Origin of the sequence: Chelativorans sp. J32 (assembly GCF_000518985.1) — a bacterium.
Taxonomy (GTDB): Bacteria; Pseudomonadota; Alphaproteobacteria; order Rhizobiales; family Rhizobiaceae; genus Chelativorans.
Window position 1 is genome coordinate 1 of sequence record NZ_JAEQ01000021.1, and the last position, 88,007, is coordinate 88,007.

At 61.0% G+C, this 88,007-nt stretch carries 70 protein-coding genes, 10 pseudogenes and 1 other annotated feature; of the genes and pseudogenes, 37 read left to right on the top strand and 43 right to left on the bottom strand.

All coding sequences use genetic code 11. The features are described from left to right. Positions 1-468 precede the first annotated feature (468 nt). From CHEJ32_RS26895 to CHEJ32_RS27810, 3 genes and pseudogenes are all read right to left on the bottom strand, one after another. Positions 469-1,231 (bottom strand): annotated as a pseudogene (locus CHEJ32_RS26895) (IS3 family transposase); the annotation flags it as partial. Next, positions 828-944, bottom strand: a sequence feature (AL1L pseudoknot). Its footprint overlaps the pseudogene before it by 117 nt. Positions 1,232-2,018: 787 nt before the next feature. After that, positions 2,019-2,720, bottom strand: a complete 702-nt coding sequence (locus CHEJ32_RS0120445) for a class I SAM-dependent methyltransferase (RefSeq protein WP_028035450.1) — start codon at positions 2,718-2,720, stop codon at positions 2,019-2,021. 157 nt (positions 2,721-2,877) lie between these two features. Further along, a pseudogene (locus CHEJ32_RS27810) lies at positions 2,878-3,104 on the bottom strand (IS110 family transposase); the annotation flags it as partial. On the opposite strand from CHEJ32_RS27810, the gene CHEJ32_RS0120455 reads away from it, so the two are divergent. From CHEJ32_RS0120455 to CHEJ32_RS25545, 4 genes and pseudogenes are all read left to right on the top strand, one after another. Continuing rightward, positions 3,012-3,239, top strand: coding sequence for a hypothetical protein (locus CHEJ32_RS0120455; protein ID WP_028035452.1), 228 nt, complete (start codon positions 3,012-3,014; stop codon positions 3,237-3,239). The pseudogene CHEJ32_RS27810 and the gene CHEJ32_RS0120455 sit on opposite strands and share 93 nt — an antisense overlap. Before the next feature lie 150 nt (positions 3,240-3,389). Beyond that, a pseudogene (locus CHEJ32_RS26900) lies at positions 3,390-3,662 on the top strand (transposase); the annotation flags it as partial. Between the two features lie 502 nt (positions 3,663-4,164). Beyond that, a pseudogene (locus CHEJ32_RS27815) lies at positions 4,165-4,368 on the top strand (damage-inducible protein); the annotation flags it as partial. Then, positions 4,337-4,945, top strand: a pseudogene (locus tag CHEJ32_RS25545) (DNA polymerase Y family protein); the annotation flags it as partial. The pseudogenes CHEJ32_RS27815 and CHEJ32_RS25545, both read left to right, overlap by 32 nt. A gap of 281 nt (positions 4,946-5,226) precedes the next feature. On the opposite strand, the gene CHEJ32_RS25550 reads toward CHEJ32_RS25545, so the two are convergent. The 11 genes and pseudogenes from CHEJ32_RS25550 to CHEJ32_RS0120540 all read right to left on the bottom strand — a co-directional run bounded on the left by CHEJ32_RS25550 (position 5,227) and on the right by CHEJ32_RS0120540 (position 19,250). After that, positions 5,227-5,673, bottom strand: coding sequence for an IclR family transcriptional regulator C-terminal domain-containing protein (locus CHEJ32_RS25550; protein WP_084032890.1), 447 nt, complete (start codon positions 5,671-5,673; stop codon positions 5,227-5,229). Between the two features lie 23 nt (positions 5,674-5,696). Further along, positions 5,697-7,431, bottom strand: a pseudogene (locus tag CHEJ32_RS25555) (DUF4158 domain-containing protein); the annotation flags it as partial. Between the two features lie 169 nt (positions 7,432-7,600). Next, positions 7,601-10,423: a LuxR C-terminal-related transcriptional regulator gene (locus tag CHEJ32_RS25560; RefSeq protein ID WP_245261218.1), complete on the bottom strand. Its 2,823-nt coding sequence runs from the start codon at positions 10,421-10,423 to the stop codon at positions 7,601-7,603. Positions 10,424-10,651: 228 nt separating this feature from the next. After that, complete coding sequence (locus CHEJ32_RS0120505) at positions 10,652-11,737, bottom strand: DUF917 domain-containing protein (protein ID WP_028035455.1); 1,086 nt, start codon at positions 11,735-11,737, stop codon at positions 10,652-10,654. Positions 11,738-11,741: 4 nt separating this feature from the next. Continuing rightward, positions 11,742-12,829 (bottom strand): annotated as a pseudogene (locus CHEJ32_RS25565) (DUF917 domain-containing protein). 7 nt (positions 12,830-12,836) lie between these two features. Continuing rightward, positions 12,837-14,378 carry a hydantoinase/oxoprolinase family protein gene (locus tag CHEJ32_RS0120515; RefSeq protein ID WP_028035456.1) on the bottom strand — a complete coding sequence of 514 codons (1,542 nt, stop codon included), beginning with the start codon at positions 14,376-14,378 and terminating at the stop codon, positions 12,837-12,839. 82 nt (positions 14,379-14,460) lie between these two features. Beyond that, positions 14,461-15,525 (bottom strand): ABC transporter ATP-binding protein, encoded by a 1,065-nt coding sequence (locus tag CHEJ32_RS0120520; protein WP_028035457.1) that lies wholly within the window; start codon positions 15,523-15,525, stop codon positions 14,461-14,463. A gap of 56 nt (positions 15,526-15,581) precedes the next feature. After that, the gene (locus CHEJ32_RS0120525; RefSeq protein WP_028035458.1) at positions 15,582-16,682 is read right to left on the bottom strand and encodes a PotD/PotF family extracellular solute-binding protein; all 1,101 of its coding nucleotides are present in this window, start codon (positions 16,680-16,682) and stop codon (positions 15,582-15,584) included. Between the two features lie 46 nt (positions 16,683-16,728). Next, positions 16,729-17,532, bottom strand: a complete 804-nt coding sequence (locus CHEJ32_RS0120530; RefSeq protein ID WP_028035459.1) for an ABC transporter permease — start codon at positions 17,530-17,532, stop codon at positions 16,729-16,731. Beyond that, complete coding sequence (locus CHEJ32_RS0120535) at positions 17,532-18,446, bottom strand: ABC transporter permease (RefSeq protein WP_028035460.1); 915 nt, start codon at positions 18,444-18,446, stop codon at positions 17,532-17,534. The genes CHEJ32_RS0120530 and CHEJ32_RS0120535 overlap by 1 nt, the downstream gene beginning before the upstream one ends. A gap of 33 nt (positions 18,447-18,479) precedes the next feature. After that, entirely contained in the window at positions 18,480-19,250 is a 771-nt protein-coding gene (locus tag CHEJ32_RS0120540; protein WP_028035461.1) for an aspartate/glutamate racemase family protein, read from the bottom strand. Positions 19,251-19,592: 342 nt separating this feature from the next. On the opposite strand from CHEJ32_RS0120540, the gene CHEJ32_RS0120545 reads away from it, so the two are divergent. Next, positions 19,593-20,597, top strand: a complete 1,005-nt coding sequence (locus CHEJ32_RS0120545) for a nitroreductase family protein (protein WP_028035462.1) — start codon at positions 19,593-19,595, stop codon at positions 20,595-20,597. Positions 20,598-20,696: 99 nt separating this feature from the next. On the opposite strand, the gene CHEJ32_RS25570 is transcribed toward CHEJ32_RS0120545, so the two are convergent. From CHEJ32_RS25570 to CHEJ32_RS27235, 4 genes are all read right to left on the bottom strand, one after another. After that, a complete protein-coding gene (locus CHEJ32_RS25570; RefSeq protein ID WP_051469816.1) occupies positions 20,697-22,187 on the bottom strand; it encodes a sensor histidine kinase in 1,491 nt (496 codons plus the stop codon). After that, entirely contained in the window at positions 22,150-23,010 is an 861-nt protein-coding gene (locus CHEJ32_RS25575; protein ID WP_051469817.1) for a protein-glutamate O-methyltransferase CheR, read from the bottom strand. The genes CHEJ32_RS25570 and CHEJ32_RS25575 overlap by 38 nt, the downstream gene beginning before the upstream one ends. An 11-nt stretch (positions 23,011-23,021) precedes the next feature. Further along, positions 23,022-26,150: a response regulator gene (locus CHEJ32_RS0120560; protein WP_028035463.1), complete on the bottom strand. Its 3,129-nt coding sequence runs from the start codon at positions 26,148-26,150 to the stop codon at positions 23,022-23,024. A 149-nt stretch (positions 26,151-26,299) separates the two neighbouring features. Next, the gene (locus CHEJ32_RS27235; protein WP_156936756.1) at positions 26,300-26,461 is read right to left on the bottom strand and encodes a hypothetical protein; all 162 of its coding nucleotides are present in this window, start codon (positions 26,459-26,461) and stop codon (positions 26,300-26,302) included. Positions 26,462-26,788: 327 nt separating this feature from the next. Between CHEJ32_RS27235 and CHEJ32_RS0120565 the strand changes: the two genes are divergently transcribed. Next, a complete protein-coding gene (locus tag CHEJ32_RS0120565) occupies positions 26,789-27,262 on the top strand; it encodes a hypothetical protein (protein WP_028035464.1) in 474 nt (157 codons plus the stop codon). A 100-nt stretch (positions 27,263-27,362) separates the two neighbouring features. On the opposite strand, the gene CHEJ32_RS0120570 is transcribed toward CHEJ32_RS0120565, so the two are convergent. Then, the gene (locus tag CHEJ32_RS0120570; protein WP_028035465.1) at positions 27,363-28,451 is read right to left on the bottom strand and encodes a GlxA family transcriptional regulator; all 1,089 of its coding nucleotides are present in this window, start codon (positions 28,449-28,451) and stop codon (positions 27,363-27,365) included. Between the two features lie 184 nt (positions 28,452-28,635). On the opposite strand from CHEJ32_RS0120570, the gene CHEJ32_RS0120575 reads away from it, so the two are divergent. Both CHEJ32_RS0120575 and CHEJ32_RS0120580 read left to right on the top strand, forming a co-directional pair. After that, positions 28,636-29,712, top strand: a complete 1,077-nt coding sequence (locus CHEJ32_RS0120575) for a class I SAM-dependent methyltransferase (protein WP_028035466.1) — start codon at positions 28,636-28,638, stop codon at positions 29,710-29,712. 177 nt (positions 29,713-29,889) lie between these two features. After that, positions 29,890-30,693 (top strand): potassium channel family protein, encoded by an 804-nt coding sequence (locus CHEJ32_RS0120580; protein ID WP_028035467.1) that lies wholly within the window; start codon positions 29,890-29,892, stop codon positions 30,691-30,693. 885 nt (positions 30,694-31,578) lie between these two features. On the opposite strand, the gene CHEJ32_RS0120590 is transcribed toward CHEJ32_RS0120580, so the two are convergent. Then, complete coding sequence (locus CHEJ32_RS0120590; RefSeq protein ID WP_028035468.1) at positions 31,579-31,974, bottom strand: hypothetical protein; 396 nt, start codon at positions 31,972-31,974, stop codon at positions 31,579-31,581. A gap of 127 nt (positions 31,975-32,101) precedes the next feature. Between CHEJ32_RS0120590 and CHEJ32_RS0120595 the strand changes: the two genes are divergently transcribed. Then, a complete protein-coding gene (locus CHEJ32_RS0120595) occupies positions 32,102-32,935 on the top strand; it encodes a helix-turn-helix domain-containing protein (RefSeq protein ID WP_028035469.1) in 834 nt (277 codons plus the stop codon). A 188-nt stretch (positions 32,936-33,123) separates the two neighbouring features. Beyond that, entirely contained in the window at positions 33,124-33,576 is a 453-nt protein-coding gene (locus CHEJ32_RS0120600; protein WP_028035470.1) for a nuclear transport factor 2 family protein, read from the top strand. 239 nt (positions 33,577-33,815) lie between these two features. On the opposite strand, the gene CHEJ32_RS0120605 is transcribed toward CHEJ32_RS0120600, so the two are convergent. Continuing rightward, positions 33,816-35,147: a GAF domain-containing protein gene (locus CHEJ32_RS0120605; protein ID WP_028035471.1), complete on the bottom strand. Its 1,332-nt coding sequence runs from the start codon at positions 35,145-35,147 to the stop codon at positions 33,816-33,818. Beyond that, complete coding sequence (locus tag CHEJ32_RS26420; RefSeq protein WP_051469818.1) at positions 35,144-35,695, bottom strand: hypothetical protein; 552 nt, start codon at positions 35,693-35,695, stop codon at positions 35,144-35,146. Before CHEJ32_RS26420 ends, CHEJ32_RS0120605 begins: the two co-directional genes overlap by 4 nt. 211 nt (positions 35,696-35,906) lie before the next feature. Between CHEJ32_RS26420 and CHEJ32_RS0120615 the strand changes: the two genes are divergently transcribed. Both CHEJ32_RS0120615 and CHEJ32_RS25585 read left to right on the top strand, forming a co-directional pair. Beyond that, the gene (locus tag CHEJ32_RS0120615) at positions 35,907-36,587 is read left to right on the top strand and encodes a hypothetical protein (protein WP_028035472.1); all 681 of its coding nucleotides are present in this window, start codon (positions 35,907-35,909) and stop codon (positions 36,585-36,587) included. A 41-nt stretch (positions 36,588-36,628) separates the two neighbouring features. Beyond that, positions 36,629-38,011 (top strand): FAD-binding oxidoreductase, encoded by a 1,383-nt coding sequence (locus CHEJ32_RS25585; protein ID WP_051469819.1) that lies wholly within the window; start codon positions 36,629-36,631, stop codon positions 38,009-38,011. Between the two features lie 324 nt (positions 38,012-38,335). On the opposite strand, the gene CHEJ32_RS26425 is transcribed toward CHEJ32_RS25585, so the two are convergent. Further along, complete coding sequence (locus tag CHEJ32_RS26425) at positions 38,336-38,815, bottom strand: GNAT family N-acetyltransferase (protein ID WP_051469820.1); 480 nt, start codon at positions 38,813-38,815, stop codon at positions 38,336-38,338. A 272-nt stretch (positions 38,816-39,087) separates the two neighbouring features. Between CHEJ32_RS26425 and CHEJ32_RS0120635 the strand changes: the two genes are divergently transcribed. Next, positions 39,088-39,390: a hypothetical protein gene (locus CHEJ32_RS0120635; protein WP_028035474.1), complete on the top strand. Its 303-nt coding sequence runs from the start codon at positions 39,088-39,090 to the stop codon at positions 39,388-39,390. A gap of 117 nt (positions 39,391-39,507) precedes the next feature. Here CHEJ32_RS0120635 and argE read toward each other — a convergent pair whose 3' ends face one another. From argE to CHEJ32_RS25595, 3 genes are all read right to left on the bottom strand, one after another. Further along, positions 39,508-40,692 (bottom strand): acetylornithine deacetylase, encoded by a 1,185-nt coding sequence (gene argE, locus CHEJ32_RS0120640; RefSeq protein ID WP_245261224.1) that lies wholly within the window; start codon positions 40,690-40,692, stop codon positions 39,508-39,510. Positions 40,693-40,925: 233 nt separating this feature from the next. Next, positions 40,926-41,861, bottom strand: a complete 936-nt coding sequence (locus CHEJ32_RS0120645) for a LysR family transcriptional regulator (RefSeq protein WP_028035476.1) — start codon at positions 41,859-41,861, stop codon at positions 40,926-40,928. 111 nt (positions 41,862-41,972) lie between these two features. Beyond that, on the bottom strand, positions 41,973-43,103 hold the full coding sequence (locus tag CHEJ32_RS25595) for a branched-chain amino acid ABC transporter substrate-binding protein (RefSeq protein ID WP_034658878.1): 1,131 nt from the start codon (positions 43,101-43,103) through the stop codon (positions 41,973-41,975). Between the two features lie 176 nt (positions 43,104-43,279). Between CHEJ32_RS25595 and CHEJ32_RS0120655 the strand changes: the two genes are divergently transcribed. The 4 genes from CHEJ32_RS0120655 to CHEJ32_RS0120670 are packed head-to-tail and all read left to right on the top strand — an operon-like array spanning position 43,280 to position 46,854. Then, positions 43,280-44,197: a branched-chain amino acid ABC transporter permease gene (locus CHEJ32_RS0120655; RefSeq protein WP_028035477.1), complete on the top strand. Its 918-nt coding sequence runs from the start codon at positions 43,280-43,282 to the stop codon at positions 44,195-44,197. 2 nt (positions 44,198-44,199) lie between these two features. Further along, positions 44,200-45,378 (top strand): branched-chain amino acid ABC transporter permease, encoded by a 1,179-nt coding sequence (locus CHEJ32_RS0120660; RefSeq protein ID WP_028035478.1) that lies wholly within the window; start codon positions 44,200-44,202, stop codon positions 45,376-45,378. Then, a complete protein-coding gene (locus CHEJ32_RS0120665; RefSeq protein WP_245261229.1) occupies positions 45,375-46,160 on the top strand; it encodes an ABC transporter ATP-binding protein in 786 nt (261 codons plus the stop codon). Before CHEJ32_RS0120660 ends, CHEJ32_RS0120665 begins: the two co-directional genes overlap by 4 nt. Then, a complete protein-coding gene (locus CHEJ32_RS0120670; protein WP_028035480.1) occupies positions 46,153-46,854 on the top strand; it encodes an ABC transporter ATP-binding protein in 702 nt (233 codons plus the stop codon). The genes CHEJ32_RS0120665 and CHEJ32_RS0120670 overlap by 8 nt, the downstream gene beginning before the upstream one ends. A 24-nt stretch (positions 46,855-46,878) precedes the next feature. Here CHEJ32_RS0120670 and CHEJ32_RS0120675 read toward each other — a convergent pair whose 3' ends face one another. The 4 genes from CHEJ32_RS0120675 to CHEJ32_RS0120690 form a co-directional block, all read right to left on the bottom strand. Next, positions 46,879-47,553, bottom strand: a complete 675-nt coding sequence (locus CHEJ32_RS0120675; RefSeq protein WP_028035481.1) for a DUF1028 domain-containing protein — start codon at positions 47,551-47,553, stop codon at positions 46,879-46,881. Positions 47,554-47,557: 4 nt separating this feature from the next. After that, positions 47,558-47,974 carry a RidA family protein gene (locus tag CHEJ32_RS0120680; RefSeq protein ID WP_028035482.1) on the bottom strand — a complete coding sequence of 139 codons (417 nt, stop codon included), beginning with the start codon at positions 47,972-47,974 and terminating at the stop codon, positions 47,558-47,560. Between the two features lie 117 nt (positions 47,975-48,091). Beyond that, positions 48,092-49,363, bottom strand: a complete 1,272-nt coding sequence (locus tag CHEJ32_RS0120685) for an NAD(P)/FAD-dependent oxidoreductase (RefSeq protein WP_028035483.1) — start codon at positions 49,361-49,363, stop codon at positions 48,092-48,094. Positions 49,364-49,549: 186 nt separating this feature from the next. Beyond that, the gene (locus tag CHEJ32_RS0120690) at positions 49,550-50,446 is read right to left on the bottom strand and encodes a LysR family transcriptional regulator (protein WP_028035484.1); all 897 of its coding nucleotides are present in this window, start codon (positions 50,444-50,446) and stop codon (positions 49,550-49,552) included. Between the two features lie 104 nt (positions 50,447-50,550). Between CHEJ32_RS0120690 and CHEJ32_RS0120695 the strand changes: the two genes are divergently transcribed. Next, a complete protein-coding gene (locus CHEJ32_RS0120695) occupies positions 50,551-51,309 on the top strand; it encodes an SDR family NAD(P)-dependent oxidoreductase (protein WP_028035485.1) in 759 nt (252 codons plus the stop codon). A gap of 273 nt (positions 51,310-51,582) precedes the next feature. Here CHEJ32_RS0120695 and CHEJ32_RS0120700 read toward each other — a convergent pair whose 3' ends face one another. Genes CHEJ32_RS0120700 through dsbD form a run of 3 tightly spaced genes read right to left on the bottom strand, consistent with a single transcriptional unit; the run spans position 51,583 to position 54,832 of the window. Beyond that, entirely contained in the window at positions 51,583-52,194 is a 612-nt protein-coding gene (locus CHEJ32_RS0120700; protein WP_028035486.1) for a DsbA family protein, read from the bottom strand. 15 nt (positions 52,195-52,209) lie between these two features. After that, positions 52,210-53,016 carry a TlpA disulfide reductase family protein gene (locus CHEJ32_RS0120705; RefSeq protein WP_028035487.1) on the bottom strand — a complete coding sequence of 269 codons (807 nt, stop codon included), beginning with the start codon at positions 53,014-53,016 and terminating at the stop codon, positions 52,210-52,212. Between the two features lies 1 nt (position 53,017). Further along, the gene (gene dsbD, locus CHEJ32_RS0120710; RefSeq protein ID WP_028035488.1) at positions 53,018-54,832 is read right to left on the bottom strand and encodes a protein-disulfide reductase DsbD; all 1,815 of its coding nucleotides are present in this window, start codon (positions 54,830-54,832) and stop codon (positions 53,018-53,020) included. A gap of 124 nt (positions 54,833-54,956) precedes the next feature. Between dsbD and CHEJ32_RS0120715 the strand changes: the two genes are divergently transcribed. From CHEJ32_RS0120715 to CHEJ32_RS0120730, 4 genes are read left to right on the top strand one after another with little or no spacing between them, the layout of a single operon-like run. After that, the gene (locus tag CHEJ32_RS0120715) at positions 54,957-55,715 is read left to right on the top strand and encodes a L,D-transpeptidase (RefSeq protein WP_028035489.1); all 759 of its coding nucleotides are present in this window, start codon (positions 54,957-54,959) and stop codon (positions 55,713-55,715) included. A 27-nt stretch (positions 55,716-55,742) separates the two neighbouring features. Next, on the top strand, positions 55,743-56,408 hold the full coding sequence (locus CHEJ32_RS0120720) for a response regulator (RefSeq protein ID WP_028035490.1): 666 nt from the start codon (positions 55,743-55,745) through the stop codon (positions 56,406-56,408). Further along, complete coding sequence (locus CHEJ32_RS0120725) at positions 56,405-57,745, top strand: ATP-binding protein (protein ID WP_028035491.1); 1,341 nt, start codon at positions 56,405-56,407, stop codon at positions 57,743-57,745. Before CHEJ32_RS0120720 ends, CHEJ32_RS0120725 begins: the two co-directional genes overlap by 4 nt. Then, the gene (locus CHEJ32_RS0120730) at positions 57,742-58,344 is read left to right on the top strand and encodes a DsbA family protein (RefSeq protein WP_028035492.1); all 603 of its coding nucleotides are present in this window, start codon (positions 57,742-57,744) and stop codon (positions 58,342-58,344) included. The genes CHEJ32_RS0120725 and CHEJ32_RS0120730 overlap by 4 nt, the downstream gene beginning before the upstream one ends. Positions 58,345-58,880: 536 nt before the next feature. On the opposite strand, the gene CHEJ32_RS0120735 is transcribed toward CHEJ32_RS0120730, so the two are convergent. Next, positions 58,881-60,101 carry an MFS transporter gene (locus tag CHEJ32_RS0120735; RefSeq protein ID WP_051469821.1) on the bottom strand — a complete coding sequence of 407 codons (1,221 nt, stop codon included), beginning with the start codon at positions 60,099-60,101 and terminating at the stop codon, positions 58,881-58,883. A gap of 86 nt (positions 60,102-60,187) precedes the next feature. Between CHEJ32_RS0120735 and CHEJ32_RS0120740 the strand changes: the two genes are divergently transcribed. From CHEJ32_RS0120740 to CHEJ32_RS0120750, 3 genes are all read left to right on the top strand, one after another. Next, complete coding sequence (locus CHEJ32_RS0120740; RefSeq protein ID WP_028035494.1) at positions 60,188-61,180, top strand: AraC family transcriptional regulator; 993 nt, start codon at positions 60,188-60,190, stop codon at positions 61,178-61,180. 494 nt (positions 61,181-61,674) lie between these two features. Next, positions 61,675-62,301 (top strand): cytochrome c oxidase assembly protein, encoded by a 627-nt coding sequence (locus CHEJ32_RS0120745; protein ID WP_245261230.1) that lies wholly within the window; start codon positions 61,675-61,677, stop codon positions 62,299-62,301. Beyond that, positions 62,298-62,813: a CopD family protein gene (locus CHEJ32_RS0120750; protein ID WP_028035496.1), complete on the top strand. Its 516-nt coding sequence runs from the start codon at positions 62,298-62,300 to the stop codon at positions 62,811-62,813. The genes CHEJ32_RS0120745 and CHEJ32_RS0120750 overlap by 4 nt, the downstream gene beginning before the upstream one ends. On the opposite strand, the gene CHEJ32_RS0120755 is transcribed toward CHEJ32_RS0120750, so the two are convergent. After that, entirely contained in the window at positions 62,780-63,292 is a 513-nt protein-coding gene (locus CHEJ32_RS0120755) for a DUF2231 domain-containing protein (protein ID WP_028035497.1), read from the bottom strand. The genes CHEJ32_RS0120750 and CHEJ32_RS0120755 overlap by 34 nt on opposite strands. 42 nt (positions 63,293-63,334) lie before the next feature. Between CHEJ32_RS0120755 and CHEJ32_RS0120760 the strand changes: the two genes are divergently transcribed. The 6 genes and pseudogenes from CHEJ32_RS0120760 to CHEJ32_RS0120785 form a co-directional block, all read left to right on the top strand. Then, positions 63,335-63,985 carry a cytochrome c oxidase subunit II gene (locus tag CHEJ32_RS0120760; protein ID WP_245261231.1) on the top strand — a complete coding sequence of 217 codons (651 nt, stop codon included), beginning with the start codon at positions 63,335-63,337 and terminating at the stop codon, positions 63,983-63,985. Beyond that, positions 63,982-66,465 (top strand): cytochrome c oxidase subunit I, encoded by a 2,484-nt coding sequence (gene ctaD, locus CHEJ32_RS0120765; protein ID WP_028035498.1) that lies wholly within the window; start codon positions 63,982-63,984, stop codon positions 66,463-66,465. Before CHEJ32_RS0120760 ends, ctaD begins: the two co-directional genes overlap by 4 nt. Beyond that, positions 66,462-66,782, top strand: a complete 321-nt coding sequence (locus CHEJ32_RS0120770) for a hypothetical protein (RefSeq protein WP_028035499.1) — start codon at positions 66,462-66,464, stop codon at positions 66,780-66,782. The genes ctaD and CHEJ32_RS0120770 overlap by 4 nt, the downstream gene beginning before the upstream one ends. A gap of 313 nt (positions 66,783-67,095) precedes the next feature. Beyond that, positions 67,096-67,827 carry a DUF1403 family protein gene (locus CHEJ32_RS25600; protein ID WP_051469822.1) on the top strand — a complete coding sequence of 244 codons (732 nt, stop codon included), beginning with the start codon at positions 67,096-67,098 and terminating at the stop codon, positions 67,825-67,827. A 2-nt stretch (positions 67,828-67,829) separates the two neighbouring features. Further along, a pseudogene (locus CHEJ32_RS25605) lies at positions 67,830-68,524 on the top strand (SMC-Scp complex subunit ScpB). A gap of 126 nt (positions 68,525-68,650) precedes the next feature. Next, positions 68,651-69,063, top strand: a pseudogene (locus CHEJ32_RS0120785) (TrlF family ATPase); the annotation flags it as partial. A gap of 124 nt (positions 69,064-69,187) precedes the next feature. On the opposite strand, the gene CHEJ32_RS0120790 reads toward CHEJ32_RS0120785, so the two are convergent. Continuing rightward, positions 69,188-70,471: a TRAP transporter large permease gene (locus tag CHEJ32_RS0120790; protein WP_028035501.1), complete on the bottom strand. Its 1,284-nt coding sequence runs from the start codon at positions 70,469-70,471 to the stop codon at positions 69,188-69,190. Next, complete coding sequence (locus CHEJ32_RS0120795) at positions 70,471-70,848, bottom strand: TRAP transporter small permease (protein WP_028035502.1); 378 nt, start codon at positions 70,846-70,848, stop codon at positions 70,471-70,473. The genes CHEJ32_RS0120790 and CHEJ32_RS0120795 overlap by 1 nt, the downstream gene beginning before the upstream one ends. A gap of 64 nt (positions 70,849-70,912) precedes the next feature. Between CHEJ32_RS0120795 and CHEJ32_RS25610 the strand changes: the two genes are divergently transcribed. The 3 genes from CHEJ32_RS25610 to CHEJ32_RS0120810 are packed head-to-tail and all read left to right on the top strand — an operon-like array spanning position 70,913 to position 75,170. Further along, the gene (locus CHEJ32_RS25610) at positions 70,913-72,445 is read left to right on the top strand and encodes a helicase-related protein (RefSeq protein ID WP_245261232.1); all 1,533 of its coding nucleotides are present in this window, start codon (positions 70,913-70,915) and stop codon (positions 72,443-72,445) included. Further along, positions 72,442-74,436, top strand: coding sequence for a BREX-3 system phosphatase PglZ (gene pglZ / locus CHEJ32_RS0120805; RefSeq protein ID WP_028035503.1), 1,995 nt, complete (start codon positions 72,442-72,444; stop codon positions 74,434-74,436). The genes CHEJ32_RS25610 and pglZ overlap by 4 nt, the downstream gene beginning before the upstream one ends. Further along, positions 74,436-75,170, top strand: coding sequence for a hypothetical protein (locus CHEJ32_RS0120810; protein ID WP_028035504.1), 735 nt, complete (start codon positions 74,436-74,438; stop codon positions 75,168-75,170). Before pglZ ends, CHEJ32_RS0120810 begins: the two co-directional genes overlap by 1 nt. Here CHEJ32_RS0120810 and CHEJ32_RS0120815 read toward each other — a convergent pair. Together CHEJ32_RS0120815 and CHEJ32_RS0120820 are read right to left on the bottom strand one after the other, a co-directional pair. After that, complete coding sequence (locus tag CHEJ32_RS0120815) at positions 75,152-75,823, bottom strand: HEPN domain-containing protein (RefSeq protein WP_028035505.1); 672 nt, start codon at positions 75,821-75,823, stop codon at positions 75,152-75,154. The genes CHEJ32_RS0120810 and CHEJ32_RS0120815 overlap by 19 nt on opposite strands. 21 nt (positions 75,824-75,844) lie before the next feature. Then, positions 75,845-76,828 carry a YafY family protein gene (locus CHEJ32_RS0120820; RefSeq protein WP_028035506.1) on the bottom strand — a complete coding sequence of 328 codons (984 nt, stop codon included), beginning with the start codon at positions 76,826-76,828 and terminating at the stop codon, positions 75,845-75,847. 118 nt (positions 76,829-76,946) lie between these two features. Between CHEJ32_RS0120820 and CHEJ32_RS0120825 the strand changes: the two genes are divergently transcribed. The 3 genes from CHEJ32_RS0120825 to CHEJ32_RS0120835 are packed head-to-tail and all read left to right on the top strand — an operon-like array spanning position 76,947 to position 84,787. After that, complete coding sequence (locus tag CHEJ32_RS0120825; protein ID WP_034658894.1) at positions 76,947-80,240, top strand: TM0106 family RecB-like putative nuclease; 3,294 nt, start codon at positions 76,947-76,949, stop codon at positions 80,238-80,240. Next, positions 80,241-83,471: an AAA family ATPase gene (locus CHEJ32_RS25615; protein WP_245261233.1), complete on the top strand. Its 3,231-nt coding sequence runs from the start codon at positions 80,241-80,243 to the stop codon at positions 83,469-83,471. After that, positions 83,471-84,787, top strand: coding sequence for an McrBC 5-methylcytosine restriction system component (locus CHEJ32_RS0120835; RefSeq protein WP_028035508.1), 1,317 nt, complete (start codon positions 83,471-83,473; stop codon positions 84,785-84,787). The genes CHEJ32_RS25615 and CHEJ32_RS0120835 overlap by 1 nt, the downstream gene beginning before the upstream one ends. A gap of 662 nt (positions 84,788-85,449) precedes the next feature. Here CHEJ32_RS0120835 and CHEJ32_RS0120845 read toward each other — a convergent pair. The 4 genes and pseudogenes from CHEJ32_RS0120845 to CHEJ32_RS27825 all read right to left on the bottom strand — a co-directional run. Beyond that, a complete protein-coding gene (locus CHEJ32_RS0120845; protein ID WP_156936758.1) occupies positions 85,450-86,163 on the bottom strand; it encodes a hypothetical protein in 714 nt (237 codons plus the stop codon). A 229-nt stretch (positions 86,164-86,392) separates the two neighbouring features. Beyond that, positions 86,393-86,857, bottom strand: coding sequence for a hypothetical protein (locus CHEJ32_RS0120850; protein WP_028035510.1), 465 nt, complete (start codon positions 86,855-86,857; stop codon positions 86,393-86,395). Between the two features lie 437 nt (positions 86,858-87,294). Further along, a complete protein-coding gene (locus CHEJ32_RS27820; protein WP_245261236.1) occupies positions 87,295-87,723 on the bottom strand; it encodes a plasmid partitioning protein RepB C-terminal domain-containing protein in 429 nt (142 codons plus the stop codon). Further along, positions 87,696-87,866 (bottom strand): annotated as a pseudogene (locus CHEJ32_RS27825) (plasmid partitioning protein RepB C-terminal domain-containing protein); the annotation flags it as partial. The gene CHEJ32_RS27820 and the pseudogene CHEJ32_RS27825, both read right to left, overlap by 28 nt. Between the last annotated feature and the right edge of the window lie 141 nt (positions 87,867-88,007).

The following is an 88,007-nucleotide window of genomic DNA, read 5'->3' on the forward strand; positions in this document are numbered from 1 at the left end:
CATCATGCCTTCCCTCGTTCATATGCTGGACACTCCACGCACTGGGGAGGTTGCCGGTCGCAGTCCTTGTCCTTGCGTCCCGCAAGTCGATGCCGATGTCATGGTCTGGCTGCGTTCTCCCCATGACTCCCTGCGAGACGCCATACATATACGCCCGCATTCGGACACCCCCCGCCTACGTGTTGGGGGCACCATCAGCATTCCGCCTGTTAAGCCGTGTAGGCGAAGGCGACATTTCAGCCCTCGGATGCGGATTAACCGGTTCGTGTTCCTCAACCTTCCAGTGCTACAGCCTCGGGAACCATCTCGGCGTAACGGCTTCGCCTCAATTCCCTTTACCTGCGGGCTACGTCACCCTGCCAGTTGACGACAGGTCACCGCCGCTTGGGCTCATGCCCCTCACAGCAGGGGGCACGGCATTCTTCAAATCCTCCTTTCTCAATGCATTCCAGTCATATGCACCCCGGACCATCCGGGACGAGGCGCACCGTAGGTGAAGTCCGACACCCACAGCATGTTCGGCCGCGGCGCCCGGAACTGCCGATTGACGCGATCGAGCGGGCAGATGGCTGTCTTGTCAGCGATCGTTGTGCGCACCCGCTTGCCGCGGATCACCCCTTGCAAACCCATTTTCCGCATCAGCCGGGCGACCGTGCATCGGGCCACCTCGAAGCCCTCCCGCTGCATCTGCCGCCAGATCTTGCGCACGCCATAGACCTGTCATCGAAAACCCTGCGGATCTCGCTCATCAGCTGAGCATCCCTCTTGACCCGTGCCGGTGCCGTCTCCGGGTTCTCGCGGCGGCGCGCATGGGCGTGATAGGTCGACGGGGCAATCGCCAGTACGCGGCAGATCGGCTCGACCCCGTGCTCATCGCGGTACGCATCGACAAAGCGGATCATGGCTTCCATCGGCGGTCGAGCTCCGCCTGGGCAAAATAAGCGCTGGCCTTGCGCAGGATCTCGTTGGCCTGCCGCAGCTCGCGGTTCTCGCGCTCCAGTGCCTTCATGCGCTCGCGCTCGTCCGTTGTCAGACCGGCTCGCAGGCCCTGGTCGCGCTCTGCCTGTCGCACCCAGGTATGCAACGTCTGCGCCGTGCAGCCGATCTTGACGGCAATCGAGGTAATGGCCGCCCACTGCGACGTGTGCTCGGGCGCGTGCTCAAACACCATCCGTACGGCGCGCTCACGCACCTCAGGCGAAAACTTACGGGACGTCTTGTGATTCTCCATGGCTCCAATCTCTCAAGATCTGGAGCCTCCGACAAACCCGGAGCGGTTCACCCCGCGGATCGCCTCAAGCGCGACCTTGGCCTTGAACTGGGCCGTAAACCGTCTGCGTGTCTTCATGCTGGATCGTCCTTTTCAGCGGAAGATCCACCTTATGCCCCTGTCTCGGAAACCGGGACAACCTCACATCTTTGCGCTAGGAGAAGAGCCAGCGGCTGTATGATCGCCGACCGAGGCCTTGCGGATTGCAATCGTTCCCCACGCAAAGTTGCGCCTAAATACGTCCGAGCCTTGCGACGCTCGGCCCGGCTCCGTTGGTTCTGTACGATGGCACCAGCTCGCGAGAGTATCATCAAACAACGCATGTGGGCCAGGCCTCCTGTAAGACCCCCAAAACGCTTCCACAGGGAGACTATCTACTTCGTCCTCTGAAGTTCTATCCTCAATAACTCTCTTGCCGCGAGGCTATGGTGTCCCGCACGGCACCGCGCTTCAAAGGACGCCTTGGTTGATGTGACAACCTCATTGCCGCACCGAACCCATTCGTGTTGCTTCCAACCTGGGATGGCAGACGTGGTGATCGAGCGATTGCACGACAGATTACATTCGTTGTCTAAGGGCAGGCAGGGCGGGGACGAGCGTCCGAATGGGGGCCGTTTTCCGATCCGCCAGTTTGGGTACCGTCCAAAAGAAGCCGCCGTTCCGCATCAACTCCTCTGCACGCATTGGATAGATTGCCCCCCGCCCAAGCAGCCGGCCGCTAGTCTACCCTGGGATAGGGCTTCCATGCTCAATCTTTGTCGGCGTACCAACCTCGGATCATGAAAGCTTGGAAGAACGGGACCGGCTTTTGGAAGCCGCCAGCCTTCCACATTGCCTCCGTCTCCGTCGGCGGTAGGATACTCAGGACGTCACGCATCATGTCGCCAAGCTTTGCCAGAGTTTCCGGCGTTGCTCCCATTAGAGACTGGATCTGCTTCCAGTCTTCCAGTATTTCCGGAAAGGTCGGGGCATCTAGGTCACCACTGATCTCAGCGCTGATGAACCGACCTCCCGACCTCAGCCGATCATGAATGGCCGAGTAAAAGCGGTGTCGGTCTTCGCGTTTGATGAAGTGCGCGACCAGCAGGCTGACTGCCGCATCAAAGCTGTCCTGGGTAACATCCTCGGCATATCCCTGAAGAAGTTCGCATCGATGCAGAACGCCAGCGTGTTCGAGGCGACTGCGTCCGACGGCAAGCATTTCTTCGGATGGATCGATTCCGACAAATGACCAACCAGGGTTTGCCTTCGCGAGCGACAAGATTTCCGCTCCGGTTCCCACGCCGACGCAAAGCACACGCGCGTTCAGGGGGAGGTCGGCTAGAACCAGTCGGATAAGGAAGTGCAAACTATCGGATATTGGTGCGAGCGCGCTGTTGCGGCGGTCGTAGGCTTCGGCGATGTCACGGTTGAATAAGTTGGGAGAGGTGGCGTTAACGGGTTGTGGCATTGTTATTGTGTACCAGACTTGACGTGCATCAGGCCAGCCCCGTTAACTCCAAGGACCCACCAGCGCGTGACTGGCCGATTGTGCGAGAATTAGGCGTCCGCTCTCAACCCTTTGTCGTCGTTCCGGCTGCTCCAGTCACTGGCCCGGAACCTGGCGTGTCGGTCTTCACATTCGCATGGGCGATCATATGTACCAGCCTGGGATTGGCGATCACAACCCGATCCACATAGGGCGTCAGCACTTCAGCCACGACCGCAGCATTCCCCGTCGCCTCGATCGCCACATGATATCGTGGGTGAGCTCCTTCCTGGCGAACTCCTCCAACTTATCGCGCAGCATCTGAACCCGGCCGAGCTTGACGATCTCGCCGTCGAGCAACGACACGACTTCGGCGGCAACACGGTGTATTCCATACCGATGATACGCACGGCTTCCTCCATCGCTGGACGAGAACAGCGAGCCAGCGGACAACACGACAAATACGGATCCGCGCTCGCAGCGCATCTGGGCGAGTCGTAGGGGCGGCCAGATAACGTGCTCGAACTCTCAGTTCATCTGCATACGACGGCCTGCCCGCACTTGCGTGCTCCCGGTGCCCCGTGGCCCGGATGCGCCAAGCTTATCCAACCTGACGACCAATCCAACGTTGGCAACAACAACATGCCGGATAACGGCTATGTCGAATCCTTCAACGGCCGCATGCGCGATGAGCCGCTGAACGAGAGCCTGTTCTTCGGCATCGACTATGCGCGCAGCGCCATCGCCGAATGGAGGCAAGACTTCATCACCGCGAGGCCGCATTCCTCGCTCGGCTACCAGACCCCGGCGGCCTTCGCCGGAACCCTCTTCGCTACTCCAAGAACGTCCGGGCCGCCCCCTTTTGCCCCTCGAGGTTCTTGTCGCTATTCTTCTCCTGCCGCTCGAATACTTTTTCAAAGGTGAGCCGCGCCACATCTGAGGTAGACCTACTTATGCCGGACCGGTCGCCGGCCATTTGCGGCGCGGGCGAATAGCTGGGCAGACGTTCAAGGGCTTCGATCAGGCCCGGTCGCCTGTGGTAAGCTGTTCAAGCGCCCTCTGGACGGCCCCCGACAAACGGTGGAGTTCCTAGTTCAGAAGCTCCCGGTCCTGAGGCGTCACGTATAGACGTTTGCCTTTCAGGATGTCGTCGGACTAGGATTCGTACCTCTTCTTCAGGGCATCGCCAATCAGCGGCGTGAGCAGTTTCCGCGGGAAGGGAATCCTCTGATGCCAGTCGACCAGGCTCGCCAGCCGCGTTCTGACAATTCCAAAAAACTCAATGGTTTCATTGGGTGGAGATAGATGGATTTGTCAGAACGCAATTGATTTCCTTATATTTTTCTCTGACTCACTTTCCGAAAGAGAACAAATAATGAACATAACAGCCCATTGGCGCGTTGCAAAGCCCTCAGGAGACCGGATTTTGGCCGATCGCGCGGCAAACCTTCATATCGTCCAGCTTCGGGAACGCATCGCGCGGCTCGAGGGTGGCTCTGCACGCCGGCGCGAGGTCCTGCCATTCGGCGTCCCCGAGATAGACAAGGTACTGCCGGGAGGAGGGCTGGCGCTCGGCGCGCTGCATGAGGTTGCTGGCGGCGCCAACGGCGCTGTCGACGGGACCGGAGCTCATGCGCCGGCTCGACCAGGCCATGGGCCGCGCCGCCGAGCCCTTCGAGCCGGTGCGCTCGCCGGAGCTGATCGAGGTTCGACGTGCCCTCGGCGAGCCGATCGGCGCGCCGGAGACGATCGCGCGCTATACCGGCAAGCTCGTGGATCAGCTCTGCGCCGCCCTCGAGACGCAGGGACTCGGCGCACGCCGGCTCGATCTCCTGTTTCACCGTGTCGACAATCGCATTGAAGCGATCCGCGTCGGCACGGCCGCGCCCGTTCGCGAAGCGCGCCGACTGACGCGCCTCCTCAGCGACCGTATCGAAACCGTGGATCCAGGTTTCGGTATCGAGCTGATGACGCTGACCGCGACGCGGGCCGAACCGCTCCGTGACCGGCAGACCATTTCGACGCTGGTCGAACCAGAAGAGCCGGACATCTCCGACCTCATCGACGTCATCGCTAATCGCCTGGGAACAAACCGGCTCTATCGCTTCGCACCGGTGGAAAGCGATGTGCCGGAGCGCTCCGTCAAGCGCGTGGAGCCGACTGCACCCGACGAAGGCGCGAGCTGGCCGGGGGACTGGCCACGACCGGTTTGAGGAGGCGCGCTGGCCACGAATGGTTTGTTCGCCGGAAACATATCTCAACCAGCTTCATAAACAAAGCGTCTTGAACGCTATCAAATTTTGATAAAGGAACACGGATCCCGCGTCACTCTAACGATCGGCAAAAGGACGCGCTGTTGCGCCTGCCGATCGCACAGGCGGATTCACTACCCGTTCGGCCTTAGTGTACGATTTTGGACTGTTCCTGTTCCGACCCTCCATTATCTCAACCAGCTTTAGAAGGGGACATGGTACAATTTCGTATCCTTCTATTCACGATAGCCGAGTTCTGCCGAAATCTGCGCAGCACAGCTCCGCAAGCGCTGCGCAACCTCCGCCTCGAGTGAAGGATCGAAGGTGCCGGCCGGTCCCATAATGGTCATGACCAAGGATAGCCGGCGCACATGGTTGAAGACGGGCGAACTGATGGCGTTCATGCCAGGCACTGTCAATCCGATAGATCTGGCCTGGCCAACCTGGCGGACCTCCGAGAGTAGGGCCTCCACCTCCTGCCAAGGCCGTTTCAAGGTGTGCTGGGGAGACCCACCGAAACGAAAATGCTCGGTCTCGATCATGCCTTCAATGAACTTCGATTCCATATAGGCGGCGAAGACCAAGCCAGTCGACGTGTTGAACAGCGACATCACCGTCCCCGGACGCATATACACGTTCAAAGGATAGTTGACCTCTTCGGATCGCACGATGGTCGGACCCATGCTGCCCCATATCGCCGCGGCGGATCGGCGAAGCCAGTCCAATCGTGCACTTCCCTCAAGAGGTCCGGCACCTCAACCACTGGATACATGTCGCTGATCTCGGCATTCAGTTCCTCGGCTGCCGCCGGAAGCTCGCCGGCGGTCGGCGTGACAATCAAGGTACCAGCTTCAAGACGAATACCTTCGAGCTTCCCTGTCCGTGCCTGTGCGCAAGGCGCTTCAGGTTGAAGTCGAGCATCTGACGCGCTTCAGTAAGCCAAGCCGCGCCATCACCATGGACGCCCAGTCCAAGGCGATCCTCATCTTTCATGGTAGTGAATGTTGACCGCGGCATTAGATGCTCGTCGATCGGCCGGAAGGATCGGCTGCCATCGACCCAAATGTCTGCAAATCGCAGCCGGTCTCGCAAGGCCGCGAGGGTAGCGATCTCGTAAAGTCGGCGATCAGATCTCCCCTCGCCGAAGATTAGCCTCCGATCAGCTTGGCTGAGGTGGGTGACCGGGGCGCGATCCGGAAGGGCCCGCCGCTTCTCGGCATGGAGCCGTTCAGCAGCGAAATTGCCGTAAGAAGCGGATCGTGTCGCCGCGCCGATTGGAACGTGAACGCCTGCAGAAAAGCACCGACATACTTGTTGACGGTTGCATATTGCTCGGCCGCCACCACCAAGGGTGACGCCTCGTTGCCCTCGACCATCGACTCGAGTTCAGGCGTCATCCGGAGCAGCCGATGCCAGCTGACTTTCTGGTCGAGAACCTCCAAAGCATTCCTTCCATCGTCGTTGGCGGACTGCAGGGCTGTGATCGTGTCGAGGAACATGCGCAGCGCCTTGGCGGTGTCCGGCCTGCACTCCATGTGCCGGTGCTTCTTGCGGTTGTTGGCCTGAGTGAACAGCCGACCCATCAGCTTGATGAACATCCCCACGGCATCGTCGGTGAGCTTTTGGCCGAGCTTGATGACCTGCGCCACTATCAGAGCGTGCCGGCGGCTAGAGTTGAAATCGCTGGCCAGCCAGGCCGGCGTGGCGTTCCCCTCACGGATCATCTGGTCCCACCGTCCGGATGATATGCGTATCTGCAGTTTCTGATCGATTTCCAGCGTGCGCAGGAAGGCAATCCGTTCGGTCAGCCCGACCAGGTTCGACGCGCCCGGTGCTTCCGGCGCCGAGCGCAGCCAATGAAAGCGCGTTTGGCCGATCGACTGATCAACCTCCAAAAGTCTGTCCAATGATTGGAGTGCATCGAGCGGAATGTCTTCGATCAGAGTTCTCTCCGCCCGACGGCGGGCTATAGCACGGCCGGCAAGGCCAATGCGTTCGATTGTGTCGATTGCCGGCAGAAGAGACCCACGTTCACGCAATGTGGTGACAATGGAACTAGCTATTGCAGGACCGTCGTCGGACATCGCCGCAGTCTGAATTGCAGCCAATAGCGCGGCTCGACGATCTTGCGCCGTCGCGCTTCTCGTATCCAGATACACCATGAGGCGCGCCGTGTGATCACGACGGGTTTCTTCACGCCGTGCATAAAGCTCAAATGCTTCTGGGTCGGCGCCGACTTGGTCAGCAACATATCGAAGCATGGCGCGGGGCGGGATCTCCTCCGCTCCCAGCACTCGGCCAGGGCATCGCATCAGGCATAGCTGAACGGCAAAACCAAGCCGATTATGATCGCGTCTTCGCAGCTCAATCTCCAGACGATCCGCCGGTGACAACGAATAGTGCCTGACCAAGCTATTCTCGTCGGCTGGTATATCGAAAATCTTCTGTCAATCATGAACCTTGAGAAGCTTTCGTTTTGCCATCGCCCGACTCCCCACGACCAATCTGCCGGGAGCGTTGTCGAGTCGGACGGACGAAGAAACCAAAACTGGTGCTTGACAACGCCAATCCACAGAGATCGGAGACCCCGCATCCGAGATCCGACATAGTTCATGTTCCGTTCGACCTTAGCGTACGATTTCGCACTGCTCTTGTTCTGACCCCTGTGTGTCGTGGCACCGCACAGAGCCTTGCGCTGGTGCGGGTTTTCCTGTCCGATATTGTAGACCGCGCCGGAGGACTTGTGCTCGCTGCGCTCTGGCGCTTAAGGCGTCGGCTTTTGCCGACGTCTGAGCGCCTGCTCACGCCGAGCTTGGAGAAGATGTTCTTCATATGAAACTTGACGGTCGCTTCCGATAGACCGAGGTCTCGGGCGATTTCCTTGTTGCTCTTTCCCGTCGTGAGCAGCACCAACACTTCCTGCTCACGAGGGCTGAGCAGGCCATGTACCGCGTTGGCCTTCTCCTCTACACCGCTGCGTGAGGCTCGTTCGCCCGGCAGAAGCGTCCTTTGCCCGATGACCCTGCTGATGAAGGCAACACCATCGGCGCTAAACACTTTCAGCCCGAATCGGCGAACGATCGCGCGCAGTATCGCCGCGAAGTCCAGCCCCTCGTCCACGAAGAACTGTACAACCTCGTGGGAGCGAGCGCGGGCGATCGCAGCCTGGAGATATTCAAGGGATTCCGTGTGGCGGCTATCCGCCCAGGCGACCCTAGTCGCAAGCACCTCCGCCGCCAGGAGATAGTAGCCGCTGCCGTTAGCCCGGCTTCTGGCCATCACTGCTTCCAGATCTTCCATCGCCTGGCGGTGGCGGCCCTGAATGCTGAGGAGCCTTGCCCTGGCGAGACGGAAATCATTCTCCTCACGCCAGGTCCACACTCCCCGTAGGGCTGGATCCTCCAGCCCATCGCCGAGGCGCTCCGCGATCGCAGCTGCCGATTCTATCAGCCCGCTCCGGGAAAACACCTCCAGGCGCATGATGTCCGCGGCAATCTTCAACCGCGGAAGGTTGCGCTCCACGGAGACTTCTTCCGCCTTGTCGATGGCCGTCATCGCCATGTCCAACCCGCTCAGCCGCAGGCGGCTGCGTGCCAGAAGCGAGAAAAGACGCGAGTAGATCTCGACCCAGCCTTCCCCGCGGACGATCGGGGTCATCGCCTCCGAAAGGGTCTTTTCGACGAAGCCGATCTCCCCGTGCTGATAGTAGATGGTGGCTGCCGCCACCCGGCAGATGGCCTCGAGATTGGAATCCTTCCATTGCGCACTCTGGACCAGTTCCTGCGCATCGCGGCAGAAGGCCAGCGCGGCGGAGAAATTGCCGGCGAGCGTGTTCACCAGCCCCAAATGCACCAGCATGAAGATTTCCGCGTAAACGGTCTTCTCCTCGCGGTAGCAGGCGAGCCCTTTCAGGGCGGCGCGCCGGGCAAGATCAAGCCGGCCAATGCGCGTATAGGCGATGCAGAGGTGGTTGTTGATCCAGCCCAGATCCCAGGTTGACTGGGGGCTGAGGCCGGCGGACATCATTTCCAGCCGCGCGGCACTCTCCTCGTCCAGTCCACGATCCTCGTAGATGTCGATCATTCCGTCGATGTGATCGAGCGTGGCGCGATCGATGTTCGCCGATTCCGGACCGTTCAGGACATCGCTGCTCTTGAGCGCTTCCAGGCGCTCGCGTGCGACCTGGATATCTCCTCTCTTGGCAAGCACGAGCACGTAGCAAAGGGTGAGGCTCGGTGACTCATGGATGACGCTGGCCGGCAGGTCTCCGATCATTGCCTCCAGAACGGTGTGGCCCGCGCGAATGAACAGGTCGACGCCTCCGGCTTGGCGGATCGTATGTGCGGCCAATGAAAAATTCCCGCCGCGCGCTGCATGCGAGACGGCCTTTTCCAAGAGCCCGCGTTCGGTGAACCATAGGGCCGCTTCGCTGTGGAGCCGCATTTCATCGGATTGCGGATCAGCTGCAAGTTCAGCAGCCAAGCAATTGCGCAGCACCGGCTGGAGGCTATACCAGCCGGCACGATCCGTGCTCTTCTCGACCAGCGGATAAAGATCGTCGAGGAGGTGGATGTCCGCCGGAGCGATCTCGGCACCCGACAGATGCTCGGCCAATTCCAGCGAGAACTCGTCCAACAGCGCGCAGACGCGCAGCATACGGCGCATGGGATGCGAGATCATGCCCGTCAGCACCTCGCTGACATAGGCGTGCAGCCGTGCGTGGTTGCCCCCAAGCAGCGCCTGACGATTCATGGTGAGCGTGGTGCAAGGCAGCAGGTCGCCGGCAATGCGGGCGAGGGCAGGCCAGCCACGCGTCACTCTGGCGAAGCTCTCGATTTCCGAGGGATTGAGCGCCCGCGAAAAAAGGCTGCGTAGCTCGTTCCGGGTGAAGGCGAGCTCATGCGCGGTGATTTCGGTGATCAAACCTCTGACCGCCAGTCGCGCCAGCGGCAACCGAGGGCGCTGCCGGAAAGCGCTGACGACCCTCAGATTATCCGGCGCCATTAGGAAGAGTTCGGAAAGGAGCTCGGTGAAGGCGGGTAGTGCCGGCACATCCATTTCGTCGAGGAAAAGAATGGTGCAACCCGTTCGGCGGGTCACCTTGTCGAGCATGTCCTTCAGTCCCATGCCTTCGCTTCCCTCGATACCGAGGGCCACCGACAAGTCGGCGAGGACTTCTGCGGGATCCGTATAGGACGGCGTGAAGGTCAGCCAGCCGCAATGGGCGAGGCCATCTTCGAGATTCTCGACGAAATAGGAAGAATTCGAGCAGACGAGATCGTGGGACGCTTTGAGAAGCGCCGTCTTGCCGAAGCCGGGCGGCGAGTGGACGACCACCATCTGGCGAGCCAACCCTTCCCTTATCCTGCCGAGCAGATAGGGCCGGTCAATGGCAGTGAACAGCATACGCGGAGGACGGAAACGCGAAGCCATGGGCTTCGCCTTCACCTCAGCCGGGGTCCGGCCTCCTCCGTTCGGACCGCCTTCGTCCATTCCGAGAGCCTCGTTTGCCCGAACGTAGCCAACCTTTTCCCGTTTGAAAACGCATATTTCTGCCGTGCGCCAAACCCGCACTCGACTTACCGCTAGAACGGCGTGCTCTTACGTCCTCTGCTTGTCTGGCGGCCGCAGTGCCGCCAGGAATTCGCTTGTTACAAAGCGCTAGGCCTCTAGGGGCGCATAGGGCTTTTTCAATCCGAATGCTGCGGGCCCGAATACATCGAGGGCTTCGGGCGTGCGCATGATCGGCGGAACCTTGATGCCCAAAACGTTGACACGTTGGCCATAGCGCAGGCGTTCCGTGGTGATCGGCATCGCGGTGTCGGCTTCGAGCACGCAGATGAGGTCGGGCACGATCGCCAGTACCTTGTCATCCTCCTCAGCGATGAGGTTCTCGTTCTGGATCTGGATCGTCACCGGCCGGCGCGAGGCGTCGAAGGGTTCGATCGTCACCACGCCCACCGACCAGCCGTTCTGTTCCCGTCGGGAGACGTCCACCACCTTGCCGGACGCGATCACCCGCGCGGTTTCGTAGTGGGTCGTACGGAAGAAGCTGATAAGGGCGTCGAGCGGGTCACGATGTCCTGCCGCTGCCTCGCGCAGCGTGCGACCGATGCCGATCGCCAGCGACATCGTACCCGGCACGGATACTCGCCGGGCGGTCGCGCCGTCCATTCCGTAATTGACGAGATAGGATTGTCCTCCCATGCGTATGGTCACGCCACGCGCCAGGAATTCGGCTTTGGCCGCATCCTTCGTCTCAACGATGACGGCGTTACCCTGCTCGTCCGCGAGGGCGACGGGGGAGGCCGGAACGCCATATACGTTGAACGTCTCCATCTCGAGTTGAGGAAAAGCGCGCCCCATGCCGTCGGCATCGATGACTGGCAGTCGCGCTTCCGCGGCAAGCATGATCGGCATCATGGAATTGATGCCGCCGGCTTCGAACGGAATGATGGCATCGACTTTCCTTCCGGTGCGCCTCTCATAGGTCCTGAGCGCCAGGCCAATTTCGTCGCCGCTCGGCATCTTTTCGATCAGGATCGTCGGGGCACCCATAGCCCCGCAAGCGACGAGGTTCATCCCATCCGGGACCTTGTCGAGGGGCAGCAGGTCGACCTGGCCATACTTCTCCAGTGCGGCCCTGGCCATGAGCTTGCCGATATAGGGATCGCCGCCTCCGCCCGTACCGAGCAGGGCCGCTCCGACCGAGAGATCTTCGATATCCTGATTGGTGATGTATGCCATGATCTCAGCCGATCTGTTCGATGGGGATGAAGGGTTCCTTCAGGCCGAAGCACGCCGGCCCGAATACATTGAGGGCCTCCGGCGTGCGCATGATTTCCGGCACCGAAACCGCGATCACCGTCACCCGCTGGCCGTAGCGCAGATTCTCGCTGGTGATCGGCTCGGCCGTCTCCGTGTTCATGATGCAGATCAGGTCGGGAACGATGGCCTTCACCTTTCCATCGACGCGCGCAATGAGGTTCTCGTTCTGGATCTCGATTTCCATCGCCGACGTGAAGGGGGCGATGCCCTCGATCCTGACGCGCCCGATCGCAAAACCGGCCTTGGTCTCGCGCAACACATCCACGATCTTGCCGGCGAAGATGACCCGCCCATAGCGATAAGCGTGTTCGGCAAAAAGCCGATGAGCGCTTCGATCGGGTTCTCGTGGCTCTGGCGGGCGCGCCGCAGCACCTCGCCGATGCGGATGGCAAGCGTCAAGGTGTTGGGAACCGCCGTACGCTTCACATCGGCGCCCGACATCGCATATTCGGCGATATAGGCGCTACCGCCCATGCGGATGGCAACGGCGCGTGCTAGCCATTCCATCTGGCGGTTGTCGATCGCTTCGATGAGCGCGCAATCTCCATCCTCGTCGCTGACGGCAAGCGGACTTCCCGGCACGCCATAGACGCCGAAGGTCTCCATTTCCAGAAAGGGGAACGCGCGCCCCATGCCGTCGGCATCGACCACGGGCAGGCCGAGCCGCGCGCCCACAACAAGCGGAATCGTGGAATTGATGCCGCCGATCTCGATCGGCATCGTAGCACCGGCTTTGCGCCCGAGATGGCGCTCCAGCCGCTGGAGCGAGAATATCGCTTCCTCGCCGCTCGGGATCTTCTCCACCAACACGGTCGGTGCGCCCATCATCGCCGTCGGAATGACGAGCATGTCGTCATCCAGGTCCTCGGGGCTCACGATTTCTACGCTGAGGCCCTCGTCCAGACACTGTTGCACCATCAGCCTGCCGACATAGGGATCGCCACCACCGCCGGTGCCGAGGAAGGCCGCGCCGACGGAAAGGTCGATCAACTGCTCACTGGTCAGTTTCATTGCAACTTCACTTCACCGCCAGATCGCCGACGGCCTTGACGCGGATGCGCGTCGCGCTGCCGGGCAGGTAAGCCAGAGGCACTTCCTCGATGTCGATCACCTTGACGGTGCCCTCCTGAGCGCCCGCTTTCAGCGCCCGCTCGCTCGCCTCGTCCTTGGCGCCGCCCAGCACGATGTCGCGTGAGGTTCCTTCGAGTGAGAAGATGCGATCGATCTCTCCGCCGACCTGCGCGATTGCCGCACCGATCGCGTTGGCCACCGGGGCGTTCTCCGGGCGGATGACCTTCGATGCGGAAGGAAGGTCGCGCGAAATGAGGATGGAACCTCCTCCTACGAGGATCACGGGCAGCGGGTCGGCGCTGGTCTTCATCCGGTCGACCGCGCTGTCGGCAAGCTTATGAATGGTGTCGAGGGCCTTCTCGATCGTGCGGGCGGGAATATGGGCCACGCGCGAGCGGTCGCCGATATCCTCCAGGCCGGCGGCCACGACAATATCCGTGGCCGTCATCGTGTCGCCGCCAAAGACGAGGCTGCGCGAAGTGATCTCGTAGCCAACCGAGTCGGGGCCGATGCGATCACCTTCGTCACGCACGATGGAACCGCCGCCCAGTCCGACTGCCAGCACGTCGGGCATCCGGAAATTCGTGCGCACCCCACCAATATCGACTGCCACCGCGGATTCGCGCGGGAAGCCGTTCATCAGCATTCCCACATCCGAGGTGGTTCCGCCGATGTCGATCACCATGGCGTCCTTTTCTCCCGCCAGCGTTGCTGCCCCGCGCATGGAGTTGGTGGGGCCGGAGGCGAAGGTCAGCACGGGATAGCGCTCCACATAATCAGGCACCATCAGCGTTCCGTCGTTCTGGCTGATGTAGAATGGCGCATGAATGGAAAGTTCCTTCAGCGCGTTGCGGAAGGAGGAGACGACCTTGCGCGACAGGTCCGCAAGGGATGCGTTCATGACGGAAGCGTTTTCGCGTTCCAGAAAGCCGACCCGGCCGATCTCGTGGCTGAGGGAGATGGAAAGATCGGGCACGATGTCGCGCAGGATTTCGGCGGCCCGCAGCTCCATGTCCGGTGTGACAGGGGAGAAGACCGAGGTGATCGAAGCAGCACGCAAGCCGCGCCTGCGGATTTCGCCGGCGATCCGCACGATCTCGGCCTCGTCAAGCGGAGCGATTTGGCGCCCGTCGAACTCGTTTCCGCCGTGAACCATGAAGGTATGACGCCCGAGCGTATCGGCGAGGTCACGCGGCCAGTCGGTCATCGGCGGCAGGGCCTTGGTCGCCGGCAGTCGGAGCCGCACTGCGGCCACTTCCAGGAGACGCTTGCGCTCGACAACAGCATTGGTGAAATGCGTGGTTCCGATCATCACGGCACGGATGGCCGAGGCCGGAACCCCGGTCATGGCGAGCACCTGCTTCAGCACCGCCACGATGCCGGAGCTGACATCGCTCGTGGTGGGCGATTTGCACGCCCCCAGCACGACCGGGCCATCCATCAGGGCGGCGTCGGTGTTCGTGCCGCCCACATCGATTCCAATACGCATCTTTGTCTCCTCGAAGATAAATCTGTCCGGTTCGCCGGCGCGTGCACACCGGCGACCACCGCTGCCGCGGTTGTCCTTGTTGTCAGGCGACGAGCGCCTCAGAGCGCCCGGGATCCCAACCGACCGTCACGGGAGTCCCTGGATTGAATCTTTCATTGCCGGACTGGTTTTGCCGTTCGGCGATGATTTCCTGTCCGCCCAGCGACAGCCGATAGCGGATGAGCGATCCCTGATAAGTCTCGCTGAGCACGGTTGCCGGCAGGCGCACAGGTGTCTCCTGGTCCGGCCCGATCACGACATTCTCCGGCCGGACCACCAGCTTCACGGGCTGTCCCGGCACAAGGTTCTCCGGCCCGCGCGTGGGGACCGGATTGCCATCGATCAGGACCGTCATATCGGATCCGCTGCCGCTGCCGACGATGACGTCCATGACGTTCGAATGGCCGATGAAGGTGGTGACGAATAGCGTCTTCGGGGCCTCGTAAATTTCCTGCGGCGTACCCACTTGCACGACCTGCGCCTTCTGCATCACGCCAATCCTGTCGGACATGGTCAGAGCCTCGTCCTGGTCGTGAGTGACATAGACGGTGGTGATGCCGAGCTTCTTCTGAAGATCCTTGATCCAGTACTTCATCTCTTCGCGCAAGCTTTTGTCGAGCGCGGAAAGCGGCTCGTCGAGGAGCAGGATGCGCGGCTCCGTCACGAGTACGCGCGCCAACGCAACGCGCTGCTGTTCGCCGCCCGACAGCTCGCGCTGGTACCGTTCCTCGTAACCGCTCAGCCCCACCTGGCGCAGAGCGTCGGTGACCCGTCGGCGGATCTCATCGCGAGGCCGTTTTCTCAACTTGAGGCCGAAAGCGATGTTGTCGGCCACGTTCATATGCGGAAAGATCGCGTAGTTCTGGAAGACGATGCCGATATCGCGCTTTTCGGGCGGCAGCGACGTCACGTCATCCGCGCCAATGATGATCTCCCCGCTGGTCGGCTGCACGAAGCCGGCGATCATGCGCAGCGTCGTCGACTTGCCGCAGCCAGAAGGCCCTAGAAGGGAGAAGAATTCCCCTTCCGCGATGTGCAGATTGATCCCGGCGACGGCCAGGTGGCCGCCGTAGGATTTCGTGAGTTTCTTCAGATGAATGTCGGACATGGCGTCTTCCGTTGCATGCGGGCGCAGGCGGCTTCCCGGTGGCGCCCGCGGAGCCGTCAGCTGGCGAAGATCTCGTTGACCGTTTCGACGATGTCTTCCTCATTGTCGATGTAGGCGTTCCAGTCGGGCGTCCAGTAATCCTTGACCGAGTCGGCCGTGTTGACGATTCCGGACTTGACCAGATTGTCCGGCAGAACGGCATTGCTGATGGTCGGGCGCAGATAGAATTCCCTGCCCATATTGCCGATGAAGTCGGGCGTCAGCGTGCGGTCGACCAGTGCTAGGGCGAGCTTCTTCTGCATTGGTTCGGAATAGCGGCTGATCGTGTAGACCTGCGAGAGGATCGGCTGCTTCTCGGTCCAGTACCACAACCCGAACGGAGCCCCCCGGTCCCGTGCCTGCATCGGATCGGAATCCGTAGCCACCGCGACCACCACTTCACCGCGCTCCATCAGCGTTTGCATATTGCCGGTGAAGTCCGAGATCTTTGCTGGCATGAGGTCCCGCATGGCCTGATAACCGGCCTCAAGGTCATACTGATCCTTGCCGAACAAGCTGCAGGCGGTGACGAAGAAATCCATCTGCAGGCCGTTCGAGGTGATGTAGGTGCCACGTTTGCCGGCAAACTCGGTTTTCCAGAGGTCCTTGAAGGAGGCCGGCGGGGGATTTGCCAGATCGGTGCGGTAGGCATAGCCATATTGGTTGTAAGCCCAGACGACCCCGATTCCGTTTGCAGTCGCGAACGGCCACAGGTTCTTGCCGTTCGGGATGCTGGAGACGACGTCTTCGACCGGCAGGAAATAGTCGCCGGCCTTGGCCGTCTTGGTCATTTCCGGCACGTTCCAGTTGGTGATGTCCAGCGGTGGCTTTTGCGGGCCGCCGGCGACGAATTTGGGAAACCACGGCCAGCTGGAATCATATTCGACCTTGCAATTGAACTCCTTTTGGAAGTCCGCGATGAGGTATTTCTGAACCAGCTCGCCCCATTGGCCGCCCCACTCGCCCAGGCGCAGCACCGCGCCGCCGGCGTCGAACGCCTGGCCGTCGAAGGTGACGTCCTGCGACCAGGCATGATTGATGTTGAAAAGCGGCAGGGCGGCGGCGCCGGCTCCCATCTTGAGCACGGAACGGCGGTTCAGCAGTGGTTTGTCGGTCATCGGATTCCCCTTTTTTGCTTATGTAAAGAATGGCCGAGGCGTTGCGTCACCTCTCAAAAATCCTCTTGAGGTTCACGAGGCGTGAGGTGACGACCATCGACAGGACGACCAGCGCGATGGCGAATATGCCAGCCGCTGCTGCGGTCGGTTCGAATTTGTAGCGCATGGACACATACATCGCGGACGGCAGCGTCTGCAGGTCAGGCGCCGAAAGGAACAGCGTCACCTCGAACTGACCGAACGAGACGATGAATGCAAAGATTGCGCCGGCCGAGATGGCCGAGCTGATGACCTTCAACGTCACCAGGCGAAAGGCGGTGAAGGGGGAGGCGCCCAGCGAGCGTGCCGCCTCTTCGAGGGAGCGGTCGAACCCGACGAGAGCCGCCGTCACCGTGGCGATGACGAACGGACAGGTGACGATCACATGGCCGATCAGTAGCCCCGTCATCGTGCGGGCAAGTCCTAAATCCGACGTCACATAGAAGACGTAGAGCGCGAGCCCAAGAACGACTCCGGGAAGAACGATCGGCAACATGAAGAAGCCGCGCAGGAAGGAAACGAACGGGCCGCGGGAACGGGTCAGATAGATGGCCGCCATGGTGCCGATGGTGGTCGAGATCAACGTGGAGACGAGCGCGACGACGAAGCTGACCCCGTAGGCGGAAAGGAACATCGACGACGTAAGGAAAGCCTTGATCCAGCGCAGCGACAAGCCCTGTGGCGGAAAGGTCAGATAATCGCCTGCATTGAGTCCAGCGAGAACGACCACCCCGACCGGCACCAGAAGGATTGCCAGCGAAATGAGCGAGATCGCCTTGAACACGAAGGGGATGTTCGTTTCCTCCTGCATCAGGTGCGCCCTCCGGAGGTGCGAATTGCAGCCTGGTGATAGATGGCGACCGCGATGATGCTGGTCACGAACAAGACGACGGCAATGGCGGCGCCGAACTGCCACCGTCCGACCTCGGCGATCTGCTGATAGATGTGGATGGGGAGCACCATCACCTTCCAGCCGCCCATCAGGGCCGGCACGACATAGGAGCTGATCGACAGCGCGAAGACCAGGAGTGTGCCTGCAAGAATGCCGGGCATCGACAATGGCAATACGATGGAAAAGAACGCCTGGATGCGCGAGGCGCCGAGTGCCCGCGCAGCCTCCTCGAGCGACGGGTGGATCGCCTTGATGATGCCGATCAGCGAAAGCACCATGAAGGGCAGGGTGATCTGCACCAGGCCGACGATGACGCCGAAGGTGTTGTACATCAGCGGAAGCGGTTGCGATACCAAGCCAGTATACAGCAGGAACCCGTTGATCAGCCCGTTGTCGCCCAACAGAACCATCAGGCCGAACATGCGGATGACCATGTCGAGCTGCATGGCCGAGAGGACCATGATCATCAGCAGCGTGTTGCGCCCGGGATTGACGGTCTTGGCAATGACATATGCTAGCGGATAGCCGAACAGCAGACTGGCCGTCGAGACGATCGCCGAAACCCATATGGAGCGCAGGATAGCTTCGTAGTAGGTCGCCCTGGTGAAGATTCGAATGAAATTGTCGAGCGTGAACTGGCTGGAGAGGCCGATGACGCCGGCGACGGATTTGTTGAAGGAGAGCCCGAAAAGGGAAGCCACGGGGATCACGAAGAAGACGATGAATATCAGGGCCGCAGGAACCGCCAGCCACCAGAGCCGGCCTCCATTGGCGCGGGCGGCGCGTATCGGCCTTTCCACCCGTGCCTCGCTTTCAGTTCCCACCATCGTCATCCGCGCATCCCCGATCGCCGCCCCGGCATAGCGCTACTCGGCCGCGATTGCCCTGGGGAGCGTAATGTCGTCGTAACCGATGAGCTCCTTTTCCGGCGGCAGGGGGAAGGTGTACTTGCTCTGGGAGAGGTTGGAACGCACCAGCGCCGCTGCGATGGAGACGGCGGTGGGAATGGGGTCCACGACCGGAATGTCGAGACCGCGGGCAAGCAGGCCTTCGCGCAGGCTTGCCGCGCAGCCCATCAGTCCCGTGCAACCGAAGATGAGAGCCTCGGCACCATCCTCCTCCACGGCACGAACGCCTTCCTGAACGAGCATGGCCTTGGTTCGCTCCAGGTCCTGCTCCAGCTCGAGAACGGGAATATCGACACTGCGCACGGAGGCGAGCTTGGTGGACAGCCCGGCAACGGCGGCCGTGTTTTCAAAGGCCGAGCGCAGTCTGCGCATGACGGTCAGCACCGAAAAACGATGTCCGAGCATCGCGGCGATATGCATGCCGGTTTCGCAGGGGCCGAGCACAGGGATCGTAGCGACCTCGCGGGCGGCGCGCAGGCCTGGATCGCCCATGCAGTCGATGACGACGGCATCCACGCCCTCGCTTTGCGCCCGGATGACCTCGGCGATCGTACCGGGAACAGAAACAGCGGCCTCGAACTCGCTTTCGATGGAACCCGGGCCGGTGCGGATCTCCGCATGACTTACCGTCACGCCGGCATATTCGAGTGCTTTTAGATCGGAGAGCTTGCGGAAGCCTCGCGTCACGATCGGGGAAACTACACGGACTTCGACTGTGTCGGCTTTCACGATTTTCTCCCTTGCATCGGATCCTGCTGCAACGGTGCCGCAGAGAGGCCCACTGCGGAAGCACCGGAGATGAATAGGTGGCAAATTGATTCGGATGGGTAGCTCCGGGCGGGCACTCGGGACGAACCTAACCGAAAGGATAGGTGCTCTGAAAAAAATTATTTGCATCGCGGAGCTTACAGGGGACGGCTCATCAGAGCCCAGCGACTTTCCTGAGCCGCTCAAGCACGGTCGGGCGATTTGACTATCGCGTTGCCGCGGATAAGCCTTCGCAGGGAAGGGGGGTCTCGAAGGCGGCGTGCCGAGACTGCCCGGACATTCGACAAGCTATCCGAGGCCACCATGTCTTCGACCGCAGCAACGCAGCCCGCCAGCCTGCGCAGCAGGCTTTTGACGGCGTGGAGCCTGTTCGTCAACTACGCCTACGATTATCGCCGGTTCCGCAGCGCATCCTTCATCGAAGGACCTCGCACCCGTGAGAACCGCCGGGCCCACATCCATCTGCTTGCCCACACGCTTGAATACGGCATGTCGCTCTCCGATCCACGCAAGGGTTTCGGAATGGAGAAGGTCAGGCTGCTCTGTGCCGAAATGCAGGAGTATATTTCCGCTTATGGCCGCGACGAGACGGTAGAGCTGGGGCTCGCGGTAATGGCGTCGCACATCGCATTTACCGCTTCACAAGGGGCGGACACTGCCGAAGCCCGGCGGCTTCTCCAGCCGTTGTTTTCCGCGGCAGGCCCCGTACCGAACGCCGCACTCGGCGGCACCGAGCAGGTGCGTGCGACCGATATCGCCAAGGATGCCTGCATCGATTTCGTATCGTTCATGGAAAGGCGCAACAGCGTGCGCCAGTATGCCGACCGACAGGTGGAACTCGAGAAGATCCGGCGCGCGGTGCGCGCTGCCCAGCAAACCCCTTCGAGCTGCAATCGGCAGACCTGTAAAGTCTATGCATTTACCGACAAACGATCGATTGCCCGCGTTCTCTCCCACCATGACGGCAATCGAGGTTTCGGCGACCAGCTCGGCGGCGTCTTCGTCGTAACCGTTGACCTGTCGCACTGGAATTCGGTGGGTGAACGCAATCAGGGCTGGGTCGACGGTGGCATGTTCGCGATGACCTTGGCGCTGGGCCTGCATGCGGAAGGACTGGGCGCCTGCATGCTTAACTGGAGTGCTCCGCGGGAGCGCGATAAGGCCTTGCGTGCATGCATCGGGATACCCGACCATGAGATCGTCATCACGCTGATCGGTTTCGGCCATCTGCGCGACGAGTTTCGTGTGCCCGTCTCACGCAGGAAATCTCTCGAAATGGTTTTGCGGCACGAGCCGCCTTTGAATTGATCAGTCGCCGGAATCTCCGGACTTCAAAGTTATCCCGATTGTTCGTCGGCTTGCGCAAAGTCAAAGCTTAGATCGTTACGCTTGAGATCGCCCATGGATCTAGGCTTTTACGGTTTGCTTCTGATGCGCCGTATCCAGCCTATAGCTCGGCGTGCTGTAGGCGCTTTGTTTCGAAAGACTGAAGGTCATGACCCACGTCATGGTTTCCGGACCATAAGTGCACCGGGCGGTACCACCTTCCGCCGCCGTGCTGCGTTCGATCAGGCTGGTCCCGAAGCCGCGCTTCGAGCGCGGCGGCTCGATCGGCCGGCCGACGGCTTCGTTCCATTCGAGCTGTAGCGTCTCGCCATCAAACACCCAGTTCAGGTCGATCCGGCCCTTGGCCGAGGAGAGGGCACCGTGCTTCTGGGCGTTCGTGGTAAGTTCGTGAAGGATCAAGGCCAAATGGAGGGCCAGCTGAGGCGGCAGATAGACGTCAGGTCCGAAAATCGAAAGCCTGCTTTCCTCGATCGCACTCACATGCCGCTGATCCTGTATGAGCTGGACAAGCCTGGTGCCGCTCCAATTGGTGCTGCTCAGGAGTGAGTGGGCGCGTGCGAGCGATTGCAGACGGCCGGAAAAATTGGCGGCGAAATCCGTCGGATCGTGCGAATGACGCAATGTCTGGGTGGCGATCGCCTGCACCGTCGCCAAGGTGTTCTTCACACGATGGTTGAGCTCGCCCATCAAAAGCTCCTGGGTTGCTTCGGCTCGCTTGCGCTCCGTGACGTCCAAGATTTGCACATTCACCGACGCGAGATTGCCGAGCGAGTCGCGAAGCGCCGAAACATACCATTCCGTGTCGATGACATTGCCGTTCTTGCAGTTGTTTCGCTGGTGCTGGATGTTTCGCAGTCGCTTGCCGCGCTTCATCTCTTCCGCCGAAGCGGCGAAATGGTCAATTCCCTCCTCATGAAGCCAATCCAGATCGAACACGCTCTTTCCGACGACCTCCTCGGCGCTCCAGCCGAACATCCGCTCGGCGCCCTTTGACCAGGAAATCACCCGGAAATCCGGGTCGAACTCTACGACTCCGAGGGGAGAATTGTCGTGATGGGCCTGCAGCCGCGCCAAGGCATTTGCCAGTTTGCGGGCCGCGTCCTGCAATTCGTCACGCTGATGGGCAAGCTCTTGCCTCTGACATGCCAGCTCGAAGAAGACGCCGACCTTGTTTTTGAGCATCTGCGGGTCGAGCGGCTTCAACAGATAGTCGACCGCGCCCGATTCGTAGCCGCGAAAACGGCGCCGCTCGTCAGTGGCGACGGCCGTGAGGAAGATGATCGGTATGCGCCGTGTCCGCTCCGTTCCGCGCATCATCTCCGCGAGTTCGAAGCCGTCCATCTCCGGCATCTGGACATCAAGCAAGGCGAGCGCGAAATCGTGCACAAGCAGGAGTTCGAGCGCTTCGCGCCCGGAGCGGGCTCTGATCAGTTCGAGCCCGTCGCGCTGCAAAAGCGCTTCCAGCGCGAGGAGGTTCTCCTCGATGTCGTCGACCAGCAGGAACTTTATGTTGTCATGCGGAGGCATGACCGGCACTTTCGGCATGCTCATGATGAGTGGTTTTCCGGTATATCCGCTCCTGTTCTACGAATCCTGTGAAGTCCGAGGCATGGCTCGAGAAGTGGAGGCTCTCCCGCGATCCGAGCCCAAGGAAGCCGCCGCGGACCAAAGCCGTTTTGAACAGCCCTATCGCCCGTTCCTGCAGATTCCGATCGAAATAAATGAGGACGTTTCGGCAAGAGACGAGGTGCACCTCGGCAAACACCGCATCCGATACAAGGTTGTGTTCGGCAAACACAGCGCGTGAACGCAGCGATCTATCGAAGACGGCCGCGCCATAGGCAGCGGTATAGTAGTCCGATAGGGAGGTCCTGCCTCCGGAGCGTCGGTGGTTGTCCGTGAAGAGCGGGATCCGCTCCGATTCATAGATGCCGGCCTCGGCCTTGCGAAGGGCATGCGGATTGATGTCGGTCGCGTAGAAGATGGTCTTGGAATCGAGCCCCTCCTCGCGGAACAGGATGGCCAGCGAATAAAGCTCCTCTCCGGCCGCACATCCCGCCACCCAGACCTTAAGCGAAGGGTAGGTTCTCAAATGCGGCACCACCAGTTCGCGCAAGGCGCGAAAATAGGACGGATCACGGAACATCTCGCTGACCTGCACCGTGAGGAAGTTCAGCAGGTCGGGAACGATCGAAGGCTCGTGCAGGATTCTCTCCTGTAACGCGGAGAGGCTGCGGCAGCCGAAATGCTGTTGGGCATGGCGCAGCCTGCGCACCATGGAAGGAGCGGCATATCCGCTGAAGTCGTAATGGTAGCGCCGGCTAATCGCCTCCAGTACCAGCTCGACTTCTATATCCTCAACCGATTGCGACACGCTCTAGGCCCCTATCGCGGCATCCACACCCTAACAAGCGACAGCAGTTTGTCGACATCCAGCGGCTTTGCGAGATAGTCGTTCGCGCCGGCCGCCAAACATTGCTCCTGATCTCCCGCCATGGCTTTCGCCGTAAGGGCGATGATGGGAAGGGACCGCCACTTTTTCTGCTTCCTGATTTCGCGCGTCGCGGTCAATCCGTCCATCTCGGGCATCATGATATCCATGAGCACGAAATCGACGGTGGATCCTGTCTTTGCGGCAGCTTCCAGCGCATCCAACGCCTCACGACCGTTCCTGGCGATCTGCACGATCGCTCCGTGGGGCTCGAATATGCTCATCAGGGCGTAGACATTCCTGATGTCGTCTTCAACCACGAGGATGCGCCGGCCATCCAGCGCAGCATCGCGGCTGAGCGACCGGGACAGCATTTCCCGTTTCTGCTCGGGCAGATCGGAAACGACCTGGTGCAGGAAGAGCGTGACCTCGTCCAAGAGACGTTCGGGCGATTTTGCGCCTTTGATGATGATGGACTTCGAGAATTTGCGCAGGCGCAGTTCTTCGTCAGCCGAGAGGTCGCGGCCAGTATAGACGATAGGCGGCGGGAAGGCGTAGGCCTCGTCCCGGCTAAGCTGCTCCAGAACGTCGAACCCGGATGCATCGGGAAGGCTGAGGTCCAGAACCATACAGTCGAAGGTTTCTCCCTTCAGCCGTTCGAGGCATTCCGCAGCGGAGCTCACGTCAATCGCTTCCACATCGTGGGAGGAGAGCAGCAGGCGGAGGCTTTCACGTTGCCTTTCGTCGTCCTCGACGATGAGCACCCGGCGCATTCGCTGGGCGAGGCGCGTTTCCAGCCCGCGAAGGGCGCGGGCGAGTTCGTCGCGTTTGACCGGTTTCAGCATATAGCTGACCGCCCCGAAGGAGAGTGCGAGCTGAGTGTAATCCCCCACGGAAACGACATGGACGGGAATGTGTCGGGTGCGAACATCGTGCTTGATGCGGTCGAGCACGAGGAGACCCGAGTGGTCCGGCAGGCCGATATCCAGGATGACGCCGGACGGCAGATACTGGCGCGCGAGCAGAATGCCCTCGTCGGCGGTTCCGGCGATGAGGCATTGGAAGCCCAGCTCATGCGCGAGTTCGTAAAGTATCTGCGCGAAGGCAGGATCGTCCTCTACCACGAGGATCGTACGGCGGTCTCCGGCAAGGCGCTCCCGGTCGTCCACGACGTGACGGCTGACCATCCTGTTTTCCGGGCTGAGGGCGGCGGCTCTTGCCGCTTTCTTGGCCTTTGAAATGGGCTCGGGTTTGCTTACGCGCGGCCGTTCCTCCACTTCCGGAGCCGCCGCGGCGTCGGGGTTCGGCTCATAGATCTCCGGCACGACCAGGGTGAAGGAGCTGCCGCTGCCGACGTCGCTTTCGAGTTCTATTTCGCCCCCAAGGAGCTTGGCCAGCTCACGGCAGATGGAGAGGCCAAGTCCGGTGCCTCCATATTTTCTGCTGACCGAGCCGTCCGCCTGGTGGAAGGCTTCGAAGATCGCCTCTTGCTTGTCCTTAGGAATGCCGATGCCGGTGTCCCTCACGGTGAAGGCGATCCGGTTCTCGCCGCGCCTTTCCACGAGGAGCGCCACCTCACCCTTCTCGGTGAATTTCAGAGCATTCGACAGGAAGTTTTTGAGGACCTGCTCGATCCTTTGCGGATCGATCTCCATCTCAGCGGGCAAATTTTGTGAAACTTCAGTGCGGAAGGACAGCCCCTTCTGCATGGCGGAAGGCTGGAACGTGGTTTCCAACTTTCTGGTGATGTCATCGATCCGCACACGCTGCGGCTGGATTTCCAGGTGCCCGGCCTCGATCCGCGAAATATCGAGGATGTCGTTGATCAGCGTGAGGAGGTCGTTGCCCGCCGTTTCGATCGTCTGGGCATATTTGATCTGATCAGCCGTGAGATTTCCTCCCCGATTATCGGCCAGGAGCCGGGCCATGATCAGCAATGAGTTGAGCGGTGTGCGCAGCTCATGCGACATGTTTGCCAGGAACTCGGACTTGTATCGACTTGCCTGCTCAAGGTCCTGGGCCTGCTCCTGCAGTTGCTCCTGCACCCGGGTCAGATCGTCTTTCTGGCGCTCCAGAAGCTGCGTCTGCTCTTCAAGCTGCGCATTCGACTGCTCCAGTTCGGACTGCTGGAGTTCAAGCCGGGCCTGAGATTCCTGAAGCGAACGGCTTTGCGCCTGGAGTTCGTCGTTTGCTGCCTTGAGTTCCTCGCTTTGCGCCTGAAGCTCCTCCGCCTGGCGTTGCGTCTCTTCGAGCAGTTCCTGAAGGCGCGTGCGATATTGCGCGGAGCGCACCGCGATCGCGATTGTTTCCGAGACCTGCTGTACCAAAGCGACGGAATCGGCCGTGTCATTCCTGAGGAAACCAAGTTCCAGGACGGCATTGACCTGCCCGTCTGCTGCCGCCGGAGCGATCAAGAGCTGACGCGGTTTCGATTTCCCGAGACTTGAGCCGAAATAAAGATAGCCATCCGGCACGTCCTCAATCACGAAGGAACGCTGGTCGCTTGCCGCCTGGCCGATGAGACCGTCACCATCCTTCAGGGTTTCCGGGACAGGAGCATCGTCAGGTACGCCATAGGTGGCTGTGCGCACGAACATGCCGCCATCCCGAACGAAGAGTGCGCCGGCCTTGGCATCCATATATTCGGCCAGAAACCGCAGGATTTTACTCCCCATGTCCTGCAGCCGCTGCTCGCCGGCCATGTTCAAGGAGAGACCGACCTGACCCGCCTGGATCCATTCCTGCCTGCGCACCGCCATCTTGTTGCGAATGAAAAAATGGCTCGTCCCGGCGACCACCCAAAGGGTAAAAACGCCAAGCGCGCGGTTGATGCGAGCAATCTCCGGATCGACGCCAGGTGGCGCGTAGATATAGCCGAGCACGACGAGCAGGGTGATCGCGGCCGCCACCGCCAACGGCGCCTGAGGCTTAGAGAGAAGATAACAAAGAGCCACCGGCAGGACGTAGATGACCCATATTGCTGTTCCGAGAGGAAGAAACAGGTCTGCTGCGAAGGGCAGCAGTGTGAGCCCGGCGATGATGGCGTAAATCAGTGGTTCCAATTTTGGCGAACCGGCGACCATGTTGCAGCACCACTACTAACTACGTTCTTCTGTGACAGACCTTGCAGGCCCCGTCGCATTGAATTCCGCAAGTTTCTAGCTCGCGGCTGTGCACGACAACCAAGTCATCGGAAACCGAAAATCCGAACCGATGCTTCCCGCAACCCGTCTCAAACCGCGCTAATTACATCGAGAGGTATTTCAGGTAAAGCTTTGATTGCATTTGGAAAAGATTCTGTTAGCTCTTGCAGTTTACCTGGAACCAAATCGGCCGCCGGGCGTTTTAAGTGGTTTTTTCTTCCGCGCAGTTGATCGCCAAGCGTGTTGCTCACTCAGCGCGCCCTCGTGAGTAGCGCCGGGCATTGGGACCCGAGGCATCACCCTCTTACACGAAGAGCTGAAGGCGGGTCACCGACGAGGTTGCCGCCCCACATGGCGCAAACGACCCGGTTTTGGTCAGGTCGGCTCTGACAACAGTCCTCGATTTCTGTGATTACAACCGGGCCACAAGGGTTCGATGCAAGGAGCAAGGACGCACTTGGGGCAACCGGCTGGAGAGACGATGCCTGAGCCGCATCAGGTCCTGGCCGACATCGCTGAAAGCGGAAACGCTCAACGACAACCCAAGCAGCTATCGACCATCACGGAAGGGAAATGCCATGCGTAAGATTATTCTCACCTCCGCCTTCGCCTTACTAGGAATCGGTCTCAGCGCCGCGCATGCGCTTGATTCCGGTTACGACGCGGCGAACGACTTCGGCATCAGCGAGCAGAGCGACCTGCCGGCCTCTCTCGCCAGGACACACACCGGCGGTTCCGCCGCCGGGCTTGCCTCCACCGCCACGAGGGATGGTAGGACGACCGTCGGCTATCCGTCGGGGCAGTCCGCCAGGGCGAACGGGGTCTATAACGGCCACAATGCCGCAGACGACTTCGCCGTGAGCGACCAGGACGACCTGCCGGCCTCGATATCACGGGGACGGTATGATGAATCCCATGTCGGAAGCACCAACTCGACGTCTGGGGCCGAGAGGCAGCTGCGCGGCTACCCGCGTGGGGTGCAGTTCGGTGGCGCCAATCGGCTGTACCAGGGGTATAATGCTTCCGACGATTTTGTAGTTTCGGATGACTAACAGCCGAACCAGCCGGGAAACCTCATAGGCAGCCTCCAACGAGGCTGCCTATTGCTACAGTGATCCTCGGTGCTGTTATCCATGATGCGTTCAGCTTGGGTCAGCCGACCTCGGATCCACTTGCATGTCGGCTCTCGGTCCGCTCGCCCTGAGACCTGAGCCTGGCATATTCGGGGATCTTGAAGCGCCGGCGGTATGCACCCGGCGTCATTCCGGTCACGCGCTTGAAGAGGCGGCGGAAGAAGGCCGGTTCTTCGTAGCCGACCTGCCAGCTGATTTCATCCACTGAAGCTTCCGTACGTTCGAGCCGCCGTTTGGCATCCTCTATTCTCAGCCGTTGCACATAGGCGATCGGGCTCAAGCCTGTGGTGGTGGTGAAACGCCGTTTGAATGTTCGCTCGGTGAGCCCCGTGCGCCGGATCATCTCTTCCACGGGAGCGGCTACAGAAAAATGCGTGGCGACCCAGTCTTGGGCGGTCTGGATAGCGAAATCGCCATGGTCCTTGCGACCTTCGAAGACGATGTAGGGCGCTAATCCGTCCTGATGCCATTGCAGGGCGAAGGAGCGCGCCACGGCCTGGGCGGCGGTCGCCCCGACATGGCGTGCTATCAGGTACAGCACGAGATCGTGCCAGGTCATCGAAGCGCCCGATGTGATCAGTTCTTCGTGTTTGCCCGAGACGACCAGAACGCGCTCGGGGTGGACCGGCACCTGCGGATAGGTGGCTGCGAAGGCTGGAGCGTAGCCAAAATGCACCGTCGCATCGACACCGTCGAAAAGCCCGGTCTCGGCCAACAGGAAAATACCCGAACAGGCGGAGCAAAGAAGCGCTCCGCGGCGATGCATGGCGCGAAACCAGTCGACAAGTTCAGGATGAACACCCTTCCGCCAGCCCTCAGGCCCAAGCAGGATCGAGGGAACGATGATGATGTCGGTTTCGTGCACTTCGGCCATGCTACGCTGCACAACGACCGGCACGTGGCTGGCGAGTTCCAGTGGACCGGCTCTCAGCCCGACGATCTCCACCCGGAATGGCGGTGCCTGGAGCGGTATGCCGGACAAAGGCATCATCGCGAATGCGTTCATCACGTCGAAGATGCCGGAAAGGGTCGAGACCACAGCTTCGGGAATCGCAACGAGGCTCACATGGAGCGGCTCGGATCTGGTCGCAGCAAAATGGTCCTGCATGTCAGTTCCCCTTGCGTGCGTAGAATAACGCCAACCGGGCCGCTGCGCCACGATTCCCGCATCCTTGCTGCGGCAGGTGGCACAAAAGGCCCGATTGTGGATGACCCGGCTCTGCCGCTTTCTTCGTATTGCTGCGATTTTCGACAGCCTCAGGTTCCCTGAGCGTCTGACAGGAGGCACGGACATGGAGCACACACATCACGACATCATAGATTCCACTAAGCTCGACGAACTAGTGGGGCGTGCGATCGAGGATCTTTCGGCAGGTTATGGCGGCGTCATGATCAGCCTCGGCAACCGTCTTGGGCTTTACAGAGCCATGGCCGGGGCCGGACCGCTCAGCGCGCGGGAAGTGGCCAAGCGTGCCGGATGCGCCGAACGCTACGTTCGGGAATGGCTCAATTCGCAGGTCGCCGGAGGCTACATCCTCTATCACGCGATCAGCGGCACATATGAGCTGACACCCGAGCAGGCCCTCGTGCTCGCCGACGAGGAAAGCCCGGCCTTCATCCCAAATGCCTGGGCCGTCCCCGCATCCATGTGGGCGGATGAGGAAAAGGCAGTGGAGGCTTTCCGTACCGGCAAAGGCATTCCTTGGGGCGATCACGACGGCCGCCTTTCCTGCGGCGTCGCTGCATTCTACCGCAACGCCTACAAGGCGAGCCTCGTTTCCGAATGGTTGCCGTCACTGGAGGGTGTGACCGACAAGCTCAAGGAAGGGATCTCGGTCGCCGATATCGGCTGCGGATACGGCCATTCAACGGTACTCATGGCGAAGGCTTTTCCGGCGTCCCGTTTCACGGGCTTCGATGTGCATCAGGAATCGCTGGTCGAAGCTCGAAAAGTTGCCGCCGGAGCGGGCGTTTCTGCAAGGGCAACTTTCACGGCCGCGCGTGCCGACAATTATCCCGGCACTGGATACGGGCTGATATGCTTCTTCGATGCGCTGCACGACATGGGAGATCCGGTGGCCGCAGCGAACCATGCCGCCAAGGCACTTGCGCCAGATGGCGCCGTGATGTTGGTGGAGCCCTTCGCCAATGACCGGGTCGAGGGCAATATCTCGCCGGTAGGCAGACTATACTATGCGGCCTCGACCACCATCTGCTGCGCCCATGCGATCTCAGACGGTGGGCGCCTGGTGCTCGGCGCCCAGGCAGGCGAAGCGCGACTGGCTGAGGTCTTCCGCAAGGCCGGTTTCAGCCGCTTCCGTCGGGCTTTCGAGACGCCCTTCAACCTCGTCCTCGAGGCGCGGCTCTGATGACGGCCGAACCGGCTGGCGGACGGTGCGGGCCGTCCGCCAGCCCAAATGATGCTTCGATCGCTGGCACCTCAGTCATGTCCGAGTGGCTTTTTTTTGGGCTGGAGTCCCTTGCAGTTTGACGCTAGGCCGCCCGATTATTACTGGCAATCATGACCAGGTCACCAGTCGGAAACTATGGACGATCGCCCCGATTCAGAAGCGCAACACCACCTCGGCCTCGATGCAATTCGTGACCGCCTGCGCCTGCTCTATCACGGACGGTCGCCCCGTGCGTTGCGCTTCCAATATACCGTGATGACCGTCGATCTGCTCATAATCACCTTCTTCATTGCCAGTCCGGTGCTCCGTGAGCGTCCATTTTTTCTTTGGATAGATTACTCAATCGCGGCGCTCCTAGCGCTCGATATCACCGCCCGGGCGATGGCATCGAGTGACATTCCGCGCTGGCTAAGGCAGCCGACGAGCATCGTCGATATCTTCATCATGCTGACGCTGCTCTTCCCGCTTTGGCTCGCGAATTTGGGCTTTCTTCGCGTTCTACGCCTCTGGTCGCTATCGCGAAGCGGTGTGTTCTGGCAGCCGCTGATCAGACGCGGTTACGGTCAATGGCGCGAGGTCGTGCAATCCGTGGTAAACCTGATCACGTTCCTCTTCGTCGTAACCGGCTTTATCTACACCTTCTTCTTCCGGGAAGGCGCCGGTTTCGCCGGCTATATCGATGCGCTATATTTCACCGTCACAAGCATGACCACCACGGGTTACGGCGACATCCTGCTGCCGGGTCCTTGGGGGAAGCTTACTGCGGTGGTGATCATGCTGGCAGGGGTCACGCTCTTCATCCGGCTAGGGCAGGCCATCTTTCGACCGCAGAAAGTCTGGCATCCCTGCCCGCAATGCGGGCTGCAGCGACACGATCCCGACGCGGTTCACTGTAAGGCTTGTGGCAATCTTCTGAAGATCCCGGATCCGGGCGATTAATGGCTGTTGGCAAGCCCGCTTTATCCATCTTCGGCCGGAGCTGTTCGCTAAAGCCAGCTTCGGCAGGTCCTGAAGCTTGCTATTGCTCCCCGGGGCGGCGTGAAGATCAGACCGTGCCAGAGGCTAAGGCTGTCGAGCGGCCCATCTCACTAAAAGAAGAACAAATAAAGCAGAACAATCACGAACAGCGGCACTCCCATCCACCAAAGAATCAAACCTTTCAGCATCGTGCGTTCCTCATTGAAAGAAGTTGTTGGTACGGCAACGCGAAGGCCGAAGCTGAGTTCCGCAAATTCCTCATAGATGGCTGCGGGACAGCACCGCTCAGCTTGTGCACTGGCGCAATCTAGCTGCGCTCTATTCAGAGATGCAGAAAAGGGTGCTTATGAAGGTGTCGGTGTTCTGTTGGTGGTTTATGAGGAGCGGGTTTGGTGCCGTCCTTTTCGATTTGTCGTCGCACATACAACGCGCTGCCGGTGAGTGGATTTTGCTGAACGTCCGGCAGCTCAGCCGCGCTACGCGTCGCCAACTATAACCGTGACGGTCCCGGTGCCCTCGCAGGCGGGACAGTCTTTATCTGCAACCCGCCCACTTCCCTGGCATTTAGGGCAAATGTTCTTCCCTGATTGCTTGGATCCCGGCTGGGTTTCGTCGCCCGGTTTCGGCTTCTTCTGCATAGTGCCGTAACAAGCTGTAGGTAGGATGGTTCCATGAGAAGCCTGTCAGCACTAGCCACGCCAGTGCCTGTCAATAGCAGACTCTAGCGCGGCCGGCTGGTGTTCTTTTGCTTATTGTTTGTTGCTGCTCATCGGCCCCATGGACCATGCAGCAGAACAACTTTCTGACGCGAGCAAATCGCGTCTTTAATGGCCGGGATATTCGTTTTCACGCCGCGACCGAAGCACTCCGCAAGGCGCTGAGCTGCAAGGCTGCGAAAAGGGCGACAGCGAGCGCCTGAGCTATGATGAACAACATTCCGAGCGTGTTCGGAGCGACAAGGCCCAGCCCGATGATGGTGAAACTCGCAAGGACCCACAGCGCATTCACGAGCACGATGTCCAGCAGGAGCAAACGTGATGCCGCTTCTCGTCGGGCGAGCACAAGGAGCATCGCCACGAATGGGATCAGCGCAAGGCCGGCCCAGAACAAGAGCGCCGCCGGCAGGTGCAGAAGCGGGCCGAGCAGCCCAGCTCCTGCTGTCATCAGGATCGCGGCAGCGCCGCTCACAAAGGCATCTGCTAATAGGGCCTTGCGCAGGAAGGCTGAGATGGCAAGCGTCATTCTTTGGACTCCTTCGTCTCCATCGGACCGGCTGATTGCCGCCGGTTGTGGGGAGAATGACGCTTACCGCTCCGCATGGCGATTACCATCGAGGTAATCGTTCGTTTCACCTTGTCGGGCTACAGGAATGCTCATGCAAAACACGAACACAGCAAACAAATCCGCAGATCGTGTGGGTGACCTCTTGCGCGAATGGCGGCAGCGCCGTCGCATCAGCCAGCTTCATCTGGCGCTGGAGGCAGGTATTTCGCAACGGCATTTGAGCTTTGTCGAAAGCGGCCGCGCGGCGCCGTCGCGCGAGATGGTGCTGAATCTTGCCGAAACGCTCGCCGTCCCGCTGAGGGACCGCAATCGCCTGCTTTTGTCGGCCGGTTATGCCCCGTCCTTCGCAGAACGCTCACTCGGAGACCCCCTTCTCAAGCCGGCAATGGAGGCTGTGCAGCGGATTCTCGACGGCCATTCGCCCAATCCGGCACTGGCAATCGACGGACACTGGAACATGTTGCTTGCTAATGGCGCAATCACTTTGCTTTTGACAGAAGTCCAGGACAAGTCTCTGCTTGAGCCGCCCGTCAACGCACTGCGGCTAAGCTTGCATCCCCAAGGGCTTGCGCCGAACATTCTCAATCTCACGGAATGGCGCGCGCATGTTCTGGAGCGCCTTCGGGGCATCAATGATCTCGTGGCGGATCCGGTATTAGCCGACCTGGAGGAGGAACTCTCATCCTATCCAGGTGGCAGAAGGAGCCACCGCCCCACTGCCAATCATGCAGGCAACATCGCCGTCCCGTTCCAGATACGGCTCGGCGCGGCCGAGCTTTCCTTCATCACGACGACGACCGTGTTCGGCGCACCGCTCGATATTACGCTTTCGGAACTCGCCATCGAAAGCTTCTTTCCGTCGGATGAAGTTACGGCACGGTTTTTGAGAGAGGCCCAGGCCGACGGGCGGATCGGCTGATACTTGGGCATCCGGCTGGCATGATCTGCGAGCGGAAGGAAGCACCGGCTCCTTCCACCGGATCTCCGCCAATGAACGTGCGCCGAACATCGTTTACCTCATTACGTCCAAGGTAATCGACCGATCTTTGCTTCCCTGAGAGGATCAAGCCATCAACGGCTACGGCCCGACAGCAGCAGGAGAGCACCATGTCCGCAACATCAACTGCCAACAATACTTTCGCCGCCACTGCCTCTGTCACCGAGGCCACCCGAGCCGTCGTGCAGGAATTCCTTGCCGCCCGGCTCGCGGGGGACACTGGGCGGCTCGTCGCGCTCTTCGCCGATCAGGTCGATTGGCTGCTCGCCGAGAACCCGGCCGCCCCGTGGATCCGACCGCGGTCCACCGCCGCCGAATGCGCCGCTCAGTTCACGGAATTGATGGCGTACACCGTGCCGGAGGACGCGCGCGCCTCTATCGAGACATTTCTGGTTGACGGCCCCGATGCCGTTTTGATGGGGTATGTGTCGGGGACCGTACGCGCGACAGGAAAGTCGTTCGAGGGCCCGTTCGCGCTCCGCCTTACCGTTGAGAACGGTCGGATCACCCGTCACCACCTCTATGAGAACAGCCTGTCTATTGCCGAGGCCTGCACCCCCTGAGGGAAGCTTGCCATCGATCGGCCTCCACCAGATAAGCCGGTCGGTTGCCGCTTGCTGGCGTCTGCGGCGATGGGTGATCGTTGGACGCAGTGAACCTCGGCGGTCCCGGAGCGCGGCAGAGCCGCTTTCCTGCACGCCAGTGTTTACCACCTGTCTCAATGAAGGAAGTATCAGCTATGGGATGAGGCGCCTCAGCTCTCAATCAAAACGTTCCCTCGTCTTCATCCCATAGTTTGGAACTATCTCTCCTCCAGGACCAGACGACCTTCGACCAAGAATCGGAAACGGCCGCGGCCGCATTTCTCGACATTGATACCCGCGTTGCGCTCGCACAGGCGCCGCTGCAACAGTACTAGGCGAGCCTCAAGGTTCTCGGCATATTCCGGCAAGCGCAGCGCGGGGTCGAGGCGCAACTCGCGATTGGTAAACTCGACGCGACCGCTCTCATCATGCTCCCGCGCGATCTTCCAAAGGATTGCGCCGGCGACACCCTTGATCAGGTACTCGTGGCCGACGAACACCGTGTTGTCGGCCCTGTAATAGCGGATGCGTATTTCGCGGCCGGTGACCTCGGCCGGCAGAACCAGCGGCGGCGCCTTCTCAGAAGCTTCCTCTTGCTGCAGCAGGGCGATCAATACTGAAAGCTGGCCTGCGACCAGCGATAGGGCGTCCTCTTCATCATAGCCGAACTGGTTGGGCTCGGGGCTCTCGGCGAAGAGGACGCCCATGGTTCTGCCGCCGTGTAGGATCGGCATTGCGATCTGGCTTTGTGGAGCTTTCAGCCCGGGGTAGGGAATGGCCGTATTGCATCCCCAATCAAACCCCGCCGCGAGGGCAGCATCTCGGACTGCGGTGCCGTAGGAATATTCAGACGCCATCCTGCCGATGCGGATCGGTACTCCCTGCAAGGCCGCAACGCCGATGACGCCTTCGCCCATGCCGACCTCCGATCCGATGCCGGAGAAGGGATATCCGCGCGATGCGACGGTGTAGAGCCGATCTGTGGTCCGGTCGAGCATCATCACCATGGAGTGCTCGATCCCGAAATGCTGCTGCAGGCCGGCGAGCAGCGCGTCAAACAGCCCGCCGAGTTCGTCACAGACCGCAATCCGCTCGCAGATGCGGCGCGCAGCCGATAGCAGGTTCAAGCTGATCGGTTGCGGCATAGTTGCGCTTGGAATGGGTTCGATCCGCTGCACCCGAAACACGTCTGAACCGAGCAGACGGAAGACACCCTGCATGCCGCTGTGCGACGCAATGCCGGCGAGTTTGGCGCGCATTGCCTCAAACAGCGGCCCGCTCGTCTGCGTTTCCAGGTATTCAAGCGTCAGCCGATATTGGGCGTTGGTATCGGGATCCACAACGGCAACCGATGCGCGTTTTGTCGCCAGGAGATTGCGGCGGGTCTTGTTGAAGAACTGGTAAGATAGGGCGACGTGTTCGGGATCGACATACTGGACCTGGGAGATCAGAGATACGTTGGGCGTGCCGCCCGCGTCGGCGGTAGCAATCACCGACGGAACGATCCCCTCGAGGCAGTTGCGGATCGCGGGAAGCCTCAGCGGGGTCACGACTTCAACTCCGCACCCGCGCCAGGGCCGGGCGTCTGCACGAAGGCGGCGTCGAGCGTGAAGTCGACCGCCACGATGATATCGGGATCGATCATACAATAAGCCTCGGCGAAGGCGGTGGGATAACCGACCTCGATCAATTCCCGGCGCATGCCCTGGCTCTGGCGCAGTACTTCCCGCCTGTCTTCTTCGTCAGGCGCAGCGACGACGCCGCGCGATCCCTTCACCTGGATCGAGCGGTGGGTAACCGGCTGGCTGAACGTGACAGCGATGCCGGCGCCCCGCTCCACCATTGCCAACAATTCCTCATTCCCGGCTCTAGGCAGCAGGAGCCGCATCCGGCCCGCAGGCAGAATTACGCAGCCGCATGCCAAGCCGGCGACGGGTGCCTCGGCGGGACGGCACACCGCGACGATCACACTGATGCCGCTCTGGCAGAAGGCTTCGAGTTCGGGTGTCAGGACTCCGGACGTGCCACCCTCTGCCGCATAGGCGCGGCGGGCGACCAGATCGATCGCCGGGGTGTGAGGCCGGGATGCGCGTGGCATGGATCGCCTTGCTCTCGCTCCAGTGAATTTCGGGCGAATGGACCGTCAAAAACGCCCCTGCACCCCGAATTTAGCATTTTTTTACGATTTCTTGCAGGACCATTTAGCGAGCGCACGCCACCGCATCGGTTTATTTCATCGCGCCATCGACGCCGGGCAGCCGAATGGCCTGCGGCGTACGATTTTTCCCAGACCCCAAAGGATCAGAAAGATGAAAACCGCAACTCTGGTCGCATCCGCCATCGGGATGCTGACAGCCACTGCTGCCTTCGCCTGCAGCATGCATGATGAGCATGCCGCCGCCACTCCGTCCGACGACGCGGCACGTATTGACGTCTCGTCCAAATCCAAACCCGGCGAGCCAAGCCTAGCCGAAATCCGCAAGGCGACCGAGCGTTTCCGCAATGTCGATGTCGCGCTTGCCGAAGGCTATATCCGCGATCCCAGCAATATGTGCGAGACTGCTGATATGATGGGCTTGCCGAAGTCGGTTGGCGCCATGGGTATCCACTACTTTCGCCCGGACTTGCTCGGCATCTCCGCTCCGCCCAATCCCCGCGTCGACGGCGTCGGCACGCACACCGACTTCCTCAACCCGGCGGTCCTGATCTACGAGCCGCAGGACAATGGTTCGCTCGAACTTGTCGCGGTCGAAAATCTCGTTTTCGCCAAAGCGTGGAGTGAGGCAGGCAACCTCACGCCCCCGTCCTTCCACGGTGTGCCTTACGACACGATGCGGGACGATCCGACGACGACAATCGACGAAGCGCACAATTTCGAGCCGCACCACGACCGGCACGTCTGGCTCTATCGCGAGAATCCCAATGGCGTCTTCGCCCAGTTCAACCCTCGCGTCACGTGCGAGCACCATGAGGTCAAGCACACGCATTGAGGGCGCGCTCCTCTAACGGCGGATAAGAAAAGGAGAGGGAAATGGATATTCATGAACTGAGAAGGACCGTCCGGGGGACGGTGACGACCCGCGACGACCGTGCATACGAGGCCGTCCGCACAGGACTGTTGTGGAACGCCCGCACGCCGGACCGCTTCCCGGAGATGGTCATAAGGGCAATGGACACTGGTGATGTGCAGACGGCGGTACGCTACGCGGCGGCCAACGGAATGCGCGTTTCCGTGCGGGGTGGTGGCCACCACTTCTCTGGCATCGCTCTGCAGGATTGCGTGGTGATCGATCTGTCCGCGATGAGCGCGCTGCAGATCGACGCCGAAGCTCGCACCGCGCGGGCCCAGCCGGCGGTGACGAACGGCCGGCTCGCCGCGGCACTGGCCGAATACGGTCTCGCCTTCCCCACGGGCCACTGCGCAAGCGTGCCACTGTCCGGTTACCTGCTCGGTGGCGGGTTCGGTTGGAACGCCGGCGCTTGGGGCATTGCGTGCCACAATGTGGAGGGCGTCGAGGTGGTTCTGGCGGACGGCTCACTGGTGACTGCGAACAAGGTCGAGAATGCCGACATTTTCTGGGCTGCGCGCGGTGCGGGGCCCGAGTTCTTCGGCGTTGTAACCGAGTATCGGCTTCGCCTGCACGAGCTGCCGCGGGCAATCCGTACCAGCGTGTGGACCTATCCGATCGGCGAGGTGCAAGCGGTCGAGAGGTGGATGAGCCGGACAATGCGCCTCGTACCGCGCAATGTGGAGTTCACCGCAGTGTTCTCCACAGCGCCGCAACCTCTCGCTAGCAAGGCGGCCAAGACGATCTCCGCGGTAGCGACCATCTTCGCCTATACAGAAGAGGAGGCGCAGGCCACGCTCGAACGGATAGCGGCCGGCGCACCGGAGGGTGCCCTCGACATGCAACTGGGCATGGAAACCCCGTTTGAGGTCCTGTACCTCATCATGGGGCAGTTCTTCCTGGAAGGGCGGAGATACGCGGCCGATACGAACTGGTCGGCCGATCCGGCACGGCAGATGGCGATCATGTCGAGTGCAATAGAGGTCGCGCCTTCGGCTGAGTGCTTCGCGCTCGGTGTCATGCTGCCCCCAATGGACGGTGCTGTGATGTCGGACGGCGCCTTCTCGATGGTCGGCCCTGCCTTTGGCTGCACTTACGCGATCTGGCAGGACGAGACCCAGGACCAGGCGGCCCTGTCCTGGGTGCGGGCGACAAGCGAAAAGATCTCGCCGATTTCGCTGGGCCACTACATCGGTGAGGCCGACCTTGATCTCGCAGACCGGTCGCGCCGTTCGTTCACGCCTGCAGCCTTGGAGCGGCTGCGGCATCTCCAACGAAAATACGATCTCGGCAACCTGTTCCATCGTCCAGGAATCGACGTGGGATCGCTCAGAAGAGCCGGGTGAGAAGCCGGTCCTCCTGCAGGAGGACCGGCAGTCTTCAAGCTTGCTTCATCACATGGCTGCTCGAGGAAGCCTCCGATCGGGATCCTCCTCTAGGCGGGTCAAGCCCAACGGCTGGAAACGACGCGGCCGTGCCGGAAGGGCTCAAGGCCGAGCGCAGTAGTCCTGAGGCTTGAGATCGGCGCGTTGTGAGATTAGCGAGACTACCAGCGTGCCATTCCCGATCCAGATCCGTGGCGATAACGGAAGGTTGAGCCGGGCCGTGTCAGAACTGGATTCTGCTAGAACCAGAGATTCTTGCAGAATTGAGGTAAACGCGATTTGCCGTCAGCAGCTGGCAATCATCTTCGTTAGGATTGGTGCTAGCAACCCCAGTGGAGTCCTTTCAACGCCCGCAACCGTGAAGCCTGCTGACTGGTAGAACACAACGGCGTTGAGGCTCGACACGACACGAATTCTCGCGAAATTGCGCGCCATCACCTCATGTTCAACGGCATTGAGGATCATTCGCCCGATGCCCAGGCGCCAATGACTCGGGTCAACGAAAATGCCGTCGAGCTCGACACTCCCGTTCTCGACGATGAAAGATGCGAAGCCTACGGGGATCGCGCCTATTTCAGCCAACACGACTTGGCCCATGGCCAGTAGCGAATTGTCGAGATCGATGTGCTCCGATTCATCGATCAGACGGCGCAGTACTTCGCCCGTCTGGACAGCGAGCGACGCGCGGCGCTGGATTTCGATCAGAGCCTGACGGTCTTCAGGGCGAGCTATACGAACCTTCGCTGTGCAGGTCATGGCTGGCATCTAGTCTCCCAGGTCGGCGCTAGTCAACGCGACGCGGTTCAAAGGTGCTGTGGCCATCTCGGGAACTCGGCGACAGGTGAAGGCCGGCACTGATATGACGCCACCTGGACACCCTAGCACGAGCAGGAACCGGATCCGCGGCACAATCGGCTCGCGCGGGTTCGTCGTCCCCACTCCAATGTGCACGTTGCCATGAGCCATCTTACGAGGTGATTTCCTAGTGCTGGTCAGCCTCAGTCCCCATATGCCCCAAGATCAACATGGAGAGTGCTGTGTCTGAATTCATGAGCTACCTGTTCGCCATTCTTGTAGTAGGCCCGCTCCAGGCTGATGTGTCGGAACGCCTTCAGGGTGTGGCATCAGATGAAATTGTTGAAGCGGGCCGGGCCTGCATTGCTGATGAGGCACCAAGGCTTCTTCAGCGAGCTCAAGAAGATTGGGCATGGGCAGCTGCAAATGCCATAGGCGTTGGCGTAGGAGTGGTCGACCCAATCAATCTGCTCGCGGGCCAAAATGCTGACTGCAAGCGATTAGCGCGTGTTATGACTCAAAGCGGCGAAGACAATGGTGAATAGATAGCCCGAATGGGCCAGCATTGATCATCTCCGACTGAGACTACTGATTGCAGCCGTGAGTGGGAACGAACAGATCTGGGCAGCACGGCATGGCGTGCTGCTTCGCGATCCTGGTCGCTATGCGCCTGATTCCGACAGGATCCTATCCATCATCTGATCGCAGCTGCCAAGTTGTGCCACGGTGATGTATTCGTCAGGTTTGTGACCCTGTCCTTCCATGTTGCCCGGTCCGCAAATTACAGTTGGGATGCCAAGCTGCGCGAAATAGCCGGCCTCCGTACCGTAGGCGACCTTGATCGTCTCGTGCGAGCCGCTGATTGCCGCCACACGGCGGACCGCCCGGTGATCGGCCGCAATTTGCAGACCGGGATAAGAACCGATGCGTTCGATCTCGATTTTCGCCGCTCCCTCCTCTGCACGGAAGGAGCGGACGATCCCCTCGGTTTCTTGCTGCAGCCGCGACAGGAAGTGATCGGGAGCATCGGCAGGAAGATGGCGCAACTCAAACTCGATCTGGGCGTGATCGGGAACAATGTTCAGTGCGGTTCCCCCGTGCATCCGCCCGGCATGGACGGTCGAATAGGGCACATCATATCCCGCATCCTGAATGGCCGAGGCTGCATAGTCCTTCTGTAGCCGGCGCAGAGTCATGATAAACTCGGCCGCTAGGTGCAGCGCGTTGACATAGCGCGGCGCCAGGGAGGAATGGCCGGCCGTGCCATGGCAAGTGGCGAGAAACGAAGCCTTGCCTTTGTGCCCGATGGCTGGCCGCATCTCTGTCGGCTCGCCCACAATGCACAGTTCCGGTTGCCAGCCAAGCGCGGTGTATCCGGGTAACATCTGGCGGATGCCGGCGCAGCCGACCTCTTCGTCATAGGAGATAACCAGCATCAACGGCCGCTGGAGCGGAACAGTCGCTGCCCGCGCTGCCAGTGACAGCATCGACGCAAGAAAGCCCTTCATGTCCGTCGTGCCTCTTCCGTACAGCCGGCCACCATCATGCGTCAGCTGAAACGGCGAGCGGGTCCAATCTTGACCTTTGACAGGCACCACATCGCTATGCGCGGAAAGCATAACGCCGCCGGGCCCGTCTGGACCCATCCGGGCCAAGAGCCCCGCCTTCCGCCCGGACGGATCCGGCAGGCGATGAGTCGAGAAGCCACTTCGGATCAGATGCTGCTCAGCAAAATCGATCAGATCTAGATTGCTCTCGGTGCTGACCGTCGGAAAGGCGATGAGGTGTTCTAAAACTTCAAGCGTCGCCTGATACGGCACGGTCTTCTCTGTCATGTCGGCATACATCTCAGCATCGTAGAAATGAGCATTCACTATGTGTCGCTTGGACCTTTGGCTCGTCTTGCGCGGAAGTGAGCAATCCGAGCCTCCGCTCAACATTCGCCAGCATAGGTGGCTTGCGATCGAACAAAAGTCGAGTTTGCATAAGCGTCGGTTTGGGGAAGCCTAATCTTCGCTCCGGGAGCCGGCTCAGACCTGAGCGGAGACTACCAGCGGAAACACCCCGGCCGTGTCCCCCCTTATTTGACCACGCGTTCCGTGCCGAAAACACCTTGCTCGAGGACGAAGCTGCGACAATGTTCGAGGAACGCTCCTACCGTGCGCGTGCGGTGCTCGGTATTAGGCATTGCGACGCCCATGGTAAGCGGCCTCAAATCGCTGTCCAACGGCACGAAGACCAGCGGCTTGCCGTCAGGCGACATGGCATTGAGCGGCCGCATATTTGCAATACCGTAGCCAAACCCATTTCCGACCATGGAGCGCATCACCGCTATATCGCCCGTTCGCTCGGCGATGTTTGGCTTCAAGCCCCTCTTCTGGAAGGCCGAGAGGAAATATTCCCGGCTATAGGGCAAATCGAGTAAAACCATCGGTTGGTCGACGAGCTCTTCCGGCGTGATGCTCGCCTGTAATGCCAGGCGATGTCCCCCCGGCAGCATCACATAGGCCGGCAACCGCATCAGCGGCTCGAATGCGATGTCTTGCGAAAGCTCGAGGTCATAAGTGAGCGCAACGTCGATCTCACCGCGTTGGAGCATCTCGAGCAATTGGCCTTGATGGCGTTCGAATTGCCTCACACGCACATCAGGGTAAGCGTCCTCGAACTTTCTGCGAAGCGCAGGAAGAACAATCTGAGCGAAGGTGAGCAGGCAGCCAATTCCCAACGGCCCGCGTACCTTTTCGGCCATATCGGCGGCAATGTCATGCAGAGCGTCCGCATCGCTGAGCAGGCGCGAAGCTTCCTTGAGCAGGATACGTCCACCGGCGGTCAGCGACAAGCCATGCGAATGCTTGCGTACGAAGAGTTGAATGCCGAACTCTTCTTCGAGCTGGGCAATGGATGCCGAGATCGAAGGGGGCGACACGTTAACCTGTTCGGCAGCCTTTGCTATAGAGCCTGCCTCGCCCACGGCGACGAAATATTCCAATTGTCTCAAGGTGAACCGGAGCGGCATGAACGGGTATATCGCCGGTTTCGGCGCCGCGTTCAAGCATCCAGTGGCTCCGTCTCAAACCGAACATGAACCGGCGGCCTCCATGGGAGAACCGCCGCCCATGATCTCCTACTACATGTCCACCCATTTGCCGTCGCGGACAACGTGCAAGTCGATATCCACCGCCATCTCGGTCTGGCCATTCTCGTCGAAAGACACGTTGCCGAGTATGCCGTCGTGATTGATCGCTCGGATTGCCTGGCTGAGCGCCTCCTTGTCGTCGATCCCCTTCTCCTTGATGGCCGCGAGCAGGATTTGCGCTGCTTCATAGGCATATTTGGCATAAGACCCGGCGGGTTCGGCAAAGCCTCTGGCCTCGTAAGCTTTCTCGAAGGCCTCCAGCTTCGGATTGGACTGGACGGAGGGCGTGCCTACGATCGTACCCTCGGCAGCGGCGCCCGCAATCTCGATGAATTTGGGGTCGAAAATTCCGGAGATGCCGTACATCGGCATATCGCCCATACCGAGATCCGCCATCTGGCTGCGGACCAGCGCCGCCTCGGTCACGACCCCGCCGAAATAGATGGCATCCGGTGCGGCTGCCTTGGCGGTGGTCAGCATGGCGCGGAAATCCGTGGTACCTACGGCCGCGGCGTCAGCCGAAACGATCTCGCCGCCTGCCGCAGTGAAGAACTCGGTGAACCATTTTGTGTTGGCGACGCCGTAGTCCGTGGTGTCGGATATGATTGCGATTTTCTTGATCTTGCCTTCCTTGATGATGGCTTCGGCAAGCGGCTTGTTCTCATTCACGAGCGTGGGGGTGACCCGTGTGACGTTGGGTAGGTTCTGCTCGGTGATCTTTGGGCTGATCGCGCCCCAAATGATGAACGGCATCTGGGCGCGCTGGAAAACCGGCATCGTCGCCAGCGCGACGGGGCTGTTCCAGTGACCGGTCGCGGCGATCACCGCCGGATCGTTCACCAGCTTCTGCGCTGCCGAAACGCCCACGCTCGGATCGGAAGCATCGTCAAGTACAACGGCCTCAACCTGGTGCGGGTAACCTTCGGCGTTGGCCTGCTCTATGGCAAGCAGGAACCCGTTGCGCGCGCCAAGTCCCTGCTGCGCGTTGCCACCCGACAGTGGACCGATGAAGCCGAGCTTGATCTGGTCGGCCTGCGCCTGGGCAACACCCAGCGCAAGAGCGAGCACAGAGCCAGCTATGATAGAGGATACGCTCTTGAGCGCGTTTCGCCTGTTTTGCATGGTTCCACCTCTGAAAAATTATCTGCCGCGCTGCACGCGGCCCATAGCGATAGTAACTTTATTTCGTGGGACTTCGCGCTGAAATTCGGAAATTGTTATGCGTGACTTCGGAGATTCATTGTGTGCGCTGGGGGATGTTGCTGATAATGGTCCGCCCACACAAAATGAGAGGGCGAATGGCGGAACTCCTTATCCAGCAATCGGTAAACTGGATCACCCTTGGCTCGATCTATGCCTTGTTCGCCATAGGGTTCAGCTTGATCTTCGGCGTTCTCAATGTGATTCATTTCTCCCACGGCGATGTTGCCATGACGGCACCCTTCATCGCGTTGGCGGCGGCGCAGGCGCTTTCCATCGCCTTCGGGGCCACCGCGCCGGCTTGGCTCGTCCTCGCGGTCATCGTGGCTGTGCTTGCCGTTGGTGTGATCGGCGCGGTTCTCGACAAGGTGGTCATACGCCGTTTCCGCGACGCGCCGGCCATGATGGCGTTGGTGGCTACGGTAGCGCTCGGCATCGTCATCCGTGAGCTGATCCGCCATCTCTATCCGCAGGGATCCAACCCGCATGCCTTCCCCCGTCTGGTCTCCGGCGTGGCATTCGAAATTGCCGGTGTGCCGGTAAGCTGGCTCGCGCTGCTCGTCGTCGCGGTGACCACGCTTCTGGTGGCGCTGCTATTCGTCTTTCTGCGCCTCACCCCCCTCGGCCTACGCATCCGCGCCGCGTCCGAGGATCGTATCGTGGCGCGCATGATGGGGATACGCGACGGCCGTGTTTTCCGGGCGACCTTCTTCATCGCCTCCGCGATCGGGGCCATTGCCGGGCTGCTCTTCGCAAGCTACGCCGGCGTTACCCGCTTCGACTTCGGCGTAATGGCCGGCCTGCTCGGGTTTTCGGCGGCAGTTATCGGTGGGCTGGGTTCGATGCCGGGCGCCATCGTTGGGGGCCTGATCATCGCCGGCATCGAGGTGCTGGCGCAGACCTTTGTTCCGGACGGGGCTTCATACAGGCTTGTCTTCGTCTTCATCCTTGTCATCGTTGTGCTCATCTTCCGCCCCGCCGGCCTGCTCGGGCGGACCGCCATGGAGAAGGTCTAGCAATGGGAGGCCCAGCTTCACCCGCCGCCCCTGGCAGTGCCGTTGCGGCTGCAGTGGTCGCCATCTTGTCGCAACTTTGCGGCGCCGCTTTCCTTTATGCCATCCTTAAGGCTGATGGCGGCTGGGAGGTGACCGGGCTTTTAACCCTGCTTGGCCTCGGCTTTTTCCTTCTGGAGCGCTACCCGGCAATGGGCGACTTCGTCACGGCGAGCCTGGCGCGCGTTCCGCTGGTCACAATGGCGACAGCGGCGATCGTGGTGCTTGGGTTCCCCTTTCTGGTGGGATCCAACACGTACATACTGCATCTTCTGATCGTGGCACAGCTCTATGCGGTTCTGGCGCTGGCTCTCAACTTCCAGCTCGGGAGTGCAAACATCCCGAATTTCGCCACCGGTGCTTCCTACGGCATCGGCGCCTATGTATCGGCGCTGCTGGCGCTCAATTTCGGCATGAGCTTCTGGTTGACGCTCCCCATCGCCGCGTTGGCCGCCACCTTGTTCGGCTTCATAATAGGTGTTCCCTCCATGCGCACGCGGGATACCTATCTGGCGCTTGTCACGATCGCTTTCGGCGTGGTCGTGCAGCAACTCCTCAACAACTTCGAATGGACAGGCGGCCCTAATGGCTTGGTCGGCATTCCCGCGCCGAGCCTCTTCGGACATTCCTTCGCCAGCCCGCTGGAAGTGTTCGGCTGGAAGCTTCCGAGCCAAGCGAATTTCTACTATCTCTCCGCTGCCCTGGTGGTGGTGGCGATCGTGACGGCCCAGCGCCTCCACCGGTCGCGCATCGGTCTTGCCTGGAACGCGTTGCGTGCGGACGAGATCGCTGCCAAAGCACAAGGCATCAACGTTGCCTGGTACAAGGTACTAGCCTTTGCGGTTGATGCGTTCCTTGCAGCTTTTGCCGGTACGATCTACGCCTTTTACATCTCCTACATCTCACCCGATAATTTCACCTTCTTGGTTTCCGTCACCATTATGACCATGGTCATCGTCGGCGGCATGGACAATATATTCGGCGTGATCGTCGGCGCGTTTCTCCTGACCATCCTGCCTGAAAAGCTGCGCGCCTTTTCCGATTACCGACTGCTCTTCTTCGGCGTGGTCGTGATCGGATTCCTCATGATACGTCCGCAGGGTCTGTTTCCGCAGCGTCTACGTCAATATGGAGCCCATCGGTGAGTGTGCTTCTCAAAGTCGACAACGTAACCATGCGGTTCGGCGGGTTGGTCGCGTTGAACGATGTCACCTTCGCAATCGAAAAGGGCTCTGTGCTGGCAGTGATAGGACCGAATGGCGCCGGCAAGTCCACCTTGTTCAATGTTGTTACCGGTGTCTATAAGCCAAGCTCGGGGCGCGTCATATTTGACGGCGTCGACATCACCGGAAAGCCGCCCTATGAAGTAGCGCAGCGGGGAATAGGTCGCACTTTCCAGTCTTCGCGCCTGTTTTCCGACCTCAGCGTGCTCGATAACGTTATCATCGGCATGCACACGCGCACGAAAACCGGCGTTCTCGACGCACTGTTCCGTCCTGGCAAATCGGGCCGGGAAATGGCGGCCTGCGTCGAGAAGGCGGAGGCGCTTCTGCAATTCGGCTCCGGTGACCTTTTCGAGCAGCGCTACCGTCCGGCCGGAACCCTTGCGCAAGCGGATCGGCGCAGGCTGGAGATCGCCCGTGCGCTTGCTTCCCAGCCCAAGCTTATCCTGCTCGACGAGCCGTCGGTCGGCATGGACGACGCGGAAACGGACGCACTGGTGGCCGACATCAAACGACTCCGTTCAGAGCATCCTGAACTGTCCGTGATCCTGATAGAGCACGACATGCGCGTGGTTGAAGCGTTCCCGGAGCACGTGATGTGCATCGATTACGGCAGCCGGATTGCCGAAGGCAGTTTCGAGACGGTGCGTGCCGATTCCCGCGTTCAGGAGGCCTATCTTGGAAAGGCGGCGGCCCATGCTTGAGCTGAAGGACGTGGATACCGCCTACGGCGCGGTGCCGATGCTGCGTAATGTGACGATGAGCGTTCAGGCGGGCGAACTGGTTTGCCTGCTCGGGCCCAACGGCGCCGGCAAGACGACCACTTTCATGACCGTCTGCGGGGTCGTGCGGCCACAGCGCGGCAAGGTTGAGGTGATGGGAAAAAATGTCGCCGAGCTCGGCACCGAGAACCTGGCGGCACTCGGCGTCGGGCTTGTTCCAGAGGGGCGGCGTCTATTCCCTGGCCTGACCGTTCTCGAGAACCTGCGCCTCGGCTTCGATGCCGTTTCCGGCGGAAAGCTGGATTTCGAGGGGCAGCTGGACAAGATGTCCAGTCTGTTCCCGCGCATTCGTGAGCGGCTCCGCCAAGTGGCAGGCACATTATCGGGTGGGGAGCAGGCCATGGTCGCGCTGGCGCGGGCGCTGATCGGCGAACCAAAGCTTGTCGTCATGGACGAGCCGTCCTTGGGTCTTTCGCCCAAGCTGATTGGCGAGTACTTCGAAATTACGCGAGAGATTCACAGCCGCGGAACGACCGTTCTGCTCATCGAGCAGAACGCCGAGATGGGGCTCAGCATCGCCGACCGCGGCTATGTCCTGGTCAAGGGGAGGGTGGCGCAGGAAGGCCCGGCGAAGGAGCTTCTTGCATCCAGGGCGGCCACAAGCCTTTATCTGTGAGTCACTCCGCCTTGTGCAGATGCTTCACTCGTCGCCGGGCACTCCGTAGGAGGGGGCTTGGCGCGGATCGAGCGCGCGCTGGATATAGGCTTCCAATTGCGGCTTGTAGATGTTCCAGGCGGTCGCGACAGCCTCGATCGGACACTCCTCGGTCCAGTCGCAGCGCAGATCGGCAACGGGCCAGCTGACCTTATCAACGAGCTTGAGCCCTGCCGAATGCACCGGGCCCGCCTCGCCTCCGGCTGCCAAGCCGGCGCGCAACGCGGCGATCAGACGATCACCCAGGTGGCCGGAAGAGGCGAGAAATGCATCGACAATGGCCTGGGGAACGCCATCATTGGCCAACAGGTTGCCGCCCGACGCAACATTCTCGCCCTGCGCCTGCGCCCAGATGCCAAGGGAATTCGGCCCTGAATGAATGGCGACGCGGCCGAGGCGATCGACCGCGAGGACCTGCCGGTATTCGATAAACCTGCCGCGCTTCTTCACCTCCGCGATCGCGGCTTCGGCGCTCATGCCCGCCTCCATCAGGTCGAGCGCAAGCGGCCCTAGCGTCGGGTCCGTGACGTTCTGCGAGGCCACCGCGCCGACACCGGCACGGGCGTAGGAGCACCGCGCCGCGACTGCAGGCGAGGAGGAAGAAATCGCGACACCGAACATGCCGGTGTCGCGGCAGCGGGCAACGAGCGAGAAGGTCATCCGATCACTCCGGGATCACGGCAGTGGCGTCGATCTCGACCAGCCATTCAGGCCGCGCCAGAGCTTGCACCACGAGGCCCGTCGACACCGGATGCACGCCTTTGATGTATTCGCCCATTGTGCGGTACACCGCCTCGCGGTGGCGTATATCGGTCAGGTATACCACGACCTTCACCAGATGCTCCATGCGACCGCCCGCCTCTTCGATCAGCTGCTGGATGTTCTGCATGACCTTGTGCGTCTGGTCGACCGGGTCGTGGCTGTCGATATTCACTGCGTCGTCCAGGTTCTGCGGACATTGCCCACGCAGCCAAACAGTCTTGCCTCCTTGGGTCACCACGGCCTGGCATAGATCGTTATCGAGGTTCTGCTCCGGATAGGTATCTTTGGTGTTGAACTTGCGAATTCGAGTATGCGCCATCTTGGTCTCCATGGAGTAGGGGCAGAGAAGTTGGATATTCGGTCGACAAGCGTCCGCAGATTGAACGGCCCGATTTATGACTTTAGCCGTATGCCGATCGTCAGCCTCCAATTGTCATTATATCCGGCTCCTGCGTTTCGCAGCCTCATGATAGGCAAGATATTTGCGCTGGGTGGCAATGTGGTCGGCCAGATATTTGGCGTCGTGCCAGACGCCCCAGATGAAGCTGGACCCCCTGCGCGATTGCCAGGGAAGCCCGAGGAAATAGATTCCCGGTTCTGCTGAGACACCGCGCTGATGCCTGGGCTTGCCCCGTCCATCGAAGGCGTCGACCTTCAGCCAGCTGTAATCCACGGTAAAGCCTGTTGCCCAGATAATTGAGGTTATGCCTGCGTGTTTGAGGTTCAACTCGAGAATTGGGTCAGTCACGCATTTCGGGTCTGCTTCGATCCTGCGGGCCTCCGGCTCTTCGGGGAGGTCTATGCCGTTGCGAGCGACATAGGCATCGGCTTCGTCCAGAAGTGACATGTAGTTGGCATCGCCACGGGCTAGATTTGCCGCGAGATCAGGGGCGAAGGACACGACACCGTCCCTGTATCCCTTGGTAAGACCAACGAGTGTCATTCCCTGGGCGGCAAGGCGCCGGAAGTCGACGGTATAGCCGCCCAGCGCGCCGCTCACCGCGATGGTCACATGTTCAGTGCCAGGTCCCGGAGTTTCAAGATCCCACTTGCCGAGAACCCCGAGCCACCAACAGAAATCGCGCCCACGATAGGCGCGCGGAGGGCGATCGTGCGGCCCTACCGAAAGATAGACGCTTCTGCCCGCCTGCAGTAGCTCGTCGGCGATCTGAACACCGGAAGACCCCGCACCGACCACCAGAACGCCTCCTTCGGGCAACTGATGGGGGTTACGGTAGGCGCTGGAATGAATCTGCATGAGGCCGGCACTTTGGGGCACGACCGGCGGAACGACAGGCTGCTGGAAAGGTCCGGTGGCGACAACCACGCTCTTGGCGTCGATCATGCCTTCGGAAGTTTCAATGCAGAAGCCCGGCCGCCCGGAATTCCTTCGGACTTCCTTGACCTCCACGCCGCATCGGACGGGCGCTGCGATCATTTCGGCATAGGCTACGAAATAATCGGCAACTGCCTCCTTGTGGATGAAGGAGTCAGGATCTGCGTCGGGAAACTCCATTCCCGGAAAACGATCGTGCCAGGCGGGCCCGTTGGTGACCAGGGAGTCCCACCTTTCCGAACGCCAGCGCTCGGCAATTCGGTGTCGCTCGAGAACGAGATGAGGCACGCCGCACTTGCTCAGATGCTCGCTCATGGCCAAACCTGCCTGGCCGCCTCCAACAACAAGCGTGTCCACTTCTTCAATTGACATATTTCGCGCCCTTTCTGGCTGTCCGAGAACTTCCGCGCAGCCGAGTACTGAACGCTGGTCTACTGGAGGGGCGGAATGGCGGAAATTACGATTTCATTTTGTGTTGGTTAGCTTGTTCCTAAATGAGCGAGGCGGGGAGGAGCGAGCGTCGCGTATAGAATACACAGGGTTTCGCGTTGACCCGGTTCAATCGATACCGAGCCGCGGGGTGATCGTTTCAACCAGCCAATCGATGAACACGCGCACGCGTGGGGAAAGCTGGCGGTTGCTCGGGCAAAGTACGGACAGGGGCGTTGGCGTCGGCGGAAAATCAGCGAGCACCTCGACCAGCGCGCCACTCGCGAGGTCTTCGGCGAAACGATAACGGGGCGCCTGGGCGAGCCCCAGGCCCAGCCGCGCTGCCGCCGCGCTCGTATCGGCGCCGCTGACCAGCACACGCGCCGGCAATACCACCTCGATGACGCCGCCATTGCGGGTGAATTCGAGCGGAAGCGGCTGGCCCGTACGCGATGAGACGAAGCCGATCATTTGATGGCCATCCAAATCGTCAGGAGTGTGTGGTGTCCCGTACTTTGCCAGATAGGCGGGGCTCGCGACCGTGATCTCCTCCATCATTCCTAGCCGTCGCACCACCATGTCGCTGTCGGCCAACTCGCCGGCGCGCACGACGCAATCCACCCCCTCGCGCACGAGATCGACGAAGCGCTCACCTTCCCCGAGATGAACGGTCAATGCCGGATGTCGTGCCAGGAAGTCGGGCAGCGCCGGCAGCAATATGGTGCGGGCGAGATGGCCGGGTACGTCGACACGGACCCGTCCGGCGACCCCGCCGCCAGCATCTCGATCGGCATCCTCGATATCGGCGAGGATGGCGACGCAGCGATGGTAGTAGGCTTCGCCCTCGACGGTGGGCTGGACGTGGCGGGTGGAGCGCTGCAAAAGCCGCGTTCCGAGACGCTCCTCCAACGCCTTGATAGCGGCGGTCGCGACCGGCCGCGAAACCCCGCAATCCGCCGCTGCTGCGCTGAAGCTGCCCCGTTCGACGATGCGGACGAAAAGATTGAGTGTGGCAAGCCGATCCATGCGGATTATTCTATCTCGCAAAACAATGCTGGCGGAAAGAGCGATCTAATCATGATTGGGCGCGGGGACTAGATCAGGATTCCTGAACAGAACGGAGATTCCCCATGCAGACATTCCCCATCGCTCTGGTTACTGGTGGCAGTCGCGGTCTCGGCCGCTCGACCGTGGAGGCGCTCGCGCGCCGCGGTGTATCGTCGATCCTGACTTACAACAGCAATCGAGACGCCGCCGATGAGGTCGTGGCGAGAGTCCGACAGGCCGGCGTACGCGCCGTCGCGTTGCAGCTCGACACCGGCGACACGGGCGCGTTTCCCGGCTTCGCCGATCAAGTTCGACGCGTGCTCGGCGAATGGGCGGCCGAACGCTTCAACTTCCTCGTCAACATGGCCGGCACATCGCACAGCGGCCTGCTCGAGGAGGTGAAAGAGGAGGACTTCGATGCCGCATACCGCGTCCATCTCAAAGGGCCGTTCTTCCTGACCCAGGCATTACTGCCGCTGATCGCAGACGGAGGCCGGATCGTGAACATCTCCTCCGGTCTAACCCGCATTATTTATCCCGGCCGCATCGCTTATGGTTCGATGAAGGGCGCGGTCGAGGTGATGACCCGCTACATGGCGAAGGAACTCGGACCTCGCCGCATCGCCGTCAATACGGTCGCTCCAGGCGCCATCCAGACCGACTTCTCGGGTGGTGCAGTGCGCGACAATCCCGAGGTGGCCCGGCACATCGCCGAGGCGACCGCGCTCGGGCGTCCTGGTCTCCCGGAAGACATCGGTCCGATGATCGCGTCGCTTCTCTCGGAAGACAATCGCTGGGTGAACGCGCAGCGTATCGAGGTGTCAGGCGGACAGGCGATTTAGTGCCAGGCACCTCTCCGTGCAACGAGCGGCGCCGTCAGTTTGACCTGCAGCTGACCGCGCCGTCTCTGAAACTCGGGCCGGTTGCATGTGAACGACGGCCCGCTCCCGAGACCTGCGAATGACACACGAGCGCCCGGATGACCGTGCGCCGCTGGACCAGGCGAGCTTTGCCGAACCAGCCGAGAGGAGAATGGCGGGTTATTGCGGCTGGACAGCGAAGCCGCCTCATCGCGTGAGCCTGTCCTCCGGTTAATCGGCTAGAGTGCCTGGACGTCAGGTTCTGCTTTCCCGTGCAGCGGCGATAGCTTCCCGCAGCATTTGTTGATCCATCGCACCATGATGAATTCGGGTGTTGATGAGAAATGCTGGAGTGCCTCCAAATCCGAACGCGTTTGCCTGGTCCATATTGCGTGCAAGAATGCCGTCGATCCGGTCGGCATCTTTCTCAAAGGCCGAAAGAAGCGCCTTTGGGTCGAGCCCTGCATTCGCCAGGACAGCATCGACCTCTTCTCTGCCAAGCCGCCCCGGGGTCGCCATCACGGCATTCAACGCTTTCTCGTAATCGTCGCCGGCGGCGAGGACAAGGCTTGAGGCGTGAAGAGATGCGCCGCCAAAAATGGGCCAGTCCTTCATGACGAGGCGAATGTTTCCGTCTTCGCGCACGAGATCGATCAAGTCCTTGTGCCCCCGCTTGCAGAACGGGCACTGGAAATCAAAGTACTCGGCGATCGTGACGTCACCCGCAGGATTGCCCAGTACCGGAATCTGTGGATCGAATAGAACCTCCTCAACGGTCAGTTCGATCTGCGCGAGGGTGGGTTGGGTCACTGCCGCGATTGCCATGCCCGCCGCCGTGATCTTCAGCAGAGCTCTTCTGTCCATCATGTGAGGGCCTCCGGTTCAGTTGGATTTGGTGCGCAGGCCGGACAGCCGGGAAAGCAAATTCTCGCGCGAGATCTCGCCGAGATGAGCGTGCTGCAGCATGCCTTCCGCATCAATGAAAAGGGTCGCGGGGAGCCCCGGCGCGCCATAGTGGCGGGCGAGATCACCGAACCGATCGAAAAGAACGAGATCGAGTGCAATTTCCGCATTGGCGAGGTAGTTTTCGATCGCTGCTCGGCTTTCGCCTTGGTTCGCAAAGACGAAGTCGATATCGGCGGAATCATTGGCAATCTCCGCCATCATCGGCATCTCGCGTCTGCAGGGTGGACACCAGGTGGCCCAGAGGTTGATCACTTTCGGGATTCCGGGAGTGCCGTCCAACTCATGATCGCCACCGGCCAACGTCTCCAGGGCAATGGCGGGAAGGGAAATGGAGGGAGCGGTTCCGCTGATCCGCCAGGCTGTGTTCCATACCACCAGCGCCGCAGTGAGTGGCAACAGGGCCCAGAGGCGCTGGCGTGCTGTTCGGAGGCCGACAAGCAGGCAAAGCAGCACAGCGGCAAGCCCGGCAGGCCAGAAGAAGCCTCCCTCCCAAAATGCAAATGCACGGATCGGATCTTGCGCGAAGATGCGCCAGTGAATCAGAACGTGTCCCAGGCGAGCCGCTGCAATGGATCCAAGAAGGACCCACCAGGACCATGGAAGGAAACGCTCGTCGACCCGGCGCGCGAGCAATCCCGTGATCAGGATGAATACAAACATGCCGAGAATCACGGCGAAGCGGTCTGCTGCGAGAACCAGCGGCCCAATGGATACGGCGTTCATGTCATCTGCTCTCCGAGCGATGAGCCGAAGATGTCAGGGATTCGATGCTGATGTCGCCGACCAATCGTGTCCCTGGAACCTCGCGTGTTCCCCTGAAGAACAGCATGGTGGGTGGCCCGACTACGCCAAGCTGCTTCGTAAGCAGGGCGCTTTCCTCATCAAAGTCCGTTAGGTCAGCCTTCACGAGTTGGAACTCTGACAAGGTCTCCCGCACTCCGCGATCCGGAAGAACTGCACGCTCGATTGTGCGACAGGTTGTGCACCATTCGGCGGTGAAATAGATCAGGGAGGGCCGTCCATCGGCAGCAGCAATCGTCTTCTGAAGTTGCGGCAGCGAATTGGCCTGTGCGAAATCCAGTTCTCCTTGCGTTTGACCCGCCGCACCGCGGCCGGCAAAAATCGCAAGGGGGCGTAGCGGGTCCCTGGCACCTGCAGCCACACCGACCATCAAAATAGCGCCATAGATTAGGGCGACGGCACCCACCGCTCGTCCTGCGGCAAGCGCGGGGCCGCGGGACGGAGTGGGTGTCAGCGTGAAGCTCGCCAGTCCGACAAGCAAGACTGCCCACAGCGCCAGATCAATTCCGGGCGGCAGTAACGGAGTGGCAACCCAGATTGCACTTGCCAGGAGCAGAAAACCAAACAGGCTCCTGACGCTCTTCATCCAGACGCCAGCTCGGGGCAGCGTGCCCCCTCCCAGAGTTCCCAACGCAATCAGCGGCAATCCCTTGCCGATCGCAAGCGCAAACAGCGCCGATGCTCCGAGCGAGACATCCCCGGTTTGCGCAATATACAGCAAGGCACCCGCCAGCGGGGGTGTGACACACGGCCCGACGATCAAGGCCGACGAGAAGCCAAGTAGCGCCGCCGCTCCCATGGTGCCGCCCAGCCGGCCGGTTTGCCTGACGACCGCACTCGTCCAAGCAGTAGGCAACTGGAGCTCGAACAGCCCGAACATGGGAAGCGCCAGGATTACGAAGACCACGGCGATCACGCCCGTGGTCCAGGAAGACTGAAGCACCATCTGGAGGTTTTGCCCTGACCACCCGGCGATTGCTCCCAGGATCGCGAATGCGGTCGCCAGGCCAACAACATAGGAAGTCGACAATGCAAACCCGCGCCTCGGTGTCAGACGCTCGCTTTCGCGTGCCAAGGCTCCCGCAAGGATCGGATACATCGGAAGGACGCATGGCGTAAACGCGAGGAGGACACCAAGAAGAGGGAACATCGCCAGCACCAGAAGTGCGCCACCCTGGCCCTTAAGCGATTGTACGAGTCCCTCGTCCTCTGCAGCGTCCAGTTGTTGCGTCGGATTCTGCAGCGACGCTGCGGCGCTCTGCCGCGACGGCGACTCAGTAGACCACTGGCCTGCCGCTGATCCGGGAGTCGAAGAGCCGGAAACCGCAAGCGTGAGCGGGTCAACAATCCGCCGCTCCGGAGCATAGCATATGCCATCCTCCTGACACCCCTGATAGGTGATCTCGATCGGACTCGGACCGGTATGGGCAATCGTCGCATCAGCCCGGTCGTAATAGATCTCCGAGCGCCCGAAGTTCGGGTCGTCCTTTTTAATCCCAGGAGGGGTCGTAACGGGTAATTCAGCCCCACTTTCCGAGCGTGCGGTCAGTCGGTCGCGATAAAGATAATAGCCATCAGCAATAATCCATTCCACCGCGAGCGATCCGCCCTGACCCCGAGATACTGACATGGCGAATGCGTCATCAACACTGAGGGGCTCCTGGAGCGGTTCGCCAATGGCTAGGGAGTTCGCCTGAAACACGAGGCTGACGAGGATGGCAAAGACCGTCTTTCTCATTGCACCTATCCGTCGCCCTACACGGGCGTGAACTGTTTTTGGGTGGGTGCTGTCCGGACCTTAAGGCAGCCTTAAGGTGAGGCGGCTGGGAAAGCGGTCCTGAAAACAGCAGAGGGTCCCTAGCATGGCGCGCAGCCCCGATATCAAGGTTGAAAGCAACGAAGCAACGAACAGGGGCACCGGTGGTGCTTTACGGCGGCGGGCGCTCCTGCTCGGCATGGGCGCGTTTGTCCTATCGGGTTGTGTCTCCGCACCGCGACAGAAACAGACCGTGGCCCTTGAGCCCGCGCTTTCCCCGAAACCTGTCGTGCCGCCGATGTACTATGCGATGCCGCACGAGCGCTTTCCGATACCCGAAGTCGATGTGACGCATCTTGATCAGCGCTTCTGGCGCGCCGAAGTGGACTATTCGACGGACGAGAAGCCCGGGACCTTGATTGTGGACACGCCTGCCAAGTATCTCTATCACGTCAAGCCTGGTGGCCGCGCGACCCGCTATGGCATCGGAGTTGGCCGGGACGGCTTCGCGTGGGCCGGCCAGGCGATCGTCGCCTACAAGCGCGAGTGGCCCCGCTGGACGCCGCCGGATTCGATGGTGGAACGCCAGCCAGAACTTGAGCCCTACAGCATTGCGAACGGCGGAATGGATCCGGGACTGAAAAATCCGCTGGGCGCGCGCTCTCTCTATATCCATCAGAACGGAAAGGATACGCTTTACCGGGTTCATGGCACGCCAGAGGCTTTCAGCATCGGTAAGGCCGTCTCGTCGGGCTGCATCAGGCTCGTCAACCAAGACGTTATTCATCTCCATAGCGAGGTACGGGACGGAAGCTCGATCGTTGTGATCCCCGATCCTGCCATGGAGCACCTGCTCGTGGGATGATCATCCGTAGAATGGTGAGGAGCGTATATGCGCATCCTGGTAGTCGAAGACGATCCTGTACTGCTTGATGGTCTATCAGCTGGTCTCGGCCTTGCAGGCTTTACCGTCGACGCGGTTGCCACCTGTGAGGACGCTTTTGCTGCCCTCGAAACGCACAAATACGGCACCGTGATCCTTGACCTGATGCTACCCGATGGTTCGGGACTGGATGTGCTCGGATTCCTGAGGCAGCGAAGGGACGCAACGCCGGTGGTGCTGCTGACCGCGCGTGATCAGGTGCACGATCGCATCGCGGGACTCGACGCTGGTGCCGATGACTATCTCGGCAAACCGTTCGACCTCGACGAGTTGGCCGCCCGGGTGCGCGCTGTCGCACGACGGGGATCGGGACGTGCAACAGGTACATTGCATTGGCGGGGCGTCGTGCTCGATCCCGCAAGTCAGACCGCCAGCCTTGGCGGGAAGCTGCTTACATTGACGAGGCGGGAGTTCGGTATTCTCAGCACTCTGATGGAGCGCCCCGGGATGACGGTTTCCAAGGCCACGCTTGAGGAGACGTTATACGGGTGGCAGGAGGAGGTGGAAAGCAACGCCGTCGAGGTGCACATCCATAACCTCCGGTCGAAGCTCGGAACCGGTTATATCAAGACGGTTCGTGGCCTGGGGTACCGTCTCGCGGAGGAGAACTCGTGAACTCCATTCGAACGAGGCTCCTTGCGATCCTGATCGCGTCAACGGGGTTGGTCTGGCTCCTCGCCGTGGCCTGGATATATTTCAGCACGCAGGCCCAAGTGGAACGCGTGCTGGATGCGCGATTGATGGAAGCAGCGCGCATGGTCAATTCGCTGTTGGCCGAGCGAAGGATCGAACTTGCGCTTGCTGGAAACGGCAGCGGTCCAATTGCCGAGGTTCAGTTCGAGGACGCAACATACGAACGGCAGCTGTCATGCCAGATATGGTCACTTGACGGCAGGCTGGTGGGGCGCTCTGAGCACGCACCCGAAGATCGGCTCACGGATTCCGGCAGCGGCTTCTCCGAAAGCGTAGTCAATGGCGAGGCGTGGCGTGTCTACGTGATCGAGAACCCCCTTCTTGGTGTCCGTGTCATGGTCGGCGACAGCCTGCTGGTTCGCGACCGCCTTGTTGGCGGCGTCATAAAGGGGCTGGCCGTTCCAGCCGCACTGATCCTTCCGTTTCTGGCTGGAGTTATCTGGGTGAGCGTCCGCCGAGGAATGTCGCCTCTGAACGAGATGGCAGGCGCGCTTTCCCGCCGAGAAGCGAGCGACCTGCGACCTCTGCCGAACGAGAATTTACCGAAGGAGATTGCGCCGGCCATTCATGCGCTCAACGGGCTCTTCAGGCGCGTTGAGGAAGCGCGCGAGCGCGAGAAGAGCTTCACAGCTTTTGCAGCACATGAGCTCAAGACCCCATTGGCAGGTCTCAAAACGCAGGCTCAAGTGGCGCTCGCCAGCCATGATCGTCAGGTGCATGAGAACGCACTCCGGCAAATCGCGGCGGGTGTGGATCGTACCGCGAGGCTTGTGCGACAGTTGCTCGACCTGGCGGCCGTGGAAGCGGCAGACCGAACTCCTCACCTTGTTGAAGGCCGCCCACGGGAACTGGTCAGCCGCATCTTGGCCGACATGCCTGTCGAAAGAGATCGGGTGAAGGTGGAAGGCGATGTGAAGCAAGTCGCGGCGTTCGACGCCGTATTGCTTACATTGGCGGTGCGCAACCTTGTGGAGAACGCGCTCTGCCATTCTGAAGGCCCCGTGGTAGTCCGCATTGAGGGCCGGAGCAGGACTGACATTTTGGTCGAAGATCAGGGCCCCGGGATACCTGCGGATGAACTTCCGCACGTGACCGATCGCTTCTTTCGCGGTCGCCAAAGGTCTTCCACGGGTAGTGGGCTTGGGCTTGCAATCGCGCAGGAGGCGATAGCCCGGATGGGCGGCGTCTTGTCGATCAGAAACCGAAACCCGCACGGATTGGCTGCCACCCTGTCCTTCGCCGCAGAGGAGGAAAAATGATATCCCGGCGCGGATTTCTGGTTGGTTCCGCGGCGACTTTGGCTCCCCATGCAGCCGAAGCACGACAGTCCCTTGAACTCTCTGATATTCTCTTCGATCCCGTACTGCCGGTGCTCGGTAACCCGCACGGAGATGTAACGGTAGCCGAGTTCTTCGACTATGCTTGCCCCTACTGCAAGGTCCTTCACCCGCACCTGAAGCGGATCGTCGAAGAGGATGGCGGCATCCGGCTCGTAATGAAGGACTGGCCAATCAACGGCGATCTCGTGCTTTATGCATCCCGCATGGTTCTCGCGGCTGACCGGCTTGGCTACTATGCACCGGCGCACTCGGCCGTCCTGGAGATCGAGGGAGGATTGGGGATGCGCCGGATTGACGACGCAATGCGGGCGCGAGACATCAATGTTGGCGAGGTCCGCGACGCGCTCGACGTTTATCTGACAGAGATCGACGCGCTGCTGGCACGCAACAGAATGCAGGCGCGCGCGCTTTCATTGCCAGGAACACCTGCGTTCATTATCGGATCGAAACTTTACCGACGGCAATTGGCTCCCGAAGAACTACACAGGGAAATTGCTGCAGCGCGCGGGGACCGCTAGAGCAGTCCAGGAAGGGGGAGCCTTTTCCGTCTGGAATTACGTAAAAGGACGGAGATCGATTCCGTGTCAGTCAGGCCGGAAACCTCGTTCGCTACCTAGATTGAACTTGTCGGATAGCTACGCTTCAGAACGCGCCTCCACATCGGTCATTCCAGTCAGGATCACGCGTTTGGGCAAGGCTCGGTGTGTTGAGCGCCTCTACGAATTAAGCGGAGGCGGTGAGCACTTCGGTAAAAGGTTCCAACTGTCCCGAATGACTGCAAAAAATGCAGCAGCCGGAACGCTCAGTGATCCTCGAGATTAGCGCCCCGGCAAACCAGACCGACGAGTGCCACGCCCAGGTATCGCGGACCAGGCACTTGATCCACCAGCCCTGAAATCGTCTCATGCGAAATGCGCGGCGCATCGCTGTAGCGAGCTACGCTGCCCGCCCTTCTCCGGGGTAGGCAGCCGCGCTTCTCGAGGTGGAAGTCGCCCAGCCGGAATGAGGCCGGGCGTTGACCAGGATATGGCGGTTGGTGCTGTATGGCACTTCGCTAAACATGGACGGGGACCGGCGCCGCGGTGGCCGCAGCACGCGGGCGCACGCCGGCTGTAATGATCGCCACTGCCAGGAACAAGATGGCGGCAGCCGAGGCGAAGACACCGGTCGCGCCACTCAGTTCAAACATCAGGCCGCCGGCGGCCGCACCGATCGAGATCGCCAGCTGGATGGCCGCAACGATCAGCCCGCCTGCGCTTTCCGCCTGGTCGGGAACGGTGCGGGTGAGCCAGGTGGACCAGGCGACCGGCACCGCCCCGAAGGCCAAGCCCCACAGGGTTACCATCGCTGCATCCGCGACCGGAGCATTGTCGAGGGTGACGAGGCCAAGCCCCAGCAGGCCCATCAGAAGGGGCATGGCAAACAGCGTCGCACGCAAGCTGCGCTCGATCATCAGGCCGGCTAGCAGTGTGCCGAGGAAATTGGCGACGCCAAAGCCCAGGAGAATAGCCGATACGGCTCCGATCTCCAACGCCGTCACCGTCTCGAGGAAAGGCCGGATATAGGTGAAGAAGGCGAAATGACCGGTGAAGACCAGCATGACGGCGAACATGCCAAGGCCGACACCGGGGCGCGCCAGCACCTCAGCCAATGTGCTCAGTCGTGTGGGAGCTGTCGGCGCCATGCGGGGAAGGGCAGCCAGCTGCGCCAGCAGCGCAACCAAACCCAAGCCGGCGGCAAAAAGGAAGACTGTACGCCAGCCAATGATCTCGCCGAGATAGCTGCCGACCGGCGCGGCGATGATTGTGGCCGCAGACACGCCGCTGAAGATCAGAGACAGCGCGCGCGGCACCATGGCCTCCGGCACCAGGCGCATGGCGATTGCCGCGGACATGGACCAGAAGCCACCGAGCGCCACCCCAAGAAGCACGCGCCCAAGAAGCAGCAAAGGCAGGTTCGGAGCTGTTGCCACGAGAATATTCGAGATGACTAGAAGAGCCGAAAAGGCTAGCAGCACACGCCGCCGGTCGATGCCGCCTGTGGCGGAGGGAACCAGAAGCCCGGCCAGCAGGCCGACCACGGCTGTGGCCGTGACCGCTTGTCCCGCCATCCCTTCGGAAATGCCCATGTCCTTGGCCATCGGGGTAAGCAGGCTCGCCGGCAGGAACTCCGCCGTCACGAGACCAAAGACGCCCAATGCCACGGCCACGACACCGCCCCAGGCAGGCTCGGCGTGCGCCGTGGTGCCAGCAATAGGTTCTAAGCGTTCGCTCATTTGGTAAGCCCTTTCGTAAAGAGGGTTTTGCAGTGCAGCAAGATTTAGGTTTGAAAAGCCGGACGATCTATGTCATCTAGTCCTGAATGCTTGATCGAAAATCCGATCCTTACACAAATGGCGACGGCTCACGCATTCCAGCCGACCTCGTGAGCGAATTGCTCATGGGAATGCGGCTGGTCGGAGTCGAGTATCGGCGCATCGAGATCACGCCTCCCTTCGGGCTGCGTTTTGGCACGGTGAACGGGCGGGCCCAGTTCCACTTCGTTGCACGCGGTCAGGTGTTCCTGCGATGCGGCCAAACCGTTCAGGCGATGAATGCGGGCGACGCGGTGCTTCTGCCGCGCGGCGGCTTACATGAGCTCGTTTCGGATGCGGAAGGTACCGGCCGCGACATCACCGACTTCAACGCCGCTCCTCTCTGCCACAGCGTCAGCTCGATAAAGGCCTGCTCCGGCGAGGGCTGCCGTTCCTCGGATGCCCTCGTCTTCAGCGGTTGCATGGAATTCGATCTGGGCAGCATGCATCCGCTCGTGGGGTTGATGCCAGAGGTGATGCTGGTTGGCACCCTGCTCGATCGCTATCCCGAGGTGTTGCCGATGCTTGAAGCTATGGAGCGCGAGGCGCATGGTGAACGCGCCGGCTTTGCGGGCGTGCTTGCGCGGCTGGCCGATGTCGTCTCGGCTTTCATCGTGCGGGCATGGGTGGAATGCGGGTGCGGGGATGCCAGCGGCTGGGTGGCGGCCTTGCGCGACCCGCGGCTCGGCCGGGTGATCGCGGCGATCCACCGCGATCCCGGACGCGACTGGACGGTGGCGGAACTCGCGGCGGAAATGGGGAGCTCGCGTTCCGTGTTCGCGGCGCGGTTCCTGGCCGTAACGGGGATGACGCCGCTGCGTTATGTGACGGAGCTGCGCATGCGGCTTGCTGCGCAGTGGATCGGGCGCGAGCATATGCCGATCGAGACGGCTGCGCACCGGTTGGGTTATGGCTCGCAGGCCGCCTTCAGCCGCGCCTTCAAACGGGCGATGGGATATTCGCCCGGCGCGATGCGCGGCCAGAACTCCGCCGCCGCCTGATGCAGATTCCGCAATAATGACCCGGCGGGATCGTCCTGGGCCGGAAGCCGTTTCCCTAACAGATTCGACTTGTGGGATAGCTGCCGTTCAGCAGCGGTCTCCTTGCCGTCATTCGGGATAGAACGGGCCGGGCGCGAAAGCTGTCGCTCGTTACCACTCCGCGAGACCGGCGCGAACGGAACATGAGTCTGAACCACGATGTGTCCGGACAAGGTGGAACACACCATGACACATGGAACCAGAGGCGGTTGAAGTGGTTCCAAATTGAGCCGAGGTGGGACGGCTATCATGATGTCGCCGGCATGGAGGGACCGAATGGGCAAGCGCACAAGAACTCGTCGAACCGCTGACCTGTTGCATTGTTCCGAAGCGCGCCGTCCGACGGACATCTTCCACTGTGAGGCAGTTTGTTGATGGAGGCGTTCCGAGGAACCTATTGCGGACCGGGACCTGCCCCAAGCGAGCTTTGGCAGGCCTGGAATCTGGATCCGTTCTTGCTGCTCACGCTTGCTGTTTTGGCTTTCGTGATCGGAAGGACCCGGTCGGGCGCCTTAGCCGTCTGCGTGCTTACGGTGGCTTTCGTTTCGCCGCTTTGCGCCTTGTCGGCTGCGCTCTTTTCAGCGCGCGTTGTCCACCACGTTCTCCTGGTGGCGGTGGCTGCTCCTCTCATCGCTCTTGCTTGGCCAGCGCGCCAACTACGGTCTTCCTCGGTCTCCTTCCTCCTCTCGACGGGGGTTCTCTGGGCCTGGCATCTGCCACAGGCCTATGATTTCGCACTCGGTAACATGGCGGTCTACTGGGTAATGCAGTTGACCTTGCTCGGGACGGCAATCGCCTTCTGGCGCACTGTATTCGATCAACGGCAGGGTGCAGGCCGCGCTCTGCTGTGGGTCCTGGCCGGCTTCATGCAAATGGCACTCCTTGGGGCACTCCTAACCTTTGCGCCTGCGCCGCTTTATGCGCTTCACGCCGTAGCGCCTTGGGCGTGGGGCTTTACGCCGCTCGGCGACCAACAGCTCGGAGGCCTCATCATGTGGGTCCCGGCAGGGCTCCCCTTTGCGGTTTGGGCTGCGCTCGTTGCCCGCCGGGGGTGGCGCACCATGGTGCAACGCGCGGCATGATCGCGTGGCTTGACGGTACGATCCCGTATTTGAAAGCGATCCATATCGCCGCGTTGCTGATTTGGTGCGCGGGTCTTTTCGCGCTGCCTTTGATGCTGGCGCGCCACCACCCAACCATCGAGCAGGCGGATTACAGCCGGGTCAGGCTTGCGTGCCATTACGGATATACAGGGATCGTCACACCCGCCGCACTGTTCGCTATCGCTGTGGGCATCCTTCTCATCTTCCTGAGAGAAGTCTTTGTCCCCTGGATGTTTGCGAAACTGTTTTTTGTCGCGCTGCTCGTTGGCTTTCATGCTTGGGTCGGTCGCACCATCGTGGCCGTGGCTGAAACAGAGGGAGATTACCAGACGCCCGCGCCGCTTCTTCCGCTTCTCCTGCTAATGGTTCCGGTTGTTGCCATCCTCTTCCTGGTGCTCGCCAAGCCTGAGCTGGGCGAGGTTCCGTTACCGCACTGGCTCATGGAGCCTCGCGGCCATCAGCTTCCCTTTGACGTGCCTCCCAGGTTGTAGTCGAAGACGAGCTTGCCGCCATGCCAACCTGTCGCTCCCACCATGATGATGCCGAAGCCCGAAAGGAGAATTCCATGGGGCAAAACCGCGGTCTCGTAGCCGTAGAGGCGATAGCCCCAGTTGATGCCAAGAACAGACAGGAGCACCATCGCGACGGCGGCGTGGGTCCAGGCTGCGGCCCTAGCGCGGATGCCGGGAACCAACAGCAATTCGGGCAAGCCGGTGGCGGCAGAAGCGAGACCAATGATGAAAGCCACTCCCGCTGCCCAGAGACCAGCCCGCGCCCAAAATACGTCGCCGGTCCACCAATAGAATGCGTCCGCGCCGAAGTTGCTGAATGTCAGCGCTATCGGGAAAGCCACGGCCATGGCATGGATTGGGTGGCTCGCAATCGCGACCTTCGAACCTGTTTCCTCATAGCCGGGTTGTTCGGCGACAGGATCAGTGAGGGCTTCATTGTGCGTCGTCGTCTCAGGCATCTATGGGCTCTCCTGCGGGGCAGTGCCTGGCTGCTAACGTCTGTGACGCTTGCCGGTTGCGAGGGGAGGCTGTCTACAGTCGATCCGGCTGGCCCGGCGGCGGCGGCGATCGCAAAGATGTGGTGGGTGCTTCTGTCCGGGTCAGCGGCAATCTTCCTACTCGTCATAACGCTCCTCCTTTTTGCCTTTCGTCGCGATGCTTCAGATACCCCGGCGGCGGAGGCCCGGCATGAGCGGGTCTGGATCTGGGGCCTCGGCTTCGGCTTCTCGATCATGGTTCTGGCAGGCCTTACCGTCTATGGCGTCCTGATGGGCGAGAGGCTCCTGCCGCGCCCGGGCCCGGACGTCGTGACGGTGAGGGCCGAAGGAGCACAGTGGGTGTGGCGCTTCTCGTACGCAGACGCGCCCGGCCGTGCCACCGAGCATATCCTCCACATCCCTGCAGGCCGGCCGGTCGACGTTGAAATCACCTCGACTGACGTGATCCACAGTTTCTGGGTGCCGCGTCTTGCGGGCAAACTCGATGCGATCCCCGGCCATGTGAATGTGCTGCGGATCGAGGCAGAGATGCCAGGCGATTACGCGGGCGTTAGCGCTGAATTCAGCGGCGTCGGCTACACTGGACATCGCTTCATCGTCCGGGCCCATAACGAAGCCGATTGGGGCGCCTTTCTGAGGGGAGAAGTTCGGTGAATGCTCTTCGCCGCCACCGAGCGCTTGAGCGCATCTGGTCTTCCCGTCCGGGCTGGCGAGGCAAGCTTACGACCGTGAACAATAACGACATCGGTCTCATGTTCCTGATTGCCGCCACAGCATTCTTCGTGATCGGGGGCATTCTTGCGATGCTAATCCGCGCGCAACTCGCCACTCCCCGCTCGGTATTCATGGGACCGGACACGTACAACCAGGTCTTCACGATGCATGGCACCATCATGATGTTCCTGTTCGCGATCCCACTTTTCGAGGGATTGACGATTTACCTGCTGCCCAAAATGCTCGGGACGCGTGACCTGGCTTTTCCTCGGCTCAGCGCCTTCGGCTTCTGGTGTTATGTTTTTGGCGGCTCGCTGCTAATTTTCGCTCTCCTTGCGGGGATCGCCCCGGATAGCGGCTGGTTTCTGTATCCGCCGCTCTCATCCACCTTAGGATCGCCAGGAATCAATCCGGACTTCTGGCTCCTCGGAATCACCTTCGTGGAGATTTCAGCCATCTCGGCGGCTGTTGAGATCGTCGTGACGGTGCTTCTGTATCGGGCGCCGGGCATGTCGCTGGATAAGCTTCCTATCTTCGCTTGGTACATGCTCATCGTTGCCGTGATGATCCTCACTGCCTTCCCGCCGCTAATCCTAGGGTCAATCCTGCTCGAGCTGGAGCGAGCCTTCGGAATGCCTTTTTTCCAGACGGAGAGCGGCGGTGACTCCCTTCTGTGGCAGCATCTCTTCTGGCTCTTCGGCCATCCGGAGGTTTACATCATCTTCCTGCCCGCAGCCGGGGTTGTTTCCACGATATTGCCCGTAATGGCGCGAACCAAGCTCCTGGGCTACGGCTGGATCGTGGCGGCGGCGGCGTTCCTAGGGGTCCTCAGCTTCGGCCTCTGGGTTCATCATATGTATACGACCGGCATCCCCCATATGGGGCTGGCCTTCTTCTCGGCTGCCTCGACACTTGTGGCCCTGCCCACCGGGATCCAGATTTTCGCTTGGATAGGGACGATCTGGAAGGGCCGGCCCGAGATGCACCTGCCGATGCTCTGGATCGTCGCCTTCTTTGCAACCTTTGTGATTGGCGGGCTTACCGGCGTCATGGTGGCGATGGTGCCATTCGACTGGCAAACGCATGACACCTACTTCATCGTGGCGCATCTCCACTATGTTTTGATCGGTGGCTTTGTGTTCCCGATGCTCGCGGCGCTTTATTACTGGCTACCGCATTTTACGGGGCGCAAGCGTTATTTCAAATTGGGAGAAACGGCATTCTGGTTGATTGTTGTTGGCTTCCACGGAACGTTCCTGCTGCTGCATTGGGCGGGCTTGCTGGGGATGCGACGCCGGATCAATTCCATAGAAGCCTCTTCGGGGTGGGAATTCGTCAATCTTGTTGCTTCGATCGGTGGCTTCGTGATGGCGATTGGCTTCACGCTGGTCCTCATCGACGTAACCGTAAATGCAACCGTGGCAGTCCGCGGCCGGCGCAATCCATGGGGAGCGGGAACTCTTGAATGGGCGATTCCGGCGCCGTCTCCATCCTACAACTTCGCCTCCATCCCGGAGGTGCGTAGCCGCTATCCGCTTCACGACGATTCCGATCTGCCGCTGCGCATCGCGCGAGGGGAGGGCTATCTGGGGACACCTCCTGACAGCGGCCTGCGGCAGAGCCTAGTGGTGGAGGTTGCCAGCGGGCGACCGAACCACCTCGTCATACTTCCGGCCAACTCGGCGCTGCCCGTCGTGATGGCGCTCGCCACCGGATGCTTCTTCGTCGGAATGCTGATCAAGACCTACTGGCTCGTTCCGCTATCCGCGCTGGGGGTAGCGGCGCTCGCGGTCTGGTGGGCCTGGAGCCTGGGGAGCCGCGCGGACCATGGCCTGCAAGATGTGGGGCGCGGTCTTGCCCTGCCGCTTGCTTGCCATGCCGCAGAACCGACAGGTTGGTGGGGATCCTTATTCCTTCTTCTCGCCGACGGCGTGCTGTTCGGGTCGCTTCTCTTTGGGTATGCCTTCCTCTGGACCGTTGCGCCGAACTGGCCGCCGCCGTCGTACTTGCAACCTGGTCTCTTGGGGCCAGCATCAGCACTGGGCGGGGCGTTGTTGACGCTGGGAGGCAGTCGTGTGGCCGATCAGGCGCTTCGCCGCGGCAGAAGGCCATGGCTGGGTTTTGCCTTAGGCTTTGCAGGACTCGCGGCAATTGGAGCGGCCGCCTCCACGGTGCTTGCTGGGACGACCTATGACGCCCACGCCTACGATGCCACGCTTTGGGTACTGGCAGGCTACGTTCTGCTTCATGCTGCCATTGCAGGGCTGATGTTGGGGTTCCTTGCGTTGCGTGTAAGGGCTGGCTACATCTCGGCCCGCCGCATTGGCGAAGTGCGCGTGGCGCGGCTCTGGTCGGACTACGCCGTCGCAGTCGCGCTGGTCGGACTCGGCGCTGTCTGGCTACCGGGGGTTCTGGAATGACCGATATCCTCCGTATATCGGTCCCGCTTTCGGCCTGGCTTGCCGCCTTCAGCGTAGTCTACGGGCTTCAGGGTTTTGTCTGCTCAGGCCGCTGGACCGCTGCGGGCCGTGACCTCGCTGACGGTCACCTGACTCTCATCATGGTCTGGGCCGCCGCAACGGCACTCCAAGTCGCTTTCCTGCTGGCCTTGCGCTCACCTCGCTTCGCGTCACCCTCGCCGTTCATGCGCCGACTCAGCGTGACCTTGGCTGTGGCCGCCTTGGTCGCTACGCTATGGACACTCTTTCCCATCGCCGTCAGCGAGGTCTGCCTGTAGCAGGCGGGCAGCCAATCTCCGGTTATCTGCCGTTGTTTGTTAGGTCTCGCCGGCTCAGGCCGGCGAGACGCGTCTGGTCAGGGGTGGAATGGCAGCGTCCGAGATCTCGAGCAAGACAGATGCTCGCTCGTGACGGCGTTGCTCCTCCCGGAGGGCGTATTCAAAATTTTGATTTCATTGCATTTTTCGTGGGCACAAACGCAGCATCCTATTTCCTCAACCAGGGCCCTGATAGTTTCAAGAGCCAGGCGCGCAGCCGATCGCCGTACCGGTCCTTGCTTCGAATATCGAAGAAGGGAGTTCTTTCCTGCTGATGCGCCGCACCGAGGACGAAACCGCGCTGCGCGACGCGTGGGTTCTGCGCCAGGCCGGCGACGCGCCTGGCCCCGCCGGCAACGTGCTTTTGGCCTGGCGAAAGCTTGTCGGCCGGTCGCTGCCGGTGTCGGTCGAGGATCTGCAATCGGTCGCCGATCTGCTCGGCATCACCTGGACGGAGGTCTTTGCCGATCGCCTCGAGGACCTTGCCGACGACGTGCGCGCGGCGGCCCCCGCGCCGTTGATTGCCGCACGTGCCGCAACGGCGATCATGCGCGACAACCCGAAGGCGGAGGCCCTGGCCTGGTGGATGGCCGATCTCGCTGTGTCATCGCGCATGGGCTGGACCCATGCTGTTCCGCTGCTCGTCACCCAGATCCACGCGACCGTGCTTCGCACCGGTCCCGATCGCCGGCGCGCCCGTCCGGACACTCCTGACTATGCGCGGGCAATCTGCCTTGCCGCCGCGGCCGGGGCGGCCGAGGCCTGCCGGCTTGCCGCCGGTATCGCGCAGCAGGCCGAACGTTTGCACGAAGTGACTCCAAAGCTGCGCGCCAAAGGGGCAGGGGACGTCATTGCCTTGCTGCTGTCCGACGATGCCGTGTCGGGCTCCTTCACCAGTCAGGCGATGACCCGATGGGCCAGCCGTCGCCTGTTCGAGCGGCTCCAAAAACTCGACGCGGTGCGCGAACTCACCGGCCGGTCGACCTTCCGGCTCTACGGGTTGTAGCCATGGGACGTCCGTCGCGCGATCCCGGTCTTCTGGATGCCGAACTCGACGCTTTGCCGCCCGAGCTTCGCTGGCGGGAATGGATGACACGCGTCGAAGCCGTGATCTTTGCCGCGCCTGAACCGGTGACGCGGGAATTGCTGTCACGGATCGTCGGCCGCGAGTGCAGCATCGATCTGCTGATTGAGGATATTGCCAACGAGCTGGCGGCGAGGCCCTATGAGATCGTCGCGGTTGCCGGCGGCTGGCAATTCCGCACACGGCCCCGTCACGCCGAGGTGCTGAAGCGGCCTTCGGCGGCGCCACCACCGGCGCTGACATCACTGAAGGCGAGATGCTGGTGCTGGCCTCGATCGCCTATCACCAGCCGGTCACGCGCGCTGCGCTGTCCGACATGCTCGGCCGCGAGGTGTCGCGCGATGTCATCGGGCATCTGCGACGGCTCGACATGATCGCGTCGGGACCGCGATCGCCGCAGCCCGGCGCGCCATACACCTACGTGACGACGAAAAAATTCCTCGAGCACTTCGGGCTCGAGACGCTGCGCGATCTGCCCGACCTCGAGGCACTTGAAGATGCGGGGCTGCTGTCTAGAGAAGCAGTGCCGAATGGAAGTATCCCCGTGTCAGCTTCGGTCGCTGAAAGCGAAAGTGACGACGGGGTAGCTGACGACATTGTCATTGAAGCCAAAGAATAGCTTTTGGGGCGCCGTAAGAAAATTGCATACTGATGGCAGGAATGTGGGGATGGATTGTAGTGTGGGCCGGCCCGTCGGCTATCAAAGGGCAATTCGAACAGGATGGGCCTGAGTTCAGGAGGGGGCATGTTTTCGCGGGGATCTTTGTGGCGTGAATGGGATTTGCATATTCATTCGCCTGCATCATTTCATTGGGAGGGGGAGCGTTTCGGCACAGATCCAACGCGGAATAAAGTTCTTGTCGACGAGATGATCGTTGCTTTGAATGATGCCCCGCCAATTGCGTTCGGGCTCATGGACTATTGGACGTTTGACGGTTGGTTCGCTTTGAAGCAGCGGCAAGCCGAAGGCGAAGGACCAGCGTTGCAAAAGACTGTGTTCCCGGGAATTGAGCTAAGATTGATGGCACCTATGGATGGTCGTCTTAATGCCCACGTTCTCTTCTCTAACGATATTAGCGATCAGCATCTAAGGATTTTCTTTCACGCTTGAAGCTGGAGTTGATCAAGCAGCCGCTTTCGTGTGATGCGTTGATTGAATAGCGGTCCCTCTCTCGCCCAGGATACTTCAGAGCGCTGCGCGGCAGCGCCCCTGAAGATGTGCTGGGTGGATCGGGTGTTCCGCGCCTTGGACTGAGGGTGTCGGGTTGGCCGTACGTCCTTTTCACTGCATCGTGGCTGGCAACCATGTCACCAACTGCGGGAACAGCACGAGCACCAATACAAGCAGCAGGTGTGCGACGACATGCGGATACGAGCCGCGGAAGACTTGCCCCACCGGCATGCCGGTATATTTGGAGATGACGAAGACATTCATCCCCAGCGGCGGCGTGACCATGCCCACCTCTGCCATGACGATTGTGATCACTGCGAACCAGACGGGATCGTAGCCCAGCTGCATCATCATCGGCGCGATGATCGGCACCGTCAGGATGAGCATGGCGATGAGGTCCATCACGCAGCCGAGCACCAGATAGAGAAGCAGGACTGCCATCAATACGACCCATGACGGGATGCCAGCCTCGGAAAGATAGCTGATCAGCGACTGTGTCGTCTGCGTCAGCGTCAGAAAATAGCCGAAGATTTCGGCCCCGACGATGATCAGCGCGATCATGCAGCTCGCCTCGGCTGTCACCACCATCGCGCGGCGAATGCGGCTCCAGCTCGTGCGGCGCAGCAACGCGAGCGCGAGCGCGGCCAGGGCGCCGAGCGCGGATGCTTCGGTAGGAGTGCCGATGCCGAGATAGATTACGCCGGTCACGCACATGAACAGCACCAGAAAGGCCCAGGACGTCTTCAGGGCAGCGATCTTTTCCCACATCCGGTAGCCTTGCGCTCCGGGTGCATGCTCCGGATTGCGCCAGACCAGGAAGAAGACAGTCAGGATGATCGTCAGGGTCACGAGGATGCCGGGCACGATTCCTGCGATAAGGAGCTGGCCGACACTGAGGTTGGCTATGATCGCGTAGAGTACCATGGCCACGCTGGGCGGTATCAGCATCGCCAGCGTTCCCGAGATCGCGACCACGCCGGCCGCCAGCCGCGGATCATACCCCTGCTTGATCATGCCGGGTATCGACGTCGACGACAGAGTGGCGGCCGCGGCAGTGCTGGAGCCCGATATGGCACCGAAGGCCGCGCCGGTCAGCGCGGTCGCATGGGCGAGCCCGCCTGGCGTTCGTCCGGTCCAAATCTTTGCGGCCTTGAAGAGGTCGTCGCTGATGCCGCTGACCGTTATCAAATTGGCCATAAGGATGAACATCGGGATGGCGACGAACTCGTAATTCTGGTTCGACGCGAGCGGTGTTGAAGCCAGGATTCCCGCGGCAGTGTCAAACCCGCCGACCATGAGCAGTCCAAAGGCGCCTGCCAGCGCGAGGCTGAGCGCCACGGGGAGCCCGAACGCAAGGAAGCCGAGGAGGAGAACCAGTCCAGCGAATGTGGCCATCAGAGCGCCTCCTCCTCTCCGATTTCACGCATGGCAGCGATAATCGCCTCCAGTGCCGGGTGCTGGATGACGATCGTGATCATATAAGCGGCCGCCAGATAAAGAATGCGAAGCATCAGGATCGAGAAGGCCACGGGAACGATCGCCGTGCTCAGCCACATTGGCCATGCATAGAGACCGACTGTAGCCTCTCCCGTAACCCAGGCTTCGTGGGTCAGGATCGAGACCCGCCAGATGATGAGCGCGACCAGCGCTGCGGCCATCAGATAGCAGAGGCCGAGAGCAAGGTTGGTGACGTTGCGGGGCAGCATCGACGATATCAGGTCGACATTGATGTGCACCCCCTTCCGCAGCGTGTACGACAGCGCGAAATACATCGCTCCGGGAAGCACATAGACAGCCGACGTTGACGAGTGGGCTGAGCTGGACGGGCAAACCCAGGTGGATCTCGCCATCCAGACCAAGGGGTGGGAGATGGAAAAGGCTGAGGTCGAAACGCTGCTCGACCTGGCCCGCGCCACGGAGGCACAGGGGACGGACGCCAAGGCTGAGGCGCTCCTGGAACTGATCTACAAGCTTCAGCAGGAGGAGAATGATCCTGAGCTGAAGGTGTTGGTCTTCACCGAATTCGTGCCCACGCAGGCGATGCTTGCGGATTTCCTTGAAAGCCGAGGCTTCTCGGTCACCACTTTGAACGGGAGCATGGATCTCGAAGCTCGCACTCGGGCGCAGCAATTATTCGCCCGAGATATCCGCATTCTGATCTCGACGGACGCTGGTGGCGAGGGTTTGAACCTGCAGTTCTGCCACGTCATCGTAAACTTCGACATGCCGTGGAACCCTATGCGGGTCGAACAGCGCATCGGCCGCGTCGACCGTATCGGGCAGCCGCACGTCGTGCGCGCGATCAACTTCGTCCTGGAGGACACGGTCGAGCATCGCGTGCGCGAGGTTCTGGAGACGAAGCTCGCGGTCATCGCCGAAGAGTTCGGGGTGGATAAGGCCGCTGACGTGATGGACTCGGTCGAAGCAGAGTCACTGTTCGATGAGCTCTTCGTCCATGGGCTCCAGAACCCAGACGCCATCGAAAGCGAATGCGACGCGGTTGTGTCGCAGCTTCGGTCGACCATCGCCGAAAGCCGCAAAAGCAGCGAGCTCTTGTCGGATGGGCATCAGCTTAACGCAGACGATGCCCGCAAATGGAGAGACCACCCGGCGCAGTTCTGGTTGGAACGGGCGATCACAACCGGACTGCCCGCGCGCGGCGGGGATGCCGTCAAGGAGGCCGATTTTTGGCGGGTGCGTTGGGTGGACGGCAGCGAGTCGGCCAAGGTCTGCTTCGACGCGCGGACAGCCGAGGAGCGGCCTGATGTGGAATGGGTAACGCTTGAAGATCCCCGGGCTCGGGCAGTGATCAGCGATCTGCCGCGCTGCGTTTCGGGTCAACCGCTGCCTGCAGTCCGGCTTGCCGGCCTTCCGGAGAGCGTCCGGGGCGTATGGTCGCTGTGGGAGATCAGCCTCTCCGCCGATGATTTCAGCCGACGGCGCTTCCTGTCCGTCTTCGTGAACGACGAAGGGCGAACCTTCCTGCCGACTGCGAAGCGGATCTGGGATCTTCTTCCGACGGAACGGGTCGAGAGTGTCGGGGCCGTCACCGCCGCAGATGCAAACGGCTACTTTGACCGCTCAAAGAATGCCGCTCTCACCCAAGGCGAACGCATCTTTGCGGACATGGTGGAGGAGCACAGGGCCCGCATCCAGGAAGAGCGCGAACGTGCCAAGTACGCCTACGATGCGCGGCATCAGGCCATCGGCCGGGTCGGGCTCCAGACAGTCCGGGACTACCGCCGCAAGCGTCTGCGTGCCGACCATGACGCCCGCATGGCGCAGCTGGATGCCGCCGAGGCATACACGCCCGATCTGAACGCCGTTCTCCTGTTGCGTGTCGGCGAACCGGGAACGGCTGCATCATGAGCGCCTGGACCGATCGCATCCTGCAGGAGTTTCCTGCCGATCTTTCCCGCTTCTGGATTGCCTGCGATCCTGACGATCTTCTGCTCGATGAGCGCATTCTCCACGAACTTCGGGATCGGGGCTTCGAGGTTCTGCCGTTCGAAGATCCCATCGCTTTCAGAACGGAGTATGAGGAGCGTTATCGAGCCGCTTGGGATCGGGGCGAAGAAGGACCGGCACACGCGCTTATTCTGCAATTGCGTGGAACCGATCTGAACGCGCTTCCCTGGGACTACGTCCGGATGGGACGTAAGGTCAGCCTGAGCCTGGCCGACCTGTTTCCGAGGTTGAGCTATAGCGTAATCCGGCAAGTGGACTCCGAGCACCATGAAACCCTGTTTCTGGCACACAACAGACACGCCACTCAGCCGCTGGGAGAAGGAGCGACCAAGGACTTCATCCTGACCCATATCTTCCGCATCAGCCCTTACCTGCTCAGCAGGCCCGAGGACTTCTGGCGAGAGGTTTTGCGGCTCCATTACCGAGGCGCTGGGCTGCCGGAACTGCTCGCTAGGCATGTTGAGGGGATCTTGAAGGACTCCCGCCTTGGCGACCTGCCTATCGCGGAGCTGCTCTCGTCCAAGAGCTATATGGTGCGCGCGGTGCAGGATGCCTGGGGCCGCTTCTTGTCGCAGTATGGGATCCGCAGCGATCGGCGCTCGAACGATGAGACTGTTGAGGCATTGCCGGACGTCTCAGTACCGTTTGAACATCCCGACGTCAGGGTCATCATCGACACCATGTTCCTCGAAGGGGGCCTTCAGCCCGTTGGTGCACCGAGTTCAACGGCTGATTTGCCTGACTGGGTCAAGGTTGGTCTGGTTGATGACCCTCACGCGCTCGGCAACCTTGTCTCCGCAGGTGTGAAGAAGATCGCCGCCGACCTGCCCACGGTTGAGGCAACGCATCGCGATTGGGTAGAAATGGCGCGTCGGCTGGGAGAGGTGATCTCGCGCTTCAACGGACTGAGCGCGGGAGTGGCTGAACCCATACAGCAGCAAGTCCGCGCTTTGCAGCGCGATGTGGATGAGCGGTTGAAGGATTGGCTGTTCCAGCATTTCGCCGACTTGCCATCGCTTCCTGCGGCAAAGGGCCCGGTGATGGTTCATCACGTGCCGCGGTATCTGGCCTTACGTCGGAATGCCGGCGAAGATCGGGTGGCTCTCTTGGTGTTCGACGGTCTGGCCATGGATCAGTGGATTCAGATCCGGGAGCATCTGGCCGCACGCGTGCCCGGGTTCTCAGCGGAGGAAGGCGGGTGTTTCGCGTGGCTGCCAACGCTAACATCTGTGTCGCGACAGGCGCTATTTTCGGGTCTCAAGCCCCGAGAGTTCGCGAACTCGATCGAAACGACGGCGCGGGAACCGTCTTTGTGGGATCGCTTCTGGCAGGAGAACGGCCTTCGCAAGTCAGAGATCATTTATCAGAAAGGTCTGAAGCGAAACGAGCAACTGGCTGAATTGGAGGAAGCTATCTCCCCGCCGGCAACGAAGGTTGCAGGAATCGTCGTCGATATAATCGATGAAATTGTCCACGGCGCGATGTTGGGGAAGCGCGGTATCGCCGGGCAGATCCGTGCGTGGTGCGATACGGGTTTCGTCGAAAAGCTATTCCTGCTCCTCGCCGAACAGGGATATGTGATTTACCTCACTGCTGACCATGGCAATGTCGATGCTGAAGGCATTGGTCGTCTTAGTCAGGGCGTGGTTTCCGAACTCAAGGGCGAAAGGGTTCGAGCCTATCGCAGTGAAACTTTGGCATCGTCGGTTCCAGCCGACATCGATGCCTTCCGTTTCGATAGTCCCGGCTTACCGCCGGACTTCTTGCCGCTATACGCGGGTACGCGCGGCGCCTTCGTTCCGAAAGGTGACCAGATTGTCGCGCATGGGGGCATATCAGTCGAGGAGCTCATTGTTCCGTTTATAAGAATAAACATGCCGAGAGCGATTTGATGAGTTCGCCGTCCCCGCAAATTGGATTTGATCGTTTCATACAGTTGGATTGGGCCGCTACTGCCCTCCGCATCAGAGCAGGTATAGCCACGCTTGATGACCTTGAGGCGATACTCGATGCCTCGCACGCCGGCATAGCGGCCAAGAAGAAGACCAGGACCGTGCTTAACCGCCTGTGGTTGGACCCTCGGCCCGACCTGATCGGTTTCGCCGATCGCGGTGTAAAATTCTATCGGGATGCTCCGGATATTTCCGTTCCGGTGCTCACCTGGGGCATGGCCCTAGCTACCTATCCGTTCTTTGGAAAAGTGGCGGAGATTGTTGGCCGTCTGGCCGCGCTCCAGGGGGATTGTACCTCCGCCGAAGTCCATCGGCGCATGGCGGAGATTTATGGCGAGCGAGAAGGCACCCGTCGCATGACAAATATGGTCCTGCAATCTCAGGCGGACTGGGGGGCAATCGTGCGGACCGACAAAGGCAAGCGGATCGTGCTTGGAAAGCCCACTGATTTGGGCAGATTGCCGGTGGCGGCCTGGATCGCTGAAGCTTGTTTGCGGTATTCCGATCGCGCGTTGCCGGTCGCGACTCTTGCTTCCCACCGTGCGCTCTATCCGTTCAGCCTCGGCGATTCGATTACCTATCTCCTTTCGCAATCGCCGACAGTCGAGTTGCGGATCGATAGCGCGAGCAATCAGATTGTATCACTCGTCGACGCTCAGGGAACAACAGGATAGAAGGGCTTGCCCCAGTCCTTGTCGGGACTGTCCATCATCAGATCGGTGAAGACCGGCATCAGGAAACCGAGGATCGCGGCGCCATCGCGGACCTGGGTGCGGTTGATGCCGCTGTTCCAGGTCGAGCCGCCATGAACGAGTTGGTTGCGCAGCACATATAGCCGGTCGAAGACGAAGCTGAGCACGCGCTTGGTGTCGCCGCCCTGGATGGCCTGCGCGAAGGCGCGCGAGGAGGCTTCGAAACGCTCTTCCCAATCCTCGAAGCCGGCAATCCCGTTATGGTGCTGCCAGAACGGATTGAAGACGTAGCGGTTCTCCATCAGCAGCCGCACCGGTCCCGAAAAGCGCTGCCAGATCGCCCCATAGATGCGGCGCTGCTCGTCGAGCGTGATCAACTTTCCGAAGAAATCGGCGAAGGCGGCGCGTTCGCCCGGCTGGATGGTCTGGAATTCGCCCTCGTCGGCATAAGCGGCGTTGAACGCGATCCATAGGAATATGAATTTTGCGTCGTCGTCGGTCCCGCAGGCCTCGGCGCGGCCGATCCAGCTGATGGCGCGATGGACACGCAGGCCCATCGTCTGCGGAAAGCCTTCGCGGATCGCGCGCTGCTTGGTTTTCAGTTCTGCATGGGTGAGGCCCGTCTTTGTGGTCATTCCGCTTCGTTTACTGTTGCCTTATGGCAGGGCGCCAAAATCGCTCCTGCGGTGATTTTCGACCAGCGTGCGCAGCCCCTCGGGCGCGATAACCTCGACCGCATCGCCCCATTGATAGAGATGCCACGCCATTTCGAGCCAGCCCGCCGCGTGAAAGCGCACGATAAGCCCGCCATCTTCTTGCACCTCAACGGTTTGCTTTGGGCGAAAGCAGAACTCGGCCGCCCTTGCTTCGGCGTGCGGCGCAAACCGCCAGATGACCTCGTCATATTGTGCCGGGTCCTGGTAGACGCCGAAGGATTGCGCCGCATATTCCTCCAGCGAAAAGCCGGGCATCAGGCTGAAGCTCTCATCCAGGGTCTGGGCGCTCAAGATCTGGTCCATCCGGAAGTTCAGCATGTCTTCGCCGCGCGCCGGCTGGCGCGCCACCAGATAGCTGCGATGCCCCAGCAGGAGCCCATGCGGCTCGATGACCCGTTGAGGTGCATCCTCGTCCCGGTAGCGCAGCCGCAGACGAAACGGGCCGCGCAGGCCCTCGATCACGGCATCGAGCACCGCCGGCGCCAGATTGACGCGCGGGCCGGGCCGCGTCACCGAGCCCATTGCCAACAGGACCGCCTCGACATCGGCTTCGGTGCGCAGCGCATCCTTTGGTGTCAGCCGTGCCAACAATCCGTCGCGCAGGTCTTCAAGGGCCGCCGCGTGGCGTAGCCGGCCATCGCCCCGCGCCGTTCGTCCGGCGATTTCCAGCGCTTCGACCGCCGTTTCCTGGCGGGTCTGAAGCCGGTCGAGCATGGGGTCGGCAACACGCCAGCGCCGCCGACGGTCGTCACCATCCACCGCTTCGACGTTGGTGAACACGGTCTCCAGCGCATCGGTCATGCGCTGCGCCGTGCGACGCGAAACGCCGAATTCCTCGCAGATCTCATCGAGGCCGATGCCCGTCCGCCGCGTGGCGGCCAGACGCGCCAGCCTGATCAGGTCCTGAGCCTTGGCGAACGACATGATCCAAATCCTGGTCACAGACTATGTCAGATATTGACACCCACGCACGCTATGGCTGAACGTGCAATCTGTCGAGATGCAAGTCTTGTTGGAGATTGCTTTCGACGAGGGGGCAACAATGCGAATTATTGAGGGGGACCGGATACTCTTGTCCGCATCGGATCTGATGCGGTTCATGGGCTGCGCTCACGCGACCGCGCTCGATCTCGCCTATATGCAAGGCAAGGGGCCAGTGCCGCGCGAAGATACCGAAGATGCAGCGCTGCTCCAGAAGCAGGGCGATGCCCACGAGGCGGCTCACCTGGCCAAGCTCAAAGCATCGGGTGCGTCGGTGATCGAGATCGACCGGTCCGATCTTGCCGAGAATGCGCAGGCAACCCGGGCGGCTTTGGCAAGCGGGCCGCAGATCGTCTTTCAGGGGGCGCTGCTGGGCGACAATTGGGGCGGTTGGTCGGACTTTCTCGAGCGCGTCGAGCGCCCGTCCGATCTCGGTCCCTTCAGCTACGAAGTCACCGACACCAAGCTCAAGCGGCGGCCCCATCCCAAACATGTGCTGCAACTGGTGCTCTATTCGGATTTGCTGACCGAGATTCAGGGCGCCGCCCCGGAATTCGCCCATGTCGAACTCGGTGATGGCAGCCGGGTGCAGCTACGGCTCGCGGACTATCAGGCTTATGCGCGCATGGCGCGTCAGCGGCTCGAGGCATTCCTCGAAAACCCGGTGCCGACCCGGCCGATCCCTTGTGCCGATTGCGGGCTTTGCCGCTGGGGCGATCACTGCGAAAGCCAGTGGCAGGCCGAAGACAGCCTGTTCAACGTTGCCAATATTACCCGGACCCAGGTCAAGAAGCTCGAGGCGGCTGGTATCACCACCATGGAGCGGCTGGCCGGCCTCGATCATCCGATCCGCGGCATGGCCGAGACCACCCGGGTACGGCTGGTGACACAGGCGCGCCTGCAGCACGCCCGCAAGACAGGGGCGCCGGCCTTCGAGTTGCGCGAGGCCGAACCCGGCAAGGGCTTCGATCTGTTGCCCGCGCCGCAGCCGGGCGATCTTTTCTACGATATCGAGGGCGATCCGCATTACGAAGGCGGGCTCGAATATCTCCACGGCGTCTGGTTCGATGGCCAGTTCAAGGCTTTCTGGGCACATGATCACGGCGCCGAAGCACGGGCTTTGGCGGGCCTTCTGGAGTTTTTCCGGCAAAGGCTCGCGGCCCATCCCGAAGCGCGCATCTATCACTATGCGCCCTATGAGATCACCGCCTTGCGGCGGCTGACCACACAGTATGGAATCGGCGAGGCCTTTCTCGATCGCCTGCTGCGCGAGCGGCGCTTTGTCGATCTTTTCGCGGTGGTGCGCGGCGCGCTGATCGGCTCGGAAGCCAATTACTCGATCAAGTCGATGGAAGCCTTCTATGGCCGGGTGCGCGAAGGTGAGGTCAAAACTGCCGGCGGCTCGGTCGTGGCCTATGAGCGCTGGCGCGAAACCGGCGAACAAACGATCCTCGACGAGATCGAAGACTATAACCGCATCGACTGTATCTCGACCGAGGAGCTGCGCGACTGGTTGGTGAGCATCCGCCCCGCTGCGCCCTGGCCGATACTGGCAGTGGATGCCGGCGACAAGGAAGTCGAGGAAGACGCCGATACGCGGGCCTTGCGCGCGAAGCTTGCCGCATCCGGTCTGCCGCAGGAGCGGCAAGACATGTTGTTCAACCTCGGCCTGTTTCACAAGCGCGAGGCCAAGCCTGCGCAATGGGCGGTCTTCGACAGCGCCGGCAAGGACGAGGACGAGCTGATCGACGATCTCGATGCACTGGCCGGTCTGGAAGCCATTGATCCGGCAGAACCCGTCAAACGCTCGGTGCTGCGCCGTTATCGCTTTCCGCTCCAGGAGACCAAGCTGCGGGCCGGCCGCAAAGCGACGATCCCGGTCATTGACGGGCCGCCGGCCACTGTCAGCATCGAAGAGCTCGACCGCTCCGAGCGGATCATCGCGATCAAGGCGGGGGCGGCAAAGGCGCATCTCTTGACCGATCGCCTGACGCTCCACCCCGATTGGCCGCTCAATACGGACGTCATTGCCGCGGCCCTGCGCGATGTAATCGACGATCAATGCGGCGTGCGCCGCTTGACGGCGCTCGATGATCTGCTGGCGCGCACGGCTCCGCGTCTGGTGACGGGACCGCGCGCCGATCTGCTCGATGGCGCCGATCCCTTGACCGGCACGATCGCAGCGATCGCCGCCATGGATGGCACGGTGCTGCCGATCCAGGGACCGCCGGGTACCGGCAAGACCTATGTCACCGCCCGGGCAATCCTTGCGCTGGTACGCCAGGGGCACCGTGTTGGCGTGGCCTCGAACAGCCATGAGGCGATCCGCAATGTGCTGATGGGGTGTCTTGCCGCGCAAGATGATGGCGATGCTGTCCCGGGCCTGTGCATCGGGCACAAGGTCAGCAGCGGCGAAGACGGTTATCCGGACGACTGTACCGGCATCATCCGCTCGACGGCCAATGACGATTCCCTCTGGGGCCGCGCCCATGTGGTCGGCGGCACCGCCTTCTTTTTTGCCCGATCCGAGCACGAGCAGGCGCTCGACTGGCTCTTCATCGATGAAGCCGGGCAAGTAGGGCTGGCCAATATGGTCGCCATGGGACGCTGCGCGCGCAACATCGTTCTGGTCGGCGATCCGCGGCAATTGCCGCAGGTCATCCAGGGTGCCCATCCCGATCCGGCCAACCTTTCCTGTCTCGAATGGATGCTGGGCGAGCACGCCACCATTCCGCCCGATCGCGGCATCTTCCTGCCGGTCTCACGCCGCATGCATCCCGATGTCTGCAGGTTTATTTCGCAGCAGGTCTATGAAGGCAGGCTCGTTAGCGCACCCGATACAGCCCTCCAGGCAGTCCGCGGGACGGGCTTTCCTGAAGCTGGCGCTTTCTGGGTGCCGGTCGCGCATGAGGGCAATGCCCAGATCGCGGCCGAGGAAGTGGCTGCTATTCAGGCGGCGATCGACGATCTGCTCTCGGGAACCTGGACCGATAAGGATGGGACAACGCGCGCCCTTGAGCCCGCCGATATCATCGTCGTTGCGCCCTATAATGCGCAGGTCAATGCCTTGCAGGACGCGTTGCCCGCTGGCATTCGTGTCGGCACGGTCGACAAGTTCCAAGGGCAGGAAGCACCCGTCTGTCTGGTGTCCATGACCGCCTCCTCGGTCGAGGAAACCCCGCGCGGCATGGATTTCCTGTTCTCGCTCAACCGCATCAATGTCGCTGTCTCGCGCGCCAAGGGCCTGGTGCTCGTCTTCGGCGCACCGCGACTGCGCGAAGCAAAATGCAACACCGTTGAACAGATGCGCCTCGTCAACACGCTATGCGCATTGCCTGAGTTTGGAGACGTTTGAATGTGGGAGAATTTCGAGGCACGCCTCGATGAAAATGAGCGCGAAGGCTCCATTCCACTGCGAAGAGCGCTTTTCGAGGTGTTGCGTAGCTCGGGGCTTCGTCCCGGCGCGGGTATCACCAAGAAGATGGTGTCGCTTGAATTTGGCGCTGGCGAGCGGCTCGTGTGGGAAATCCAGAATCCGTCCAACGTCTTTCTGCACATAAAATGGCGCGATTCTGTCGAGGCGAATGGCTTTGCCACCGAGTTGCGTCCTTATCAGCGCGGCATGAAGAATGGCGGTCGGCATTCCGCCCTCAGCCGCGACTGGTCCTTTGGCGACGCTGACTGCTTTGTCGTGAGGATTGAAGATGCCGAAACCCTGCGCCGGCTGATCGCGGTGATTTTGCAGTCCGGCGATGCGCTGATGCTCAATCCGGCTGCGATCACGCGCTGGATCGAGCGGCTACGCCATTTCTTTCCCGCCTTCGACCGTTTCGATCCGCCCGATCCACATTTCGACGAGGCGGAGCGGACCTACAAGTTGGCGATTGCGGCGGAGCTCAGGACGGCGATCGAACAGGCCGGTTCAGACCAGGGACTGGCTGATGCCGTCAACACCGCGCTGGCCAAAAGCAATCTGCTGCAATGGCGCGCTTATTGGCCGATGTCGCCCAAAGGCGACGCCAATCGCGAGCAGCTCTGGCCGGCTTTGCGTGCGCTTGTCGACGCCGCGCTTGGCGCAGCCGACGGTCACGCCTCGGCGCTGGAGACCTTTGTTGACGCGTGGATTGCGGCCGTTCCGGACGGTAAGCCTGATCCGGCGCGCCAGATCGCCGAATTCTTGTTCCTCCATCTCGCTCCGGACGAGGGCATCTATATCCGCCATTCTGTGCGCCAGGATCTGTGGCTCGAAGCCGTTGGCAGCCGCTTTCCCGATCATGCGGCGATGGCCGACACCTACCGCGACGAATGGCGCTTCATGCAGGCCGTGCGCGCTGCTTTTGCGGACCGGGGTCTGGCGCCGCGCGACATGATCGATGTGCAAAGCGCGCTGTGGATCGTCCACAATTACAAGGAAGAAGATGTGGCGGCCTTTTCGCGCGATGCGATCGAGGCGGCGATGGACGCCTATGACAGCTACCGCCAGTCGGGCGAGCACGCCGCCATCTTCGAAGCCTTTGGTGAGCCGCGCGACTATTGGGTGCGCTCGACACGCGCGCGACCGGGTCGGGTCTATCCCTCCAAGCCGATCGTCGGCTTCCTGCGCGGCAAGACGCACCTCAATGGTGGGTGGGGACAGAAGGCCGATGCCGCCGCCCAGCTCCACAATGCAGGTTACATCATCGTCGATGCCGATGACGCCCCGGTCACCCCGCCCGAGCGCTACGAGCATCTGATCCGCGACGCAGATCGCATCCGGCTCTGTGCGCGAAACTATTATGTCGAACCGGCGCGTGAGAACGGCGCGGCAGACATTGCAATCCGCGCCGGTGACCTTGGCCGCGACATGGGACTGCGCGACGCGTTCCCGGCGATCTGCAGCGCGCTTGGCGGGGAGAAATTTCAGAAGCTCGCCAATGTCTCGGCGCCCTCCCACACGCTGCCAAATCCTAGCAGTTCTACCGTCTTCACCTACCAGCTCGCCTCAGCGGAAGGGCACCAAACCATGACCTTTGAACCGATGACCGCGATGCCGGCGACCACCAATCTCATCCTTTACGGCCCGCCCGGGACCGGCAAGACCTATGCCACCGCCTGGGAGGCCGTGCGGCTTTGCCTGGGCGAAGCCGCGGTTGAACCACTGCGCAATGACCGCGATGCCCTGATGGCCGAGTATCGCCGTCTTGCCGGCGAAGGACGGATCGAATTCGTCACCTTTCACCAGTCCTTCGCCTACGAAGATTTCGTCGAGGGGCTGCGACCGACGACAGGCGTCGAACAGGAAGGCGACGATGAGGCTGCCAGCACCTCGGGTGGATTCAGTCTCAAGCCCCATGCCGGCGTGTTCAAGATCATCAGCGAGAGAGCACGGCTCGACACCGGCGATGCGCCGGCCAAGCGGCTCGATCGCTCGCGCCCGATCTACAAGATCGCACTCGGTCAGCGCGGCAGCCAGGAAGACCGGATTCGTGAAGGGCTCGATGGCGGGCTGATCCATCTCGGCTGGGGCGGCGATATCGACTGGTCCGACGAGCGCTTCGATGATTTCGAAGAAATCCGGAAGACGTGGAACGAGGAGAAGGATCCCGACGCATCCGGCAAGGACCCCAATATCGAGATGCTTTACGCCTTTCGCTCCGGCCTGCAGGTCGGCGACTATGTCGTCGTCTCCGATGGCCGTGACAGCTACCGTGCCTTCGGCCGGGTGAGCGGCGAGTATTATTTCGATGCCGACGCCGATTTCCATCCGCATCGGCGCAGCGTCGAATGGATTTGGCGCGATGATAATGGCGCTGAGCGGGCGCCGTTCTACGCCCGCAATTTCCGCCGCCAGTCAGCCTATCGGCTTGATCCGGACCGGATCGACTGGGATGCGCTCGAAGCGGTGGTGATCGATCCCAATGCCGAGCGGCCGGTGGCCGGCGCGCGGCCGCATGTCCTGATTATCGACGAGATCAACAGGGCCAATATCTCAAAGGTGTTCGGCGAGCTGATCACGCTGCTCGAAACCGACAAGCGGCTCGGCTGTGAAAATGAGGTCCGAGTGCGGCTTCCCTATTCGGGGACGAGTTTCGGCGTGCCGGCCAATCTGCACATCATCGGCACGATGAACACGGCGGACCGCTCGATCGCGCTGCTCGACACCGCTCTGCGCCGCCGCTTCACCTTCCGCGAGCTGATGCCCGACGTCGAAGAACTGCGGCGGGCGCTGGCGGCCAGGGGGCTCGATGCCGCAAATCTCGAGGGGATCGATCTGTGCAAGCTGCTGCACACGATCAACGAGCGGATCGAATATCTCTTCGATCGCGAACACCAGATCGGCCACGCCTATTTCACGGGCTGTCGTGGTCGCGCCGATGTCGAAGACGTAATGCGCCATAAGGTCATCCCGCTCTTGACCGAATATTTCTACGAGGATTGGTCGAAAGTCGCCGCGGTGCTCGGCGATGGCGACGGCACCAATGGCTCCCATTTCCTCGAAGCACGGCGGCTGACGGCGCCGGCCGGTTTTGCCGACGATGAGCTGGGCGGCGAAAAGCTGCACTGGAGCGTCAAGGCACGCTTCGATTTTTTGGAGTTTGCCGCCTGATGCCCGCCTATACGGTTCGGGAATGGGACAAGCTCGCCTATGGCGAAGGCGCGGGGCAGATTCCCCCGCACCACGCCGATAGGTTAGCGAGCTTGGCGGCGCGCTCGGCCTTTGCCGGACGCGGCGGCAGCGGTGTGCTCGAACATGGCCGGCATGCCCTGCGCGCGCGGGGCGTGGTCGGAATTGTGGCGGCGGGCGATGCGAGCCTGGAGATCCTGCCCAAGATTGATGTGACGCCCGGTGAAACAACCGATCACCAAAACGCAGCGATCCGCAAGCGCCTGGTGCATATGCTGGCGGTTGCGCTGGATTTGAAAATTGACCTGGGCGTCATCACCGATCTCGCCTGGCAGCGCGAGACCCTGCTCGAAATCCTGATCCGCATCTTCTGCGACAAGCTGACCGAAGCTCTGCGCAAGGGTATGCCGCGCCGCTACATCACCTGCGAAGACGATCTGCCGACATTGCGCGGCCAGCTCGACATCACCCGCCAGTTCACCCGCCACGCGGTCAATCCCTCGCGCCTTGCCTGCCGCTTCGATCTTCTGTCCGAAGACACGCCGCTCAATCGGATCATGAAAGCGGCAGTGCAGCGCTTGGCGCGCCTCTCGCGCCGCGCCGCCAACCAGCAACGTCTGCGCGAGTTGGCTTTCGTCTATGCCGATATTACCGACGTGCCGGTGTCGGCGCTACGCTGGGATCAGGTGGTGATCGACCGCACCAACCGGTCCTGGCAGGAGCTCTTTGCGATGGCCCGGCTCTTTCTACAGGACCGCTACCAGACGACCACCGGCGGCGCCGGCCAGGGCACCGCCATGCTGTTCGAGATGAACGCGCTGTTCGAGGAATATGTCGGTCGCTTGATCGCCCGCGCCTTGGCGGGGACGGGGCTTACCGTTTCGTTGCAAGGCGGACGGCTGTTCTGTCTGAGCGCGCAGGACAGCGGGCGCGCATTGTTCCAGACCCGGCCCGATATCCTGATCCGCCAAGGTGGTAGGGTCGTCCATGTCATCGACACCAAGTGGAAGCGGATATCAGCGCGGATCGACGATCCCAAGCAGGGCGTCTCGCAGGCCGATGTCTATCAGATGATGGCCTATGCCCAGCTCTATGACGCGCCGCGCCTGACGCTGCTCTATCCCCACCATCCCGGCCTCGGCGGTCAAGACACGGTTCATGGGCGTTATGCGATTACCGGACACGCCACGATCCTGGAGACCGCGAGCGTCGACGTCGCCAACAGCACCGACATGCTGGGGCGGCTTCGCCGCCTGATCCTGAGTGAAGAGCCGATGGATCTGGAACTGGCGGGATGATGTTGGAAGCCGCGTGCCCGGAGTCGTGATGCAGTTCCGGATGCGGCTGGACCTGACGGCTGCCGGCCCGCCGGCTTTTTTAGCGGAGCCAGCGTGGTGCTCGCTCAGGCGTCGAGCTCGATTGCAGCAACTGCGTGCACCGGCGGTTCCTCAACTCCAAGCTGCCGTGCGATCGCCGGCATCTCTGGGTCGGCAAGAAACCCCTCATAGTCGTCTTCGTCCCAGGCGAACACCGACCAAAGCCGGTTTCCATCGTCGGGATCGAAATAGACCCGGGCGCTGCGACTCCCGCCGCTTGTCCGCTCCCACCTTTCGGAAAATCTTCAGGAACCGGTCGGGGTCATTTACCTTGGCAACCTGCCGGAAATGGGGGCGTACCCGGCTTCGAGCGACGCCCGGCACCTCTGGCGTCCCTCAGCTTCTTCTGCGGGTCGGTGCCGGACCCGAGATACCGCCTTCCGCGCGCCGCCAAATCGACTAGATGATCATCGAGTAGCGCCCCGCTCCTGCGTGAGAGAAGGTTAGATGGCGGTCCGGTCCCGTCCGCCATTTCGCAGAATTTCGCTACACTACTTCGGACTTCGCGAGGTTCCGCAGGTTGCTTTTAAGCGAGAAGTGCCCAGCACAACATCAGACGGGGCGGCACCTGTTGCTGTCCGTCGTCAGGATAGATGAGGCTCTGCCTCCTTGATCACGCCCTCGCATTCCGAGTCGAGGGCATCGAACATCTCGCCAAAATCACGGATGAGCAGTTGCCTGTGAATTTCGTAATGAGTGTGCCGCCGGATCTGGATCATGTCGTCTTCGGGATACGAGCAAAGGAAGTTGTGAAGCTTCGTCTCCGCGGATTCGAATGCACTTAGATTCGGGCAGTCACCGACCTTCATCTCAATGAACGCTGCGGGGTACATCTCTACGAGCCCCTGCGCCTCTGGATATCGACTGATGTCGTCGAATTTTACGATGTTGTCGAGATCATTGAAGAGGTGGAATTCAATCAACGGAGTGGCGCCATGCCCATGATCCCACCGGATCTGAGGGATACCGAATGACGTGCAGAGGATTCGATAAGCAACGAAGCTAGACCCCTTGTCGCGCAGATCGGCAACGAGTTTTTGCGCGACGCCGTTGGCATAGTTGCTCGTCACCACGGAATTCTTGGCGAGTTCGTAGTTCAGCACATCCTGGAATTGCTTCCCTTGAGTCAAATCCAGCTTCTTCGCCTTCAGCAGGTCCTGCCGAGCTTCGTAATGCCGGATCCGCTTTCCTAGAAGATTGGCGCGATTGATATATGGTGACGGATTTTCGGATGCCTCGATAGACTTCGCATAGTAGTCGAGCGCCTCATTCGAACGAAACTCCACCGCGCTCTTCATGCCCAGCTCGAAAAGTCGCTTGCCTTCCTCCCTGTTTTCGTTGGAGTGTCCTCCGAATAGCCGTCCAAAAACCATCACTCTACCCCCGTTGATTCTGGGCTCTGATAGCATCAATTTTCACAGGGCGATCTAGGACCAACCCGTTCGATGCATTCAACGATTCCCAATGCGTTTAAGATCGCCATGTTGCCACCTCCATTTCTCGAATATTGGTGGACGCATTGAAGGATTATCTTTCGACGACTCTACCGTCCGCGGTCACCCACATTCCATCGCTTAGATAGACGTCTCCACCTCCGTCATCGATCGCAAACTCCTCATGCAGCGCCTTCATTTCTCGAAGTGCCAGGACCAAAACATCCTCAAAGTTCATCCGGTCAAGTGCTGTCGTAGCGACTTGAATCAAGTGTTGCGCGTCCGGAGATACCCGCGTCTCGAGATACGGTCGACCGGCATGGTCCTTCTTCCGTAGAAACCCCATCTCGTAATCACCGAGAATCTGAGCCGTTGCAGCAAGCAGTGCTTCTTGATCCTCAAAGGCTTTGTATTCACCAGAGTCTTCATGCGCGGTTGCCGTCATGAGTCTGGCCCCGGTTCGATCGAGTATGATCCGGTAGAAAACGTAAGGCTTGGCGCAGATACGGTACTCTTCTTGCTCCGACGAGAGTTTGTTGGTGGGTTCCATTGCAGGCATTATTTGCATCCAAGTTGATGATGTTTCTAGCCTCGGATGGGGCAGGCGTCATCACCGCGGCAGTCTATCCAATGATGGCGCACCCACAACATCCTGACGACCGCGCAATTCTATTTGATTGAACGCAAGACCGCCAACCTTGCCGCGGGACCCGCTTTATCAGTCGCACGCTACACCAGAGAAGGTTTGACGTCAGACCCTTCCTCTCCGCCACTCCAATACTGAGATTGATCGGCGCGCCGGGTGGGGGGCCGGCACGCCGATCTGTGATGCGGGAGCTTGTCGTGCTTCCGCGGGACGGCTGGACCTGATGGCGGCCGGCCTGGTGGACTCCTTGCGGGTTCGCCGCCCTTCCCACCGCCATGCTCGATCCGCCCCACAGTGCGGCGTCTCCCATGGTCCCCGCGCTTATCGGGTCCGGGTCCCCCTCGGTTGGCTCAGGCGTCCTGCTCGGCCAGCGGCGCGAGCGTGTCAATCTCGGCGATCTTTTCGAATTCGCCGAGATATTCCTGGCGGTGGCTGGCGAGCCAGCGCGTCACGCGGCCATTGGCCAGGAGCTTGGCGATATAGCCGCGCGCCACCGTCAGATGCAGATTGTCGATGCCATAGGTTTCCTCGACCGATTTGACCTGGGTCTGCAGCGCCGCCAGCTCCCGCTCCATGCGCGCGATCTGCTGGCCCGAAGGGGTCGGGGCCGCCGCGCCCTTGCCCTTCTTGGCTGCAGCCAGCTGATTGTCCGGGGTCGCCGCGCGAAGGGCGCGGCAAACATGATCGGAAAATTGTTCTGCCCGATCATCAGGTCCGCGGCCTCGATCTGCCGCACCGCCGACATCTGCCGCAAAATGTCGAACACCCTCATCGAGCAGGGCGTGTCCTTCAGCATCTCGGCCGCTTCGGCGCTGATGCCGTCAAGCAGGCGAAAGCGGCGGATGACCGATTCCACCTGCAGATTGACCGCCTCGGCAATGTCGGCCGCCGGCACGCCGCGCTCCATGGCGCGCGCAATCATCCGGTGCTCCTGAATCGGCGGGATCCGGTTGACCCGCTTGTTGTAGGTATAGGTATCGTCTTCGGTGGCGATCAGGCATTCAACCTCTTCAATGCCAAGCTGCTTCAGCGCCTCGGTTCGCAAATGCCCGTCGAGCAGGAA

Coding starts and splice junctions, on each gene's coding strand:
- CHEJ32_RS0120445 (WP_028035450.1), bottom strand. CDS start 2,720: ATGCCACAACCCGTTAACGCCACCTCTCCCAACTTATTCAACCGTGAC.
- CHEJ32_RS25550 (WP_084032890.1), bottom strand. CDS start 5,673: ATGGGTCCGACCATCGTGCGATCCGAAGAGGTCAACTATCCTTTGAAC.
- CHEJ32_RS25560 (WP_245261218.1), bottom strand. CDS start 10,423: ATGGCTTCGCGTTTCCGTCCTCCGCGTATGCTGTTCACTGCCATTGAC.
- CHEJ32_RS0120505 (WP_028035455.1), bottom strand. CDS start 11,737: ATGGCATACATCACCAATCAGGATATCGAAGATCTCTCGGTCGGAGCG.
- CHEJ32_RS0120515 (WP_028035456.1), bottom strand. CDS start 14,378: ATGCGTATTGGAATCGATGTGGGCGGCACGAACACCGACGCCGCCCTG.
- CHEJ32_RS0120520 (WP_028035457.1), bottom strand. CDS start 15,525: ATGTCCGACATTCATCTGAAGAAACTCACGAAATCCTACGGCGGCCAC.
- CHEJ32_RS0120525 (WP_028035458.1), bottom strand. CDS start 16,682: ATGACCGACAAACCACTGCTGAACCGCCGTTCCGTGCTCAAGATGGGA.
- CHEJ32_RS0120530 (WP_028035459.1), bottom strand. CDS start 17,532: ATGCAGGAGGAAACGAACATCCCCTTCGTGTTCAAGGCGATCTCGCTC.
- CHEJ32_RS0120535 (WP_028035460.1), bottom strand. CDS start 18,446: ATGACGATGGTGGGAACTGAAAGCGAGGCACGGGTGGAAAGGCCGATA.
- CHEJ32_RS0120545 (WP_028035462.1), top strand. CDS start 19,593: ATGTCTTCGACCGCAGCAACGCAGCCCGCCAGCCTGCGCAGCAGGCTT.
- CHEJ32_RS25570 (WP_051469816.1), bottom strand. CDS start 22,187: ATGAGCATGCCGAAAGTGCCGGTCATGCCTCCGCATGACAACATAAAG.
- CHEJ32_RS0120560 (WP_028035463.1), bottom strand. CDS start 26,150: ATGGTCGCCGGTTCGCCAAAATTGGAACCACTGATTTACGCCATCATC.
- CHEJ32_RS0120565 (WP_028035464.1), top strand. CDS start 26,789: ATGCGTAAGATTATTCTCACCTCCGCCTTCGCCTTACTAGGAATCGGT.
- CHEJ32_RS0120570 (WP_028035465.1), bottom strand. CDS start 28,451: ATGCAGGACCATTTTGCTGCGACCAGATCCGAGCCGCTCCATGTGAGC.
- CHEJ32_RS0120575 (WP_028035466.1), top strand. CDS start 28,636: ATGGAGCACACACATCACGACATCATAGATTCCACTAAGCTCGACGAA.
- CHEJ32_RS0120580 (WP_028035467.1), top strand. CDS start 29,890: ATGGACGATCGCCCCGATTCAGAAGCGCAACACCACCTCGGCCTCGAT.
- CHEJ32_RS0120590 (WP_028035468.1), bottom strand. CDS start 31,974: ATGACGCTTGCCATCTCAGCCTTCCTGCGCAAGGCCCTATTAGCAGAT.
- CHEJ32_RS0120595 (WP_028035469.1), top strand. CDS start 32,102: ATGCTCATGCAAAACACGAACACAGCAAACAAATCCGCAGATCGTGTG.
- CHEJ32_RS0120600 (WP_028035470.1), top strand. CDS start 33,124: ATGTCCGCAACATCAACTGCCAACAATACTTTCGCCGCCACTGCCTCT.
- CHEJ32_RS26420 (WP_051469818.1), bottom strand. CDS start 35,695: ATGCCACGCGCATCCCGGCCTCACACCCCGGCGATCGATCTGGTCGCC.
- CHEJ32_RS0120615 (WP_028035472.1), top strand. CDS start 35,907: ATGAAAACCGCAACTCTGGTCGCATCCGCCATCGGGATGCTGACAGCC.
- CHEJ32_RS25585 (WP_051469819.1), top strand. CDS start 36,629: ATGGATATTCATGAACTGAGAAGGACCGTCCGGGGGACGGTGACGACC.
- CHEJ32_RS26425 (WP_051469820.1), bottom strand. CDS start 38,815: ATGCCAGCCATGACCTGCACAGCGAAGGTTCGTATAGCTCGCCCTGAA.
- argE (WP_245261224.1), bottom strand. CDS start 40,692: ATGTATGCCGACATGACAGAGAAGACCGTGCCGTATCAGGCGACGCTT.
- CHEJ32_RS0120645 (WP_028035476.1), bottom strand. CDS start 41,861: ATGCCGCTCCGGTTCACCTTGAGACAATTGGAATATTTCGTCGCCGTG.
- CHEJ32_RS25595 (WP_034658878.1), bottom strand. CDS start 43,103: ATGCAAAACAGGCGAAACGCGCTCAAGAGCGTATCCTCTATCATAGCT.
- CHEJ32_RS0120655 (WP_028035477.1), top strand. CDS start 43,280: ATGGCGGAACTCCTTATCCAGCAATCGGTAAACTGGATCACCCTTGGC.
- CHEJ32_RS0120660 (WP_028035478.1), top strand. CDS start 44,200: ATGGGAGGCCCAGCTTCACCCGCCGCCCCTGGCAGTGCCGTTGCGGCT.
- CHEJ32_RS0120670 (WP_028035480.1), top strand. CDS start 46,153: ATGCTTGAGCTGAAGGACGTGGATACCGCCTACGGCGCGGTGCCGATG.
- CHEJ32_RS0120675 (WP_028035481.1), bottom strand. CDS start 47,553: ATGACCTTCTCGCTCGTTGCCCGCTGCCGCGACACCGGCATGTTCGGT.
- CHEJ32_RS0120680 (WP_028035482.1), bottom strand. CDS start 47,974: ATGGCGCATACTCGAATTCGCAAGTTCAACACCAAAGATACCTATCCG.
- CHEJ32_RS0120685 (WP_028035483.1), bottom strand. CDS start 49,363: ATGTCAATTGAAGAAGTGGACACGCTTGTTGTTGGAGGCGGCCAGGCA.
- CHEJ32_RS0120690 (WP_028035484.1), bottom strand. CDS start 50,446: ATGGATCGGCTTGCCACACTCAATCTTTTCGTCCGCATCGTCGAACGG.
- CHEJ32_RS0120695 (WP_028035485.1), top strand. CDS start 50,551: ATGCAGACATTCCCCATCGCTCTGGTTACTGGTGGCAGTCGCGGTCTC.
- CHEJ32_RS0120700 (WP_028035486.1), bottom strand. CDS start 52,194: ATGATGGACAGAAGAGCTCTGCTGAAGATCACGGCGGCGGGCATGGCA.
- CHEJ32_RS0120705 (WP_028035487.1), bottom strand. CDS start 53,016: ATGAACGCCGTATCCATTGGGCCGCTGGTTCTCGCAGCAGACCGCTTC.
- dsbD (WP_028035488.1), bottom strand. CDS start 54,832: ATGAGAAAGACGGTCTTTGCCATCCTCGTCAGCCTCGTGTTTCAGGCG.
- CHEJ32_RS0120715 (WP_028035489.1), top strand. CDS start 54,957: ATGGCGCGCAGCCCCGATATCAAGGTTGAAAGCAACGAAGCAACGAAC.
- CHEJ32_RS0120720 (WP_028035490.1), top strand. CDS start 55,743: ATGCGCATCCTGGTAGTCGAAGACGATCCTGTACTGCTTGATGGTCTA.
- CHEJ32_RS0120730 (WP_028035492.1), top strand. CDS start 57,742: ATGATATCCCGGCGCGGATTTCTGGTTGGTTCCGCGGCGACTTTGGCT.
- CHEJ32_RS0120735 (WP_051469821.1), bottom strand. CDS start 60,101: ATGAGCGAACGCTTAGAACCTATTGCTGGCACCACGGCGCACGCCGAG.
- CHEJ32_RS0120740 (WP_028035494.1), top strand. CDS start 60,188: ATGCTTGATCGAAAATCCGATCCTTACACAAATGGCGACGGCTCACGC.
- CHEJ32_RS0120750 (WP_028035496.1), top strand. CDS start 62,298: ATGATCGCGTGGCTTGACGGTACGATCCCGTATTTGAAAGCGATCCAT.
- CHEJ32_RS0120755 (WP_028035497.1), bottom strand. CDS start 63,292: ATGCCTGAGACGACGACGCACAATGAAGCCCTCACTGATCCTGTCGCC.
- CHEJ32_RS0120770 (WP_028035499.1), top strand. CDS start 66,462: ATGACCGATATCCTCCGTATATCGGTCCCGCTTTCGGCCTGGCTTGCC.
- CHEJ32_RS25600 (WP_051469822.1), top strand. CDS start 67,096: ATGCGCCGCACCGAGGACGAAACCGCGCTGCGCGACGCGTGGGTTCTG.
- CHEJ32_RS0120790 (WP_028035501.1), bottom strand. CDS start 70,471: ATGGCCACATTCGCTGGACTGGTTCTCCTCCTCGGCTTCCTTGCGTTC.
- CHEJ32_RS0120795 (WP_028035502.1), bottom strand. CDS start 70,848: ATGTATTTCGCGCTGTCGTACACGCTGCGGAAGGGGGTGCACATCAAT.
- pglZ (WP_028035503.1), top strand. CDS start 72,442: ATGAGCGCCTGGACCGATCGCATCCTGCAGGAGTTTCCTGCCGATCTT.
- CHEJ32_RS0120810 (WP_028035504.1), top strand. CDS start 74,436: ATGAGTTCGCCGTCCCCGCAAATTGGATTTGATCGTTTCATACAGTTG.
- CHEJ32_RS0120815 (WP_028035505.1), bottom strand. CDS start 75,823: ATGACCACAAAGACGGGCCTCACCCATGCAGAACTGAAAACCAAGCAG.
- CHEJ32_RS0120820 (WP_028035506.1), bottom strand. CDS start 76,828: ATGTCGTTCGCCAAGGCTCAGGACCTGATCAGGCTGGCGCGTCTGGCC.
- CHEJ32_RS0120825 (WP_034658894.1), top strand. CDS start 76,947: ATGCGAATTATTGAGGGGGACCGGATACTCTTGTCCGCATCGGATCTG.
- CHEJ32_RS25615 (WP_245261233.1), top strand. CDS start 80,241: ATGTGGGAGAATTTCGAGGCACGCCTCGATGAAAATGAGCGCGAAGGC.
- CHEJ32_RS0120835 (WP_028035508.1), top strand. CDS start 83,471: ATGCCCGCCTATACGGTTCGGGAATGGGACAAGCTCGCCTATGGCGAA.
- CHEJ32_RS0120845 (WP_156936758.1), bottom strand. CDS start 86,163: ATGAAGAGCGCGGTGGAGTTTCGTTCGAATGAGGCGCTCGACTACTAT.
- CHEJ32_RS0120850 (WP_028035510.1), bottom strand. CDS start 86,857: ATGCCTGCAATGGAACCCACCAACAAACTCTCGTCGGAGCAAGAAGAG.